This is a genomic window from Chryseobacterium sp. Marseille-Q3244 (assembly GCF_940807095.1).
Taxonomy (GTDB): domain Bacteria; phylum Bacteroidota; class Bacteroidia; order Flavobacteriales; family Weeksellaceae; genus Chryseobacterium.
Map to the genome: position 1 here is coordinate 57672 of NZ_CALNWX010000007.1, position 115343 is coordinate 173014.

Genomic DNA, 115343 nt, shown 5'->3' on the forward strand with positions numbered 1-115343 from the left:
CTGTTCCTGCAGTAATAATTGTTCCTGCTCTTTATAGTAACCACTTACTAGTTTATCGTGAATCGCTTCAAACGCGGCCAGAGTTTCATTAATTTCTGAATCCGTATGAGAAGCGGTAGGAATCAGTCTTAAAAGAATCATTCCCTTAGGAATTACCGGATAGACCACTACTGAAGTAAAGATCCCGTAATTCTCTCTAAGATCTTTTACCAATAGAGTAGCTTCTACAGGAGTTCCCTGCATCATTACCGGAGTAACACAAGTATTCGTATCTCCGATGTTGAATCCTCTTTCTTTTAATCCGCTCTGTAGTTTTTCTACATTTTCCCAAAGTTTAGCTTTGATTTCTGGTCTTGATCTCAATAGCTCTAATCTTTTCAATCCTCCGATTACCATTGGCATCGTAAGAGATTTTGCAAAGATTTGTGATCTTAGGTTGAACTTCAGGTATCTGATGATTTCTTTGTCACCCGCAAGGAATGCTCCGAAACCAGCCATTGATTTTGCAAAAGTAGAGAAGTATACGTCGATCTGATCGTTACAGTCTTGCTCTTCACCTACTCCGGCACCCGTTTTACCTAGTGTTCCGAAACCGTGAGCATCATCTACTAGAAGTCTGAATTGATATTTTGATTTAAGCTCGCAAATCTCTTTGATTTTTCCTTGCTGTCCTCTCATCCCGAAAACTCCTTCCGTAATCACAAGGATTCCTCCTCCCGTTTCTTCTGCTACTTTGGTAGCTCTCTGAAGGTTTTTTTCAAGGCTTTCCATATCATTATGCTTGTAGGTAAATCTTTTACCAGAATGAAGTCTTACTCCATCCACGATACAGGCATGAGAATCCATATCGTAAACGATAACATCGTTTCTGCTTACCAAGGCATCAATCGTAGAAACCATTCCCTGGTAACCGAAATTCAATAAATATGCTGATTCTTTTTGTACGAAGTCTGCCAATTCTCTTTCCAACTGAAGGTGCTGATCTGTTTCTCCAGACATCGCTCTTGCTCCCATCGGATAGAACATTCCATATTCTGCAGCCGCCTTGGCATCTGCTTCAATTACTTCAGGATGATTACACAATCCTAAATAATCATTGGCACTCCAGAAAATTACTTCTCTACCCTGAAACTGCATTCTCGGGCCGATAGGTCCCTCTAATCTTGGGAAAATAAAATATCCTTCTCCGTAATCTGCAAATTGTCCAAGAGGTCCTGGATTTTCTTTTATTCTTTCAAAAATATCCAACATTGTATCGTAATTTTTAAGTAAAAAAGCCTTTTTTGTAGAACACGCAAAAGGCTTTATTATATCGTGATTTTATTTATTGTTATTTGATAAACTCAGTCTTGAAGACTTCGTCATAATTGTGGACACAGTTGTTAACAAACCCCTGTTCGGCCATCCATTTATCACTGTATACTTTAGTGATGTATCTTGAACCGTGGTCAGGATAGATTAATACAACCATATCATTTTCGGTTAATTCGTGCGAATTTGCATATTGTATCAGTCCCTGGGTGACAGCTCCTGTAGTATACCCTCCCATAATAGCTTCCTTCAAAGCAATTTCACGGGTTCTGTAGGCTGACATCTCATCATTTACCCTTACAAACTCATCTACCTTATCGAAAAGAAGAGCGGCAGGGATCAAATTTTTTCCCATTCCCTCGATCTGATAAGGGTGTACATCTTCCTTGTGAATCTCACCTGTCTCGTGATAGCTTTTTAATATAGAACCATCTGCATCCACCCCGATAATTTTAATATCCGGGTTTTTCTCCTTCAAAAACTTTGCTGAACCAGATAAAGTACCTCCTGTTCCGGTGCAGGCAAAAAGGTGAGTGATCTTACCTTCTGTCTGCTCCCAGATCTCAGGACCGGTGGTCTGGTAATGGGCATCAATATTCAGTTCATTAAAGTACTGATTGATGTAAATAGAATTGGGAGTTTCCAAAGCGATCCTTTTCGCTACTTCATAATAAGATCTTGGATCATCCGCAGGTACATTGGCAGGACATATATATACAGTCGCTCCTAATGCTTTTAGATAAGCAATTTTCTCAGGTTTTGTTTTGTCGCTTACAGCGAGAATACATTTATATCCCTTGATGATACATACCATTGCAATAGAAAACCCAGTGTTTCCCGATGTAGTTTCTACAACTACGGAATCTTCTTTCAATAAGCCTCTCTCCTCTGCGTTCTCAATAATATGAAGTGCGATTCGGTCTTTGGTGGAATGTCCAGGATTATATGATTCTAACTTGGCATAAACGGTTGCTGGAATATCTTTTGTAACAGTATTTAGCTTCACCATAGGAGTATGTCCTATTAGGCCAAGAATATTATCGTAAACATTACTCATTATTTGTTATTTTCAATAAAAATCTGACTGCAAAAATACAAAAAAATAAATAATTACTAAACTTTTGTTTGATTTCTAGGGCATCGTTTCGTAAAAAATATTTTTCCTGTTTACAGTTTTAGCAGGAGTATAATCGCAAATTTTGCGCCAAGTTTTTAAAATTTGTTAAAAACAATATAAAATAATATAAAAGCCTTATTTTCGCATAATTGATTTAATACTATGAAAAATTGGACTTTTAGGCAATGGAACACCGTTTTAGGATGGGTGATTTTCGTCATTGCGTTTTTCACGTACTTGTCCACGATAGAACCTAATTTCAGCTTTTGGGATTGTGGTGAGTACATTTCTTCTGCAGTAAAACTTGAAGTAACGCATGCTCCCGGAGCGGCTTTATTCCAGATAGTGGGTGCCGTGGCAGCCATTTTTGCATTAGGGAAAGGCGAAAATTACTCCATCGTAATCAACGCGATGTCTGCATTGTTCAGCGCGCTGACTATTTTATTTTTGTTTTGGACGATTACTCATTTTGTGAGAAGATTGCTCAACAAAGATTTTGAAGAAATTACAAAACATCAGGAAATCTCTATCTTGTTTGCCGGAGCAATAGGAGCTTTGTGCTTCACCTTCTCAGATACCTTCTGGTTCTCGGCGGTAGAAGGAGAGGTTTACTCTATGGCTTCTATGTTTATCGCGCTTTTGGTCTGGTTGATTACCAAATGGGAAAATGAGTATCAGGCAGCAGACAGTGAGAGATGGGTTATCCTTATTTTCTTCGTTTTAGGACTTTCCGTTGGAGTGCACATGATGTGTATGCTCGCAACACCTATGGTATGTCTTGTATATTATGCAAGAAACTATAAGTTTACGTGGAAGAATTTTATTTGGGCGAACCTTATTACATTAGGGATTTTGATCGTCGTTTTCAAAATTATTTTCCCTTTGATCATGACAATGTTCGGAAGATTGGAGATTTTCTTTGTGAATGGTCTTGGACTTCCTTTCCACTCAGGAACTATTGCTGCATTTATCTTAATGGTAGTGATCTGCTATTTCCTGATTAAGTATGCGAGAAAAGCAAAAAAGAATATTTATCAAACGGCTGCTTTATCTGTAGTTTTTATGATGATTGGTTTTTCTTGTTGGATGGTTATTCCGATCAGAGCTAATGCGAATCCACCAATGAACCTTAATGACCCGGATACTGCCATTGGTATGCTGGATTATTATAACAGAGAGCAATATGGAGACTGGCCAACCATTTATGGCCAAAACTATACAGCTTTCCTTGATGCTAACGGAATTCAAAAGAACGAAGACGGAAGCTTTAAAACAAAAAAGACCGGAGAGATTTATGAAAAAGATGAAAAAACCGGGACCTATAGAAAAACCGGAGACCGATTCAATTATATTTTCAGTCAGTCTCAGGTAAGCTTAATGCCAAGAATGTTCAATGAGGATAAAGATGTAATGGCCAACTACATTTCAATGTACGGAGCCCCTGATTTTACATTCAATTATGCGAATGAAGATGTGGCAGATAACCCTCAGGCTAAGCAGATTTTTGATGAACTGAGAGCTAAATATGATGATAAATCTATTACAGCTGCAGATTATTTAAAGGTAAAACCTTATAATCTTATCAATGTTCAGAAGCCCTCATTGCTTCAGAATATGGATTATTTTATTTCTTTCCAGAACGGATATTACTTTGTAAGATACCTGCTTTGGAACTATGTAGGAAGACAGAATGACCTTGAAGGAAATATGGAGAGCACCAAAGGAAACTGGATTTCCGGAATTCCTTTTATTGATAATGTAAACGTAGGAAATCAGGATAAAATGCCTGCCAAATTTAAGAATGAAAGCACAGTTGCATTTTTCTTCCTTCCATTAATTTTAGGATTAATCGGATTCTTTTTCCAATTGAACAGGGACTTTGGAAGATTCTATGCTTTATTATCCTTATTTATTATTACCAGTGTCGGAATTATTTTCTATACAGGAGTAAAACCTTTCGAACCAAGAGAAAGAGATTATGCAATGGTAGGTTCATTCTACGCTTTTGCCATCTGGATTGGATTGGGTGCCGGAGCTATTTTATGGTTCGTACAGTCTAAAATAAAATCCAATGGGGCTAACATTGCATTAGGAGTTGTATTATTAGGAGTTCCCTTCATGATGGGATTCCAGAACTATAATGTTCACGACAGAAGTAACAGATATACAGCTTATGACTATGCATATTCGGTATTAAAATCATTACCAAAGAACGATATTTTATTCGTATATGGTGACAACGATACTTATCCGGTTTGGGCTATCCAGGAGACGGAAAGATTCAGAGATGATGTAAAAGTGGTTAACTTTACGCTTGCTTCAACGCCTTGGAACCTTGATCAGATCAAAAGAAGAACATACAACGCCATGGGCATCCCAAGTGAACTGACTCACGAGGATTACAGAGATGGTGTAAACGACCAGATCTATATGATGAAGAAGGAAGATTGGGAAGGTGTTTTCTCTATGCTGAAAGAACAAGGAGTTCCGGACACAGAATTCAAGGACTTCAGAAAGTACCTTACACAGGATTCTTTAACCCTGAAAGATGCGATTAAGTTTATCAAATTTAAATCTCCTGAAAAAGATCAGTTATTGAAAATGTACTTTGGAGAAGAGAAATATGAAAAGTATAACATTCTTCCGGTAAACAAATTTATTCTCCCTGTCAATAAAGAAAATGCTTTAAAAGCAGGCATTATTAATCAGGCAGATCTTCCTAATGTAGCCAATCAGATCATGATTACTTACAAGGGAAATACATTGTATAAAAACAACCTGATTCTAATGGATCTATTGGCAAATTTTGATTGGAAACGTCCAATTAACTTCTCTTCAGGAGGTATTTATGACAGTGAAAATATTTTCTATCTTAACGATTATCTTCAGTTTGACGGATTCAGTTACAGATTAATTCCGATTCAAACGCTGCCATCAGCAGATGGAGATATGGGAAGAGTAGATGCTAACAATCTTTATAATGTAGTGAAAAACTTCAGATGGGGGAACTTTAAAGATCTGAATGCTCACTTTGATGAAACTGCAACTTCTAATATCATCAGCTACAGAATGTCAGCAAGCAGAGCTGCTTCAGCATTAGCATTAAGCGGACAGAAAGCTAAAGCATTAGAAATCCTGGATCTTGCAGCAAAAGAAATTCCTGCTGAAAAATACAATGATCCACGTTCATTAAGCTCAATTGTAACCGGATATATCATCGCAGGACAAGAGCAAAAAGGATTACAGCTGGCAGAAGTACTTAAAAAAGGAATCTTTGATGAGTATGATTATTATTTAAGTCTTTCTAAAGCGGATCAAAGCTATGTGAGAAGACAGATGAGAACAAAGCCAATGGAATATTCTCTTGTAGTAGCAGCGGTTACAGATGCTTATATGAAGATCGGACAAAAAGAAAAAGCCTATGCTTATCTGGTAAAATCCATTGAGCCGATTGATAAGAAATTCAATGCTTTTGTGAAGGAACTTCAGCAGATGGGCAAAGAAAAAGCAATGAAGGAATCTGAAGATGTTCAAAAAATCACTCCATTCTACCAATATTTATTTGATGTAATGGAACCTTTTGATTCAACTTATTCTAAGGAAAAAGAAAATCAGATCACTTCAGCGATTATCAAAGCAACACAATAAAATACTTTTAAAAACGGAACTTCGGTTCCGTTTTTTTGTTATTGGGATTCCTGAATTTTAAGATTATATTTGTGGAACTAAAAATGCATAATGGCAGAAACACAAAAAAGCAGGTTCCCAATTTATGCCGTAATCGTTACGGTAGTTTTTAAACTTCTTTTCTTATTAACACATTACATTCAGGAAGATGCCTTCATCACCTGGAGAGTAGCCCAGAATGTACTGGATTACGGAGTAATTGGGTTCAATGGTAATACTAAGATCTCTGCTTCTACTACCCATTTATATGTTTTTGTATCTTATATTTTCAACCTTATTTTTGGTAAAGAATATTTTATTGAACCTCTTTTAATTTTTAATTCCATATTGTTCACCATAGGAACATTATTCCTATCTCATCTGGTTCTTAAAAATCCTTGGCATAAGGCTATTTTTATCTTTCTAATTGGAATCCTGCCTCCTGCCATTAAAATTTCAATCCTTGGAATGGAGTACGGACTTTTATTTTTCCTGGAAATGTCTCTGTTATATTATGGGTTCAACAAAGGAAAAAAATGGGTGTTAACTCTTCTTCCGATCCTGATTATGTTTACAAGAATTGATACCGTCATATTTCTTGGAATTGTATTTCTGGTTGATCTGTTTTGGACTAAAAAAATCAGATGGAACTATATTTTTGGTGGAATTTTAGGGGTGTTATCAACGGTTGCTTTCAACTGGTTTTATTTTGGAGAAGTCGTTAATAATACCATTACTGCGAAAAAACTTCTTTATGAGCAACAACTGACTTTCGGGGAACATCTTGACTATTTTCTGGTAAGTTTTGGAAACTTTTGGGGAATGTTGAAAGTTCCGGGAGCTTTTAATCCAATTACGGTGATCGTTCTTATTTTTGAAATACTTTGCTTTATTTACCTTATCAGACAAAAAGAAAAGAGAAATTATTTTCTATGGATGATCTTTATTTTCGGATGGGTAAAACAGATTATTTTTATCTCCCAAAAAAGCTTATTTGACTGGTATTATTGGGTACCACAGCTTTTGCTTTTCGTTCCGGTTCTTATTTTTGTATTGGAACAGAAAGAAAGAAGAAACTTATGGCTGTCTTTGCTTGTTATATTCTATATTGTTCCGATGCTGGCTTTCCAGACCATTCATGCCATTGCCACTGGAAATGGGGAATGGAACTACAGAAGAACTATAGGTACATTTCTTAACAAGTATGAAAAAGATAAAAATCAATGGATTTTATTGGAACCTGCTGGGTATGTTCCTTATTTTTCAGGACTAAAAACTATTGATGAAGTTGGGCTGGTAGACAAACAGATTCAGGAGGAGATCAAAAAAGATAAAACGAATTATTGGATCAACACAGTTAAAAATAGGAAACCAAAATATTTACTTTCATACCAGAATCTATATGAAGGTACCAATGCAGTATATTATCAAACCCATTATAAATTATTGAAGGAATTTAGGGTCAAAGATCATCTGAAAAGTGACAATAAAATACTGGAAAAGATCTATAATCTGAAGCCTTCCGGAACAGACTATAATTTGTATATTAGAGTGGATTAAGAAGATTAAAATTTGAACTGTAAAACATTCAAAACGAGTAACCTATGAAGTATTGCGCTTTTCTCCGCGGTGTCAATGTAAAAGGAACAAACATGAAAATGGCAGATGTCTGCCAGGTTTTTAAGGAAGCCGGAATGAAAGAGGTGGCTTCTATATTAGCTTCCGGAAATATTGTTTTTTCGTCTGATCAACAGGCTGATGAATTAAAAATAATTCTTGAAAAGGCAATGTCTGAGTATTTTTCCTATGAAGCTTTCCTGTTCATCAAATCTCATGAAGAGACAGCCGTTATTTGGAATAGTATTCCTTTTGAAAAAAATGGGGATCTTCATATTTACGGTTTTGTTGGAATGCCAGGGATAGAAAATGTTTTAATGGGAGAATTTGAAAAGGCGGCTCAGGCTGAAAATGAAAAAGCAGAAATTGTCAATGATATATTCTACTGGCAGGTTCCTAAAGGAAATACTCTGGATTCTACATTTGGAAAAGTCTTAGGAAAGAAAAGCCTAAAAGATCAAATGACTAGCAGGAATGTCAATACTTTTGAGAAGATTTTGAAAAAAATGGCGTAGATTTCAGTTACAGCACCTACAGAATTTGAGAAACCTGTGTTGTTAACAGAATAAAAGATATCGTGTAATTCAATAGGAACGGGCTTTAGTCCGTTCTTTTTTTATCAAAATTTCATTGGCTTTAGCCAAAACCTAAAATATCTGTGATCTTTGTCAGTGCGAGCAGAGCGAAGCAATCATACTATATATGTTGGAAATCGCAAAGACGCTAGGCTTTTTTGAATATATACTGTTTTTAAGGCGTAAGGATTTTATCTTCGATAAAATGATATGCTGCATATTCTTTAACAGATCGTTCAACTGCTTTTATTTATAGAACACTAATACCACTAATATTCACATAAATATTCACAAACATCCGCGTAAATCCGTGAAATCTGCGGGAAATAAAAATCCGGAAACTTTAATCAAAGCTTAACCCATAAAATAGCGATTGCTGGAATAGAGGCATTACCTTTCCTTAAACCTTAAACCTTAAACCTTAAACCTTAAACCTTAAACCTTAAACCTTAAACCTTAAACCTTAAACCTTAAACCTTAAACCTTAAAAATTTCCATTTCTGAAACTTTCTCAGTATTTTTACTGAACTTTTTAATTACAACAAAATGATTCAGTATTTAGATAATATTCAGCACAAAGATTCAAAGAACTTTTTCCTTATTGCCGGACCTTGTATTATTGAAGGAGAAGATATGGCATTGAGAATTGCTGAAAAAGTAATCAATATTACAGACAAGTATAATATTCCTTATATTTTTAAAGGGAGTTTCAAAAAGGCGAACAGAAGCCGTGTGGACTCTTTTACAACCATCGGAGAAGAAAAATCTCTTGAAATCCTTAAAAAAGTAGGAGAAACATTCAATATTCCTACGACTACAGACATCCATGAAAATGAGCATGCAGCATTAGCTGCTCAATATGTAGATGTGCTTCAGATTCCTGCATTTCTGGTACGTCAGACAGACCTATTAGTGGCAGCTGCAAAAACAGGAAAATGTGTGTCTTTGAAAAAGGGACAGTTCCTTTCTCCGGAATCCATGAAGTTTGCGGTTCAGAAAATTACAGATTCTGATAACCAGAAAGTAGCTATCATTGAAAGAGGAAATTCTTTCGGATATACAGATTTGATCGTAGATTACAGAGGAATTCCTACCATGAGAGAATATGCGCCTGTGATTCTGGATGTTACGCATTCATTACAGCAGCCTAACCAAAGCTCTGGAGTAACAGGAGGAAGACCAGATCTTATTGAAACCGTTGCCAAAGCTGGAATTGCAGTAGGAGCAGACGGAATTTTCATTGAAACTCACCCAACTCCGGAAACCGCATTATCTGATGGTGCCAACATGTTAAGACTAGATTTATTAGAAGATTTGTTACAAAAATTAACAAGAATTAGAGAATCGATTTTGTAATTGTTAAAAAAACATTAATTTTAGAAATTCTAAAATATTTCTTTTGAAAAAACTAGTTTTACCGCTAAGCCTTATGGTCCCTATTCTGATTTTCTCTCAACAAAGAAAAAAGGATACGGCGACCACTAGAGTGACCGATATAGAGGAAGTTGTGTTCCAGAAAAAAACAACAGGAAAAACCAATGACCTTACCAATGTAAGAATTTCTGCAAAAGAAGCGAAAGCAGTAGCTTCTATCAGTGGTGGAATAGAAGGACTGATTAAAACCCTTCCTTCCGTAAACTCCAATACTGAGCTGTCTTCCCAATATATGGTACGTGGTGGAAACTATGACGAAAACCTTATCTACATCAATGATATTGAAATCTACAGACCTTTCCTGATCAGAAATTCTCAGCAGGAAGGGATGAGTATCATCAATCCGGATATGGTTTCAACAGTGAACTTTTCTGCAGGAGGATTTGAAGCTAAATATGGTGATAAAATGTCTTCTGCTTTAAATATCTATTACCGTGAACCTGAAAAATTTGAGGTTTCCGGTGAAGCCAGTTTAATTGGAGGTAGGTTAACAACCGGTTTGGCTTCTAAGAATAAGAAGTTTACGGCATTATTTTCAGGAAGATACAGAAATACCAATCTCGTTCTTAATACCTTAAAAGAAGATACAGATTTTAATCCTACGTATTGGGATTTTCAGTCTTATCTGAATTATCATGTTAACGATAAGTTTTCTATGTCATTCATCGGATATTATTCTAAGAATGATTATGAGATGATTCCTAAGGCGAAAAGTGTGACTTTTGGAAGCCTTCAGCAGCCTATCACTGTAAATATAGGATATGGAGGTAAAGAAAATGACCAGTATAAAAATATGATGGGTACATTTTCTATGAACTATAAGCCGGCAGATAGGTGGAAACTTACATTGGATGCGTTTGCTTATCAGAACAGAGAAAGAGAATATTACACCATCCGCTCAGAATATGATTTGCAGACATTTGATCCGATCACAAAAGAACCTGTTTCCAGTTATGATGTGGGAGGCCAGACGGAGCATGCCAGAAATGATCTATTTGTAAGAACTTACGGAACACAGTTCAGAGCGAAGTTTTCTCCTAATGTCAATACAGACATTGAGGTTGGATTTAAATACGAAAAAGAAAACCTTAAAGATCTTACCAATGAATGGAAGTTGGTAGATTCTGCAGGATACAGCTTACCAAGGCCGGAAGTGATTGATCCAAGAGCAGGAACTACAACAGGAGATCTGAGAATGTTCTATTATATTGCCGGGAAAAATAATATTGAACCCACAAGATTATCTGCTTATGCTCAGTATTCCCAAAAATTCTATTGGGGAGCAAGCAAAGTATTCTTGAATGCTGGTGTAAGAGTATCTAACTGGAGTTTCAACAAAGAGACTATATTCTCTCCAAGAGTTCAGTTCGCGATAAAACCAGATTGGGATACCGATATGTTATTTAAACTTTCCGGAGGTATCTATTACCAATCTCCATTTTATAAAGAGATTAAAGATCTTGACGGAAATTTCAACTCGAATATCAAGTCACAAAGATCTATTCAGGCAATCCTTTCCAATGATTATGAATTCTATATGTATGACAGACCGTTTAAATTGACAACGGAGCTTTATTACAAGAAAATGGATAATTTGATTCCGTATTATATGGATAATGTGAGAATCCGTTACTCCGGACAAAATAATGCGAAAGGGTATGCTTATGGAATTGATACCAGATTATTTGGGGAATTTGTTCCGGGAGTAGATTCTTGGCTATCTGCAAGTTATGCCAGAGTATATGAAAATATTGATGGTAGAGGAGATATCCCAAGACCTACAGATCAAAGATTCAGAGTAGCGATGTTCTATCAGGATTATATGCCGCAGTTCCCATCCATGAGGGTAAACCTTACCTTGGTCTATGCAATGGGATTACCAACTGGATCTCCGGTCATGTTTAATGATAACGGGCAGCCGGACTTCAACTCAGCATACAGTTATCAGAAAACGTTACCAGCTTACAAAAGAGTGGATATTGGATTGACAAAAGTATTTATTGATCCAAAGGATAAAAATAAAAAATCAGGTTTCTGGGGTAATTTCCAGGAATTATCTTTAGGAGTGCAGGTTTTCAACGCATTTAATATCAATAATACCGTTGCTAATCAATGGATCACAGATTATAATACCAATTATATGTATCCGGTTCCAGTGCGTCTTACAGGACGTTTCTTCAACGTGAAGCTGGAATTCAAACTATAAAAATCTGTTCAATCTGCATGATCTGCGAGAGAATATAAAGCAAAAATCCTCTGAATTATTTTTCAGAGGATTTTTATTTGCCTGAATTTTATAATTACGGTTTCTCAGATATAGATAATTTTTAATTTTCAAAATGTAATAACAATAATTGGTTGATTTTAAATTAGTTAATATATATATATTGATTATAAATATAAAGGCATATACTATATTGATGGAATATGTAAATTTGAAGGTTAGTAGAAATGTTATGAGCAATATTATATTTAAATTAAACGAAAAGATAGAAATTAAAACAATTAAAGATCTATTTTTCATGTCCAATTATTTACCAATTAGCAATATGAATGATGACCTTCGTTTACAAAAAATGTTTGACAATGCAAACCTTGTTGTATCTGCTTGGTCAGAAGATAAATTAATAGGTATTGCTCGGTCATTATGTGACTTTAGTTATTGTTGTTATTTGTCTGATATTTGTGTAAATAAAGAATTTAGGCATTTAAATATTGGAAAAAGATTAATTGAAATAACAAAAGAACATGCAGGAAAAGAATGCAAATTAATTCTCCATTCTTCACAAGATGCATTAAACTTTTACGATAAAATTGGTATGAAAAGAATTTCTGAAGTATTTATAATCCAAAGAGAATATTAGAATGAAAAAAGTTGCAATTGTAACAGGAGGAGCAAATGGAATTGGAAAAGGAATTGTTGAAAAGCTAATTTATGAAAATTTTTTTGTTGTTATAATTGATATTGACGAAGAATTAGGTTTTGAATTAGAAAGACAGAACAATTCAACTAAAACTGTATGTAAATTTATTAAAACTGACGTGTCAAATCCTGAGCATATTAAAAATGCAGTTGAGTTAACAAAAAAAATTGGCAAAATCGAAGTTTTAATTAATAATGCAGGTTACAGTAAAGATGACCCCATTGAAAAAATTTCCATTGAGGATTGGGATAATTTACTGAATGTTCACTTACGTTCATCTTTTTTGTTTATTCAGGAAGTTGTTCCGGTTATGAAACAAAATACTTATGGAAGAATTATTAATATTTCAAGCATTTCAGCACTTGGAGATAGTGAAAGGGCTAGCTATTGTGCTGCCAAAGCAGGAATGCACGGCTTAATTAAATCTGTTGCATGTGAACTTGGCAGTTATGGAATAACAGCAAATGTTATAGCTCCAGGTTTGATTGTAACGAATATGACAAAAAAATCAGCGGCAAGAAAAAAAATTTCTCTTGAAGAATACATTGAAAATGCAGCAAAAACAATAACTGTAAACAGAGTTGGCTATCCTAAAGATATTGCAAATGCTGTTTCATTTTTTGCAGATAAAAATTCAGGTTTTATAACAGGACAAATTTTATATATTACTGGCAATCCATGAAAGTATTTCTGTTAAAAAAATGTCGGCAAATAGTGGGTTTCTTCTAATTCGGATTTAGTTTCATGTAAAGAATCATTTATTCGAATTTGAACTAGCAGGTTATTTGGTGTATTTCATTTTGTAATTTATCTTATTCGAATAATTTATATATTAGACTTTCTTGATATATGCAGTTGAGATATAAGATTTTAGTTGAGATTTATTCTGTTTTCTGAATTTTATAACAAGATTACAAAATTTTATAACAATGGTTTAACATATATTTCTAACTTTGTCTCAATAATGAAAAAGATTCTAGCCATACTATTCTCTATTTTCTACTTCGGATTCTCTTCCGGAGCAGCATTTAGTGTTCATTATTGTATGAAGGAATTTGTTTCTGTGAGCCAGAAAGTTGATGATATTTGTGGTAAATGTGGAGTCAAAGATAAAAAAGGATGCTGCAAGACAGAAATCAAAGTTGTAAAAGTTGATTATTCTCAGAAGTCTGATTTGCTAAACGTTGATTTTTTGGGACAGGTTTCAGAAATTCCTGTAACCCATCATTTTGTTTTTGTAGACAAGTCTTTCTCTGCCACTAAATTTACACAAATCCAGATCAACGGACCACCGGAATATACACCGTTACCTATCTATATCAATCATTGTAATTTTAGAATTTAGAATCCGTCCGTCGTTTTCGATGTTATATAACATGGATTCAGACGACATGTCTTGACGCATTTCCTGTGCGTTACCCTTATTCTTTATTTAAAAAATTAATTCTAAAATTTAAAACAATGAAAAAGTATATCATTACAGCAGCTTTATCTTTATTCTCAATTATTTCATTATCAGCGCAATCTAAAAAAGATGCTCAGGTTTCAAAACTTTATCAGAATTATATTGCAATCAAATCTGCTTTGGCTTCAGATGATGCAGATAAAACTTCAAAAGCTGCTACAGAATTTATTAAAACGGCTTCTGCCATTGATTATAAGTTAGTTTCTGAAGGAAATCTTAATATTCTTAGAAAAGATGCTTCTGTCATTTCAGAAGCAAGAAATGTTGCTGCTCAAAGAGAGACATTCCTTAATCTTTCAGATAATATGATTGCTCTTACCAAAGAGTTTAAGCTATCCGAAAAACCGGTTTATGTACAATATTGCCCAATGGCTGATGGTAGTTGGTTAAGTGATGAAAAACAGATCATGAATCCATACTACGGAAAATCTATGCTTTCATGCGGAAGTGTAAAGTCAGAAATTAAATAAATATTGTATTAATCTTTAAAACAATAAGTTGTGGGATTTAGGTGATTCTTAACTTTAAGTCATGCAACTTCTAAAAAGTTCGGAATATTATGAAAAAACTAATAATGTTTCTGGTGCTTTTGTTCTCTGTTTTTACGTTCGCACAAACCACAAAGACATCCTATACCTGTCCTATGCATCCCGAAGTAGTCTCCTCAAAACCTGGAGACTGCCCGAAGTGTAAAATGACGTTGGTAAAGAAAACGATGGTAATACAGCCCAAAGTTGTGACAAAGCCAGTAGTGAAATCTGTGCCTAAAGTAGAAACGAAAGCAAAACCAGTAGAAGTAAAAGTTAATCAATCCCAAGTTTCATCTTCATTAAAGTCTACATCTCAAACCATTTATGCTTGTCCAATGCATCCTGAAGTGATTTCGGATAAGCCAGGAAAGTGTCCTAAATGCGGTATGGAACTGGAAAGGAAAGAAGACCATCAACATGATGTGGTTGAAGATCCTAAAGTAGAAAAATCAGTTCTAAAAAGAAATTCCGAAAACGGAAAACTTACTTTTGGTGGAAAGAAAGTTCGTTATGATCTGTATGTAAAAGATACCATTGTCAATTTTACAGGGAAAAACAGACGGGCCATTGCGATTAACGGTAAACTTCAGGCTCCTACATTGTATTTTACAGAAGGGGATACTGCAGAAATTTACCTGCATAATATGCTTAAAGAAAATACAGGACTTCACTGGCATGGAGTCATTCTTCCTAATGAACAGGATGGGGTTCCATATCTTACCACAAAACCTGTAAAACCTGGAGAGACGCATTTATATAAATTTAAAATCTCCCAAAACGGTACCTATTGGTATCATTCACATGAAGCTTTACAGGAACAGATAGGAATGAACGGAATTCTTGTCTTTAAAAAGAGAGAAGGAGAGCCGAAAACAGAGTATAATGCTGAAATTCCTGTTCTGTTAGGAGATTGGAGTGATGATGATCCCATGCAGATTACTCGTCGGCTTCATATGGCCAATACGGATTGGTATGCGGTGAAGAAAAATGCAGTTCAGAGTTATTGGGAAGCCATCAAATCCGGAAACTTCGGGACAAAAGCCCTGAATGAATGGAAAAGAATGGAAGCCATGGATGTAAGTGATGTCTATTATGATAAATTCCTAATCAATGGAGCTCCAAGTTCTGACTATTCTAACCTGAAAGCAGGAGATAAAGTAAGACTAAGAGTAGCCAATGGCGGTTCATCCACTTATTTCTGGCTGAATTATGGCGGCGGAAAAATAAAAGTGGTAGGAAATGACGGAAATGATGTGGTTCCGGTAGAGGTTGACCGATTGATTGTAGGGGTCTCAGAAACCTATGATATTGAAGTTACCATTCCTGAAAATAAAAGCTTTGAGTTTCGTGCGACTTCAGAAGATAGGATAGGACATGCTTCACTATGGCTGGGTTCCGGAGAAAAAGTAGATGCACCTAATTTGCCAAGATTAATGCTCTTTGAAGGGATGAAAATGATGAACGGGATGATGGAAATGAGCGGAAATATGAAGCCAATGACCATGACGATGGGAAATCAAATGATGGATATGAATGAAGTGATGTATCCGGAAATTCCTGAAAGTCAAAGAAAAACAACGGCGAAACATATTAATGAAATGATGGGAGTGAAAACAAAGGAAGAAGACAAGAAAGAAGATCATTCTCAACATGAAGGGATGGATATGAAAGAGGAAAAGACCATTAAAAGGTTATCTTATAATATTTTAAAATCTCCTGAAAAAACAATTCTTCCTACCGACAGCATTCGTGAAATGAAATTTACCCTGGAAGGAAATATGAACCATTATTTGTGGACGCTGGATAATAAAACAGTTACGGAAACAGATAAAATTCTGATCAAAAAAGGAGAGATTGTAAGAATCAAGTTATATAATAATTCCATGATGCGCCACCCAATGCACCTTCACGGGCACGACTTCAGATTGATTAACTCAAAAGGAGAGTATTCTCCGTTGAAAAATGTAGTAGATATTATGCCGATGGAAACTGTTACTCTGGAATTTGCAGCCAATCAGGATGGAGACTGGTTTTTCCATTGTCATATTCTATACCATATGATGGCTGGGATGGGGAGAATCTTCAGTTATGAAAATTCAAAACCGAATCCACAGCTTCCGAATAGAAAGCTCGCCTGGAAAAACTTTTTAAAAGATAATAAAATGGTAAGCTCTATGGCAATGCTGGATGTGGCAAGCAACAAAATTCATGCGGAAACCATGACGATGTTCGGGCCAAGATGGTCGAACCTGAATGAGTTTCACTCCAACTGGAACTTCGATCATTTTGATGGAAGTGTGAAAGTGGGAAGATTCTTAGGGAAATTCCAATGGGCACTTCCTTATGCAGGATTCAGAGCTCAGAAGAACCATGAGATCATGGAACGACAGATGGCAGAAGATATGGGGATGGATTTTCATGGGAAGAAAACCTGGTTTGGCCAACAGAAAGCTTCAAAAAACAGATATTCATTTATGGTCGGGATGCAATATGTTTTACCGATGTTGATTACTGCAGATGCAAGTGTAGACCAGAACGGAAAAGTATTGTTGGAACTCAGCAGAGAGGATATTCCGCTTTCCAGAAGATTGAGAGGAAATTTCAGTGTCAATTCTGATGGAGAGTTTTCAACAGGAATAAGATATATTGTTCAGAAATATCTATCTATTTCCGGAAACTATGATAATGAAATGGGCTGGGGTGCCGGTGTTACCTTAACCTACTAATTTTTAATCACATTATTTTATAAAATCAGTTAGAAACAATGAAAAATATAATAACTGTATTGTTAATGGGTGCTACATTATATTCATGTACTAAACCCGAAAATAAAGTATCTGAAAATAAGGCAGCAGAGCCGGAAATCAAAAGTATCGAGAAAACCGATTCTGTTGTAGCTTTAAATCAAAACCAGGAAGTAAAAGAAAACTCGACAGAAAATAAAAAGGAAACCGTTGAACTTTCAGCTTTTCCTATACAGCAAGTGATCAAAGGATATCTGCCTTTAAAAAATGCTTTAGCTCAGGATGATTCTCAAAAAGCTTCTGATGCTGCTAAAAGCCTGTTTTCTATACTAAAGAAAATAGATATCAGTAAGATCACTATAAAAAACAACTCAGAATTGCGAGATATTCTGGAAAGTGCTTCAGAAAATGCAGAACATATTGGGGAGAACTCTGATGATATAGGACATCAAAGAGAACATTTGCTCTCTCTGAGTAATGATATTACAGATTTGATTGAAGAAGTAGGAACCGGGGGGATAAAATTATATCAGGATTTTTGCCCTATGTACAATAATGGAAAAGGAGGAACCTGGATTAGTGAGACAAAAGAAATTGTCAATCCTTATGAAGGGACAAAAATGCTTAACTGTGGATCTGTAAAAAAGGTTTTATAGACGGATGAGCCTCTTCATTAAAAGAATATTTTTGGGGTCTATCCTTATCTTTTTAATAATTCAGGTGATTCAGCCTGTTCGTAATATTGATTATGGACAGGTGCCTTCATCTGACATTTCAAAAGTGTATAAGATCCCTAAAAAAGTACAATCTATTTTGAGAACTTCATGCTACGATTGCCATAGTAATGGAACGAGTTATCCCACTTATGCATACATTCAGCCATTCAGCTATTTTGTTGAAAATCATATCAAAGAAGGAAAGAAGGAGCTGAACTTTAGCGAATGGGGACTTTACAGCCAAAGGAAACAATCTAATAAACTAGAAGCTGTTGAGAATCAGATAAAGCAAGGAAGAATGCCACTTTCTTCATACCTCTATCTCCATCATGATGCAAAACTTTCTGAGGAAAAGATCAAAGAAGTTGTTGACTGGATAGAGTCAATCCATAAAGAAGACAGGTAGAAGGATAAAGACAGAACATCTATGAGTAGAAAACAAAAAGCCATCTCAATGAAGAGATGGCTTTGTTTATTAAACCTTACTGTTTATTTTTTAGGTTTTGTTTCCTGATTTTTCGTTGCCGGAGTGTAGGTCACTTTTGTAATATCAACCGTCATTTCTTTCAGACGTTTTGCTACATTTTCAGGCATATCTTTCTGGTATCTTCCGCCAATAACTTCGGAAAGGAACTTTTCTGTTTCAGCATACATCGCCATGCTGTTAACCGGTTTTCTGAATCCGTGTCCTTCATCATCAGCTAAAATATAATTTACTTTTTTCCCTTTATCGCGAAGGGCAATGACGATCTGGTCTGCTTCAGCCTGTTTTACCCTAGGGTCATTAGCTCCCTGAACAATCAGCAATGGCTTGTTGATTTTATCTACGCTGAATAAAGGACTTGCTGCACGCATTATTTTTTTTCCTTCCTCAGTATTAGGATTACCTACCATACCATATAAAGATGCGCGGGCAGCTTCCCAATACGCGGGAACAGAATCTAATAAAGTAAATAAGTTACTTGGTCCTACAATGTCCACTCCCGCAGCATAGACATCCGGAGTAAAGGCCAGACCTGCCAGTGTTGCATAACCACCGTAGCTTCCCCCCATAATAACAACTTTATTTTTATCAGCGATTCCCTTTTCAATCAGATGTTTTACTCCCCAGGTGATATCATCCTGCATCAATTTTCCCCATTGCAGATCACCTGCGTTTTGAAATTTTTTCCCATATCCACCACTTGCTCTGAAGTTAGGCTGCAGTACAGCATATCCTCTGTTCGCCAAAAACTGTACTATTGAATTATATCCCCAATAGTCTCTCGGTCCCTTTGGTCCTCCATGAACTAGAACTACTACAGGTACGTTCTTGCCTGAAGATCCAGATGGTAAAGTAAAATAAGCCGGAATTTCAAGTCCATCACTACTTTTATAGCGAATTGGTGTCATAGAAGCCAGATATTTTTCAACTTTCTTCAGTTCTGGTCTTGGAGTATACTGGAAAATTAACTCTTTTGTTTTGGTGTCGAAGAAATAAGACTCAGAAACATATTGATCACCCCAAACAGAGATTAAAAACTTAGAATAATCTTTTGTTGAGCTTGAGAAATCAACCTCTCTTCCAGGAAATTTGCTTTTTAAAAATTTATAATTGGCTTCCCATGTTTTATCCTTCCAGTAATAATCAGTTTTATCTCCGGTATAAGAAGTGGAGATCATTTTTCTGGTATTTCTGTCCATAAACAGTCCGCCGAAATCTACTTTTTCTTTAGGATCACTTTCTATTTTCGTTGTTTGTTTGGTTTTTGGATCCATCATAAATAATGTTGATTTATCCAGAGCCCCATTGTTGGTTACCAGGTAAAACTTAGAATTGTCTTCGTTCCAGTTTGGAATATAAGCTTCTTCGGTTACCAATGTTTCATAGATAGGAGTCAGTTTATCACCCTCTTTGTAAAGGAATTGGGTAGTCCCTTTATCATCCGTCCTGTTTAAAATTCTGAGCTTTTCATCCCAATCGAAATTGTATCCTGTAATACGGTCTTTATTTTCGAAGACCTTTTTCAGCTCGCCGGTAGAAATTTTTAATGAGTATAGATCATGCCATGCTTTATCACGGTTATTCAATCCGACCATCAATAGATCAGGATCTTTTCTGCTTACCATATAGATCTGAGCTCTTACTTCATTGATTGGGGTCAGATTCCTTGACTCAGGAACTCCGTTTGTAGCCTTTGCCATTGGATCTACCGCAAAAATATTCATGTTCTCATCTCCGTTTTTATCCTTTACATACAATATATATTTTCCGTCTTCTGACCAGAAATATCCATTTAATGGACGCTTGCTGTCTGTTAATGGGCGTGCTTTTTCAAAAGATTCGTCAATTTTTTTTACCCATATATTCATGATGCCTCCATATTCTTTCGTAAATGAAATCCATTTTCCATCCGGGCTTAATTGTCCGCCGGAAATTTCAGGATTCCCAAAGAATAATCCTCTGTCCAGCAATGGGACATCTTGTGCCTGTGCGGTAGTCATTCCCATGACAAGGAGCAATACATAAAAGATTTTTTTCATATTTTTTTGATTTTTGATATTGGTTAATTTAGTCATTTATTTCCATAGAAAATGATGGTTTTTGATTCTTTTTATTTGAAATTGTGAAGATTAGGTTTATATATCCAATTCAATAATTTTCTTTGCCATCTTTTGGCTGATGCTTTCAGGAATTAAACGCATCATAAAATTCCGCAATGAATTTCCATGCTCCCATTGAGAAATTTTTCCGATACTGCGGCTTGTACTTACAATATAGTCTACTTTTTTTCTTCTGATTTTCTGAAACTCTTCAAAAATAGCATTGAAGTCTTTGTTTTTTTCCAATAATCTGCCAATAACATAAGCGTCTTCAATGGCCTGACATGCCCCTTGCCCCATATTGGGTGTAGTGGCATGAGCTGCATCTCCAATCAGACATAAATTTTCAGTATACCATTTTGGGATAGGAGTGAGGTCCGAAATACTGTTACAGATAATATTTTCTTTTGCTGTAGCTTCTATGAGGTTCAACACCAAATCATCAAAGTCTCTAAAAATGTATGCAATTTCTGAATATCTGCTAAAGCATTTTTCATTGATACACGCATACCAATACACTTTTTTCTCGGAGATCTTTACAAAGCCGAAACGCTTTCCTTTTCCCCACATTTCAAAAGCTTCGTGATGGTATTGCTCAGGTAATTCAAAATCTACCAATCCCCGCCAGCATTTCTGTCCGGAACTTCTTATAGAACCGGCTTTTAAGATCTGATCCCGGATAGAAGATTTTATACCATCAGCCCCAAAAACAATAGTGCTTTCTATCTGATTTCCATTCTCAAAATCCAAGATGTAATTTTCCTTTTTTTCAATTTTTTGTAGGGAATAATTCAGTTGAATAGATCTTTCATTCAGGTTTTCGGCAAGAATTCGCTGTAACTCTGCCCGATGGATAGCAACATTACAAGAGTTATATTGTTTCTCAAGCTCAAGAATTTCCGTTTTTGAAAAAGGCTTCATAGATTCGTTGGATAATGTGATTCTGTGAATTTTGTTTCCTGCTTTTTCAATTTTTTCTTTTAAACCCAGTTTGTCAAAGATCTGCATGGCATTTACAGCCATCATGATCCCAGCGCCTACAGGTTTTATTTCCGGTGCAGATTCGTAGATGGTAAAATCGTATCCATTTTGTTTTAGAACATTTCCTAAGGTGAGTCCGCCAATTCCGGCTCCGATGATTGAAATGGTATTCATGAGATTGATTTGATTTTTGTTCCGGATTCACTAATAAAATAATTGATGTATTCGTTGTTGAAAATACTTAGCTTAGAGTTGTGCCAGTTGTATAAGATAGATTCTGAAAAGTCTATAATGTTAGCATAAAGCTTTCAGATACTTTCTGGAAACCATACTTACCGAAAAAATGATGGGCACCATGATTATCAACACCACTTTCCAGCATAATAAAACTTATATTCCAGTTTTTGGACTCCTGAATCACCTCCTCCAAAAGCCTGCTTCCAAGAGATTGTCCTCTTACTGATTGATCCAAAAGCATATCTTCCAGAATAGCATATTTTTTAAACGGACTGTTGATTACATTGAAAACCAACATTCCCACAATTTTCCCTTCTTCATTTTCAGCGATTAAAATATTCAGTTTTGAAGTCCCATCATAATCATAATCGTTCATAAGCTGTTCCGTGAAGACGGTTCTAAGATCTGGGTTCCAGTGTTCGGAATCCAAAGCCCTACCATACATGATTTCACTGTGAGAGATATAGGAATCGGTTTTATGAGTGATAAAAAAATCTACGAGTTCTTCAACACGTGTTTTATCAGTAAGCCATTTCGTAGTATATTTCATAAAAGGTATTATTTTATATTTTTTAATTCTTCCAACAGTTTGTTCTGTTTATTGATAAAAGCGTCCAAACTGTCTGTTTTTAAAGGATGGGCATTTTGATACTTTTCAATTTCAGAAAGCGTTTTTCTGATTTTAAAGGCAGTATATAAGTTGTTCAGATTGATATTGTTTTTATTAATTTGTGCAATCAGTGAAATAATATTCTTGGTTTTTACACTGTATTGATCTGCACTGGTTTGAATTTCTTTTTCAATTTGCTGTTTGATCAAAGAATCTGTAATAGATTTTGCTGAATATCCGGCTTCTTTGTAAAACGCTTCAGATTTGCCAAGTATTTCATTATATGTTTTTAAGAGCTTGGCACTTTCTTTTTGCGCTTTCAGTATTTTATCATCAAGTGCTTTAAGGTTTTTATCATTTTTAATAAGCTCAGAATAAGTTTTATCAATAAGATTATCATTACGATAGCTTTCAAAAGATCCTGATACAGAAGATTCTGCATTATCAATAGCATTTTCTATAATGGGAGGATTTTGATGCTGACTTTCTCTACAGGAAAGTACAGATAAAGCCAATGTTATTGCGAAAAGTATTTTTTTCATTGTGATTTTAGTTAAGTTTATATTGTATTGGTGGAAATTGATGTCTTATCTATTAGTTGATAGGGTTTTAATAATTGTTACAAATGCTATATCTACAAAAATAAAAAAAACGGAGCCTGAAAACAGACTCCGCTTATAAAATTGTTTGCGCTAAAATTATTTACCTAAATAAGATTTAAGGATCTTACTTCTGGTATTGTGTTTTAGTCTCTTAATTGCTTTTTCTTTGATCTGACGAACTCTCTCTCTTGTAAGATCGAAAGTTTCACCAATTTCTTCTAAAGTCATTGGGTGTTTTCCGTTCAATCCAAAGTATAATCTTACCAAATCAGCCTCTCTTGGAGTTAAAGTATTCAATGCTCTTTCGATTTCAATCTGAAGAGATTCAAGCATTAAATCTTTATCAGGACTTGGAGATTCTCCTGAACGTAATACATCATAAAGATTAGAATCTTCACCTTCTACTAAAGGTGCATCCATAGACAGGTGTCTACCGGAGTTTTTCATAGATTCTTTGATATCTTCCTCACTCATGTCAAGAACTTCAGCCAATTCTTCCGGAGAAGGGGGTCTTTCATTTTCCTGCTCAAGGTGAGCGTATGCTTTATTAATTTTATTGATGGAACCAATTTTGTTCAACGGAAGTCTTACAATTCTTGATTGTTCAGCTAACGCCTGTAAAATTGATTGACGGATCCACCATACTGCATAAGAGATAAATTTGAAACCTCTAGTTTCATCGTACCTTTTTGCCGCCTTCATTAATCCTAAGTTACCCTCATTAATCAAATCGGGTAAGGAAAGACCTTGGTTTTGGTATTGCTTAGATACAGAAACTACGAAACGAAGGTTGGCTTTGATTAATTTCTCCAATGCGGCTCTGTCGCCAGCACGTATTCTTTGTGCCAATTCTACTTCCTCGTCCGCAGTAATCAGTTCCACTTTACCAATTTCCTGCAAATACTTGTCTAATGAAGCAGTTTCCCTGTTGGTAACCTGCTTAGTGATTTTTAATTGTCTCATTTATTTTATCCTCAAAAAAGAGTTACTATATAATATACGTATGGAAATACAAAAAGGTTACACAAGTTTTACTTTTTTATTAAATATTTTAATTGAATGTGAATAGAAGGCTCCAGGGCAGGATTTAAAAGTCGGAAATAATATCTTCTAAGCAAGAGAAATACAGAAAAGTAAATTTCTTATATCTTTTATTGGGAATGGCTGCTATTATTCCTATCCTTTGGAAGGTATCAAAAATTCAAAGGCTTTTTGACAGGATGGTTTAAAACAAATAAGCCTACAACATCAAACTTTAAATCTAGAACTTTAAACCAAAAAAACGGAACCGAAGTCCCGTTTTTATCTGTATCTATAAGAATTTTATTTTCAATTAGAATAACTCATTCAATACTTTAGCCAATCTCAATCCTCCGTATAACAATTGTCTTTCAAGAGTATCATTGAATTTGTATTGGTAATCATAAGATAATTTTGATCCGTCAGGAGTCTGTGCGTAGATCTTGTTGGCAATTTTGTGAGAATCATACAACCAGTCTTCCAGCGTTCCAGATTGAATCTGTGCAACTTCTTCTTTAGATTTAATATCCAAAAGTTTAGAATATTCTGTGTAGCTGTATTTTTGAGAATCTACTAATTTACCATCCCAAACAGAGTGTAAATTGGTTTTATCTCCAAAATAAGTAACATTGATTTTATTTCCTCCCAGATCCTCTGATCTTCCTACGTGTAGCGGCTGAGCCAGGTCTCCCATAATATGAATAAGGAAAATCAAAGCAATCTTTCTGTCTTTTGCCGATGTTTTTTCATCTTTAATCTGGCTGGATAAGGTATTTACCTGAGTGTAAAGACTTGGTCCTGCCTGCATTTTTAGATTTTGGTCAAAAGCTTTAAGATCAGTTTGAGGATCAATGTTTACATAATGCCATGATGAAGCCTGCTTCCAAACTCCCGTAGTATCAGATTTGATGAAATCCGGCCAGTTAGCCCAGTACGCAAGACGTTCCTTGCCCATTATTTTTTTGATTTCTCTCTTAGCCTTTCTGGAAAGGTGATTTTCCGCAATGTCTGCAATTACTCTGTGCCCCGTCAATCCCCACGCATAAGAATAAAGTGAAGAGGAAATGAATGCTAAAATCAGAATTTTAGAATAAATACTTTTCATTTTAAATAACAATTTTCAATCTGCAAAGATACATCCACCTTTCCGAATGAGCATACATTATCCTGAATTTATTTAAAGAATGATGTTAATAAAACTTAATCTGAATAAAATCGGGAATTGTGTTAGGTTTGGAGACAAATCTTATGAGGCGAAGGGCGGGATTCGGAGTTCAAAGTATAATAATAAGGAGCTGAATTGGAATTGGAATTTCATAGGAAAGCCTCCAGCTTAGCCCTCGAACCTTGAATTCAAAAATTATAACTCATTGATTATGAGATTTGAACTTTGAACTTTAAACCCAAGACAAATTTGCATATTACCGTATTTTTACGGAATTTACTGAAAATTATTCCTTTTAATGTCAATAAATTAGTATTTTTAGAATAAAATTATTGCCAAAATATTTTTTCAAACTTATGAGATATATTATCTTTACAAGTCATAATCACAGGAAACACTATGCATGAGAATAATATTGTAGATATGAACTATAATAAGCTGCAGACAGACTTTAAAGCAGAGGCTGTAGCTGTTAATCTTTTAAAATACCATCGGACGGTAAGCAATATATTTATTGAAAGAGTCGGTGTGAACGATCGTGCTTATCTTAAAGATATTAAAAGCATTTCGAGCAGTTATCTAGGTTTTGATGAGGAAGTTTTTACGATAGAAAGTTACAGGGAAGGAATTTATGATTACCTTCCTGAAGGATTGTTTCACCCACCTTCTCTCGGAGCTTCCAGAAAAAACGTAGATACAGTAGTAAGAGAGATCAGAAAGCAGAAAAGAGTAGAGGATGACGCGCGTAAATTTTTCCGTCCTTTTGAGCTGGAAGTTTTCTTTACAGAGATCAGTGCTCTTCTTAAAGAGTCTGAATTTGATATTACAAGCAATACGGATGCTTTACTGGAAACGGTAAGTGAACTTTGGCCGCTTATCGATATGCTGGATAAGCAAAGTGCCTATATATTTATGCATATTCTGCCGTTTTTCCACCAGATCCGTGGAGATAAAAGGTGGTTTGAAAGATGTATGACTGCTTTTCTTCAGGTTCCTGTTAAGGTAACCTTTTCTCCCAATGTTATTGATGAAATAGAAAAAAATGACGATTCAATGTTGCTGGGGAATTCAAGATTGGGGGTGACCTATATTCCAAGTGGAAGGCATATGGACGGACAACGAAACTGGGTGGTGAATATGGGCCCGATCCCTTATGAAGAAATGAAAAAATATATTCCGGGAAGTCCGTTCAGAAAGGTTCTAGAGACATTGTATGACTATTTTCTTCCTGTAACCGTGGATATAGAAGAGAATTTTGTTACAGAAAAGCTGGAATACTCGTTCAGTCTTGAGGATGATGAAAGAAATGCCAGCCGCCTTGGATACTCTACATTCCTCTAAATTATTTTATTATATTTACAACTACCAACAAAGTATAAATTCGAAAAGAAACAAATGGAAATTTCTTCAGTAAAAGGTATTTTTTTAAGGTATATTTTAATGCCTTTAATCGCAATCATCATGATGTTTATTCTGGGAATTATCAGAAGAAACAAACCTGCGATCAAAATTAAAGTAATTATTATATATGTTCTTCTGTGCAGTTTATGTCTGGCTTTACCAGGTTTTTTTGGATTTGCCGGGAATCTTTTTAATCCATACTGGTATCTCATTGCACAGGTTATTTACCTTATTTTTGGGATTATTCACGTTAACTTATTACACAAATATTTCAAAAAACATATTGATTCTCTGGCAATGAATATTTTGTTTGAATCTATACTTTCATTGACGTGTATTGTATTGGGTGGTTATTTGTTTACCCTATTATTCAACTGGATGAGTAAAGACACAGGGTATGCTGTGATGGCGGCTACAAGTATGCTGATCTTTGTAGTTCCTATGGTATTTTATTATTGCTATATTCAGTTTATCAGTATTCCTTTTGATATTTATAAAACCTGGAGATATTCTCCGGAACAAAAGCTTCCTGATTTTGAAGGGGCAGATTTTGACCGCCTGATGGTTTTGAATGTTGAATTAAGTAAAAACCTTGAAGATTCAAACCGATTCAGAATTAAAGCTAAGACTCTTCCCACTGGAATCACTTTTGGAGACTGGTTTTACAGAGTGGTAGATGATTACAACCATAAAAATCCAGGATCTATTATCCACCTTTCAGATGAAGTAAGAGAACCTTATTATTGGATTTTCTACACTAAAAAATCGTTTTTCAGCTTTAGAAAATATATAGATTTCGACCAGGACATTACTACAAACAGCATTTCTGAAAATGAAGTGGTTATTTGTAAGAGAGTCATTCAACATGAAGAGGAGGGAGTCGCAAGAAAATCATAAACACAAAAAATTAAAAAGTATTAAACATGATACAGCCTATTAAACATTTTGCAATCAACTGGGTGGATGGGATGAAAGTTTCCCAAAGACACCTAAATGATCAGGATAATTTCTTAATTGATACCATCAGAGATTCCAATTCAATTGGGATTACTACATATAACTATGGGCTTTTGCCTATTTCTACTGAGTATACAGACCGTACTATTTTTGATGTTCATAATACTGCTACTAATGATGTACAGTTGGTAATCAAAAGATGCAGCGCTGTTACGATGGCAGGTTACCGTATTGAATTAAGCGACAGAAGAATCAGTGTAAAATCATTGGCAAAATCAATGAGTGAAGAGCAGGCTGATGGAGAATACTATATTTTGATTTCTGTAAATCCGTTTGATAAAGTTCCTTTTGGGGATATTGATCCTGAAGAAATTCCGCCACGTCATCCGAATGCACAGCCGAATCACCATATTGAGCTTCTTCCTGTAACGTCTTTGAACAGCAGCTATTCAGGAGGAAATTATCTGATTATCGGAAAAGTAGACTTAAAGGCAAACATTGCCCAGGTAGATTCTAATTTTATTCCACCTTGTACTTCGGTTCAGAGCCATCCGGCTTTGGTAGAATATTACAGTAGTTTTGCAAAATCTATTGGAAATCTGCAGCAATATGCTTTCAAAATCATTCAGAAAGCTTCTCACAAGAACCAGAATACAGCCTTAGCTCAGAATGTTAAGTTTGTTTGTAATACAATGGTAACTACTTTTGGCGATATGTATTTCCAATTCAGGAATATTACACCTTATCAGCCACCGGTATTTTTAATTGAATCTTTTGCAAGATTAGCCCTTCATTTATATAATTCTACACAACTTCTGGTTCCTGCCGAATTGGAAGAAATGCTGAACTATAGTTTAGAGTGGAGTGAAATTGCGCCTCATACTTTACTGAACCAACTTTCTATTGTAGCAGAAACAAATTACGATCACCATAATTGTGGAGAGCCATTATTGTATATTCAACAGATGCTAAGAAGTTTAGAAATTATTTTCTCTAAATTGAGCGAACTGGATTACATTGGTCAGAGAAAAGAAAATATTATTGTCAACGAACAGGAGGTTTCTACCAATACCAACCCAAAAAGAGGTTGGAGTGTACTAGACTAATACTAGTTATAAAATATAAAATCCCGAATGAAAATTCGGGATTTTTTTATTGATTATAAGAAACGGTTTATTTCTTTTCCAAAAGTTCCAAAGTGTGTTCTACATGTCCACCGCCTTTCCATTCGTCATGTCCGGGAAGAATAAGTGTAGCTTTTGAATATTTAGTTTGCAGTTTCTTCATGGTCTTTGGCCATTCTTCTACATTGGCTTCTTTAATATACCCTAAATCAGTAGCTGAGTTACTTTTTACAAGGCATCCGCCATCCAGTACATTGTATTTTGGAAACCATACTACTACATTATCAGCAGTATGTCCTTCACCAAGAAAATCTACCACAAATTCTTCCCCACCAATACGATAAGGTTTTCCAATCTTGGTGATTTCACTAGAGGTTGCTTTTCCATCTTTCTTCAGAAACTCATTGGTTTTAGTAGTGGCATAGGTTTTAATTCCTTTCTTATTAAAAAAGCTCAAATCTCCGGCGCGGTCATCATGGGAATGCGTAGCAAACACAGCAATAACAGGCAGGTTATGACGTTTTTTGATGGTATCCATCAGGCTTTGATATTGTACTTTTTCCCATGGAACATCAAATAAAACAACCCCTTTTTTAGTAACAAGATATACTGAATTCGCAGAATATTCTTTACCGCCGAATACTCCAAATGTTTTATAAATATATAAGTTCTTTTTAATGGGTGGTTCGATTACAAAATCTTTTACCTGGGCACCTGCAAAAGGGCTCAACAACATCGAAACAATAAAAAACTGAATACTTTTTTTCATAAATTTTTAAGGTAATAGTTAAAATTCTGGTACTTATGAGATAGACGAATCTCAATGGAATATTTTGCAAACGTAGTAAAATTAATCTTCGAAGTTTTTTCAGGGAAGAAGTTTAACCGTTTTTTAACAGTTGTGGAAGAGGGATTATTACTTGAGGGGGATTGTTGGAAAACGCAAGGGCGCAAGTTTTCTTTAATATCATATTTTCTAAGGCGCAAAGATTTTATCTCCGATAAAATTATATACCATTGAAAAATATTACGAATACACGAATAATTTCATTTATACTATCATCTATGTGTCTATGTAATTCAATCTTTTTAAACCAGACACATAGAATATTATACTTTATAGATGAATTTCAATAAAAAATTCGTGTATTCGTGGCAAAAAAAAGCTGCTTCATTGTTGAAGCAGCCCTTATGGCGATTATTTCTTTACCAATATTTTTTCTGTGGCTTTTTTACTGAGAATTTCTTTTTGACCATCAATTTCCAGGGTCATCGATTTATCAAAACTTTCAATTTTAATAACTTTTACCTTGGTATTAAGAAGAAGTTTTCGGTCATTTAAATAGGTTAGAAAAGCATCATCTGAAAGGGTCACAGAAGCAAAAATAACAGTTTCTCCTTCTTCACAGCTACTTAGTTTCTGAAGATCCTGAGCAATAATGTTCCCATCTTTATCAGGAATGGGTTCTCCGTGGGGATCAAATTTAGGATAATCCAGAATTTCGTCCATTTTATCAAAGAAGATCTGGGAATGGACATGCTCCAGCTGTTCTGCAATTTCATGGACGTTTTCCCAGCCGAAATTCATTTTTTTTACCAAAAACATTTCAGTAAGTCTATGTTTGCGAACGACTAACGCTGCTTCACGTTTTCCGCTGGCAGTAACGATTAGTGGTTTATAGGTCTCATAAATGACCCATTTTTTTTCTGCAAACTTTTTCATCATATTGTTAACGCTCGGCATTTTTACATTTAAAAATTTGCTGAGTTCGTTAATCGTCACCTTTCCTTCATTGTCAACTAAATGAAACAAAGCTTTCAGGTAATTTTCTTCTGTTAGGGTTGTTTTCAAAATGTTAGATGATTTTCACTACAAATCTAACAAAATAATATTAAAAGATCACTCTTGTTATTTTAACTTTTTTTAATTTTACTCTATGAAATTTTCATTTAAAAACGATTATTCTGAGGGATGTCACCCGAACATTTTACAGGCACTTTTACAATATAATCTTGATCAGCAAGCGGGGTATGGAGAAGATGAATATTCTTTGAAAGCAAAGGAATTAATTAAGACTAAAATTAATAAAAACAATTCTGATGTTTATCTGGTTTCCGGAGGTACACAAGCGAACTTAATTGTTATTTCTTCAGTTTTAAAACCTTATCAATGCGCTATTTCAGCCTCTACAGGACATATTTTGAACAACGAAACTGGAGCTATTGAAGCCACAGGTCACAAAATTTTAAGCATTGAAACGGAAGATGGAAAACTAAGACCATCAGATATTATTCCGGTGTTGGAAAATCACAGCAATGTTCCGCATCAGGTGATGCCCAAAATGATTTATATTTCCAATTCTACAGAACTTGGAACGATTTATCAGGCTAAAGAGCTGGAAGAACTTTCTGAATTCTGTAAACAAAACCGTCTTTACCTGTTTATGGATGGAGCAAGGCTGGGACACGGATTAACTTCTGAAATCAGTGATCTTACGCTGGAAAAAGTAGCGGAATTAACGGATATTTTCTATCTGGGAGGAACGAAAAACGGAGCTTTGATAGGAGAGGCCATTGTGATTAATAATCCTGCACTTCAGGAAGATTTTGCTTATAATATCAAGCAAAAAGGAGCGTTATTGGCAAAAGGACGGTTATTGGGGATTCAATTTATGGAACTGATGAAAGATGACCTGTATTTTGACCTGGCTAAACATGCCAACCAACAGGCAATGAAAATAAAAAATGCATTACAGGAAAAAGGGGTGGAATTTCTTTCAGATACCTATACCAATCAGATTTTCCCGATTATAAGTAATGATCTTATCCAGATCTTATCAGAAAGTTTTGAATTCTATGTCTGGAAAAAAATAGATGAAGAGTTTTCTGCTATCCGTCTGATTACTTCATGGAGTACCGGAGACGAGGCTGTTAATAGTTTTATTGAAATCATTAGAGAAGAGTTATAGGAAAGGAGGCTGGATGAAGGAAGATGGGAGTTTTGAAGCCTGAAAATACATTTAAGCTCATTTCTGTGAGATATGGATTTAAGCTATACATAAAAAACTATTAAATACTATGAATTCTATTTTTCCTGCAACCTACTCAACACTTTGCCCAACAGCTTTATCTGTACTTATTGCTGAAAAATATGGAGTAAAAGATGTTCGATGTAAACTTCTGGTTCGAGGAGTGGGAGATACTTATCTGATAGAATCGGAAAACGAATCCTTTATCCTTCGTATTTATCGTTCTTCTCATCGAAGTTTGAATCATATCAAAGAGGAAGTAAGGTTGTTACAGGCATTGAAAGATGCGCAGGTATCTGTTTCTTATCCGATAGCTGATCTTTCCGGACAGACCATTTTAAAGTTGAATGCTATAGAAGGAGAAAGGTATGCTGTACTGTTTTCTTATGCTAAAGGCAGGGTTGTTAGAGCTATGAACGACAATCAGCTTCGTATGATGGGAAATGAAATGGCTCGCTTTCATAATGTGTCTTCTGATTTTAAAGTAGAATATGAACGATGGAATTTTGACCTTCAAACTACTGTTTTTAACCCTTTGGAAAGGTTAAAGCCTTTTTTTACAGAGAACCCTGAAGATTATGAATGGCTGCAGACGATCGCTGCTCAGTTAGAACGTAAGTGGGCGGCTTTTGATACCTCAGAATTCTCAAAAGGATATTGTCATTTTGATTTTTTGCCTAAGAATTTTCATTTTGATCACGACACAGTTACCTTCTTCGATTTTGATTTTATGGGATATGGTTGTCTCGTTAATGATATTATGACATTTTGGTTGCATTTTGTACTGGATGTTTCTGCAGGAAGAATGACTGATGAAGAATTGCAAAACTCCTATCATATTTTTCTGAATGGATATAAGGAATATCGTGCAGTGAGTCCTGAGGAACTGGCTTCGGTACCATATCTTGCAGTTGGGTTTTGGCTCTTTTATATGAGTTTTCATACGACTCATGATCAGTTTTCTATATTTAGCCAGGCGGCACATTTAAAATTATATGTTGGGTTCATTAGGAATATTGTAGAAAATTATTGGGAGAAGGAAGTTTAAAGATTCTATTTTGTTGGAATTTTAATTTGTAATTCTGAACGGAATGAAATGAATAATCTCTTGGATCTTATTAGATTAATAATGGTATAAGTTTCTCGCAGATTGCACAGATTTCGCAGATGTTTGTGGTTTACAATTTATAAAACAAAATGCTGTTCTCTGGTGTTGAGAACAGCATTTTTATTTGACTTCAATAGAGTTTGTTTATTTTACGGCTTTGCTCACTACTTTACAGTCAGCTGCACTTAGCTTTTGTCCGTCTTTATAGCTGATTTTCTTTTCGTCAGCATATTTTGACTGTCCGTCTTCTTCTTTATGGTCTCCGATACCTTCTGTTAAAGCATTGTCTTTCTGTAAGAAATAAATATCTCTTTTGCTTTTTTTACCTTCAGAAGAAAATTCGTAGGTCAGTTTTAGAGTATCTCCAGATTTAAATCCTGTTACGTCTCCTTTTGAACTGTCTTTTTCACTGTTTTTATACGACAGTTTTCCGGTAATGGTTCCAAGGTTGTCGTCAATAGAAGCGAAAACACTGTCTTTTCCGGTTACTCCTACATAGCAGAACGATTTTGGCCCCAGCGTATCTACTACAGGTTCTTCTACTGCAATAGTATCAGTATTCACTTTAGGAGCAGGAGCTTCAGTTTTTTTATTACAATTGATTAAAAATGCTGAAACAGCACCTAATAAGATTAATTTCTTCATATCCTTAGTTATTTAAAATCAAATTTTGAAGCGCTAAATTAGTGATACTATTTATATATTAATGGATATTTTATAAAAGTTTAAAAATATCATTCACTTGGGCACGGAAAATGATTCATATTATTTTATTTTTAAATTCATATTATGAAGCAAACTGTCAGAAAGCTGGGATTAGGATTATTATTTTTAGGCGTAAATTTTTTGATGGGGCAAACACCTCAAAACTATATTTATACTTCATCGGGAGATTTGCAGAATATAGAAAATATGATTGTACGAAAAGATATTGGCGGAGTACAGATTGTCTATAACTGGAGAGCTTTGGAGACTTCAAAAGATGTTTATAATTTTTCAGGTATTGAAAAAGATTTAGCGTATTTAACTTCTTTAAATAAAAAATTGTTTATCCAGCTTCAGGATAGATTTTTTGAGCCTCAGGCAAGATATGTTCCTGATTATATTTTGAAGGAGAAGGAGTATACCGGTGGATTGGTGGCTCAATATGATAATCCGGGCGAGAATAAACCTGTTGGAAATGGTTGGGTAACCCAGCAATGGAATCCTGCAGTTAGAGCAAGGTATCAAAAGCTGATTGGAGAGCTGGGGAAAAGGTTTGATGGGAGAATTCAGGGAATTAATCTTCCTGAAACCTCAATAGATATTGAAATGAAAAAAGATAAAACCGGGTTTAGCTGTGACAACTATTTTCAGGCTGAGTTGGATAATTTAAAATTTGCAAGGCAAGCATTCAAAGCATCTCATGTATTACAATATGTCAATTTCTTTCCGTGTGAATGGGAAAATGATCATCAGTATATGTCCAGATTATTTGATTTTGCCGATAAAAATAAGATAGGGTTGGGCGGGCCGGACATTGTTCCTGATAAAAAAGCTCAGATGAAAAACTCTTATCCGTTTTTTAATCAATATAAAGGAAAATTACCATTGGTTGCTATGGCAGTCCAGGAGCCCACATTAACTTATATCAATCCAAAAACAAAAAAGCCCTTTACAAAAGAAGAATTTGTGAATTATGCACAGAATTTTCTTGGGGTTAATATTATATTCTGGAGCGTGGAGTCTCCCTGGCTGCAAAATTAGCGAACATTTAAAATATCTTAATGGTTTTAAATTATTGTTTAACCACAAAAGGCACAAAAGTTTTTGAATGCTTAGTTTATTAAGTTAAAAGCTTTGCGTATAGATAAGTGCACATAAGCTTTGAAAATCGTTGATTTTCTTATTGCATCCACTTTTTCATTGAGTATGTCGAATCTTTGATTTCTGTAAAAATCCAGGATGCTATTTTCAACCACAAAAGTCACAAAAATTTTTAGACACTTAAGTTATTTTAAGAGACAAGCTTTGTGTATAAAGAAGTGCACATAAGCTTTGAAAAATCTTTGATTTTTCATTTCCACTCTAACACTCTAACACTCTAACACTCTAACACTCTAACACTCTAACACTCTAACACTCTAACACTCTAACACTCTAACGCTCTAACGCTCTAACACTCTAGCACTCTCAAATTCTTAAACTCCCCCTAAATCCTCTCGCCGCATAATAAGAATCTGCACCGTTATGATAATAGAATACCGTATTGTAGCGTCTGTCGCAGAAAACAGCGCCTCCAAGTTCTCTGATTGAAGCAGGTGTTTGTATCCAGCTGGATGTTTTCTGATCAAACTTTCCTAACTCCTGAAGGTGGCGGTATTGTTCTTCGGTTAAAATGTCAATACCCATTTCTGATGCTTTATCAATAACATTGCTTTCCGGTTTGTTAGCTTTTCTTGATTCCCATGCGGGATAATCGTAGCAGAGGCTTCTGCGTTTGGGGCTTTCCGGAGAGCAGTCGAAGAAGAGATATTCATCTGTTTTTTGGTTATAATCCACTACGTCAGGCTCGCCTTCTGTTTCTTCCATTTCGTTTAAAGACCAGAGTTTTTCAGGACTGGCTTCTAGTTTGGATTGGATATTTTCCCATTTCAGTCCTTTGTGGCGGGGCATATTTTTTTCAAAACGGGTTTTCAGTACTTTTAAAAGGGCTTCGCTTTGTTCGGGAGTTAATGATTTCTTTTTCATGTTAAATTTTGTTTGTTCTTTTGAATGAATTGGTTTTTGTTTTTGGCAATCGCAAAGGCGCAAGAGACTTTTGAGGCTGATAATATTTTTAAGGCGCAATGATTTTATCTCCGATAAAATTGAATGCTACATAGTTTTATCTCATATTTGCTGAAAATCTTAGATTTTCTTGCGCCTTAAAAACAGCATTAGGTTTTAATTCTTAGCGTCTTTGCGATATTCCAACAAAATCAATGTAATTATCTGCATAAAATTTTTAATTGTGTATTAGTTGTCGCTGAGAGAGATTTTTCTGTTGGCAGGTCTGAAATACCATGAAATAATAACCAGCACAAAGAGCAATACAGCAGGGAAGGTTCTTCCGGCAATATCTCCCACAATAAGGTGTGAGATCACTGCTCCGGACATCACAAAGAAAAATCCCGCATAAGCCCATTCTTTTAATAGTAGCTGTTTCGGGATGAGAATGGCAATGACTCCCAATATTTTCCATACGCCGATAATGGTCATAAGATAAGCAGGATAACCCAGATTGGTAAAGTTGGCAAGCTCATCCTTATTTTTAATAAGCTGAACAATGGCGGTAGAAACCATACCTAAAGCCATCCAGAGGGTGAAAATCCAATAAATGATTCTTTTTCTTTTTTCTGATTTGTTTGATGTTTCCATAGTAATTTTGTTTTTGTGATTAGTCGTTAAGGCCTTTTCCTTCAAGGATTTGAGGAATGCATTTTTCGATTCTTGCTTCCTTGGTTTTGGATTGTTTGGCAGAGGAAAAGTAGAGTAGGTAAGCTCTTTGTCGGCCTGGTGTTAAGGCTTCAAAAGCATCTTTTAATATAGCATCCTGATCGAGTCTGTTTTGAAACTCTTCAACCATTTCAAAATCTTTGGTTTTCTTCATTTCAACCTTCACTCCGGACTCTTCAATCTCAACCGCTTCAAACATATACGCCCGAAGTTCCTTTTTAAGATCATTAATTTGGTGAAGATCTGTAAAACGGATTTGTCTCGCTGCCTGTACATTTTCAGACTGCTGAATTAAAATCTGGTCAGGATCTTTCATCAAAGCACCTTTAAAGAAGAGTAGGGCACAATATTCTTTAAATCCGTGAATTAAGAATATATTTTTCCCTTCATAGGTATAACACGGACATCCCCATTTTAAATCTTCTACCAATTCGGTACTTAGAGCAATGGTTCTTAATGCTTCAAATTCTTCTTTCCACTTTGTGGCTTTATCGAAGAAAAAATTAACTTTTGGATTCATGGAGTTGGGTTTTAGGGTTTGAGAGTATTAGAGTATTAGAGTATTAGAGTATTAGAGTATTAGAGTATTAGAGTATTAGAGTATTAGAGTATTAGAGTATTAGAGTATTAGAGTATTAGAGTATTAGAGTATTAGAGTATTAGAGTATTAGAGTATTAGAGTATTAGAGTGGGAGCTTTAAATTTGTAAATTTGGGAGGAAGAGAGTGATTGAGTCGAGGGTATTTAAACTTCTAATTTTCAGTATCTGAAATCTGAAATCTGACATCTGATATCTATTCAAACATTTCCTGCAAACGATTATGCGCCATATTAATTCCCTGAGCAAATGGCATTTTCAGATGTTGATCTCTGAAGTCTACGGATTTGTATATCGTCTGGATTGTGATTTTGCTGGTGGTATCCGTTAGTTTTTCAAATGCTAAAAACTCGATCTGAACCGGAAAAGGAGTGTTTTCCATCTGGAATGTTCTTATAATTTTCTCATTTTCAACAATATCATGAATGGTTCCGTTAGCACTAAACATTACTTCTCCCTGAGGATTAGAAGTTTCGAAACGGTAACTTCCATGTTGTTTGTTTTCAAACTTGGTCACTTTGGTTCCCATCCATTGTTCAAAAAGTTCGGCTTCTGTATACGCCTTAAAAAGCAATTCTACAGGAAGATCAAATTCTCTGATGATGAAGATTTCCTGTTTGCCATCTTCTGCGTGGATTTTTGTTTTTAGTTCCATATTTTGAGTTTGAGGGTTTTGGTGTTTTAGAGTATTAGAGTATTAGAGTATTAGAGTGGGAGGGTGAGAGCGTTTAAGGTTGTTATCCCTTCACCAACGATTGACGATTTACTTTACTCATTCTTTAAGTCATGGTACGCTTTCATCACACTTTCCAGCTTATTGAATTTCTCATCCCACATTTGTCGGAACGGCTCTATAAAGTCGGCTATTTCTTTCATTTTATGGGGATTAAGGTGGTAAGTAATTTCACGACCATTTTGTTCCGATCTCAGCAACTCACATTCTGTAAGGATCTGAAGATGCTTGGAAACGGTAGGTCTTGCAGTATCGAAATTGGAAGCAATGGCTCCTGCAGTCATGGATTGAGCAGCCACCAGCATCAATATGGATCTTCTGGTAGGGTCTGCGATCGCCTGGAATACATCTCTTCTTAAATTCATTGTGTAGTTATTTGACTACAAATATATGTGTAGTTATTTAGCTACGCAAGTTTTTTTTGAATTATTTATTTAATGTAAGAGAAAAACCCCTTATGAAATTAATTCATAAGGGGTTTCTATTTTCATTTAATTGGGCTTAACTGTAGATTTAATATCCTCCCACATTTTTTGTAATCTTTCATTTAGTTCAAGATTACGGTGAACTTTCTCAAAATGATGTGATTTTTGATCCTTATCTACTAAGCAAAGAGAGAAGAAAAAATGAGGCTTTAGTTCTTCTCCAAGCTTTTCAATATCAAATTTATCATTCGGGTATATGAAAATGATTGTAGACTCACATGGACTTTTAACACTTGTTGCTCCATGTCTTCTCAAACATATAAGTATACATTCCTTAGCTTGTTCATATTTACCTTCAAAATCATCATCGCAATTTATTACGTCATAAGATAAATGATATTTTCTTCCCAAAATTTCTGATACTAGTTTCATTGAATTAAATTTTTGCTAAAATATCATCATTGATTGATATAAAATTATGGATTCCCGTAATTTTGTTTTTTAGTTTTTATCCTATTTAACCTTTCGCATCGGAAATTTCTGGCTGGCCATTCTTCCGTTCATCATTCCTGAAATCTCTGCCATCAGAGAATCTTTTCCCTTTTTTTTATAGGCAATCATTTGCGGGAAATCATGAGCCGGATTTTCAAAGACAAGAGAAGTGGGATCTTTGATTTCTTTGGTCGCAAAGTCTACGGGAAGCTCATGGTTTTGATGCTTTACAGAAACAATATAATGCAGCTTTTTATCCTTTTCTATCAATCGGACAGACTCGAATAAAAGGGTGTCTTTATTTTTCAGATAATAGCTTTTTCCCTGAAATTCGGTAGGGCCTTTTCTTTTCCAGGTTTCATAGAGGCTTCCTTTGGGTGTTTGGGTTTCCCAGGTTCCGAGAAGCCATTCCAGTTTATTGAGTTCACCTTGTTGCTGAGCCCAGCTCCCCATCATCAGGATAGTGATGATGGCAGGGATGAGTTTTGTTTTCATTGCTGTCGTATTTTATCTCAGCAAAGTTCAGGATAGGAATGATCTTAAAATTGTAAAAATGCGACATCAGGAATCTGTACCATAAAATAAATAAGACATCTGAAGATTATCACCATAAAATTCTTTTGGGGTAAGCCCTGTAAATTCTTTAAAATCTTTGATAAAGTGAGCCTGGTCATAATATTCAGCGTCGTGAGCAAGTGCCGTAAGGTTAATATATTCCTTATGGAGAAGATGCTTGAGCGTTGACTGAAGTCTGATGGTTTTGGAAAGCTGTTTGGGACTCATACCAATTGCTGAAGAGAATCTGCGTTCCAATTGTCTGCGGTTGATATTGGTCTGCCGGGAGAGTTCATGTACAGAGATTTGCCCATTGACTTGCAACAGAATATCGACGGTTGATTGTACAATCTTGTCAATGGTTTCTGTGTTCAGTATTTCACTCAGGAAGATTTCTACCAGATCTATTTTCTCCTGTATGGTGTTGGATAGGAAAATCTTTTCTCCCAACTCAGTTCCGGCAGCTCCAAACAGGTCTTCTAGGGGAACTGCTTTATCATCCATTTCTTTGATGGGAATGGTGGCAAAAGGCAGAAAACCATTATGATGAAAACGGACAGAAAATATTCCGGTAATGCCTGTAGGTTCAATTCTTAAAGGTTCAGTAAGCTGCCCGAAAACACAGTATCTAGGCTGTACAATGGCTTTTCTATCAATATACTGTTTGTATAAGTCTCCATAATGGAAGATCATTTCCATGCAGCCATCAGGAACAATGGTTTGGGTTTGGGGAATGTCTTCTTTGGGACTGTCCAGCGTCCAGTAGCACTTGATGAGTGAAGCCAGTTCCGGATGGGGTTGGAATATCTGATAATCCATTGTATATAATGATTCTGATTGGCTAAAATTATTAAAAAAATGAAATCAATTCTAATAAACAATTGAAATGCAGTAGATTTTTCCCACGGATTTCACGGATTACACAGATGGATATGGATAATTAGAAGCAAAGTTTTATAATGTAATTACGTATTTTTAAGGAGCTAAAGGTAGTCAAGTGAACTTATCTGGTGAAGATTATGGATAAGAGCCGGCTTTATCCAGGCGATTGAAAATCGATTAATTCTTTGCTTACTTAAAATAGTAATCAACCATAAACTTTGTGTTTTAAAAGATAAAATCGTGGTATTTTAAAGTTAACACAAAAGTTATCATTTAATAAATCATTGAAATGCAGTGAGAAAAGCACTAGTCATGAAATAACCTTATCTTTGAAAGCCCAATGTTTTCTGAGCATTAATCAATAGTATCATCGATGAAATTTTTACTAGACTTTTTATTCCGTGTTTTACAGCTTTTTACAGAACCTTATTTTTTAGTATTTCTTGCAGTAGTCATTATCGCCTTGCTGAGAAGGAGGAATAAGAGTAAAAAATGGAGAGTAGGAATTCTTATAACAACCGTATTGATGATTATCTTTATAGGAAATGGGTTTCTGGGAAAACTAACTTCCGGATATCTGCAGGAAAGCTATCTCAATACACCTGATGTAAAAAATACAGTGGGTCAGATTCCTGTTATTGTTGTATTGGGTGGCGGTGTTGTAGATATTGACCATACAGAAAAATTACACACCATGTCTTATTCAAGAATGGTAACCGCTTATCAACTGTATCATGAGTTTAAGAAAAATAATCAGCCTTGTAAAATAATAATTTCCGGAAAAGGAAGAGGAAAGAAAAGTGAGGCAGAACTTTTCAGTGAAAATTTTAAAAAGATGGGGGTAGAAGATGCTGATATTATTAAAGAAGATCAAAGCATGAACACCTATCAGAATGCAAAATTTTCGAATGAGATTTTGAAAAAGATGGGAGCTTCAAACCTATATCTGGTGACTTCTGGTTTTCACATGAAAAGATCTGTTGCTTTGTTTCAGACTTTTGGATTAAAACCTATTCCACAGTCATCAGATTTTATAGATACTGAAATCACGGTATTTCCTAACAGTTATAATGCAGCATTTACCTTTGTCATGCTTAAAGAGGTCGTGGGAATATGGCAGGTGCAATTGTATAACAGTTTGGGGATGAATAAATAGTATTCTACTAAAGGGATAAGGAATTAATTTGGAACTATGTAATAATCTGAAGAAATATATCCTCAATTTTTTTAACGCAAAGAAAATTGATTGAACCGTTTTATTTTAAGTGAGCAAAGGGAGCGACTTTGTCGTTGAAGAAACTGTATGGCTACGCGTTCGCTTAGAAAGAATCAATGAAATTGATTCCACTTTTACTTCCTTAAAAATACCCAAGAAGTATGATAAAACTTTGCGTTAAAAATTAAATTAATCCAATAAATAAAATTCTGTTTATCAGTTTATTAATGACTATGATAAAATGCTATTTTTTTTAACGCAAAGAAAATTGATTGAACCGTTTTATTTTAAGTGAGCAAAGGAGCGACTTCGTCGTTGAAGAAGCTGTATGGCTATGCGTTCGCTTAGAAAGAATCAATGAAATTGATTCCACTTTTACTTCCTTAAAAATAAGAAGTATGATAAAACTTTGCGTTAAAAATTAAATTAATCTAATAAATAAAATTCTGTTTATCAGTTTGTTAATGGCTATGATAGAATGCTGTTTTTTTTAACGCAAAGAAAATTTTTTGAACCGTTTTATTTTAAGTGAACAAAGGGAGCGACTTCGTCGTGCATGGCTATGCGTTCGCTTAGAAAGAATCAATGAAATTGATTTCATCTTTGCTTCCTTAAAGATACCCAAGAAGAATGATAAAACTTTGCGTTAAAATTAAACTAATGCGATAAATGAAATTCTATTTCTCGATTTATAATACAGAGAACCGGACTCTTGAGTTAGCTTAAGTGTCCGGTTTGCTTTAAAATGTTAAACAGTTTTAATAAGTTTTGGCTAAAGCCAAATTGATTGTATTTTTTTATCGGATGGGCTAAAGCCCATCTCTATTGAATTTACTTACATGCGGTATTTTAAATTATCATCTTGTTTTCTCCAACGAAATCAGTATGTTTTTTCTATAAAATCTTTCAAAAACCACAGAAAAGCCCTGAAATACAAAAAAGTGATAAGAAGCCCAAATAAGCCGTATTTTCAATCCAGTACCTATGCTATCTGAGTGAAATTACAGGCGATTTATGGGCAAATTTCATTTTAGGCTAAAATGTTAGAGTTTTTACATTTTGAAGACATTAAATTTATGACCATCAGGATCTGCAAAGACAAAACCATAATAATTGTTTCCAAAACCTTCAGGTTTTGAGACTAAGGTTCCGCCAGCTTTTTCAACTTCTTCAGCCCATTGGTCTACCTGTTCATTAGTTTCTGCAGACACGGTAAATATGATTTCATTAGAGGTTTGGGAATCACCAAATGTTACCTGTTTTACATTAGTTTCTAATATATTTTTCAGAAAGAAATGAATAATAAAATCGTTTTCTCCGAAAAAGAAGCTTACTAACTCATCAGAAGTATGGGGATTATTGGGTTTACATCCTATTGCTTCATAAAATTTTTGAGTACGTTCCAAGTTGGCAACCGCCAGATTGGCCCAGATCATTTTAGGTTTCATAATATTCTATTTTTTGGTTAGGATAAAATTACTGCCTTTTACCCAGACAGAGCTTGTCATGTGGCAAGATTTTGTATTTTTAATGGACAGAAAGAAATCAATGGAAAAGATACTTGAGACATTAGATTTACATATTAAAAAATTAAGACCGGATTTTTATAGTCATTTAAAGGCACCATTGGCTGAAAAGGATATTCAAAGGCTTGAAAAACAATATGGTATCCGGATTCCTGAAGATCTGAGAGCGCTTTATAGGTGGAAAAACGGGCAGGCAAGTGATTGTTATGATTCTTTTGTGAATAATTCTATGTTGATTCCTTTGGAAGAGGCTTTGGACATTGCTCAGGAAATGACTTCGATGATAGGGACAGATTTTGAGATTGAAAACTGGTGGAATGAAAATTGGCTTCCCATTTTCCATAATGGTGGCGGAGATTATATTTCTTATGATCTAAAAGGAATTTTTACCGGTAATAAAGGTCAAATCCTTGAATTTTGGAACAGAGAGAATGACAGAAACGTTATTGCTGACAATCTCGGAGACTTTCTGAATCAGTTAAATCAATATTACGAAGATCATTCAGGTGAGTTTGATGAATTTTTTACTGTTGAGAATGGAAAAGGCTTTCCTAAGAGGTTTATGGTTGGGTAATTTAACATAATACATTTGAAGATCAATGAATTATGGATTTAAGAGGTGAAATAGAGCCGGATTTTAAAACGGCTGAAAAACGATATCCTGAAGTTTTAAAGCTTATTCTGGAATATACAGAGTATTGTGATGAGCATGGAGACGAAGATTCCGTTGAATATAAAAAGCTGGAAGATAAGCTTCATTCCATGACGGGAAAAGAAATGTCCTGGTTTAATCTTTGGGAATGGTGGGAAGGCGATGGAGCAGAGCATCTATCTTTTGATATCAGCTTACCAGATCCTCAAATAGTCACAGATATTACTAAGGATGAGCTTACCGAAATCATAAGAAGAATGAAGACTTTTGAAGTTCCTGACCCAGATGATTTGTCTTTTAAAGGGATGTTTTATCATTATATATGTTTTGGAAGCAGTTATTTTCCTGATTTTTTAAAATTGAATTTCAATAGATATGATATTAAATTATTTCAGTCTCACAAAGATAAAAACGGTAATTACTATGAGTATAACCAGGAAGAAATAACAGATACATTGTGGAATGGAGGTCTGAATAACCCTATGAAAAAATAAAAAATGAACAATACTATCATTAATAAAATCAAAGCTTTAGGTGGAAATACAGATGCTGTACATGCAGATCAAAGCTTTATAGAGAATTGGAAACAGATTAAATTTCCTCACTATTTGTATGATAAAGACTGGGATGTTTATGGGATTGACCAGTTTTATGAAGAGAATAAGGAATTCTATCAGAATCAACAGGACAAATTCTATGAGAATCTGATGTCGCATTATTTTTCAGCGCATGACTCAGCGTATGGACAATATTTTGTGAAAGATTGGATGTTTACTCCTTTTAAAGAAGGCTCAGAAGACCAGGAAGAATTTGAGGATTTGATTGATGAAAACTATGTACAGGAGGTTGTGGGGATTTCTAAACCTGAATTTTTCTGTATTCTCTATTCCTACGGATATCCGGATCATTATTTCATCTGTACGAAAGATCCTGATCAGTCTAATCCAACCGTTTACAGCACAGATCATGAGGTCTATTTTGATGAGCTTGATAATAAAGGTAAGCTTAAAGAATTTCTGGATCGGTTTATGACGAAAGATGAGTTCCTTGAAGTAGTTAAGGGATATTTGGCAGAGAAGTTTGGGGAATAGAGGTTTGGGTTTTGGCTGGAAGCTGGATGCAGGAAGAGGGAGGTACTTGCAGTGTTGAGAGGACAATTTCTTTTTTTTTATTTAAATTGATAACTAGTTTAAAATTAAAGCATTAAGAAGTTTGCTGGAAGAGGGAGGTAATTAAAGTGTTCAGAAGAAGAACATTTTTTTAACTATTTTACAGTAATTTTGCTGATTATCAGCAGTTATCCGACTAAAAGTAACTTCCAACCTCCAACTTCCATCTTCCAGCATATCAATTTAACATAATATATTAAAAACTTACTGCCTATGTTTCGCAAAATCCTTTACTCATTCGTTATTTTGCCCTGTATTGCTTTGGCGCAGACTGCTGAGATGACCCCAAAGCAGGTGAGGGAAGATGTGGGTTTTATGATTAAAAGTATTGATGAAGTAAGTGTAGATCCTTACAGCGGAATTTCCAGGAAAAAATTCATTTTTGAGATGCAGAAGGCTGAAAAGGATATTTTAAAACAGAAAAAAAGAAGCATCGTTGATTTTTATAAAGCATTTCAGCCTGTGATGGTGATGCTCGAAGATGGTCATACGGAACTGAATATTTCAGATTATATAAGCAAAACAGATTACTTTATTTTTCCATTTTTGGTGAGAGTTTCGGAAGATGGTGTTTTTGTAAAGTCCACTAAATCAAGTTATCATGAAGCTTTTACAGAGGATTTAAAAGGGCTGAAAATCACTGATATGAATAGCATAAATTCAACAAAAATTTTAGAGTTATTGCAGCACTATACCAGTGGTGAAAGCAAAAAAAGCAGATTAGAACTAAGTGAATATTTTTTCAATAACTATTATAATTTGTTCTTTACCAAGGGAAATATATTGGAAATAACCTTTGATCAGGGGCAAAAATTAGAGATTCCTTTAATAAGAAAATCAGAGAAGAAATCCATAACTTCCCGTAATATAGTTACTAAAAGTTACTATTATGAGGTTACAAAGGAGAAAAACTACGCAGTTTTTACTTTCAGACAATTTGCTGATATAGAGAAATTCAGACCTTTTTTAGCGCAAATGTTTTTAGAATTAAAGGCTGAAGGCATTCAGAATCTTATCATTGACATCAGGGACAATGGCGGCGGAAACTCTGAGCTTGGTGATGAGCTTTTAAAATATTTGGTATCCAAGCCATTTTCACAGTATGAAAAAACGCTTGTTAAATACAGTGATATCCGTAAAGAATATTTGAGGAAATCCTCAGGAATCGATTCTACGGAATTAAAAAATTATTTACAGGGAATATCCGGAACTGTAGGCGTTATAGATCACTCGAAAAATATAATTGAGCCTAAGGATAAGAATGAACGCTTTACAGGAAATGTTTATCTGCTGGCAAGCGGCCAGACTTTTTCATCTGCAGCAGATTTTGCCAACGCATTCAAATTTTATAAAGCCGGGAAAATTATAGGATCAGAAACCGGGGGATTTATAATTTCGCCTGGAGAAGTTGTAAATAGACAATTGCCCAATTCAAAACTGTTTCTGAACGTATCATCTACAATAGATTTTAATATTGGAGCCACTGAGCATGACAGACATGGTGTAATGCCTGATATACAGATGGAAGCAGGAAAAGCTTTGGATTATACGGTAGAAAGGCTTATAAAGCAATAAATGAAGTTGTTATGTACTCTTTTCTGTAATAATATATTTTTCCTATAATTTATATTATGTTAAATAGAATATTTTACGGACTTTTCATTTCAAATGAAACTTCTCTTTATCAAAGCTTTAAAGCTTTCATTATTAAAATATTAAACAATGTTTCTATTCTAAAAATATTTAGTCCAGTTTTTTACAATGTATTATACATCTTCTTGAGTATTCAATTTTTGTTGAATATATTCTGAAGGAGTAATTCCTTCAAATTGCTTAAAAACTCTGTTAAAGGTTGACTGATTAGAAAACCCTGCTTCCGTATACACGTACATTAAGGTCGATTTTTGGAAATCTGTTTGGGAAAATAGCTTTTTAACATAATTAATTCTATACATGTTCAGGAACGTATTAAAATTTGTGTACCCTTTATAACGAATAGCCTTAGAAATGTATGCGCTATTAACGTCTAATGAGACACTTACTTTTGAAAGGTTCAATTTAACATCCTTAAAAAGCATTTGTTGAGTCATGATAACCTCTATCTTATCAAATACATTTTTCATAATTTCAGTATCTATTTGATCTGAGGGGCTTTTCGATGTTCTTTTAATTTGATTTTTATGTTCTTTAATGATCTCTTTTTGAGATTCTATAAAATCAAATTGCTGTTGAAACATTTCCTGTTTTCTTATTTTGCCTTTGTAATAAATAAGTAAAGCTATAACTAGGATGTTTGAAATGAATAAAAAAGTATCACTAAACATAATTTCTTTTTGAGTATGCTTGAAAAAACTGAATCCAATACCGCCCAATATTGATGGATTGTGCGCAACAACGATAGCAATGACGATGGTGATTAAGGCATAGACTGTATACATAATCATTGCTTTTTTTGAAAAAAATATATGGGCTCCCAAAGGAATGGGTAATAGCCAGAAAAAAGTTGCTATAGAATCATTCCAAAAAGCCGCCATTACAAAAATATTATAGATGGGCGCAAGGATCATGTAGGTATTGACAATTAGATTTTGAGAATATCTTTTTCGTGAAAAAAAATAAGTAATGCTTAAAAATAGTATTCCACAAATCAGATAATGGAAAATCATTTTGTCCTGGATGTGAAACTTATAAATTGCTGTAAAAGAGATTAGTATAAAAATCATGAGAACTAAATATCTGTCCATTAGTTCAAATTTCAACCTTGTTACAGGGTCATTTTTTACAGTCAAAGCCATCATATGTGTAAATAGATCATTGTATTTAGATAATTTCATGCCAAAATATGCATGCTTTATAAATTTACATTTGCATCATTGAGCTAAGAGTAAGGTATACACCCACTTTATTAGGTGAAGAAAAATTTTCTTGAATTGAAACAGGTAATTATTAACAGTATGTAGCCTCTACTCCATCCTACTCTATCAAATCCGACTTCTTTAGAAGATCATCATTGCTGGTATTATTGGGCACTCCATCCTCCATCTAACACAAAATGGGCACCGGATATGGAAGCTGCATTTTCTGCGGCTAAAAACAGTGCCATTTCAGCAATTTTTTCCACCGGAATGAATGATTTTACAGCTTGCTTTTGTAACATTATTTTTTCTATGACTTCATGTTCGCTCATGTGGTGTGCCTGGGCCTGATCAGCAATTTGTCCTTCCACAAGAGGCGTTTTTACATAGCCAGGACAGATGGCATTAGAGGTAACATTGTATGAAGCTCCTTCTAATGCAAGAACTTTGGTAAGTCCTATTACTCCGTGCTTTGCCATAACATAAGCTGATTTGTATTCAGAGGCACGTATTCCGTGTACTGAAGAGATATTAATTATTCTTCCGAATCTTTGGTGTTTCATCTTCGCAAAAACGGCTCTTGAGGCGTAGAAGGCAGCATTCATATTAAGTGCAATAATCTGCTGGTATTTTTCGACAGGAAAATCCTCAATAGGAGAAACATATTGAATTCCAGCATTATTCACAAGAATGTCAATACTTCCTAAGGTTTCATAACTATAATCAATAAGTTGCTGAACTCCTTCGGGTGTTATTAGATTTGAATGAATAAATCCTGTTTTTATGGAATACTGATCCGCATAACTTGCAGCAATTTCAGCTCCATTACGCTCTAAACCATTAAAGATCACATGATCTCCATTTTTAGCAAAAGCTTCTGCTACTCCTAATCCAATTCCGCTGGTACTACCAGTAATAACTACATTCTTAGCCATTTAATAAAAAATTTAATATTTCACGATTCAATTGTTCTGCTCCGTCCAAAACTACACCATGTCGAGAATTGTTTATGACGACCAATGCTGCATTCTTCATTTTTTCCTGATAACTTCTTTTATATTCTACTGAAGTATAATCATGATCTGAAGTTATAATCAGGGTCTTATGAGAGATCTCTTTCAAACGGGTACCAAGTCCCCATTTCATTAATTCCCCGAAAGTAAGAAGATAGGCATCTTCATCATTGCTTACTACTCTTTTTTGAAAGCTTTCTCTCCAGGTTTTCTGATGTTCTTCAGGAAACATTCCTGTTGCTATTTTTTCTGCCAAAGCATGGAATCCTTTTGTCTTGATTACTTCAGTTCTTTCGGCTAATAGATCTATTCCTGTAGAGTTTGAGTTATTAAAATCAGGGCTGGAATTGATAATAATCATTTTATCCACTATTTCAGGATGTTGGTACGCTAATTCAAACGAAACTGCTCCGCCCATAGAAAAGCCTACCATATTTGCTTTGGAAATTCCTGTTTTTTTAAGAAGCTGGAAAATATCTTCCATCATATATTCAACTCCTTGTTTTTCTGGTACTCTGGTTGAATGACCATGAGCTCTTAAATCAGGAGCAATAACTCTAAATTTTTGGGCTAATACCGGGATTTGAAGATCCCAGTCTCTATTGGATGATCCCAACCCATGAAGCAGTACGACAGGCGTTCCACTTCCGGAGTCAATATAATTAATATCTACTCCATTCACATTTATCAAAGCCATAGAAAGTTTAATTATTTTTTTTGAAAAAATCAATGTTGTATTTGAACTCTACAGAAACCAGTGTTCCAATGACGGGAGAAGCAACGAACTCTCTTACTTTTGCATTAAACAAATTGGTCACATTCGTTCCAATGGATATGCCGTTACTAAAATTGTATCCGGCATTGAGATCTACTGTAAAACCTCCTAACTGTCCATAGTTCCAGGTTCTTCCATTTCTGGCATTTTCAAAGATATCATTCTTTCCATCCCCATCTAAATCCTGTGTCTTGGCGGCAATATTAATCCCTGAAAAGAAATCATATTTTTGAACAAACCTTCCATACACTGCACCAAAAAATTTTGGGGTAGTATAATTAAAACCTAAAGAAAATTTGTTGGCTGGGGTATTGATCGGGATATCAGTATCTGTTACTTTTCCGTTATGATCTCCATCATTGGCCAAATCGTTTTTATCAATATCCCGTCCAAAATAAGAATAGTTGATGACTGTTTTTAAATGATCGGTCCAGTAATAATTTAATCCTATATCAAAACCATACGTTTTCACTTTTCCAAAATTAGAATACGTAAGTACCATCGCCGGATTAGCACCAGGAATATCAGACAAAGGGGTATTTCCCATTTTTGTTACAGTCCTGCCGCCCGTTGCAATATTAAGAAGAGGTCCTATAAAGTTCTCTGACATATTATAATAAGCATTGGCATCTAACCAAAATTTCTTGCCCAGGTTTCCTTTATATCCTACCTCGAAAGAGTTAATGGTTTCTACTTTTAATGAGGCAATTTGAGTCCCGTCTGATAAAGAGAATCCTTCCCCATTCCCCAGTACAAGTCCACCGAATAAATAACCCTTAAGATTCATGATAGAAGGTACGGCCATTCCTTTTCCATACGTTAATCTGAAATGTCCATCCCCTACTTTTTTGGTAATCGCCGCTTTGGGAAGCAAATTACTGCCATAATAATCATGTTTATCCAGACGCAGAGCCCCTAAGAACCCCCATCCGTCTATTTTATATTCAGCCTGGCCATAAACTCCTAACTGATTTACATTGATAGGACCATCAAAATCCAGCATATACGTATTTTTTGTATAAGCCATATCTCTTTGAAACTGTACCCCTCCAATCACACTCAATGCTCCCCAGGTATTGTTATACTGCCCTTCGGCATTAAATCTTTTAGAATTATCTTTAAATAAGGCTCCCCGGTTTAAAAATACTCCCCCCGAAGGAAGTGCAGGTACCGGAAACCATTGCTGTGTATATGAACGCTCCCTTGCCTCTGCATCCGAAAAACCTGCGTTGACCATAGAAACATAATTTTGTGTTCTCTGATTGATTGCATACGTTTTATCCGTATTACTCCATGTATAATAAGTATTGAGGAAAAATCTAGGGTGAATATATTTCAGCTGAAGTTCATCAATATTCCAGTCTTTAATTTGGTTCCTCCCGGCACTCGTTACGGCAAGGTTATTATTATTGCTGTGTCCGTAATAAGCTACTAGTTCTGATTTTCCTGGAAGCCTGTAATTCAGCTGCCCATTAAATTTGGTTGAAGAAAAGTCTCTGTTCAAATCTAATTCAGGATAGGCCTTATTATTAACATATACGGAATCAACGTAATTGAATTCTGTTCCCTGGGTATGTTCTAAAGCAACTTTAAATGCCAAACTTTTGTTTAATGCCTGTGCATGACGTACTCTTGTTGTCAAGACATTCTGGTTTCCGGCTCCAAAAGTAAGCGTTGTCCCTTGAGAACGGAAAGGATTTTTGGTGATCGTATTGACCAGCCCATTATGAGCAGTAGGTCCGTATAAAGTTCCGTTGGGACCTAATAAAATTTCTACTTTTTCTATATCTTCCTTTATGACCGTTGAAAATGTTCCAAACGGAAGTCCTGTTGCTACAAGGGTCTGAACACGGTCATCCGTAAGCTGTAAATTTTTGGAATTGAATGCAGAATTGAACCCTCTTATATTAATTCCGGTTCCCAAAACGCCTGACCGTACAAAATCTACTCCTTTTTGCCTGGCTGCCAGCTCCCCAACATTGAAACTGGTAAATTCCTGAATATCTTTAGCATTAATAATATTTACAGTAGCCGGAACTTCTGTGATTTTCTGAGCTTTTCTGCTGGCTGTCACTGTAATTTCTTCTATATCTCTTGTTTTGGTTGATGCTGAGTCTTTCTGTGCATAATATGCTGCCGTATTCATCATTGCTAAAAGAAAAAAGTATTTTTTCATAATAACTTGGTTGTTTTTATTAATACAATGATAAATGGAAAGTAAGAGTAAAGAATTGTCGCGCTGCTTTTTTACTCCTGTGACTAAAAGCTTAAAGGATGATTAAATATTTATAAATATGCATAAATATCTTGCCATTAATAGATTTTAAGTTAGGTATGACTTAAAAACAGAAGTTAACTGAGGTAAATTCTGAGAAAGAAGAGAAGCCGTAATTCTGAGGAAATTTGCATTGGTTTTTGTAAGCTTTACATCGGCAATGGTTTTGGATATTTTTTCAATAAGATGTTCTTTGGAGATTTGGTTCTCCATGTATTGAGCCAATGAGATACTCCACAAAAGATTGGGAATATAATCAGGTTTTATTTTTCTTTGTGATTCATTCATAATCAGCTTATATTTTTTTTCAAGATTTAGTATTTCCCCATACTTTTCTGAATGTAATAGCAAATGGGTATAAAATGTGAAAAAATAGTGCATTCGATACTGCAGAATCTCATCTTCGTATTTATTGAGAAAGTATTTAGCAATATTCTCTGCTTTCTGAAATTGGCGAAGTTCAGTAAAAACCCGAAGCTGATTGGATACAAAGGTTATTTTCCGATAGTAATTATGGGAGTTTTCATAATATGAAATATAATTTTCCAAAAGATCTTTAGCCTCCGATATTGCATTGGCTCTAAAATACATAGAAGCCAGGGTGTTGACATACATTAAAGTATCTTCATTCTCCTGTCGGATTGAAAGTTTGCCATAATAGATAGCATTTTTAAGATCATTCTGTTTGGAATACAGCAAAACCCTGCTGGAATAATAGTTGTAAAGTAGTCTTCTGCAATACATTTCACCATGACTAAAAAACTGGTCAATATGATCGAAAATATGCTGAAGTTTTTTTTCATTTCCTGCTGTATTATAAAGAAAAGCAAGAAGAATAAATGCTTTGTAACGGTTGCTGCCGTTGATATCCGGAGTCATGAATACTTTTGTAAGCCATCTTTCCCAATAAATGGGAAAACGATTTTTGGAGGTGTATTGTTCGGTAATATCAATGGTGGCCTGGTATAATTTTTCCTGAATATCCCTGGATTTTTTATAGGCTTCCCTGAATTTTTCCAAAAACTGAGAGATCACCTGATGGTCTTCAAATCGCAATCGTATCATCAGATAAGACCTGTATTCTTTCATGATTTCGTAAAGATTCTGAAAGTTAAAGCCGATTTTATGATAGGTTTTCACAAATTCCAACATCTCTTTTTCATCCTTAGGTGTTATAAGGTCCAGAAAAAGTTTTCGTTTAAACTCTAACAGCCAATTCCCTATTTTGTCCACATCAATTATATAGAGTTTATCTTCAATCCAGGATTTGATATAGTGATACTTTCGTTTATCTATCGTATCATCAAATTCTTGAATATTTTCAGGATGTAATGCATTATGAATAACCTTATTGAAGATCTCTCTTTTTCCTTCATCTTGAAAATTGGCAAGCTTACTTAGATAGAGTGCTTCATGAGGAAGAATAGAGTGACTGAAATTTTCAAAAATTTTCAGTTTTGGTTTCATAATGGATGTGTTTTAATTATTTTACTTCTTTTTGAATCCTGTTAATAGGCCGAAATAAAAGTACGGATTTCCTTGTTGACAATTTCCGGTTTCTCAAACTGCAAAAAATGCCCGCTTTCCGGGATAATAACGATCTTAGCGCTAGGTATCATCTCTTGGGCTTTACCGGCTACATCATTGATCGTCATTGACGGATGAAGAAATTTATTGGGGATCAGGAGGTCGTTTTGTGCAAAAAGGAAAAGAACAGGCAGTTTGAGGTTCTTAATACCATCAATGACTTTGTCATCCAGCATTCCACTTACTGATTTTTCAATAGCCAATGCGTGATCATTAAAATCATATGCCGTTTTTATTTTCTTTCTTTCACTAACCATTTTTTTCGCTTCATTGGGCATCGTATAGAAATTAAGGGAATAATTTCGATCAATTTGTTCATCTGAAGTTTTGATAATCAGGTCTTTGGTAGTGAAGTTTTTTAAAGTAGAAGATTCTGCTTCTGAAAACTCTTCAATCCCGGCCGGAGCAATCAATACAAGCTGGTCTACATATTGGGGGTATAATTCAGTAAATTTTATAGAAGCTTGCCCTCCCATGGAATGTCCGATGAGAACAAATCGTTTTATTTTGTGTTGATCTGCAAATTCTTTAATGATTTTGGCAAAATAAGTAGGAGTAAATTCCTTCGCTTTTTTATAAGACTTTCCATATCCGGGAAGATCTAAAGCAATACAGGTATAATACTTTTTAAGGTTTTCAATATTCCGGGACCATGCATCTGCATTGCTGCTGAGTCCGTGTATAAAGAGTAAGACGGGTTTATCTGTGCCTTCCTTTATGTAAGCAAGTTTTCCTTCTTTAAGGGTTGAATAATGAGTTTTAAAAGTGTACGGAGATAACATAGATTCCATCTTTGAAGTATTATTTTGTGCCTTGCAGAGAGATAGTATAGGGAGTAATATCAATAAAAATAACTTATTCATAACAAGTGGGATTGTTCATTATTATTTTGTTTGTTAAATAATTTATATAACTCTTTTCTGGATATTTTGCCTATACTGGTCGCTGGAAAATCAGTTATAAAAATGTAGTGTTTTGGGAATTTATACTTAGCCAGCTTATCTTTGAGGTAATTTTCAATATCTGTTTGCTTCAGATCTTGGGTTGTTTTTATAAATGCTGCGCCAACAGACCCCCAAACATCATGATTGACCGGTAATACAATAGTTTTTTCTACATGAGGATACTGGTTAATAAGTTGTTCGATCTCCTGAGGAAAAATATTTTCACCACCGGAAATGTACATTTCATCCATTCTGCCTTTTAGAAAATAATACCCCTCACTGTCCCGATAGGCTAAATCTCTTGTGTAAAACCACCCTTCTCTCAATTGATTTTTAGTAGCTACAGAATTATTCCAATATCCGGAAGTTACAATAGGTCCTTTTATACAAAGCTCACCGGTTTCATAATCTCCGACAGACTGACCATTAGAATCCTTAATGTCAATTTCAACATAAAAGTTTGCTTTTCCAATGGAATTAGGTTTTTCAAAGATCATATCCTGATGAAGAGAGGTAATGCTGGGGCCTGCTTCCGTAAGTCCATAACCAGGGCGTATTAATATATTTTTTTCCTTCCACCAGAATTCAATGGCTTGTTGTGTGATAAACTCGCCCCCTGTTACGATATAACGCAAAGAAGAAAGATTGGTTTTCTCAAAATCGGGATCTTTAGCAATCATCTGAAGAACTGTAGGAAGACATATAAATACTGTTGATTTTGTTTTCTCTAATGCACTTAGGACGTCAGAAGCTTCAAATTTTTTCAGGAGTTCTATCGTTCCACCGTTATGAAGTAATGGAGTGACAAATACATTCCATCCGGAAGTATGATATGGAGGAAGTATATTTATTGTTTTGTCATGGGAGGTCAGTTCTAGCTGCATGGTTGTGTTAAGGCTATTCCAGAAAAGCATTTTGTTGGTATAAAGAACCCCTTTAGGCTTTTGGGTTGTCCCGGAAGTATAGAACAGAAAAATGGGCAAGTCTTCTTTAATAGTAAAATTAAAGCTGATGAAGTCATCCGGAACGTCAATGTTGTACACATGATCTACAAAATTGGTTTTGGAGATGCAATTGAAATAATCTTTTGCAAGAGTCAGTTTATCTTTAAAATTTTCATTAAAAATAATTAGAGAGGGTTCACAGTCCTTTAATAATTCAAATATTTCTTTTGCAGAAAGACGATAATTAATGGGAACCAGGATAATTCCCAAACGCTGACATGCCGAAAAAAGGGCAATCATCAACGCTGATTGTTCTGCAAGTACAGCAATACGATCTCCTTCTCTGTATTTGGATTTTAAGATCTGTGTGACCGCAAAAGAATACCGATGCATTGCTCTATACGAATATTCTGTTTGAGTATCCAATTCAACCACCGCAATCTTATGGGGAAGATAATTTGACCATTTGCTTATCCAGTCCAAACCATTCATGACTCAATTTTGTTTCTATTAAAAATATGTAAAATAATTGCGATCAGCAAAGAAATAAGAATCGCAATGGCTGCGGAAACACCAGGGTTTTTGATAGGCCCTTTCATATAAGTGGTAATGGCTAAAAAATAAATTCCAAAATGGACTACAAATGCTGTTACAGATGCTATAAATACAGTAGATAACTTTACTCCTTTAACAAATGTTCCAAAAATAATAGGAACAAAAGCCGCTGCAAAATAGCCATACACCCCCATTTGAGCAAAAATTCCAACACTTAAGGTGGGATTTATAATCTGTTGGTAACTGATGAGAAAACTGACCACCGCTAAGATGATAATCACAAATTTATTGACTAAAAGGTTGTGTCTGGCTACCTTTTCTTTAAATATAGGTTCTAAAATATCTAATGTAATACTGCTGGAAATAGATTGAATGAGGCTCTCCAATGTTGCCTGCCCAGCCGAAACTAAGCCCACTACAACAATCAATCCCACCAATACTGAAAAACGGGCAACCACATAATTAGGAATAATTTCATCCATCTTCATTTTCTGTTCGTTAATAGTAAGATCAGGATATATAATTCTGGCATAGAACCCCACTCCCACCACAAGAAAGAAAAGCGTCATAAATACAATGGCACTGAGCAAAAATTTATTGACATGTGCCGGACTTTTCAGCATTAATGTTTTGGTGATAATATGAGGCTGGCAGATAATGGCCACTCCTACGATGATCTGACAAACCACAATTTCAAAAAAATCCCGGAAAAGAGGACTTTCTTTGTTTGTTAAGGTGGTAAGATTTGGATCTATATCATGTAATTTGCCAAGAAAGCTTCCTATACCGTCTTTAAAAAGATAGAATCCGGAGCCTAACATAATTAAGGCAACTAAAAGCTTAAAAATGACCTGCATACTATTGGTGTACATCAATGAATTGGCTCCTCCAAACATCATATAGCCAAAGACAAAAACTGTAATAATAAGCAGAACATAAAATGGATCAATATGTAAAGCTTTTGATATGACATTGGTAATTCCAACATTAATCAAGACAATAAAAGAAATGAGAAGTAATCCTAAAAATGCAAAGAAAAAGCGATAAGCCTGGCTCTTAAAACGATTTCCCATCCATTCTGCCATCGTTTTTGCATTGAACTGTACTCCTACATTGGCAAAGCTCTTCGCCATAACCGTTAATGAAATAAAGGCTGACAAAGGAAGGATAATACCTAATGAAATAAAACCGGAAACGCCATATAGTGCTATAAACCCCGGATTGATAATAAATGATGCTGCACTCGTCATAGAAGCAGCCAAAGAAAGCCCTACCATCCAAGGGGAAAAACTCATATTTCCCACAGCATAATCTTTCATATTATTGGCTTTCCTAGCACCTCTTATTACAAAAAAGATAATGGCTACAGCATACATTGCCAATACAATTCCAATCAATACTGTCCAGTTGTTATCAACATTCATCTTGTATATTTTGATACAAAAAAACAGAAAGCAAAAAACTTTCCTATAGCATTCAACCGAAAAGTAAGTATGACTTACTAATAATAACAGGTTATTTAATCAAAAAAAAGCTATAAATAAAGGGTTTAATTATAGTGTGACATAATTTGATTGATGCTTGATATAGATTCTTACTATATGATTTCCGTGTTAAATAAAAATAATCAATCCCGATAAAATTTTATCGGGATTGATGTGTATTAAAAGTTTATTACGTTTATTGACGAGTCAGATTATATTCTGAACCCGAGGTCTGGGAAGTCCATGCACTTCCACTATTCATCTGAATTGTTTTTCCATCAACAATAGAGAATGTTGTTACCCTGTCTGCAATATTTTTATAAACAAGAATTACTTTTTTTGTATTTGTATCAAATTTCCAGGTTCCTGTACTTGACATTGGATCTGTACTGCCTGATAGGGTTTCTGCTAATGCAAATGTATTGTCGGCATTGAAGGTAATCACCACATTTCCTGAAGGTGTTTTCCCTGCATATTTTCCTGCTTTAAAATCAGAAGAAGAAGTTACTGTACTTCCATTTCCACTGGTTGAACTTTTCATTGAATTGCAAGAAAATGCTAATCCCATTACTGAGACGGATAAGGCTGCTATAATAATCTTTTTCATATATTATGTATTTAAAATTGTCTATTATGTCACTAAAATTATGCCATAAATTTGGATATGGTTTTTGAAATATTTTAAACTACAATATGAACAATCAATCTCCAGAGTCTGCAGACTTGGAGATTGATTTGTATCAATACCTCCTTCAGAGATCTATCCCTGAATTAAAAAAAGCAGCTTAATTCTTGACTATTTTAGTGAAAATAGTATTCCCTTTTAATAGATAGTTGCCTGATGGGTAATTTGTTAGATCAATACGATTGCTTCCTTTATTTAAAGTTATATTTTTAATGAGTTTACCAGTGATGTCATATAAATAAACATTTTCGTTAGCCGTAGCATCCACAGTGATCACACCTGTTGTTGGATTCGGGTAAGCTTGGGTTTTAAATTGTTTTGTTGTTTCAGCGGTTGATAAATTTGAGTTGCAGCTAGCATTATAAGTATCTCCAATAATGTTAAAGCCTTTGTTTACCAACTGAGCTCTCGCCATAATAGTCTGCGATGTAGAATAAATTAGCCCTGTTGCATCTATGCTTCCGGATGTGAGTCCTGAGCTTGCCCATGTAGGGTTATTGCTGATTGCAATCAGAAATTTATTATAATTGATACATGATAACCCGGAATTTTTAAATCCAAAATTTACTGAATTCGAATAAATGTTTTGAAACTTGATATTCCAGGCAGAAATATCCTGATTAAAAAGTAAAGCTCCATTAAACATCATAAATCCATAAGGATCATTAACTTTACTAACATCCCAATTCCCAATGGGCTGATTAAACGCGACTGCATTGGTAAACATTTGCTGAAAACTTGTTACTTTACTTGTATTCCAATTACTAAGAGGCTGATTAAAGGATTTAGCATTAGAAAACATATAACTAAAATTAGTAGCATTATTTGTATTCCATGAATTTAATGGCTGATTGAAAGATAATGCATCCTGGAACATTGAATAGAAATTGCTTCCGGAAGAGGTATTCCAGGTTGAAATATTTTGATTAAAAGCTGAGGCATAAGAAAACATATTCCCAAAATCTGTGACTTTCGCTGTATTCCAGGTCCCGATATTCTGATTAAATAATGTTGCTCTGTTAAACATGCCGTTCATAGTCGTGATAGTACTTGTGTTCCAGTTAGAAAATGAATCATTTCCAATCAAAGACGGACAATTAGAAAACATCTGTGATACATTGTTTATTTGCGTCAAATTAGGAGTATCTGTGGCTGTTACATTAAGGTTCGGACAGTCTGCAAATCCCTGACTGAATTGCTGAAGCCATACGGTATCTCCCCACTGGCTCACTTCGAAGAGTTCTGGGTTTCCACTGGCATGCATATAAGGACTCCCTCTGAATCCATAAAATAATCCATTACCATTAGATACTTTAACCTTGTAGGTTGCTTGTATAGGGTTTGTATGCAAAGAGGTACCAAAAGAAATAGTTGTAAAACTGCTGCTATTAGAAGTGACAGAACTAAGGACTCCGTTATGCTGAGGATATCCTACTTCTTCCCAGCTAATGGTGTAGTCTGTTCCGGTACCTCCAAAAGATATTGCATTATCAATGGTGCCGTTTACATTAGGTTTCCACAAAGTGATAAATTCATTTTGTGCATAAGAAATGAAAAATAGAAAAAGAAAAATGATTACTAGTTGTTTTTTGTACATAATTTAAAAAATAATTTGAGGTTAAAATTAGATTTAATAAGACATAACTTCCCGGGATTCTGTATCTTATATCTAACACAAAGATATAGACGCACAGCGACAGAACTTGTCGTATTAAATTTTATTACAAATTATTTTCAACTTTTTTCTTTATAAAATCTGACTGTATTTTAATGAAAATGAATGCTATAGAGGGATTAAAATTTCGTTATTTGTTTATATCTGATCAAGCATTTTTGACTAGGTTCTGTTCAATAAAAAAACTATTGCAGATTAAGCAGATCGGTTTTACAATACGGAACACGGTGAAAACTATTATTCCGTATAACAAAAAAGCACCCGGTTGGATGCTTTTAATTTTCAAATATAAAAAATATAGAAATCTTTGGAGAAAAAATAATTGTTATTTTTCGGTAGATCCTAAGATTTCTTTAGCTGCTATACAATGAATAAAGAAGCAATAGTCTGTGCATCACTACCACTCAAAATTTCATCATAAGCCGCGGAACCTGCTGCTGCTCCAAATGAGGTTGCCGTATTGTATCCTGCCTGATTGGTATTATCTTCTCCCGCATAAACAGGATTGGTTGCTGAAGGCATATTTCCGCCATTAGCAAGTTCTATCCATCCTTTATTAGCTCTCATTCTTCTTACCTGTGAAGCATGTCTTGCTTCTACAGAATGAATCTGCAATGCTGCTTGAAGCACCACTTTGTTTGACATTACGTTCCCTGCCTGTCCTTTGTAAGCTCTTACCCCTGTGTCTTCAAAAGCCTGTGAAAGAATAAGAAACTGATTGTAATCTGTAAAAGGTGAGAAATTTCCATTAGCCGTAAAATCAAAGGTAGGTTTAGCTCCCGGAGTAACTCCTAAAGAAGTAAGGGTACTTTTTAGAAAACTTACATGTGCCGATTCATGTTTTGAAATTTGCATGAAAACGGTTCTGTCTGCATTGGGAATCAGACCCGCGGTAGAGAGTCCTTTACTGTAATATTCATCTTCAAGATATTCCAGTACCAGAGCTAATTGTAAGGCATCAGTTAAAGTGCTTTTTAATGCAGTTCCTGTGACTTGTTTATTCACTGTTTCCGCTTTTGCCGGAGTTGCCATTAAGGCACCCAAACCAAGTGGAACTGCTGCTACAGCTGCTTTTTTACCGAATAATGACATATTCGTGATTGCTTCTAATCTTGAGGCTTCCGTTGTAAAAAATTTATCATAAGAAAGCTTATCTAATAATTTAAGAATATTCATAATGTAAGTTTTTGAAGATAAATAATTAATTAATGCCTCTTTCTTTCCAGGTGAAGCGGTTTTTGATAAATCCTCCGGCCACCATTACAATGTCTTTAGGTTCTTTGGCAACGTCAAGTCCATTGGCATCTATTACATCATCCCCTGAAAAATCTGCAGATCCGGGGTTGATCAGATTTCTAATGGCTGAGGCATGTCTTGCTTCTACTGAAACTATTTTTCCTGCAATAACAAGATAAGCGGAATTGGTGATGTATTTTCCGGCACCGTTATACGCTGCTACTCCTGTATCTTCCAATGCTTTTGCTGTAGCCAATACAGAGTTTCTGTCATTAAAATTTACATTAGGGTACTGAAAATCAAGTTTTGGAAGAACATTCTGGGTGACTCCACTGATTGCGGCCTTAAAAAAGTCCCTATGAATAACTTCATGGTGATATAGATCTGTAAAAACTTCTTTTTCAATACTGGAAATACCCGCATAAAAATTATTAACTACCTTAGTATAGAAATCAGCTTCCAGCTGTTCAAGGGCATAAGCATAATTTAATACGCCAACATCTCCTGATCCAAGATCAAAAATCTGGTCATTATTCATCTGTTGAAAATCATCATCATCATTACAGCCTATCATGGTGAGCCCTGCAATAGCTAATCCTACTCCACTCAATTTTAGAAAATTTCTTCTGCCTGTATCAAGAGTAGCATCCTGATTAGAAACATGAATTGTTTTTTTCATAATATTAATTTTTTAAGTGTTTGATTATATGTGAGAAGAAGAAAAAACAGCATACTCAATATGCTGTTTTAATTCTTATGGTTTTAAGGCATCAGAACCGTATCGATTACGTGAATAACACCGTTGGATTGATTAACATCTGCAATGGTTACTTTGGCACTGTTTCCTTTAGCATCTTTTATATAAAGATCTTTTCCTTTTGTCCAGAAAGTAAGCTCTTCTCCCTGCACTGTTTTCATCATGCTTTTTCCGTTTCCTGCTTTTACAGCTGCCCATATTTCTTTAGCACTGTATTTCCCAGGAAGAACATGGTAAGTTAAAATGCTGGTAAGCATTGCTTTATTTTCAGGCTTTACAAGATTTTCTACTGTTCCTTTCGGTAGTTTTGCAAATGCAGCATCTGTAGGAGCCAATACTGTGAAAGGGCCTTTTCCTTCTAAGGTTTCTACCAGTCCTGCAGCTTTTACTGCAGCAACCAGGGTTTTATGATCCTTAGAGTTTACAGCATTTTCAATAATGTTTTTGGAAGGGTACATAGGAGCACCTCCTACCATTACTGTTTTTTCTTTCATCATTTGTGCATTTACCTTCCCACTGAAAGCAAATGATAAAGCTACCATTGCTAAAACTGTGATTTTTGTTCGTGTGTTCATTGTAATATTTTTTTTAATTAATTATATTTAATTTGTGTTTTAATATCATTTACGAGCTTGGTTTTATTTTAGATTGAAAAAAAATAAAATTTAATTTAAATAGCTGTAAATCAATGTATTATTTTTTACTTGGGATGAAATCAAGGCAAATAGAGTTCATACAAAAGCGTTTTCCTGTCGGTTTCGGACCATCTTCGAAGATATGTCCCAAATGAGAACCACATCTTCCACATAGAACCTCTGTTCGGATCATATTGTAAGAAGTATCTTTTCTGTAGGTAACACTATTTTTACGAATAGGTTGATAAAAAGACGGCCAGCCACAAGTAGTAGCAAATTTTGAAGTAGAAAGAAACAGGGCATTTCCACATACTGCACAATAATAGGTTCCTTTCTCATCAAGTTCATAATATTTTCCAGTGAACGCAGTTTCAGTGGCTCCTTCTCTGGCAACCTGATAGAGTTCAGGTTTTAAAATCTTTTTCCATTCCGAATTACTAATCTTCAGTGGAGATTCAGCAGTATGGGAGTAATAAGGATTTTTAGTTTTAAAAAGATCTGTTTGTGCTTTATATTCTCCGGTGGCTATTGCTATACAAGAGAGTAATAGTAGTTTTGATATTAGATTTTTCATAATAGTTATTTTAAATTTTTCTCTTAATATCATATACGGGATAAAAGAATATTCAGATTTTGTTGAGAATATGTTTTATTTTATTACATTTGGATAGAAAAATAAAAGTTATTAAAACAACCTGCTCAGAAGAGGAACTTATCGTTTTACTGAAAGAAAAAAACGAAAACGGTTTTCATTATCTGTATGACCACTATTCCGGTGCGTTGTATGGTGTTGTTCTTCGTATTGTTCAGTCTAAAGAATATACGGAAGAAATCCTCCAGGATGTTTTTGTTAAAATTTGGAATTCTATTCATCAATATGATGCTTCCAAAGGAAGATTTTATACCTGGATGATTAATATTGCCCGCAATACAGCGATCGATTATCTAAAATCGAAAGGGTTCCAAAACGAACTTAAAAACCAATCACTTCCGGATTTCGTATATAACACTACAGAACTTTCAACGACCAATAATTCATCCGATTATATTGGATTTAACAATGTACTTGAAGGGCTGGAAGTGGACAAGCAGGAACTTATTAATCTTGCTTATTATCAGGGATATACCCAAAATGAAATATCCGAAAAACTGAAGATACCGCTGGGAACGGTAAAAACTAAAATGCGTAATACGCTGATGAAATTAAAAGATTTGCTAAAAGATTATCAATAAATTGAACACTAAGGAATACATATCATCCGGAATTATAGAATCTTATATTCTAGGTCATGCTTCTCCCGAGGAAGCAGGCATTTTGGAGTGTGTGATGAAAAACAATGCTGAAGTGAAAGCCGCTTATGAAGAAGCGCAAAAAACTTTGGAAGATCTGGCTACTGCCCAGGCTGTAACACCTCCAAGTGATCTGAAATCTAAAATTTGGAATACCATTCAGCAGAAACAATCTGCTGAAGAAGAAACCTTTTCTATTCCTGTAAATACTCCTGTCTCAAAAGATCAGGAAGAAATTAAAATTGAAGGAGAAGCCAAGAAGAATATTAATTGGAAAGCCTATGCTGTTGCGGCATCTGTTTTATTCCTTGTAAGTATTGCAGGCAATCTATTTTGGATGAACAGCCAGTCGGCTACGAAGCAAGAAATGACAAAATTGGCAGCAGAAAAGCAATCTCAGGATGCTGCTATGAAAAAGATGGATCAGAAACTGAATATGTTCTCTAATCCGGATATGCAAATGGTAATGTTAAAAGGCGTAGAAAAGCATCAGGATGCCAAAGCCATGGTTTTCTGGGATAAAAAGACAAAAGAAGTTTACCTGAATGCTGAAAATCTTCCTAAAGCCCCAATCGGGATGCAGTACCAGCTTTGGGCTATTGAAGACGGAAAACCTGTAAATGCAGGAATGTATGCCGAAAATAAAGATAGCCAGATTGCATTGGCTACCATTTCAAAAGCACAGGCTTTTGCCATCACACTTGAAAAAGAAGGCGGAAGTAGTGTTCCTACTATGGAAAATATGTATGTAATGGGAGGAGTATAAGGATTCCTATTCAATATTCATCTCCTATCTGGTTAAAAGCTTTTTATCATTTAAGGAATGCTTTTAGAAAAATTATTCAAAGAGTTCAATGTTGATCTCAATACATTTAATACAGCTGAATCTGAGCTTTTTGACCAGTTTTTTGAACGAATATGGGTTAAAAAGAACACATTTCTTATTCAGGAAGGTGAATTAGAGAAATACAGTTATTTTATTTTCAATGGTATAGCACGTTGCTGGACCTTAAATCATAAAGGTGAGGAACAAACCTTCTGGTTTTGTAAGGAAGGCTCCTTTTCTTTGTCTAATATTTCATTTACCCTCCAGGAAAAGTCAACTTTTAATGTGCAGACCATTACAGATTGTGAAATATATAGGATTAATCAGGAACAGGCTATCAAGCTATATGAAGCGATTCCTGGTTTGAAAGCAGTCTTTGAAAATCTGACAGCCAGATTGTTGAATAAGCTTTTGAATAGAAATATCGCCCTGATAAAATACACTCCCGAACAGTATTATTTACAGATGATGGAAGAATTTGGAAATACTTTCAATTGTATTCCATTAAAGGATATTGCTTCCTATTTGGGGATTACTCCACAAGCATTAAGCAGAATACGGAAACGGATTTTTTAACCCAGGTTCAGTGGTTGAGAGGTAAAAAATACGATTTTTGCTACTCAAAATTTACGACTATGATAAGAGAAATACATGAAATAGATTATCCTCTGCTCATGAAAATCTGGGAAAGTTCTGTACTCAATACCCATGATTTTCTGAAAGAGGAAGATTTTAATTATTATAAAAAAGAGATTCCCGGTTATTTTGAACATGTTACTTTATTAGGGTTTGAAGAAAATGGAACTTTAGTTGGATTTATGGGAATTGCTGAAGGAAATCTTGAAATGCTGTTTATTCATAACGATTATCGTGGTAAAGGGATTGGTAAAAAACTGATTCAGTATGGAATCAATCATCTAAACGTAAATAAAGTAGATGTGAATGAACAAAATGCTCAGGCCGTGGGCTTCTATCAATATATCGGATTCCGTGTTCTTGATAGATCAGCATTAGATAATCAGGGTAAAGAATATCCTATTTTACATATGGGATTATAATTTGGTAAAAGAAATTTATATGATAACCAAAAAGCATCCAAATCGGATGCTTTTTTGATTTTCTATGAGGTTGAAAATAGTTAAGATGCATATTCTACAGACGCTTCTTTAGCAGCAGCAACCATAGCAATTAAAGCTTTTTCTGTTTCTTCCCAATGTCTGGTTTTCAATCCACAGTCAGGATTTACCCAAAGCTGATGAGCAGGAATTACATCCTGTGCTTTTTTCAGCAGTTCAATCATTTCTTGCTTCGAAGGAACTCTCGGAGAATGAATGTCATAAACTCCGGGACCGATTTCATTAGGATATTTGAAATCTGCAAAAGCATGTAGAAGCTCCATTTGAGATCTTGAACATTCTATCGTAATCACATCCGCATCCATATCTGCAATATTCTTAATGATATCATTAAATTCCGAATAACACATATGAGTATGAATCTGGGTAGCGTCTTCTACTCCACTTGCTGATATTTTAAATGCCTCTACAGCCCATTTCAGGTAATTTTGCCATTCTGTTTTCCTCAATGGAAGGCCTTCACGGATAGCTGGTTCATCAATCTGAATAATTCTGATGCCTGCCTTTTCCAGATCCTGAACTTCATCACGAATGGCAAGAGCAATCTGTTTACAAGTTTCAGAACGGGGCTGATCATCGCGTACAAATGACCATTGTAATATGGTTACAGGACCTGTTAACATTCCTTTTACCCATTGATTGGTTTGAGACTGAGCATATTGAGACCAGTATACGGTCATAGGTTCAGGTCTGGATACATCTCCGAAGATGATCGGAGGTTTTACGCAACGGCTTCCATAGCTTTGTACCCAGCCGTTTTTAGTAAAGGTAAATCCTTTCAGTTGCTCTCCGAAATATTCCACCATATCATTACGTTCATATTCTCCATGTACAAGAACGTCTATTCCGATACTTTCCTGCCAACGGATGGTTCTTTGGGTTTCTTCTTTTAATAAAGCATCATATTGTTCTGCAGTCAGTTCTCCTTTTTTGAATTTTGCCCTCCAGGTTCTTACTTCTGCTGTCTGTGGAAATGATCCGATGGTTGTAGTGGGAAATAAAGGAAGCTGCAATGCTTTTTGTTGCTCTTCTTTACGGATATGGAAAGAATTTTTTCTTTGTGAATCTTTCTCAGTCACGGCATTCGCTCTGAGTTTTACATTTTCATTATGGATCAATGAAGATGTTTTTCTATCTGAAACCGCTTTTTTATTTTCTTCAAAATCCTGAAGAATATTCTCATCAGAAGTTTCTGAAGCTAATTCTTTCAGGGTAACCACTTCTTTTACTTTTTGTTTTGCGAAAGCGAGCCAGTTTTTGATTTCAGCATTAAGGCTGGTTTCAAAGTCTAAATCACATGGTGAATGAAGCAGGGAGCATGACGGAGCGATTAAAACTCTTTCAGCTCCCAGTGTTTCGATTGCTTTTTTAATAAAGGATAGAGAGTTTTCGTAATCATTTTTCCATATGTTTCTTCCGTCTACGATTCCAAGAGACAGACTCAGGTGTTCAGGAATAGAATGAAGAACATCTTCGAGTTGTTCAGGATTTCTTACCAGATCAATATGCAGAACATTTACAGGAAGTGATGTGGCAAGAGCTAAATTATTCTTTAATCCTTCAAAATAAGTGGTTACAATGAATGTAAGCTTTGGAAACTGTCTTCTAAGTTCAGCATACACAAAAGTATAGACTTCTTTTGCTTTTTCATTGATATCTAATGCTAAAAAGGGTTCATCAAACTGAATCCACTGAGCGCCCTGGCTTTGTAGTTTTGAGATAATCTCAACATAGACCGGAAGAAGATTGTGGGCAAGATCCAGTTTATCAAATCCTTCTTCCTTCTCTTTTCCTAAAAGCAGATAAGAAACGAGACCGATAATCACAGGTTTTGCATTGATCCCCGCCTGTTTGGCGCCTGCAAATTCATTGAAAATCTTATCTGAAGTAAGTTTGAATTGCTGGTTTTTATGAAATTCAGGAACGATGTAGTGATAATTGGTATCAAACCATTTGGTCATTTCCATGGCTGTGATATCTAATTCATCTTTCTGGTATCCTCTTGCCATGGCAAAATAAAGATCCAATTCAGAATTGTTTTTTTTCAGGGCTACTTCATGATAGCGCGTTGGAATAGCGCCTACTACCAGACTCATATCCAGAACCTGATCGTAATAAGAAAAATCATTACATGGAATAAGATCAATTCCGGCTTCTTTCTGAAGGTTCCAGTTTTGACTGCAGATGTTTCTTCCTACGGTAAGAAGTTCTTCCAAAACAATTTTACCTGACCAATATTGTTCGCAGGCTTTTTTAAGTTCTCTTTTGCTACCAATACGCGGATAGCCCAGAATGTGAGTTTGCATTTTTACAAATTTTAAATTAAACTTATTTTAAATGCTCTTTTCATGCTTCGTAATACTTGCTAGGATAGAAAAATTTGAAATCAATGATACAAGTGCATGGTACTACTTCATCCGGAGATAAAATGTACTGCAATATATCATCTGTATGACTCAAAAGCTTCAGACCGCGAAAGCATTGTCAATTCAGTAAAGGCAGGTCTCCTGACTTGTAACGGTTTCTGTCATCCTTCCTGCTTTTGGCAGTGGATATCCAAGGACAGAAACCTTTGGTGTGTTACTTACAGTTGCGCGACAGTTCGTGATTTTCACACGATTCCCTATTAATTTACCTTAAGTAAAACCTTTCCTGTTTGATGAAGATTGTAAAGAACTGATCTTTTATCAATATCAAGCCTGATAAAAGATTTTAATTTTGTGTAAAATTATTAAAACAGAATATAATAGCAATTAAAAGTAATTTATTCGGTTAAATAAACTTTTTAAATGGTATTATATAGAATATAATTCTGTAAATTTGGATGATTTTAAACTCTAAAAGAATAATATTCTGTGGAACAACTCGATGATAAGGATTTAAAACTCTTGAAACTGCTTCAGAACAACGCAAAGCTGACAGTTAAAGAGCTGGCAAAGGAAGTTAATCTATCTCCATCTCCTGTTTTTGAGCGGGTAAGAAGGCTTGAGCAGGAAGGTTTCGTGAAAAGATATGCGGCGGTTCTGGATGCTGAAAAGCTTAATCGCGGATTTACGGTGTTTTGCCAGATCAAATTAAAAATTCATGATCGGTCCGTGGGTTATGATTTTGTAAAAGAAATTCTGGAAATTCAGGAAGTGGCAGAATGTTACAATATTTCCGGAGATTTTGATTTCTTATTAAAGGTTCAGGTTCGGGATATGAAACATTATCAGGATTTTGTATTCAATAAGCTAGGCTCTGTAGATTCTATAGGGAGTACCCATAGCACATTTGTAATGGCTGAAGTAAAGAATAATCAAGGGATAACTTTATAAAAAGGTATCCGTTAAAAATTTTAGATATTGAATTTCATGCTGTTGCAAGAATCAAAATTGGGGCATACACAGTAAATAATAGTCATGTTTTACAAGTGTTCTGCCCCAAAATATAGATTATATTGTTATTTTTATTCCGGCTGAGATATTAATGCCTGGTAGGGGACTTAGGAACTTTAGTTGTGAGTTTTGAAGCCTTGCTTCAGAATTCAACAGATTGTTTCCCACGATATAATATTCCAAATTTCCTATTCCTAAGCTATCGTCTTTATAGGAAACGCGGACATTAAGCAATGAAAATGCAGGCATTGGAAGTTCAGGATTAATATTCTTTCCTAAGTATTTTTGTTTTAAATAATGGTCAAAACCAATATTGATGCTGAAATTCTGTATATTACCTTCAAGATTAAATCCAAAACGGCATATAATCACCATCGCTCCATTTTCTTATTGAGCTGTCTGCAACACTGATGTTTCTTACCAGATCATAATAAGCTCCTATTTCCCATTTTCCTATTTTGTTAAGATCAACTTTGTAAGCAGCTTCTGCTTCAACTCCGTTGATTTCAGTATCATCAGAACGCCATTCTTTAACCAGGAAAACTTCCCGGGAAATTCCGGTGTGAGCGAGATAAATATAATTTTTATAGGAAGTATGGTACCAGTTAGCAGATACACGAAGATTTTTCAGATTGATTCCGGCTCCCAGTTCTACAGTTTTTGCTATTTCTTTATCTAGTCTGTCATCACCGTTTTCTTCCGTCAGGATCGCGAAATGATTATTCCCTGCGTAAAGTTCGTTCACTTCCGGGGCTCTTTCGGAGTGATTATACTGGGCTTTTAAATAAGCTTTTTTAAAGATATTCCACTGTGCTGAAGTATGAAGCTGGTGAAGCGTAAAATCCCTGTCGCTGAGTTTTCCTCCTGAAAGACCACGGCTTCTTACGTATTTTTTATCTGCATCTGCTCTGCGCTGAACATGATCATTCCTATAGCCTAGATCCAGTTGAACACTGTTGAAATCAAGATGCTGCATCGTAAATATTCCGATTTCGCGGCTTATCGTATTGGGTAGGTATCTCTGTTTCCCATCTCCTGTCATATCTCTATATTGAATGTCAAGACCTGTGGTTCCACTGAGGAATTTCAGTTTCTGTTGTACAATTTCCAAACGCCCATTATGCTGATTCACTTCAAACTGATTGGCCCGCTGGCGATCAATAAGTTCAGCGTTTTTTGAAAATACTCCCATATAATTTAATTTGATACTGGAAATTGGGAAACCTGTAAATTGATAACCGGACTCAAACATTGCTTTATGAGATAAGCTCCTGATATTGATAGGTCGGTACTCTATTTTGGGTTGAGGCTTTCCGTGAGTGTGCTGCGGCATTTTGGGAAGAGTATAGCCAGGAACACCAAAATATGAAAAAGAGTTTTGATAAGCTCCACCTGCATAGAATGATTTTCCTATATAACTTGTTCCAACATAAAAAGAATTGCTTTCCGAATGGCTGTTGGGGATTTCTCCATCTTTTGTTTGAACGTAATCTCTGATATTATTAACTTCATCTTTATAGCGGTCTTTTACAGGATCCTGACCGGAAACATACAGTTGATTCTTTGGGTTGGGATAATGTTTACCATCTGAAGGATTGTAATAGGTAGGACTGAATGTGTATAGGTCTCCTTCTGAAAGTTCGTATTCTATCATATGATCTATAGCAAACTGACTGATATATGGAAAGAGACTTTTGTTGAGTACGTGCCTTGAATCTACTTCTATCTGGCAAAGAGATTGCAAAATGCTGTTGAAGCCTACTAATGAGGGATCATAACATCTGCTGTCCTTAGATTTTCCGGGAATTCTTACAATTTCTTGTTTTTGGTTGGCTGCTCCCACCGTCCATACCCAGTTTTTTGCGATAACTCCTTTTGCTGAGAATGCCTGTTTTTGTCCACTATTACTTCCGCCCTCAAGGAGTCCACGAAAATTGATTGTTTTATTGGGCAATTGACGGGGAACATAATCTGTTTCAATATCGATAGCTCCTCCAATAGCTTTCCCTCCATAAAGGACTGATGCGGAGTTTTTATAAACAGTAATGTTTTGAACACTGTTCATTTCAATATCAGTATTAAAATCTGGGCTTATCCCGGAAAGATCGTTTACTGCAACTCCGTTTTCCAGTATTTTTACACGATTTCCGCTGAGGCTTCTGATAACCGGAGCACCAGAGTTAGGGCCATATCCGGAATTTTGGATACCTGGGATTTTTCTCAGGGTTTCCCCCAAAGTATTGGATTGAATAAAATCCAGCTTCTTCCTCGAAATATTTACACTGTTGTAATCCGTTTTTCCTTGTATTTGTATAGACTCTATGTCTTTTACATTCTTTTTTTCAGGATTAAGTTTCTGCGCTTTCAGTAGTGATGGGTAGATAAGAGAGCTTCCCATCAAAAAATAAAGGGTCTTTTTCATGTGCATGTTACTTTAATTATCAGGCAAATCTAGATAATTAAATTTATTAATGCAACATAGTTGCTTTAATGATTTACAGATGTATAAATGAAATTAAAGCTAAATAACTAGAGGATAGATAGGTATGTATTGGTGTTTATTGATATTATTTTTTATTAAAATAAAAAAGCCGCTCTGAAAAGAGCGGCATACTTTTTTAACTTTTAATGGAGCTGCTGATTAGCAAGTAGAACCACACTCTAATAATTTGATGTGGATTACACCATTAACGACACACTGTGTTTGGCATAAAGCGTTTCCTACAACGGTACCAACACCGCCGATAACACCACCTACTGTAGAACCTACACCGCCAACAACACCGCCAACGATAGTACCTACTCCTCCGATAACGCCACCAACAACGCCACCTAGACCACCGATTAATCCTCCAATTGGATCGAGTAATCCTTCTCCTGAAATAGATTTTAGTTCGTTTCTGTCTAGTTTTTTGAAATTTTTCATGATTAAAATTTTATATGATTAATACATCACAAATATATGATAAATAATAATAAACTTATATTATTTTGAATAAAATAATTAAACAATTTTATTATTTAATATTTCGTTAATATAAATGGATAATTTTAGTAATGTCGTTTTTGTTTGTATCTGATTGATTTACTAAATTTTAAAAAACATATCTCAAATTTTAAATAGTAGAGTTAATATTTTCAATATAACCGAACTTTTTTTTGGTTAATATTAAAAATTTGTCAAAATGAGTTTTTTTAGGATAAAAACAAGGGATTAGCCATTAAAAACAGATATTTTATCTGTCGATTTTAGTGTCTATAGTTAACAAATGATAAAATTCTCCAAATTTTGTGGTAAATGCTTTCTTTATTATTGATAACAGGAGGCAAAATTCGTATTTTTGTGGACATACTTCTATCAATGTCAATTTTTTCAAATAATATACGCTCTCTGAGAGCCAAGAGAAAGGTTTCTCAACAAAATGTAGCTGATGATCTTACGATCTCCCGAGTGAGATATTCTAAATACGAAAATGGAATTTCAGAACCTCCTATCGAGCTTCTTGTTAAAATATCCAAATATTTTCATGTCAGTATAGATCTGTTATTGTCTGTGGATCTCCAAAAGTATTCAACAGAGGATATGCTGAAGCTTCCGGATAATAGAATCGTTCTGCCGGTAGCTGTGGATGATCTTGGAAATGATACCATCGAAATCATTCCCCAGAAAGCTTCTATGGGGTATCTGGAAGGATACAGTGATGTGGGATATATTGAAAGCCTTCAACGCATTGCCCTACCCTTTTTAAATAATGGAAAATACAGAGCATTTCCGGCAGACGGAGATTCAATGCCACCATTCAGAAACGGTTCTTATATTGTGGGAAAATATGTAGAGGGAATTGACGAACTGAAACCTGGAAAAACCTATGTTTTTATTACTCAAAACGATGGGATTACCTATAAACGTTTTAAGGAACATAAAGGAAATGCGATCTGTGTAAGTGCAGATAACTCTTTCTATGAACCTTATGACATTGCGTTTGAAGATATCGTAGAAATCTGGCAATATGCCTCAGGAATTTTTCCGGAAGATTTTGAACCGGGAGATTATGAAAGCTACAATTTCAAAGAAATGTTCAGGGAATTGAGACAGGACATCAAAGAATTGGATAAAAAAGTGTCTACACGTCGTAGAAAATCTTCGAAATAAATGATGTAATAACATGACAAATAAACAGGCTCTTCAAATTAAATTGGAGAGCCTGTTTTAAAACCAAATAAAAATGTTAATATGATATGAAAATACTTTCTCGTTATATTATATAGGAGATGCTTCCAGCATTAGATCATGAAGATCTGTATTTTTAATATAAGGCTGTAAAAGCTGACTTCCTGGTCCGTAGGCTGCTACTTCCACATAATCTCCTGAATGATCCATGCTGATCCAGCCTACTGAATTCTGGCTTTTCTGAATTTCTGAATAAAGTTTGAACGGTAATTTCTTATAATTATAAAGTCCTTCTTCTTTTTCGAGTCCGTTATAAAAACTTTGCAAGTGTTTGGCTTCATCATCGCTTAATGTCAGTTTGTTAGCTTCATATATCCAGTCTTTTATATCCTTGACTGAATGGTCTTTATGGATTTTATTCAGAATATATTCATTGGTATATTGATAGGATGAAATACTATTAAAGTTTTGAGTTGCCTTATTCCCATAAATTATTCCCGGATTAGCATTTCCATGATCTGTTGTGATAATGACTAAGGTGTTTCCATCTTTTTCAGCAAAATCTATTGCTGTTTTCACGGCATCGTCAAATGCCAACTGATCGTGAATCAGTGCAGCAATATCGTTGGCATGAGCAGCCCAGTCCACTTTTCCACCTTCTATCTGAAGAACAAAACCTTCCGGATGATCCTTCATATGATCAATAGCAGCTCCTGTCATCTCTGCTAAACTCGGAGTATTCTCGAACTCAGAAAGATTAGCCCTGTCAATACTGTAAGGCAAAGCTCCTGTATTGAAGATTCCTAATATTTTGTCTCCCTTTTTAATCGTTTTTAGATCGGCACGATTTTTCAGAACTTGATATTTCTTTTTTCTGTAAACAGAATAGAGATCTTTTTGGTCTTCTCTTTTTAATGGATTAAAAAACTCATCTCCTCCTCCCATCAGAACATCTATTCCCAGTTCTGCATACATTTCAGCAATTTGAGGTTCTGCATTTCTTTTGGCTGAATTGACGCAGAAACCCGCAGGAGTGGCATGCGTAATGGTTACAGTAGTTACACAGCCAATTTTTTTTCCAGCTTTTTTATATTTTTGCCATATTGGAATATGGGTTTCTCCATGAGCACCCATATTTAATACTCCGTTCTGTACCCTTATTCCTCCTCCGAAAGCGGAACTGGCGGCAGCAGAATCTGTTACAACAGAACTGGCAGAAGCAGTATCCATTAGTGCCCGTGAAACTTTTTTCTGATGATATAAACTGAGCCAATGACTTTCCTTTCCTAAAATATTTCTGGAATAAAGATCTGCCATTGAAAGTGTTCCCAGACTCATTCCATCACTGATTAGAAATATAATATTTTTTGCTTTTCCGTTTTCTGGAAGAGCAATATTCTTTTTAGAACTCCAAAGTTCAGAGGGTGACAGGGATAATAATCCTGAAAGTAAAACTGAACCTTTTAGAAATTTTCTTCTATCCATATATTGTATAAATAATACCCTAAATTATTTCATATTTCTATTTAATGACACTTAGTTGCATTAATAAATAGTTAAATTTAAATATGTTTTGGAAATGGATCTTCAAAATCTGATTTTTGGTCAAATAATTCCTTTTCAATATCATTGATTAGACAGTGAGTGAGATTTTGTAAAATTTGCTCTTTGTCTAGATATTGTCCAATGAAAACCAATTCATTCATTCTGTCGCCCCAATTTTTATCCCATCTGCTTTCGATAAATTCCTGATTTTCTATAAAAGAAACATATTGTGCCCTTTGACTCAAAGGCATACTGCTCCACCAAACTCCTGCTTTCTCCAGGCGAAATGAGCCTCCAGCCTGGGAAAAATTCAATGCATCATCAGGTCTGGAAGCCAGCCAGAAAAGTCCTTTAGCTCTTAATATGCCTTCCGGATAATGATTAAGATATTCCCAAAGTCTCTCCGGGTGAAAGGGTCTTTTATCTCTAAATACTACAGAACCTATTCCATATTCTTCCGTTTCCGGAGTATGATGGTCAGACTCTAATTCCTTTTGCCAGCCTGCGGAGGACTGTGCTTTATCAAAATCAAATAGTTTTGTGTTTACAATATGTTTGAGATCGATCTGTCCAAATTCCGATTCCAGAATAACAGCATCCGGATTTAATTTTTTAAGTGCAGATTTCAAGAATCCAAGAGTTTCCGGATCAATTAAATCTGTTTTATTCAGAATAATAACATTGGCAAACTCAATCTGGTCAGTAAGAAGGTTGACAATGGTACGGTAATCGCCCTCCATGTCAGTAAGATCACGGTCCATCAATCGTTCATTCGAAGCAAAATCTTTCATGAAATTGAAGCCATCAACTACTGTTACCATAGTATCTACATAACTGAAACGGGAAAGGTCTATTCCACTTTCTTCATCAATATAGGTAAAAGTTTGTGCTACGGGAATAGGTTCACTGATTCCTGTACTTTCGATTAAAAGATAGTCGAAGCGGTTTTCATGAGCTAAACGCTCTACTTCTTCCATAAGATCTTCTCTTAATGTACAACAGATGCATCCATTACTCATTTCAACCAGTTTTTCTTCTGTTCTTGAAAGGGTGTTTTGATTTTCTACCAGTCGGGCATCAATGTTAATTTCACTCATATCATTGACAATGACTGCTACTTTTAAACCTTGTTTATTATGTAGAATATGGTTTAATAAAGTTGTTTTTCCAGCTCCTAAAAAACCACTAAGTACCGTTACAGGAAGTTTCTTTTTCATGTATTCTTAATGTTTATGGTTTTTAAAGTTGATAAGATGTGCTATAATCAGTCCAACTGCGCCTATATAGATGAAAGGCAGATGAATTTCAAATATAAAGTCAACCAATATTGAAATGGCAATGAATCCAAGTGAAGCCCAGAATAAAATTTGCAGCCCATTGCTGGTTATCTGCTTGGTCTGTCTGTATACCACAAAGGTTCCAATCATAAGAAATGCAAGGTCGATATAAGGATTATGTGATATCCCCAAAGGAATAATAAGCAACAATGGGAAGATAATACAATGAATCAGGCATAGAACGGCGGCTGATATTCCTACTGCATCAAGAATTTTTGACTTCATAAAAAGATTAGGATTTAAAATTGTTATTGTAACTTTGTTGCAAATGTATATATAAAAAATTAAATAACGCAACTTTGTTGCATTAAAATATGAAACAGGTTAGAAATACCCACGCCAAAACTGAAATTTTAAACCTTATTAATGACTCTGAGGTAGCACTGAGCCATTCTGATATTCAGAAGAAATTAGGTGAGCTCTGCAATAGAGTCACGATTTACAGGGTTTTAGAACGTCTTGAAAATGAGGGAGCTATTCACAGGATTGTTAATGTGGATGGTGTTGTTAATTTTGCGAAATGCAGTGGAAAATGTAGTCATGAACAACATTTTCATAATCATGTTCACTTTAACTGTAAAAAATGCCATTCAGTGACATGTATTGAGAATGCAATCCCTGAAATCAGTCTACCAGAGCATTTTATTGCTGAAGAATATAACTTTATTATCAGTGGTGTTTGTCCGAAATGCACCATGAAGGCATAAATAACTTCCAGATATATGCTTTAATTTCCTCTGTATGCAGAAGGCGTCATGCTGGTATATCTTTTGAAAAACCGACAAAACAGTGAGGACTCAGTAAAATTTAGTACATCAGCAATTTCCATTACTGACAGGTTGGTTGTTTTCAATAATGATTTTGCCTGCGCTACAACCGCTTCATTGATCCAAGCCAGGATAGATTTTCCTGTCTGTTTACGGATTATTGTCGTTAGATATTTGCTGGTGAGATGCATTTTCTACGCATTAAAGGAAACGCTTCTTTCTTCTTTATGATGCTGGTATAATAAATCAAAATATACTTTTTGACCATAAAAAAGCCTCCTTAAAATAACTTTAAGGAGGCTTTATTTTTTTACATCCGCTATAAAGGAGATATATACACTTCTATTTTAGTTCCATCATAGTTGAACGTTCCATCAGAATTGATTTTCCCAAGAACCCATTTCATATCTACCGGAACAGACCATGCAGAACCTAATGAAAATCCATTAACGGATCTGATTTCATTTCCGTTTCCTGTGGTAATGGCTGAATGAAACCATGTTTTGTCGATAGGTCTGTAGAAACCAATGGCTTTTCCTTTAGGAATTGGAGAGTATCCGTCCCATTTTTTTCCTCCGGTATAGTTGAAGGTTTCTAACCATTTCTGGCCTGCTGAACCTGCTAATTGATCCGGAGTGATGCTGGCTCCTCTCATATACAGGGCATAAGCAACCACATCGTGGCACACTCCATTGCTGTATTTTGAAATATTTTCTGCTCCTGAAAGAACCGCGTGAGCGACGGGAGCCCTTTCAGATAAAGATAACTGAGCCTTCCTGGCTCCTTCTGGTGTTACTGACATATTAATGTGATTTGTTTGGTTAGCGTAAAGATAAGCTTTTTAAAATTAATTGAAAATGAATGAATTATAGTAGAAACTATATATAATCACTAGTGTCCTTCAATATTGATACTCAGTTGTAACTTTTAATGTATATATCTGACATATTGTATATTAAAACTCTACTGAATCATACAGACACCAATCATGAAACATACAATTATATCGTTTATTGCTTTATTACTCCCATTTATAATGTTCGGACAGGCCCCCAAAACAGGTAACGAATATAGTGAAGCCAGGGAAATTATCAAGGACCTGGATTCGATCGTAAGCCCTAACGGAATTCAGGAAAGATATAAAGCGACTATCGGCGGTGCTCAACAATGGGTATATGTTCGTGGGCAGAATAAAGAAAATCCTGTAATCTTATTTGTACATGGGGGACCAGCCTCTCCTATTTCTCCGGTGATGTGGATGTTTCAACGGCCTATAGAAGAATATTTTACGGTAGTGAATTATGACCAGAGAGCATCCGGTAAAACCTATAATGCTAATGATACGCTGAGTTTAAAGAATACGATTACTATCAATCAATATGTAGATGATGCTATACAACTTGCAGAACTGATTAAAGAAAAATATAAAAAGAAAAAAGTACTTCTGATAGGACATAGCTGGGGGACAATAATCTCTATGAAGGCTGCGTTAAAAAGACCGGATCTATTCTATGCGTATGTTGGGATCGGGCAGATTATTAATACCAGGGATAATGAAAGATTAAGTGTTGATTTTGCAGTAAAAGAAGCTACCCGTCTGAAAAATGATTTGGCTTTAAAGGAGCTGGCTTCCATAGCGCCTTATCCGGGAAATACCCCGATTACGCGGCAGAGAATTATTATTGCAAGGAAATGGCCTCAATATTACGGAGGTTTAACGGCGTACAGAAACAATTCCAGGTATTTCTTCCAGGCTCCGCTTCTATCTCCGGAGTATTCCTATAATGATGCGGAAGCTATAGGAAAAGGAAGTTTATTTACCCTGTCCAAAGTACTTCCGGAGTTTCTTGATACTGATTTTAAGAATATTAAATCATTTCCGATTCCGGTTTTCATGTTTATGGGCAGACATGATTATACCACTCCCTCAGAGCCTACGGATCAATGGCTTCAAAATGTAAAAGCTCCTTTTAAAAAGGGAATATGGTTTGAAAATTCAGCTCACCTGATTCCTTTTGAAGAACCTGGAAAAATGCTGGTTACTCTATTGAATGATGTTCAGCCTGTCTGCAAATAATAAAATCTTTACACATCCAGCTGGAAAAGTGCCATTGTAGCATTATGATAGTGATCCGGACGGCCTTCTGTATCGGTCATTTTTTGATCCCCAAGATAGGTAAATCCACATTTCACATAATAATCTGTTAACCTCTGATTTCCCGCTGTAGTATCCATCCTTACGTACAATTTGTTGTGTTGAGAAGCAAATTGTTTTGCCCATTCTACGATCTGTTCTACAAATTTCTGTCCACGAAAGTTAGGATTGGTTGCGATTCTGTGAATATATATAGCCGGATCTTCATTTTTATCTTCCCAAACCTGGTGGTCATCAAAGGTAATGCTCCATACACAAGCTACCTGTTTATCTACTGTAATTTTAAAATGACGGTTTTCACTGATTTCAGTTTCAATCATATTTCGATCAAACTCAGGCCATTGTATACCGGATACGGTTTTCTTAAAATCAGAAGCTATTTTATATAAACTAAGGACCACTTCAATATCCTGCAAAGATGTATTCACTACCATTATTCCTGTTATGGGACGAAGTTACGAAAAATGCATGGGAATCTTTCCTTATTGTTATTCAGAATGGGTATAAATACCGTTGGATTCTTTATGTTACGTTGGGAAACGTAAATAAAAATACTATTTTTATCGGCCCAAAAGAAAAAAACAAATATGCCGACTGATGCTTCTCATAAGCTGATTCCGATGACGACCTTCGTGCTTGAATATTATGCCCACGAAGGATATGCCGATCTTCAAACCTTGAGTTTGATGAATAATTATGCTAATTTTTTAAAACAACCTCTTACATTAGGAATGTTTGTTCCTGTAGATCCCAACGGAAATGTATTGAAAGAACCTAAAAATTACACTTCATGGAAATTATTGGAGCATAATGACAACGATCATGAGAGAACAGATATGGCAGGTTTTGAAGAGTATGGTGAGTATCAGAAAGCAGAACGTAATTGTATGTTTGAAGGCTTTAGAGTAGATTATAACGGATATTCTAAAGTAAGAATTGTGGCTTCTTACGATACCTCTATAGAATTATCATTCAATAAAAACGATCTGATCCCTACAGGTTTCAATGATGTGGAATCGCTTACTGTTTTTGATGATATCTTTTTGACATCTAGTGCTTTAAAAGTAATTGGGATAAAGGATAGAAAATAACCTATCTATTACTTAATATATTAATTACAAATCCGGTTATTCTTATCCAGGTTTCTATTTTTTACCATTTTTTTACGTAAAAAACTATGTGCCTATGTGGTTTTAGAAAGAATTTTATTTTACCACATAGACAAATAGATGAATATCTTTATTTTCATAAAGGGAAACTGTTAACATCCTGACCTTATAAAAATGTTTTGACAATTGTTACCAGACTCATCAGAATAACGACTACTCCTACTACCACAAACATTTTCTTGGTAGGAAGTTTGGAGGTAAGCATGGCGGAAAACGGAGCGGTAAAGACTCCACCTAACAGAAGTCCCAACACAATATTCCAGTGATGAATTCCAATGGTAAATATAAAAGTGATGGCACTGGTTACTGTCAGCAAAAACTTGGCAACTGTAGAACTTCCCACAACATAACGGGGAATTCTGCCTTCTTTAATTAACGTTCCGGTAACTAATGGCCCCCAACCGCCTCCTGCAAAGGAATCTATAAAACCACCAACAAACCCCAGTACTCTCAGGTTGGTTCTTCTTTTGGTTTTGATGCGGCCTTTATTTTTTTCTTTAAAGGCATTTCTCAAGATATTTGATCCCAAATACAAGGTGTAACAGGCAATAATCGGCTTTACGATATGGGCATAATGTTCTCCGTAATGAGATAAAGTTAATGCACCAATGATAGATCCCACAATAGCCAGCGGGAACAGTACCCAAACCATTTTTTTATTGACATTTCCCAGTTTATAATGGCTAAATCCTCCGGCAGCGGTTGTAAAAGACTCTGCTGAGTGAATACTGGCACTTACAACGGGTGGTGGAACATTCAGTAAAAGTAATATAGTAGTACAGATAACTCCATATCCCATTCCCATGGATCCGGCAACAATTTCAGCCATAAAACCGGCAAACAGCATCCAGTAAAAAATATGACCATCTTTGCTTAGGAAAGTTTGAATGTCACTAGAAAGATCAAACTGATACACCACAAGACCAAAGATTCCGATAAGCAGCATCACTCCTATAATTGCCAGATAGATATTGGCTTTTCTCTGGACCGTTTTAGTAATATTGATAAGCTTTTCAATCTCCAGATCAGGTTTTGCAGGAGATAATTTTCCGTCAGACAGGTATTGTGTGGTGATCTTATTGAGTTCTGTGACTTTGTGGTTAAAATCTCCTTTTAACTGATTGCGGATGTTCTGCATATTATCCAGCACAAGGTCCATTTCATCAGGGATGGTTTCAGTGAATGTTTCTCTAAGCCTTTTAGCAATGGTAGGAGATTTTCCATTGGTGGAAATGGCAATTTTAAGACTTCCTTTTTTAACAATGGAACCTAGATAGAAATCACATAGGTCGGGCTTGTCTGCAATATTAACCAATACATTTTTTTTGTGAGCATCTTCACGGATCTGTGAGGCTAAATCAATATTATTTACAGCGATAATCGCGACATCGGTATCATTAAAATCTTCATCATGATAAGCTCTTTCGTATAAGGTTATATTGGAAAACTTTTGCTGTAAGGCTCTCACTTCAGGACTGATTTCGATTGCGATTAGTCTTATAACTGTTTCAGGAGAATTACCCAATACCGATTCCAGTTTTTCGAGGGCAATTTTTCCTCCTCCGATAATGAGTAAGGATAATGTTTCAAGTTTTAAAAATACGGGATATAAGGAATTACTCATTTCATTACAGTTTTAAGTCATACGTAAAAGCGAGATAGTATAAACCTCCGATTTCAGGGCCTGCTGCATATTGGAAGTAACGTCTGTTCAGTAAATTGGTGGCTCCAATTTTTACATTTGCGTGAATTTCAGGAATTTTCCAGCTAGCCTGGGCATCGACAGTATAGTAAGCAGAAATTTTTCCTGAAGCTAAAGGGCTTTCCCAGTCAAAACCATTTTGCCACCTTGCTACCACTGTAAATCCAATATTCTTGATAATCTCTCTGTTTCCTACACTTACATTAATCATCCATTTTGGAGTATTAAAAGCTGTAATAAACAGATCTGAAGTATTGCTGGAAGCCAGATCGTTGTAAGATACATTGGCATTGACATTGTAATTTTTAATCACATTATATCGGATCCCCAATGAGCTGCCATAACTTTTGTAAATGCTGTTGCTATTGGTGTATACTCTGTATCGGTCTTGTTTACTTCTGTCAAGCATCGCCAAAACGGCTGCATTGCTTCCTACTTGACTGTTTTTAGGAACAGCTACTTCTACCTGTCCAAGGAATCCTTCATAGATGTTGTAATAAAAATCCCAGTCCAGCGCCAGTTTGTTGTTAAAGAAAACAGATTTATACCCTATTTCAAACGAATTGATCTTTTCCGGTTGCAATTTTTGCAGATTGGCAACAGCTAAAAGTTGTTTGTTGTCCTGAGCAGCCTGGCTTTGGCTTTTTCCAGCATCTACATCAGCATTTACGGCAGAAGTAAATCTGTCGATAGAAGCAAGAGTATATGAGTTTTCCAGATATCCCAAACCGTCATTTACTTTTGAAAGACCGCCTACTCTTCTTACATTTCCGTTATTCACAAAAGAAAGAGCTTCAAATAACGATGGGAATCTGTATCCATTTTGGAAAGAAGCTCTGAAATTATGCTGTTTAGCGGGAGAATACACAACACTTATTCTCGGATTGAGTTTGGCTTCAAATTCAGGGTTTCTGTCGATGCGGAGCGCAGCATTGATTTTTAATTTTTCATCAAAGAAAAGCTTGGTAATCTGGGCGAAAGCTCCATATTTCTGATAAATAACATCCTTACCAAAAGTCCCGTTGGATAAAGGAATATTTCTTTCGTTAACAGGTCTGTTGAAGTCTACAAAGTTGTTCCCATCAGGAGTGATGCTATACAAGCGATAGTCTATTCCGGCCAGAAGATTAAAAATCTTTACAAACCGGCTAAAATCGTAGGTCAGTTCACCTTGATAAAATCTGGATTTCTGTTCCAGTTTTGCTCCTCCCGTTGCGGGTGCTCCTGCAATTCCTGCATTGGCTGAATCCCAATTGTTGATTCCGATGATGGTGTTTTTTAACTGCTCAAATGCTGCGGTTCCGGGGACTACTCTATTTTTGTCAGCCTCACGGCGGGCAAGAATAAGAGCTTCATTGAGAGTTGTTCCTGCATTCAGATTATTTTGAAGTGCTGTCTGGAAGATGCTTTTCCAGTTATTGTTGGAAAGATTGGTTAGATCCAGATTGTCAGCCAAAGGTTTCAGATTGTAAGAATCACCTGTATTTTCTATAGAAACATACGCTCTGAACGTCAATTCTTTTCCGGTAAGTTCTACTTTATGGTTTTGAACGGTGGCATTTTGCAAACGGATTTTATTTCCTCGCTGAAAAGTCCCGTCAAGCAATCCGTAACGATATACGTAAGAAGCTTTCCACTGATCTCCAAATCGATAGTATAATCCGGCATCGAATTTTATATTCTTTACTTCCGGGCTTACAAGATCTTTTTCAAAATATCCGGTTCTGGAAACATTGAATGTGGTGGGTTTTCCATTATAATCTACTTTTACCGCTACTCTATTGTTTCTTTCATCACCATATTTGTTCCAAAGGTCTTCCGCTGGATTATTGGCTAAAGCAAAATTCGGGTTGGCAGTAATTAACGAATTCGGGTTTTGATCGGTATGATTATCTGAAATCCAGTCTACCCCTGTAAAATAAGAGGCATTCAATTTTACGGCAAAGTTTTTATGAAATACTTTGGCAAATCTGATGGCACTTTCGCCCAGAGAGCTAATTTTGTGATTGAAATTATCTACATGATTCACCCCGCCACGAAAATACGCACTTACTCCTTCAGAGGTAAAGGGATCTTTGGTTTGTAAGCTTGCAAGGCCATTGATGGCATTCATCCCATATAACGCAGAGGCTGCTCCCGGAGTGACTTCCATAGATTGAATATCCAGTTCTGTAGGGCCAATTGCATTTCCGAGTGGAACCCCTAATGTAGCAGACTGTACATCTACGCCATCTACCAACTGCATAAATCTGAAGTTATTAGGAGAATTAAATCCTCTGGAATTAGGAATTTTCAACGTAAGGCTGGATGTTAAAAGTTGTAACCCTTTTACGTTTTCCAGGGTTTCATAAAAAGAGGCTGCCGGGCTTTCACGTATGGTTTTAATATCAATCTTTTCAATCGCGATCGGTGATTTTAATATTTTTTCAGGAATACGGGAGGCAGAAATAACGACATCATCAATAATGGTATTCTGAGGATTAAGCCCGATGGTAAGTTTATTGGAAAGCGAAAGGATTTCTACCGTTTGGCTGGAAAACCCATCTTTGTTGATAATCAAACGAAAAGGAATGGTTACCCTTGTTCTGATCTTAAAATTCCCGAGCTGATCTGTTGATGCGGTATCCTGTGTGTTTTCAACCTGTACTTTTACAGCATCAAGTCCTTTTTGGGTTCCTGTATTTCTGATGATTCCGCTTAATTCGATAAGCTGTTGTGCTTCCGCAAGGTTGCAGAATAAAAATGTGAATAGTATAACTCCTGTTTTAGGCAGGAAATATCCCTGTCTTTTGTTTTTCATTGTTCTTCTATTTTAGGTGAGTAAGAATGGAGCTGTTTGAACTTGATATGTATTCTAACCACAAAAGGCACAAAAGTTTTAACACTTAAGCTATTTCAAGCAAAAAATATTTGCTTACACAAGAGTACTTAAGTAGTATGGATTTACTCAAATTACAATTAAAGGGCTGAAAATTCCCCTCCATTGAAGGGGTGGCAAATCAAAGATTTGAAGGGGTGGTTCTCCAGTCCTTTAAGTGTTATTAGTAAAAAAGGTTTAACCTTTGTAGTATCAAATAGGGTTCAAACAGTCTGTATATATTGTTATTATTGAAAATCAACAACACATACACATTCGCTCACTTAGAAGAAATGGTTGATGTTTTTTTAGTTTTTTCAGGTCATAAAAAAGGCTAGTCATATTTTCAGTTTAAGGTTTGTAAGTAACGGTATGAAAAATCACCAAATGTTTCTTCTGTATGCTTTTCATTTACATAGATTCCGAAAAGTTCATCCAGCGTGGTCAGAATTTCTTCTTCGCCGATATTTTCTCTGTATTTTGTATTCAGACGCATTCCCAGTCGATCGCCTCCGATATGAAGATTGTATTTACCATAAGCTGTTCCTACAAATCCGATCTCAGCATTAGGAGAACGTCCGCATCCGTTAGGACATCCGGTCATTCTGATGGTAATGTCATCTTCCAGAAGACCATATTTTTCAAGAATAGGTTCTATTTTGGTAACCAGGGACGGCAAATAACGCTGTGCTTCTGCTAAAGCCAATGAACAGGTATTCAAGGCAACACACGCTACAGAGTTTTTACGCAGGGCACTTGCTTTTTCAGTAGCCTCTGAAATTCTATATTCCTGTAAAAGTCTTTCTATTTCAGCTTTGTCCTTTTCATTGATATCAGCAATAATCAGGTTTTGATTACAGGTAAATCTGAAATTCACAGGGGCAGTCTGGGCGATCTTTAATAATCCTGATTTTAAAAGATAGCCCTCAATATCAAGAACTCTTCCATGTTCTACGAAAACAGTGTAAAACCATTTCCCTTCATGATTTTGAGTCCAGCCATAGCGGTCTTTTCTCTGTTCAAACTTAAATGCTCTGGCAGGTTCAAAACTGAAGCCTGTTCTTTTTTCCACTTCGGTTCTGTACTGATCGATCCCAAGTTTATCAATGCTGTATTTTAATCTTGAAAGCTTTCTATCACTACGGTTTCCGAAATCACGCTGTACAGTGATAATTTCATAGACAGCTTTTAAAGCTTTTTCCTCAGAATCCACAAATCCAAGTACTGAAGCAAGGCGGGCATAAGTGGCTTCATTTCCGTGAGTCGCTCCCAATCCGCCTCCAGCAGCAATATTATATCCTACGATTTCATTGTTTTTAATAATAGCAATCAGGGCAATATCATTAATGAAGACATCTACATCATTGTTAGGCGGAACTGCAATTCCGATCTTCAGCTTTCTCGGAAGGTATCTGTCCTGATATAAAGGATCTTCTTCAGTTTTTCGATCTACCATTAATTCATCATCAATCCAGATATCATAGTATGACTTGGTTTTTGGAAGACACATTTCACTGATTTTACCTGCTAACTCATAAGTCTGCTGGTGCAATGGAGATTCTGATGGATTGGCTGTACAGGTAACATTTCTGTTAACGTCTCCACAAGCCGCTATGGAGTCAAGGTGATTGATATTAAAATTCTGAATGGTTGGTCTTAAATGAGATTTTAAAATACCGTGCAGCTGAAGCGTCTGACGGGTTGTTATTTTGATGGTTCCTGTAGAATGGTCATTGGCAATATCATTAACTCCGATCCATTGATCCGAAGTTAAAAATCCGCCGGGAAGCCTTAATCTTATCATGTAGGAATACAACCATTCCAGTTTTTTAGAAACACGTTCTTCTCTTCTGTCCCTATCATCCTGTTGGTACATACCATGGAACTTGATTAAAGTCTGATCATCTTCTCTTATTGCTCCGGTAAAATCATCGGCAAGGCTTTCCTTTAAGGTTCCTCTGAGTCCGTTGCTTTGGGTTTTAATTCTTTCTACAGGGGAAAGATTATCTTTATGGCTCATAATTGTTTTCTTTTAAGGGTGTGGGTACTTTTTAATAAACATCTTTAGCATATCGGCCGTTGAGCTCCATTTCTTCCAGGTAATGAACCGCTTCTTCCTGACTGCGTTTTCCATGATGCTGAATAATATTGAGCAGGGTATTTTCTACATCACGGCTCATAGGATCTTTGGTTCCACATACATAGACTGATGCTCCGTTTTCAAGCCAGTAAAAAACTTCCTGCGCTTTTTGTTCCAGTTTGTGCTGAACATATACTTTTTCAGCGGTATCTCTTGAAAAGGCAAGATCCAAGTGGGTTAAGCTTCCTGTTTTAAGGAAATCCTGAAGTTCAGCCTGATAAATAAAGTCTGAAACAAAGTTCCTGTCTCCAAAAAACAGCCAGTTCTTCCCTTCCGCTCCAGTGGCATCACGTTCCCAAAGGAATGATCTGAAAGGAGCGATTCCGGTTCCGGGGCCAATCATGATGACATCTTTATCCGGTTCCGGCAATTTGAAATGTCCTGCATCCTGAATATAAAATTCAACCTCTCCACCTTCGCTAAACTCGCTGAGATAACCGCTGCACAGACCGTTGTGTTTCTGGTGGTCAATAAAGAATTCCGATCTGGCAACGGTTATATGAATCTCATTTTCGCCATGGGCTTCCGGAGAAGACGATATGGAATACAGTCGTGGTGCCTGAGCTGTCAGAATCTGGATTACTTCTTCAAATTCTTCTGCATTTTTAACAGGATAAATTCTAAGCAGATCCAGAAGGCTTAAACGGACTTCCGGGATAGAATGTCCTGTAATCTTAGCATATTGAGCCACTACAGTTTTGAGTAAATAGCTAATATTAAGATGTTTGTGCAATAGTTCTTCTACCGTATCCGTAACCTTTGAAGTTTCGATGCGTTTTTGGGAATCAATTCCTGTTACAGCAATAATTTCATCCACTACAGATTTTGAATTGAAAGGAATAATTCCCAGCGCGGCACCAGGCTGATAGCTTAAAGCTTCCTCTGTTTCTATTTCAATGTGATAGGTTTCTTTTTCAGAGGTAATATCGTTCAGATTGATAATCGCGGATACTGTACCCTGGTATTTTTTTCTTCCTGTTGAAGCTTTCTGAGCAGATGGGTTTTTAACACTGCTAACAGACGTTTTATTGACAGCTTCAAAAACATGATCAATCCAGTTTTGAGCATCCTGTTCGTAATCAATATCACATTTTTTTAATGGAATGATACGTTGCGCTCCAAGAACTTCAAATCGGGAATCTACATCCTCGCCTGTTTTGCAGAATAGAGGATAGCTGCTGTCTCCCAGCGCCAGAACTCCAAATTTTAAAGTACTGAGATTGATTTCATTTTCATAGATATAATCATAGAATTTCTTAGCCAATACCGGTGGATCTCCCTCTCCCTGTGTACTGATAACTACAAAGAAAAACTCTTCTTTAGCTAAGTCTTTAGGCTTATATTGAGAAAGATCGGCTAATTTAACCTGAATTCCTTTTTTCTTGATAATTCCGGCAAGAGCTGTTGCCAGTTTTTTACTGTTTCCGGTTTCTGTACCATAAGCCAGGGTGATTTTCTTAACCGTATTCTGTTCCGGTAATGTTACCTGTAAAGGAGGCTGTACCCTTGTAAGTGGAGCTCCGGCTAATCCTGCAAGGTATCCGCTTGCCCAGATAGATTCATCTCTGGAAAAATCACTGGAGATCTGTTTAAGAATATTTAATTTAGTTTCAGACAGCATATTCGAAGAAATTTTGAGTTTTTGGGACTAAGCTTCCGTTTTCAACCGATTTAAAATAAAGACCTTCCTGTTCTGCATTTTCCAGCCAGGAGAATTCCTCATGAAGGCTCACTACTTTTCCTATCACCACCAATGAAGGTGAGGCAAAGGCTTTATCACCAAGTGTTTTACTGAAACCTTCAAAAGATGAGGTGTACACTTTTTGATAAGGAGTTGTTGCCTGTTCAATCACAGCGATTTTTTTCTCGTTGGAAATATTCAGTTCAATGAACTTTTCTACCAGACTGGTCAGGTTTCCTTTAGACATATAGAACACAAGCGTATCCTGAGTGTTGGCAAGATCTTTCCAATACTCTTCTGTAAGAATTTCAGACTTATAATACGTCAGAAAACGAACAGAGGTGGAATATCCTCTGGCTGTTAAAGGCATTCCGGCATACGCCGCAGCTCCCAAAGCAGCTGTAATTCCGGGGATAATCTCAAATGGAATATGATTTTCTTTCAAAGACTGAAGTTCATCCAGAATATTAGAAAAAATAGACACATCTCCCCCTTTAAGTCTTACGACTGTTTTGTTCTGTAAAGCATAGTCTACCATTAGAGTATTGATAAGTGATTGAGGGGTAGAGGCATTTTTACTGCATTCTTTGCCTACATAGATAAGTTCTGTGTCTTTATTAACATAAGTCTCTAAAATTTCAGGACTTACCAAACGGTCAGCAAGAACAACGTCTGCTTTGGCAATAGCTTTTACGGCTTTTACTGTGATCAAATCAGGGCTGCCGGGCCCTGCACCGATAAGGTAAACCTTAGGTGATTTTATTGTTGTGTTCATTGAAATCGGTGTTAGTTAAAGGATTTTAGAAGAGTCCTTCAATAGAAAGATACCTTTCTCCGGTATCGTAATTGATGGTAAGAATTTTAGCTCCGGGTTGTATTTCCGGTAATTGTTTTGCGATAGCGGCTAAAGCGGCTCCTGTAGAAATTCCTACAAAAAGACCTTCTTTTTTAGCCGCATTAATGGCATATTCATAGGCTTCATCCTTTCCTACTGTAATCACTCCGTCTAAAAGGGTAATATCTAAAATAGAAGGTACAAATCCGGCTCCAAGACCCTGTAATGGATGTGGTGCAGGACTTCCGCCGCTCAATACCGGAGATAGTTCAGGTTCTACCGCAATGACTTTAAGGTTGGGAAGCTGTTGCTTTAATGCTTTGGCAATCCCTGTGATGTGTCCGCCAGTTCCTACTCCTGTAATCACATAATCTAATCCTTCAGGGAAATCTTTTAAAATTTCCTGAGCGGTAGTTTCAACGTGTATTTTTACGTTCGCAGGATTGTCAAATTGTCTAGGGATCCATGAATTAGGAGTTTCTTCTGCCAGTTCATTAGCTTTCTCGATGGCTCCTTTCATTCCTTTTTCTCTTGGGGTAAGCAGAAATTCAGCACCATAGGCTTCCATGATCTTACGGCGTTCTACACTCATACTGTCCGGCATTACCAGAATAAGCTTATATCCTTTTACTGCTGCTACCAATGCTAATCCGATTCCTGTGTTTCCACTGGTAGGTTCTATGATAACGCTGTCTTTATTCAGTAATCCTTTGGCTTCTGCATCTTCAATCATTGCCAGGGCAATTCTGTCTTTAATACTTCCGCCTGGGTTGCTTTTTTCTAATTTGATCCAGATCTCATGATCTGAATTGAATAAGTTATTGATCTTTACGACTGGTGTATTTCCAATGGTTTCTAGGGCATTCTGAAATTTCATATCAATACAATTTTTTGTTTTTTCTGTTTTATATTACAAAGGTTAATGATTCCGGTAAGGGATTATTATCCTTTATTCTTATTTCACTTTTGTTATAGACCAGGGAATTAGGTGGGACATCCTGTGTGATCCACACATTTCCTCCAATAACGCTTTCCCTGCCTATGGTTGTATTTCCACCCAAAATAGTGGCTCCTGAATAGATGATGACATGGTCTTCAATATTCGGATGTCTTTTCTGGTTGGCTTTTTCTTTGGAGACATTCAAGGCACCGAGGGTTACTCCCTGATATATTTTGACATGATCGCCAATAACGGTGGTTTCTCCGATAACAATTCCGGTTCCGTGATCGATGAAAAAATATTCTCCAATCACTGCTCCCGGATGAATGTCTATTCCTGTTTTGCTGTGTGCATATTCTGAAATAACACGGGGTAAAACAGGGACTTCCTGATTCCAGAGCTGATGCGAAATCCTGTATACATAGGTTGCAAAATATCCGGGATACGCAAGGTATATTTCTTCCAGAGAGTCTGCTGCCGGGTCAAATTCAAGGATAGACTGTGCATCCTGAACGAGATGGGCATAAATTTGTGGCAAGGCCTCAAAAAAAGCATTTACCTGCACTTCGGTAAGGTCTTTATCTCTTGTGATTGTGTTAATCAGGACTGAAAGATGATCGTGCAGTTGGGCAAAATCCTGTTTCAGCTGGTCAGGCGTATTGACTTCTTGTGGAAGAAACAATACTTTATACAATTCTGTTACAAAAACCTTTACTCTGGCTCTGTCAAAGAATCCATGGGTTTTATTTTGTTTACTCTCATGAATTCTCTCAATTAAATTGTTTGAAATTGACATTTTCTTTACTGAATTATACAGGCTGCAACCGTTGAATTGGATGTTTCATCTACCAAAATTGCAGAACCTGTTCTTTTGTTATTGATAAAACTATCATAGACCAAAGGTTGTGCCGTTCGTAGGGTTACTTTTACCACTTCATTCAGTTTGATATCCCCTTCTGCTTTTTCCTGGGTAAGGGTATTCACATCAATCTTATAATCAATCTCTTTTACTACGGCTCTTATCAGTCTGCTGTTTTGCTGTAAAAGGTATTTATTACCAGGCTGCAAAGATTTTTGGTCGAGCCAGCATAACAGAACCTCAAGGTCTTTTTCAACTACAGGAAGCTGTTCTTCGGTAGCAAAAATATCTCCTCTGCTGATATCTATATCGTCGTTTACATGAATCACAACAGGCTGTCCTTCAAAGGCTTCTTCTTTTTCAATTCCGTTGATCTCGATTTTAGCGATTTCGGTTGTAATGCCTGCCGGAAGGATTTGGATTGGGTCTCCTTTCTGAAACTTTCCGCTTAAAATCTGTCCTGCATATCCTCTGTAATCATGCAATTCTTCAGTCTGAGGACGAATGACATACTGAACCTGAAAACGGCTGCCGGTATTTAGCTCTTCATTCAGGGTAACATTTTCCAGATATTCTAAAAGTGAAGTACCTTCATACCAATCTGTCTGAGCTGATGTGGAAACAATATTGTCGCCTTTAAGGGCCGAAATCGGAAAATAGCTTACGTCATTTAATCCAAGACTTTCCGCAATTTTAGCATAATCTGCTTTAATGGTTTCAAATACTTCCTGGGAATAGTCCACCATGTCCATTTTATTAATGGCTACAGCTACTTTTTTCAGTTTTAATAATGAAGCAATGATAGAATGTCTTCTTGTTTGCTCGATTACTCCCTGACGGGCATCAATCAGGATTACCATCAAATCGGAGTTGGAAGCTCCGGTAATCATGTTTCTTGTATATTGTACGTGACCGGGTGCATCGGCAATGATAAATTTTCTTTTTGAGGTTGAAAAATACCTGTATGCAACATCGATGGTGATCCCCTGCTCTCTTTCAGCACGCAAGCCGTCCGTAAGAAGAGCAAGGTCTACCCCTTCATCATTTTTATTTTTAGAATGTTTTTCCAGTACTTCTAACTGATCCTGTAAAATACTTTTACTATCGTATAGCAGTCTTCCGATCAAGGTACTTTTACCGTCATCTACGCTTCCTGCTGTTATAAATCTTAATATATCCATCTGTTTTGTTTATGAGTAATGAATAATAGGTCATGAGTAATGGTGAATGTCATAAGTAAAAAAGTTGTCATCTAATCACTTATTACTCATTGCTAATTACTTATCTAAAAATAGCCTCCTTTTTTACGATCTTCCATTGCCGCTTCTGTGACACGGTCATCAATTCTGGTTTCGCCACGTTCAGAGATTCTTGTGGCTACAATTTCATCAATCACCGCGTCAATGGTTGTCGCTTTAGATTCTACTGCAGCGGTACAGGTCATATCGCCTACGGTGCGGTATCTTATCTTTTTTACAGTAATTACATCATCTGTTTCCAGGGTTGCGTGGTCAGAATTAGCAATCCATTGCCCGTTGAGATCTACCACTTCTCTGTCATGTGAGAAGTAAATGGAAGGAAGTTCAATTTTTTCTCTTCGGATATAATTCCAGATGTCAAGCTCTGTCCAGTTGCTGATCGGAAATACTCTTACATTTTCTCCTTTATGGATTTTTCCGTTGAAGATGCTCCATAATTCCGGACGTTGAAGTTTTGGATCCCACTGTCCGAATTCATCACGAACAGAGAAGATTCTTTCTTTGGCGCGGGCTTTTTCTTCGTCTCTGCGGGCGCCTCCGATACAGGCATCAAATTCAAATTCTTCAATAGTATCCAGTAAAGTAAAGGTCTGCAGCCAGTTTCTGCTTGGGAATTTTCCTTTAGGCTCTGTTAACTCTTTCTTTTTGATGGTATCTTCCACTTTGCGAACTACCAAGTCAACTTCCAGGTGATTAACAAGTTCATCTCTAAAGTTCAAGACCTCAGGAAAGTTATGCCCTGTATCTACATGAACAAACTTGAAAGGTATTTTTCCGTAGCGGAATGCTTTGGATGCTAAATGAGCCAGCACAATACTGTCTTTTCCACCACTGAACAAAAGTGCCGGGCGTTCAAACTGTCCTGCTACTTCCCTTAAAATGTAAATAGATTCAGCTTCCAACTGATCCAGGTAATCTAAATGATATGTTGACATGTTTTTTCTTTTTTATTGATGAATATGTAGACCGCACTCCTTTTTGTTGGCATCTTCCCACCACCAGCGGCCGGCTCTGAAATCTTCTCCTTCCTGAATGGCTCTTGTACAAGGCTCACATCCGATGCTTACAAATCCTTTTTTATGAAGATAATTGTAAGGAAGCTGATTGGTTTTTACGTAATCTGTCACCTGTTCAGTACTCCAGTGCAGAAGCGGATGAAATTTAATGATCTGATTATCTTCGTCCCATTCCAATGACGGCATATTCTGCCTGTTGGGGGAATGTTCAGCTCTTAAACCGGTGATCCAGACTTTATATCCTTTCAAAGCAGATTTCAGTGGATGTACTTTACGAATGGTACAGCATGCTTTTCTCTGCTCTACGGATTGATAAAAAGAATTGGGGCCGTTTTCTGATACAAATTTTTTCAGTTCTTCAGTATCGGGATAGTACGCTTTGATCTCTTTTTTGAAGAATGCTTTTGTAGAAGCCCAGGTTTCATAAGTCTGTTCAAAAAGCCTTCCTGTGTCCAATGTGAAAATCTCTACATTCAGGTTTTTTATTAAATGAGTGATGACCTGATCTTCATAACTGAAGCTTGTTGAAAACACTACTTCACCCGGAAATATTTCTGTAAGTGATTGCAAAATATCCTGTTGAGAAGACTCTCCTAGGATTTCTTCTTTCAATTTTTCGAATTCGTTTTTCAGACTATTTTCCATTTCCATTCCAATTTGTTGATGCAAATATATATAAAATTCTATAACTCCTATCAAAATAGTAGAATTTAAATGAAAAAAAATTATTTTTTACCGATAAACTTGGTCAGAGTAGCCTCCATCATGCTTTTTCTGGTCTTCTCACGAACGATCATTAGCTCGTTTCTAAGGTAACATTCTGCTTCATCTACGCAATCGTCACATGCTTCGTAGAAGTTTAAAGATACGCAAGGGGTTAATGCAATAGGCCCGTCGAAAATACGGTAGATATCCGCCAATGATACTTCATCAGGTGATTTTAATAAGTAATATCCACCTACTTTTCCTTGTTTACTGTTAACAAGTTTAGTTCTTTTAAGTTCAAGAAGGATTTGCTCGAGAAACTTTTTGGGAATGTTTTCATCCTGTGCAATAATCGAAGTGGACAGATAGCCTTGATTGTAATTTCTTGCTAATCTGACCATTGCTTTCAGCGCATATTTGCAACGTTTGGACATCATAATCTACGCAAGGTATAACAAATTATCTGATAAATGAAACGAAAGATAAATGATCCTGAAATATTTTTAGCCCAGGAAAAGTAAAGGAAGCTGAAAGTGCAACGGTGGTAAAGTATAATACAGACCATTCTTCACATTTTCAGCTCTTTTTATTTATTGCTCTTTTGAAAATAAGAAATATGCTAATGCTCTGTCCTCTCTTTCCAGGTTTTCCAATCTGTTAAATCCACTTTTTAGAAGGACTTTCTGTGAGCCAATATTATCAAGGTCTGTTAATGCAACGATTTCCTTTTCCTGATCGGCTGAAAGACAATAGTCAGCAAGTGCTTTACAAACCTGAGTTCCGATCCCTTTTCCCCAGTAATTCTCTCCAAGCATATAGCCTATTTCTATGGAGTTGGCATTTTCAGCGAAAATTCTGGCGAGGCATACTCCCACGAAAGCACCATTCTGGGCATCAAATATTCCCCATCTGCTGAGTGACCCTTCTTTATAATCCAATAATGCTTTTTCAAACATTTGCTTAAATTCTTCGGGGGATTTATAAGGCAGATAACGGGTAACATTTTCGTTTGTAAACAGATCTAAAAATAAATGAAGTTCCTGAGGAGTGAACTCCCGTATAATGATCGTGTCGTTTTTATAGTACATAAGAATAATTTGCGTTTGAAATTGATGAATAAAATTACGTAAATAAACTCACAATTGCCGATAAAACCTGATAATATTCGACATAAAGCAAAAATGGACTTAAAAAATTAAGCCCATCTTTTATTCAACAAGTGAATAACTAATATATCAATACTAAATTATTTCATTAAATGTATGTTTGATCCTATTTTTTAATGAATTTTTGGGAAGATTTCCCTAAAGAAGTTTCAATATCAATTAGATAAGTTCCGCCTAGGAAGTGTTTAACATCAACCTTATCCCCAATAACTTTAGCATTCATTTTTCTTCCAGACATGTCGTAAACAGAAATTGATTTAATTTTCCCATTTGTTTTAATATTCAATACATCAGAAACTGGATTCGGATAAATGGAAGTTTCTGAGTTTGTTGTATCAACGTCTGAAGTGGATAATGATGATAATGGTAATGCACAAGGCGTTGTAATACTGCCATTTGGTTGTGTATTATAGGCAAAGTCAGTTACAGAATAACCAGAACCATTGGCTCCAACATTCAGTTTGAAATAGCCGTTAATATTGTAGCCTTCGAATTGGTTTCTAAAACCAACATAAGCTGTTTGGCCAGACCAGGTAGTGTATGTAGGGGTATATACGTCAAGTTGTCCAGGAGTACCCGTTGGATAACCTATATTATTTGCATTACTTATAGTGGTGCAAGACGGAATTAAACTAATATTTCTTGTCCCTACCCCACATACTAATCCTTTCCAATAGGTTTCCAATTTTAATTGATTGGCTCCATAGTACCAAGCACCATACCCTGCATCATCACTAAGCTCTGGGTTAATGATAAAATATTTCCAGGGTGCTCCGGAGTTGGTTGTTACTGTTGTTGGTGTTGGATTGGCATAACTTTCCAGAGGAGTTCCTGTAACTATTTTATAAGGATCTTTGTAAGAAAAAGTTAATGCCAAAGATGTAGTTGATCCTAATGAAGTTACGCCTCCTGTTATAGCCGGATTTAGAAACGTAATTGATGAATTCAGAACCTGGCTTTTAGAGTGACTGGTTGCCGCACCATTTATGGTAAGTGTAGCAGTAGTAGGACTTGTAACTGCGATAGTTGCTGTTTGTCCTGCTGGTAATGAAGAAGTGAAATGTGTTCCTGCAGTAAGAGTTGTTCCATTCGATACAGCAAATGTTGCTCCGTTTAGCGTAATCGTTGATTTAGGGGCAGATGCTACTGTTCCATCTAATGACACAACTCCATTATTGTTTAAGTTCTCTGTAAAGGTACTGTTGCTAAGCGTTAATTTAGGAGGAGTATTGGCAACTCCGGTTGCGACTAAGTTGGCAGGCTGCCATAAATTTATTCTTGACGGGTGATTTAATGCGGCTAACATTCTGTTAACTTGTCCATTGGTAAACATTTTATAACACCCGGCGGAACCGTTGTATCCCATGTAGTTTTCAACGTTCACTTTTTGTCCAAGACAATTGTTTCCGGTTGTACACCCTAATCCGGAAGAATTATTTTCTACTGGGGTGTCAGCAACTCCGTCACCATCATTACTAGGGTTCGCAGTCGAGCAAAGAACATTGAACGTGTGTTGAAGATTTAGCCAATGTCCAAATTCGTGAGTGAATGTATCAGAAAACTCGTTTGAAGCCACCGTTCCTGCAGCATCATATATATAACGGCCATTATAAACAACTCTTGCTGTATTTACTGAAGACATGTATGAATCCGGATACCAGGCAACTCCTGATTGATATAAATCTTTATCAGCATATAGATCATTTTGTATATACACATTCATATACTTTGTATTATCCCATGCATCTGCTCCAATTTGTGCATCATATCCGCCTCCGTTGCCATATCCACTTTTGAAAGGGTGAAATACCACTCCACTTGTTGCTTTTCCGGTTGGATCAATTTTAGCTAAGCGGAATTCAATGCTTAATGTGCCCCTAATCGGCTGGAAGTAAGGATCTATAGTGTTTGAATCGGTATTGATTCCATTGAAATTTAAGTTGATTTGTTGCAGCAAGTCAACTACTTTTTGGTAATTTACTTTTACATTACTCTGAGATTCTCCATACACATGAAAAACCACAGGGATGATGTAGGTGGGATTGTTGACTTTTTCATTCAATGGAGTTTTGTTTGATTCTATTTTTCTTACAAAATCTTTGGTGAATTTTTCAAATTTTTCATATTCAACCTTAGATTCAGGGTGCCGTTCAAAATGATTTTTCATCATTTCATCTGCTTTACACTCATGAGGTCTATTTTCCTGAGCAAAACCTATTATTGGAAATAGGGAAACAAGTAGTAGTAATTTAAATTTTTTCATGATTTTTTGGATTTGTTTGTTAATAAATTATTTGAATAGTCAATTTTTCTATGCTTTTGTCAACAACTTTACCATCTCCAATGGTTCTGATTCTTCGCTTTCACAGGAATAGCAAAGTAAGAACCTGTTAAAAAATGCAATCTTCATAATAGAAGGTATTGCAAGAGTTACTGTTTTCATAAATAATAATTTTGTGGGTTATGTGATGTTTTTTTAATTAAATCTTTCAGGGTTGAATATCTTTATCTCAACCGTTGGCTTTTGGTCATTGGCAAGCTCAGAAACTGTTTTTCCAAAAATGGGCCCTAAGCTTAGTCCCATCATGCCACCGCCGCCTGCGATGATCAAGTTTTTTAATTGGGAAGATTGTCCCAGATATGGAAGTCCATCCGGAGCACAAGGTCTGTAACCAAACCAGATTTCCGATTCTTTGGGTAATTTAACCTGAAAATCTGGCAAATATTTGGGAATAGATTGGACAATTCCCTCTACCCTCTTCATATTAATTTTATTCTGATGAGAAGCCAGCTCCATGGTTCCGCCAAAACGGATGTATCCATTCATAGGGGTTACCGCTACTCTTGCTTCCAATAATAAAGCGGCATGCTCCAATTTATGGATTGGGTTCTCTGGAGTATGCATAAAAGAATAACCTTTCCCTGGCATCAATTGAATTTTAATCCCTGCTTTTTGCGCAAGTTCCGGCAAAAATGAACCTCCGGTCATTACAAAACGGTCTGCTGAAAACTTTTTATCATTCGCTATGATTGCATTTATGGTGTTCCCTGCAATTTCATATCCCGTTACCTTATGCTGTGTATGGAAAATAACGCCACTACTTTTAAGGTAAGAAATCATTTGTTTCATCAGCTTTACCGGGTTCATATGGCCATCGCATTTGTAATTGATTCCCCCAATAACATCCAGTTGAGCATTGGGTTCCAGTTCCTGAATTCCCTTTTTATCCAGAATATCAACTGTTAATCCTAAACTGGTGGCTTTATGAGCTAGTTCTGTTTCCTCTTCGGCTACTTTTTCCGTTTTATAGAGCATCAGAATTCCGTTTTGATTCAATTCAAAATCGAATTCAGGTTTTTGGGCAATTTCATTGTAAAGACTGCTGCTTGCCAAATTAAGATCTCTGATGGCTGCTGCTGAGTGGTCTACATGGTTCTGATTGGAATGTTTCATAAATTTTAAGCCCCAGGATAACAATTGTGTACTGAGCGAGGGTTTCACATAAAACGGACTTTTACTGTCAAACATCCATCGAATGCCCTGTGCCACAACTCCGGGAGCTGCCAATGGAGTAAAATGGCTGGGTACAATCATTCCTGCATTGCCGTAAGAACAATTGTTGGTAAGATCATTCTGTTCCAGGATTTCTACCTGCCAGCCTTTTTGTAAAAGATAATACGCTGAACTGAGTCCTGCTATTCCTGCACCGATAATAAGTGCTTTACCTTTATTTTGTGTCATACTTTTTACAAACTTTACATTACCTGAAAGCCCTGCCAATAAGGATCTTCATCATCAATAATAATCTGGTTATAGCCGGTAATTCTTGCCCAGCCTTCTACTGAAGGGACAATAGCCGGTTTGCCATCCACCGTAGCGGTGCCTTCAATTCTCCCAATAAATTGGGAACCGATATAGCTTTCATGGATAAACTTTTCCCCTTTTTTTAGTTTTCCTTTAGCATACCATTGAGCCATTCTTGCTGATGTTCCTGTTCCGCAAGGAGAGCGGTCTAAGGCATTTTCCCCTACTAAAACGGCATTTCGTCCACTGGCCTTGGGATCTGTGGGATTTCCCGTCCATTGAATATGGCTTAACCCGGAAATGTGTTCATTTTCAGGATGGATGAATTGATATTTTTCATTAAGTAATTTCCTGATGATCTTCCCATAATGGATAAGCTGACTTGCCGTAAAATCAGAAATATCTCTAAAGTTTTCCTGAGGATCAATAATGGCGTAAAAATTTCCTCCATAAGAGACATCAGCTTTTATGTGACCCAGATCGGGACATTCTACTTCAAGATTTTCAGCATAGAGAAAAGATTTTACGTTGGTGAGTTTTACAGATTTTACTTTTTTCCCTTCCTGTATATAATCTATGAGAATAAGTCCGGCTGGGGTTTCCAGGCGTAGTTTTCCTGGAATTTTAGGGACAACCAAACCTTCTTCTATGGCAATGGTAACAGTTCCTATAGTTCCATGTCCACACATAGGAAGGCATCCGCTAGTTTCAATGTATAATACTCCAATGTCATTTTCTTCATCAATAGGTGGATAAAGAATGCTTCCGCTCATCATGTCATGTCCGCGGGGTTCAAACATTAAACCTTTTCGAATCCAATCATATTCTTTCATGAAGTGAAGCCTGCGCTCCATCATGGAGTTTCCTTTTAAAATCGGTCCACCTCCTGCTACTAGACGTACGGGACAGCCACAGGTATGGGAATCTATACAAAAAAATGTTCTATTCATACGGTTTCTAATTTTAATGATCCTGAATTAGCTACTCCATCCACAAGTCTATTGATCTGTAGCGGGTTTTCATTCTTGAGTTCTTCTGGTAAGAATTCATCCGGCCAGTTCTGAAAAGAAATTGGTCGAACAAATCGCTTAACAGCATCAGGCCCAACGGAAGTAAAACGGGCATCTGTTGTAGACGGGAAAGGTCCTCCATGCTGCATGGCATACACAACTTCTACTCCAGTCGGCATTCCATTGAACAGCAACCTTCCACATTTATCTTTCAAAAGATGAATCAGTTCCGCATTTTCATGGATATCATCTGAAGTAGCTGCTACAGTAATGGTTAGCTGTCCTTTTAGTTTTTTAGCGATTTGTATGAGCTCTTCTTTGTTTTCACAAGTGACGATGATACCAAATGGGCCGAAAACTTCTTCACTCAATGCAGGATTATCGAGAAATTTCTGAGCATTGGTTTTAATAATGGCAGCACTTCCTTTTCCTTCTTCTGTTTCTATGGATGTAATGACTTCAATATCAGGTTGCGCTATTGCATTTCCTTTATGATGTTCAAAGTTTTCATATATTCCTTTATGAAGCATATTGGCAGGTGCAATACCTGTAATTTCATGTTTAACCGTAGAGACAAACCGGTCCAGAGACTCTCCTTTGACAGCAATAAACACTCCCGGATTGGTGCAGAATTGCCCTACACCTAAGGTTAATGAGCTGACATATTCTTTAGCCAATGCTTCTGCTTTATTTTCAATCAGGTTTTTAAGTGCAAATACCGGGTTGATACTTCCCATTTCAGCAAATACGGGAATAGGATTTTCACGACGATTGGCGATATCAAACAGTGCTTTTCCGCCATTGAATGAACCGGTAAATGCTACTGCCTGAATATCCTGATGCTGTGTTAAATAAGTTCCGATTTCATAGGAAGTTCCTGTAATATGGCTGAAGATACCTTCAGGCCAACCGAATTCTTTTATCGTATTGATTATCGCATCAGCCATGATTTGAGAGGTCTTAGGATGTGCCGGATGAGCTTTTACAATCACAGGACATCCTGCTCCTATGGCACTTGCAGTATCACCGCCTGCCGTGGAAAAAGCAAACGGAAAATTGCTGGCTCCAAAAACCACTACAGGCCCTAATCCTATATTATACTTTCTGAGATCTCCTTTCTGTTTCTCAGGCTGGGCAAGATCAATTCTTGGTTCTGTATATATTCCGGAGGCTACTGCTTTGGCATAACTTCTCCATTGGCCTACCGTTCTTGCTTTTTCACCTGTAAGTCTTGCCAGAGGTAGTGAAGTTTCAGAATGAGCAATGGTGAAAAGTTCATCTCCTAACGCTTCAATTTGATCGGCAACAGCATTCATAAATGCTGCCCGTTCTTTTATCGTTGTATTCTTCAGGAATTGATAAGCTTCAGAAGCCATCTGAATGCTCAGATCAATATTTTGTTTTGATGTTTCTTCGGTCATAGCTTTATTCTGATGTTAATTCAATACCGGACGGTTGGTTCTGCCCTCTTCAATAATCTTGTTAACTCTTTCTGCTTCTTCACCCTGAAGTTCAAGACGGGGTGCTCTTACGTATGGATTGCTGATTCCTTCGGCAGTAGCAGCCAGTTTAATATATTGGATCAGCTTAGGATGAATATCCAGTTCTAGCAATGGCATAAACCATCTGTAAATAGCCACTGCTTTATCATATTCTCCTGCTTTGGCGTAGTTGTACATAGCCATTGTCTCGTTGGGAAAAGCATCTACCAACCCTGCAACAAGTCCGTCAGCACCAAGCATTAATGTTTCAAGACAAATAGTATCTACACCACCAAGAATTTTAATTCTTTTTCCAAAACGGTTGATCATTCTGGTTACATTAGCCAGATCTCTGGTAGATTCTTTCACTGCCTGAATGGTTGGATATTCAATAAGCTCATCAAACATTTCTAAGGTTACATAAATTCCGTAATCAACAGGATTGTTATAAATAAGAATAGGAAGATCTGTAGCACTAGCCACTGCTTTGAAATATTCTACCACTTCACGGCTGTCTGCTTTGTAACGCATTGGAGGGAGAAGCATTAATCCATCCGCTCCCAGTTCTTTTGCTTTTTGGGCAAAGCCTACTGCATTTTTGGTTGTATTTTCAGAAAGGTTAAGAATAACGGGAATTCTGCCTTGTGTCATTTTTTTAGCATATTGGAGAAGTTCAAACTTTTCTTCGGTTTCCAAGACACTGGCTTCTCCTAATGTTCCGGCAAGGATAATTCCATGTACTCCGGCTTTAATCTGGGCTTCTGTATTGACTGCAAACATTTCAAAATCAATCTTTCCTTCTTTTGTAAAAGGAGTTAATACAGCAGGATAAATCCCTTCCCAGTTTAGTTTTGTACTCATATCAAATAATATTTATTCAAAACTAAGTGAATTTTAAAACGGTAAATGTTAATATTTTAATGTATTCTAACCGCATTTTAACATGTGCTTATTCGTGGTCTGTAGTAGCCTCTTTATAATGCTTCAGATATTCTTTTGGGGAGTACTTCATGATGGATTTAAATACCCGGTTGAAGTTGGTAAGACTGGTGAATCCGCTGTTAAAAGCAACGGAAGAAATGTTATACATGCTGCTGGAGGTTAATAATCTGCAAGCTCTCTGCACTCGTAATTCATTAAGATATTGAATATAGGTAATTCTGGTACGTTTTTTAAAAGATCTGCAAAATGCCTGTGGAGTCATACAAGCTTCTTTCGCAATCAGATCAAGGGTGAGTTTCTGCTGGGTGAAATTTTTCTTAATATAATTCTGAGCATCTATAATTCGCTGGTCATTATCCGAAATATGATTAGGCAGGTTCTTTTCTGAGGATAAAGGAATATGCAAATGCCTGTTCTGCATCAGATGATTTAAGATCTTTATAAAATCGATGATCTGTTCTATGCCTTGTGTTTTTTGTAAAGCTGCCATGCTTTCACCCACACTCAATTTTAGCTTTGAAGCAATCTGAAATCCTGTTTTTGAGTATTCAATGAAATTTTTAAGCTCTTCAAATTCAGGGAGATCAAAAAAAGCGGCTATTTTTTTATCAGGATCAAAGAATATAGAAATGGCATGAACCTTTTGTTTTTCGTTTTCATTAAAAGCTCCTTTAAAAACATGTGACTGGTTGGCTCCCAGGTAGAAAATATCTCCGGATTCAAAGGTAAAAAGGTTTTGTTCTATCGCCAAAGTACCATGCCCTTTAAGAATCCACATGATTTGAGTTTCCGTGTGTCTATGAAAATAGGGATAGAAATTAGGCATAATATCTTCCTGAATACGGATGCTTTTATTGGTGTCGGCAGGAACTGAAAACTGGAGGCTCTTCATATAATCAATATTTTAAAGGGATCAATGATTAGGAATGTTAAAATATTGCCGAATGTAAGCAAAATATGAACATTAAATATCAAATTAAAATCCAAACTTTACATACTTATTATTTTAATGAATAAAGGGTTGTAAATAGTACAAAATCGTAACTTTAACCTTTTAAAATAAAAACTATTCATAATATATGTTTTCATCAAAGACTTATCAAGACAGAAGAGCCGTATTACAGAACAATGTGGCGAGTGGAATTCTATTGTTTCTAGGAAATATAGAAAATCCTGTTAATTTTGAACATAATCCTTATTACTTCCGTCAGGACAGTACTTTTCTGTATTATTTCGGAATTCAGGAACCAAAGATTGCGGCTATTATTGATATTGATGAAAATAAGACCATTGTTTTTGGAGATGAGTTGAGTATTGATGACATCGTATGGATGGGCAGACAGGAAACCTTGAAAGAAAAGAGCCAAAAGTCTGGTGTACAGGAAACTTTACCCTATTCGGAACTTTCTCAATATTTACTGAAAGCACAATCATCAGGCAGAAAAGTACACTACCTTCCACCCTATCAACCTTCCAATAAAATTTTATTGGCTGATCTTTTAGGAGTTAAAATAGCAGAATTGCAGCCTTCTGTGGAGATGATTAAATCTGTTGTAAAACAACGTTCTATAAAAGAAGCTCAGGAAATTGTACAAATAGAAGAAGCTGTAAATGTATCTAATGAAATGCATTTACTGGCGATGAGAATGGCAAAACCAGGGACGAAAGAATATGAAATAGCCAATGCGATTCAATACCTTGCTGCTAATAAAGAATGCCAGATGTCTTATCCACCGATCGTTACTATAAACGGAGGAATATTACATAATCATTACCGTCTTAATACGTTGAAGGAAGAAGACCTTTTCCTTAATGATTCAGGTGCAGAAACGGCAATGGGATATGCAGGTGACTTGACCAGAACATTTCCTGTAAGCAAAACTTTTAGTACAAAACAAAGGGAAATCTATGAAATTGTTCTGAATTCATTTAATAGTGCTCAAAATCTATTAAAACCGGGAGTTAAATTTAAAGATATTTATCTGAAAGCTTCTGAATATCTGGTAGAAGGACTTGTTGATCTGGGATTGATGAAAGGCAATCCTGAAGAGGCCGTAAAAAACAATGCTCATACTCTGTTTTTCCAATGTGGACTGGGACATATGATGGGATTGGATGTACATGATATGGAGGATCTTGGAGAACAGTATATTGGATATACCGAAGAAGAACCAAAAGATACCAAAACATTCGGTCTTAAATCTTTACGTTTAGGAAAGGCTTTGGAACCTGGATTTGTAGTAACCGTAGAACCCGGTATTTATATGATTCCTGAGCTGATCGATATCTGGCAGGCTGAAAATAAAAATGCAGAATACATTAATTATGATAAAGTAAATGAATACCGAAATTTCGGCGGAGTACGTGTAGAAGATGATTTCCTGATTACTGATGATGGTTATAAACTTCTAGGAAACGGACTGATTACTACTGTTGATGAAATTGAAAACTACAGAGCAGAACATTTAGCTTAATTCGGATTCAATATATGAAGAATATAAAAAAAATAACGGCTATTGCTTTATACTTCCTGTGTCTGTCACCATTGGCTGCACAAAAGACGCAATGGACTCCTGATGGCAATGCTTATTATTCATTCACTAAAAATGGCGTTGGGATTATTGATGTACTGAATCCTGGAAAGGATCAGTCTTTTTTAAGTAATAATGAATTAATTCCTTCCGGAAGTGCTACCGCTTTAGAAGTACAGAGCTTTCAGGTATCACCGGATGGCAAAAGCTTATTGCTTTTTACCAACACCCAGAAAGTTTGGCGGGATAATACCCGTGGAGATTACTGGATCTTTGATAAAAATACTAAGAAGCTCACTCAGCTTGGGAAAGATCTGCCCACATCATCATTAATGTTTGCCAAGTTCTCTCCTGATGGTAAAAAGGTGGCTTATGTATCTAAACACAACATTTACATTGAAGACCTTTCCAATAATCAGCTTACTAAAATTACGAATGATGGTACAGACAGAATGATTAACGGTACTTTCGATTGGGCTTATGAAGAGGAATTTGGGACTCAGGATGGCTTCAGATGGTCTCCTGACGGAAGCAAAATTGCTTACTGGAAGCTGGATGCACGAGTGACAAAGAACTTCCTGATGATTAATAATACAGACAGTCTGTATTCATTTACTGTTCCTGTAGAATATCCGAAAGTAGGTGAAAATCCTTCAGGATGCAGCATCTGGTTCTATGATCTTGCCTCAAAATCTTCGAAGAAAGCAAACATTGAAGGCGACGAAGTACAACATTATATTCCCAGAATGGAATGGGTGCTGGATTCTAAATCTATTATTCTACAGCAACTGAACAGAAAACAGAATCAGAGTAAAATTATGGTAGCAGATGCTCAGTCCGGAAGCAGTAAAACCATTTATACAGAAACAGATAATGCATGGATTGATATAAAATCCCGCTGGAATGAGAACGATCCAAGTGGCTGGGATTGGATTAACAATGGTAAAGAATTTCTGTGGCTTTCTGAAAAAGACGGATGGAGACATATTTATAAGATAGATATGAACGGTAAAGAAACGTTGATTACAAAAGATGCTTTTGATGTGATAAAGCCTGAGTTTTTTGATGTTCAGAACAAGCTGATTTACTTTTTGGCTTCCCCTGATAATGCTACTCAGAAATATTTGTATAAAGTAAGTATGCAAGGCGGAAAAGCCAGCAAGATAACTCCTGAAGCGTACACCGGATCAAATCAATATACCATATCTCCCAACGGAAAAATTGCTATGTTTAACAATAGCAGTGTAAATGCACGTTCAACAGGAGCTGTGGTGTCATTACCGCAACATAAAGAGCTTGTAGCTGCTAAGAGTATTTTAAAAGCAGATCCGGCAAGATCTAAAGCTGAGTTTTTCCAGATAACAACCCAAGACGGAGCTACATTAGACGGATGGGTGGTAAAACCTAAAAACTTTGATCCCAACAAAAAATATCCGATTGTTTTCATGGTTTACGGAGAACCGGGATCACAAACGGTAACAGATAATTTCAATGCCGGCCGAAATGGTTTATACATTGGCGATATGGCCCAGGATGGCTATTTATATGTTTCCCTTGAAAACCGTGGAACTCCTGCTCCTAAAGGACGTGAATGGAGAAAATCGATTTACCGTAAAATTGGACAGCTTAATATCCGTGATCAGGCTATGGGAGCAAAAGCGCTGTTTGCAAAATGGTCTTATGTGGATACTTCAAGAGTGGCTGTTTGGGGCTGGAGCGGTGGTGGTTCTTCCACATTAAACCTTTTAGGGCAATATCCTGATATTTACCAGACCGGAATTGCTATTGCTCCCGTGGCCAACCAATTATTCTATGATAATATCTATCAGGAACGTTATATGGGCCTTCCACAGGAAAACAGAGAAGATTTTGTAAACGGTTCTCCTCTGGCTTATGCTAAAAATCTTAAAGGAAATCTGTTACTGGTTCATGGAACAGGTGATGATAACGTGCATTACCAAAACACAGAAGTTTACATTAATGAATTGGTAAAATATAATAAACAGTTTCAACTGATGTCCTACCCTAACAGAACCCACTCTATCAGTGAAGGTGAAGGAACATCATTGCACCTGGCTACGATGTTTAGCAAATACTTAAAAGAACATTGTCCTCCGGGAGGAAGATAAGTTATGCAATAGAAGTCTCACAGTAATGTGGGGCTTTTTTTGAGTAAGGAAGATGGAGGCTGGAAGCTGGAAGTACTTGAAACGAGAAAGCAATGTGATTTCTTTTTACTACTTTTAAGAAGAAGTTAAAATGTCATTCAGAAGTTATAAACGAAATAATAACTTCCAGCCTCCCTCTTCCATCTTCCAGCCTTTCATTTAACAAATTATCATTAATTTTGGGGGTAGAATTCTTAAAAATCAACGAGTTGAAACTACCACTTTCCTATTATTCCAATCAAGATGTTCTTTTTCTGGCTCAGGATCTTCTGGGTAAAGTGCTCTTTACAAAAATTAATGACGAAATAACAGCTGGAATCATCGTAGAAACTGAAGCCTACAATGGAATATCAGACAAAGCTTCTCACGCTTATGGTGGAAGGCGTACAGATCGTACAGAAACATTGTACAGCCATGGAGGAGTTTCCTATGTGTACTTATGCTATGGAATTCATCATCTTTTCAATGTAGTGACTTCTGTGGATGATGAACCGCATGCGGTTCTCGTGAGAGCTATTGAGCCGTTAATCGGGATGGAAATTATGGAACTCAGGAGAAATATGCCGGCTTCCAAAGCTGCGATTTCGGCCGGTCCCGGATCTGCTGCTAAAGCATTGGGGATTGACCGCTCATTGAATAAAAAAGATCTGAACGGATCTGAAATCTGGATTGAGGATCATGGGATTCAGTATTCTGCTGATAATATTGTTGCCGGACCTCGTATAGGAGTTGCTTATGCGCAGGAAGATGCTCTGTTACCATGGCGTTTTTTTATAAAGGGAAATAAATATGTGAGCAAACCGAATACAATATAGATTTTATAAGGGATGAATGGCCTGATAAAGCTCTTTATAATAAACAACAAGATCATCCAGAGAAAAGCCTCGGTTTAAACCACTGGTATTAGGCAGCACCCAAACTTTTACACCACAAAAATCCTCTGGCTGCAATCCCCATTGAATTTCTTTCTTTTTAGAAAATGCTTTATAGGCTGCTTTACCAAGAAAAGCTATATATTGAGGTTGAAATTCCGTTATTTTGGCTGTAAAAGCTTCAAGTGCATCATCAAATTCTTCTTTTGATAGCTCATCTGCCCGTGACGTAGCTCTTGCAACCGCTGTTGTCAAACCACATCCAAAGTCTAAAATTGCAGTATCATTTACTGCTTCAATTTCGTAAGAGGTAAACCCTGACCGATGAAGAACCTTCCAAAAACGGTTGCTTCTCCCTGAAAAATGATGCCCATCATTAGAAGATTTTAAACCGGGATTAATTCCACAAAAAATAACATCTAGATTTGAAATAATAATATCTGTTAACATATTTGAAGTAAATTAAATAAGATACATCTGTTCTCATTTTTATAGCTTAAAGATATCAATATTCCGGTTACTCAACCTTAGGTTGGAGGTAAGATGTTTATCGTTTCATTCCTAATATGATACGATTTATCTGCCTTTTTTGCAGGGTCATTTAGTTTATCGCTCTGAATATGAAAAGATCCAGGTACCTTTGCATGGTAATTAAAAAGGGGTGAAACAGTCTATTATAATGAACATTAAAGCTGAATTGTAATTCTTTAATCCAATAGATTTTCATTCCTAATCATTAAAATAAATAATATGAACTGGATTGCGTTAATTATTGCAGGAATTTTTGAAATCGGATGGCCGTTAGGTCTTAAGCTATCTCAGCAGCCTGAAAATAATAAATGGAGTTGGATCATGTTTTCGATTGCATGTATGGCGGTTAGTGGCGGATTTCTCTGGTATGCTCAAAAAAGTATTCCCATTGGAACAGCATATGCTGTATGGACGGGAATAGGTGCAGTAGGAACGTTATTGGTGGGAATTGTATTTTTCCAGGACTCGGCCAGTATTTTGAGATTATTATCCGCATTATTGATCGTAGTGGGAATCGTTGGACTTAAACTTTTTTAAATAAAAAATGGCTTAAGATTATTGCTAATCATTAAGCCAAACCATTATTCAACATTAGAATAATAAACCAACTACATTATATTTACTTTTATTATTGCTTCTTCGTAATAAAATTTCACATCAATAGCAGTTATTTTCTGTACATTGATCTGTAAAGATTTTGTTGAGATAAGATAGTTAGACTTCCTTCAGCATGATTTCCTCCTGCCCTTACTCTCTAATCATTTATTATTATTTCAAAGATCAATAAATAATTATCAAATTGAAAAAAACATCTATCAAAGAGAAATTAGGGTCTATGAATGATTTTAAAAGGGATCAAGCTTAATCAAATAGGCTACCAATCAATAAACGGCTTATAAGTTCTCCCAATCGGAAGTTTTTTCCCTTTAATCTGTACCATAGTTGCAGATTTTACCTCTATTTTAGGCTTGGAAATAATATAAGATTTATGGATGCGGGTAAACATGTTGGGATTCAGGGTTTCTTCCATCCTGCTTATTGGCATTTTAAAAGTGAGAGTTTCTGTTTTAGTGTGAATATGAATGTATTCTCTCAAACTTTCGATATAGAAAATATCCTGAAGAATAATTTTGATCTGTTTTTTACCACTGCTGATGAAAATATGGTCACGCTCAGCTATTTCCAGCAAAGCATCTTCGGCTTCCATTAAATATTTAAACTTACCAACAGCTGTAACAAACCGTTCATAAGGAATGGGCTTCAGTAAATAATCGGCAATATCCAGTTCATAACCTTCTATTGCATATTGATGATAGGCTGTTGTTACAATGACAAATGGAGGGTTTTTCAGTTGTTTCAAAAAATCAAAGCCTTTCACCACTGGAAGATGAAGATCTAAAAACATAAGGTTTACCTCATGAGTGCTCAAAAGGTTGCTTGCATGTACAGCATTGGAACATTTTCCTATAAAATTCAGTTCCGGATCACGGGAAATAAAAGTTTCCAGTATTTCTGCAGCAATGGGTTCGTCTTCTACAATAATGCAATTGTATTTTTTAGAGGCTGAATGTATCATTGAAATCAATTTTGAGTTGAACCATATATCGGTCACTTTTGTCATTCACAGTTAGCTTGTGTTTAGGATAAAGCAGTTCAAGTTGGCGGCGGATATTTTTAAGTCCTATTTTTGTAGAATGCTGATGGGGTATTTCTTCCTTGGAATTTTCAATACGATAGGTAAGAATTCCGTCTTTCAGTTCAATATCAATGGTGATATAAGAATCTCCGAGACTTTCGGAAATACCATGTTTAAAAGCATTTTCAACAAACTGAATCAGGATAAGCGGTGAAATTTCCTGAGCAGGATTGTCAATATTTTCCTGTAAATGTACACTAAGATGATGATGTCTTATTTTCTGAATCTGTATATAATCCTTAATATTCTCAAGGTCTTTTTCTATAGAAATATTTTTTTCAGCAGCTTCATAAATATTGTACCGCATGATTTTGGAAAGCTGGAGAATAGCATCAGGGGTTTCATCTGCCTTTTTAAGAGCCATTCCGTAGATATTATTCAGTGTATTGAATAGGAAATGAGGATTGATCTGGGCTTTTAACATCGTAAGTTCCTGATCCAGCTTTTCCGATTTCAATTGAGAAATCTGCTCTTTTAGCATGTTTTTCTGCCTCGTAATCTCTACCCCGAAAACCAGTCCTACCATAAAAATAAGATCCATAAAGGAATTGAAAGCAACCAGACCGTTGATAAATCCGGAAGGCTGTTTGCTGTCTAAAGTCTCTATAACGCCATAGATATAAGGATAAATAATATAATGAGTGAAAACCCGGTGTCCTAAAACTGCCAGTATCACGATCAGAATATAGAAAATACATTGAATAACCTTAGTAAAATGTATCTTTTCATACACATACAACAAGGAATAGGCAAGAGGAATTTTAATCAATAAATAACCCAATTCAAGAATAAGCGTATTCTGAAGTCTCAACTGCCAGATGAAATCCGGAAACTGGTATCTGGACCAGTAAAAGTCAAGATAAACTTCCAGAATATAATACAATATCCAAAAAAGCAGATGAATTTTTAGTTTAGATTTACGATCTGATGTTACACTTATTGCCATTTAAAAATATAAAATAATAAGATTCAGTCAAATATAGAAATATAAAGTCTATCAATGCCTGCGATCTATCTATAAACTACCCTACTTTATTCCTTAAGATGATTTTAGGAAACATGAGATTGATAAAACTGAAGATTAACAGAACATTAAATTCGATCCCATTAGTTCCTCCGCCTACCACAAACCAACCATTTTCCCAATGAATAAAGTAGATCCCTAACACAAAAATCAGGATGTTACAAATAGCAACAGGCTTTATACACCGATCTATCCAAATAAGGAAAACGGAAGCAAAATGGGTAAGCTTTACTATCCAGGCTAGATACAGCCCTATTGGAGAGAACCCTATCATATCCAGATAGTTCATGCCAAAACGATTGACATCTCCACTCAAAATAGAGATTACACTATGCATAAACAGGATAACAGAGAGTGCAAGTCTCAGGTAGTAGTTATTTTTCATGAAACTAAGGTAGTTATCATGTAGAAATAGTAGGTTTTATCGTATATCAATTGCTTTTAACAGCATACGAAATTCTTTTCATTGATTAAAAATTATTCTTTATAATCTGTTATAACTTATTTTATTTCTGATAGTTAACAAATGTTTATATTTATTTACTCCTCTTTTATTAATGATTTATTGCTTATTTAAAGGTAAATTAACATTTTAATTATTCCCTTAATTGTGATTTTTATAAATTAAATTCTTATTTTTTCAGTATTAATTACAGAAATTAATGAAACTTGACTGAAAAAACTCATCAATTGGGAAACATTTTCCCTCTATAATTTTCTGATTGGTGAGAATAGCTAAATTCAGCGTCGATTCTAATGCACAAATAGCTGTCAATGTAAAAAGAGTGGCCATCCTGACCACTCTTTTGTATTGTTATTCTTTCGGTCTTAATTTTGACCTAAATTTTTCTTTAAAAATTCTTCAAGTTCCTTTTCATGAAGATTCTTCGCAATAATGATCCCTTCGCCATCAATAATAACATTAAAAGGAAGTTCATCTATTTCATAAGCTTTTGCAACAGGGCTCTTCCAGAATTTTAAATCACTGATCTGTATCCAGTTGATCGTAAATCGGTCAATAGCTTTCTGCCAGCTTTCTTTATTTTTATCCAAAGAAACACCCACAATTTCAAACTTATTGGTTTTCACCTGATCCGAATAGGTTTCATACAGCTTTTTCAGTTCAGGTTGTTCTCCTACACACGGAGCACACCAGGTTGCCCAAAAATCAATAAGGATAAGCTTTCCTTTTTGGCTTGAAAGTGAAAATGAAGAGCCATCCGGTTTAGACATTGTTATTTCAGGAGCCTTCTTCCCTATTTCAATTTTGTTTTGAGCGAATGCAAATCCAGAAAACAGGCTCAAAAACAATATAATAAAACTTGTTTTCATATTAATCATTTATTGGATAATCTTTATCCAGCCAATCGGTTTTTATATTTTTAGGAAGATTTAAAAGTTTGGCGTTTTTAAAGCCCATCTCCATCAATACATTAAATGCAGGACGGATGTTCGGACACTTTACAAAAGGACAGCATCCACAATAGATTACAATTTCCTTATTTTTAGGAATGTCTTTAAGATAAGTTCTTAATTTTTCCAGGTTTTCCGGCTCATGGGTCGGACCAATGTCTACCGAACCTTTAATGATAGCTTCAGGACCTACAGAAATGATTAATAAATCCTTAGTCTTGTGCTTTACAATTCTTGAGGCTAATAATGCCGGATCCATCAGCTGACTGTCTTTCCACGGATCCTGTGTTTGTTGTGCCTGACTGAAAATGGAGCACAAAAAGCACACCATCATAAACAAATACTTCATACTTCTATTTTTCACAAATATATAAATGATTTGTTGAACTTTAAAAGGTTCCAGAGTCTGTTTCCTGATTATTACAGGCATTTTAGAGGTTTTCATTCTTTTTTGGAGTAATATGGACTACATTAGAAGCTCCCGGTTCTATAATCAGTCGGGTGCCTGCTCCTCTCTCCTGCTCACGTCCCTGAATAGCAGAACCTGTAGTCAATGTCAGTTTTCCCTGGAAAACAGGATGTGGCGGGAGTAACGATATCTCAATCTCCTCTTCTTCAAGCTGTATGATAATAGATGCTGCGTCAATGCTGAATCGGTTTCCATCTTTATCTACGGCAAATACCGGATAAGGTTTAGGTTCTTCCATTGTAATATGATTTTTAACAAAGATAAAACATCAAATGAATTCTCTTTTTGTAATTTAGTGGTGAAAAACAAATCATAGCCAAGCATGGGCTGTGGTTTTAGGTATTTAAGAGTACCTTTTTTGATTTAAAATAAGTTTTCTTTTTATTCTATGAAGATCAATCCTCCTGAACATTGGACCAACTTTATAAAAGTTTTTACTAAAAAATTCAACGATGAGATCGTTGCTGATGTAGTCCGTGTATTCCGTACTATGGAAGATATTCAGGAACGCTATGATACCTATGAATTTGAAGAATTTATTCCCGGATATATTCCTATTGCAGACGATTCCGGAGGACAGGTTGCTGTTATATCAAAAGATGGCAGAAATACAAAAGTCTATCTGAGTTCGTATGGAACATTACAGGAAAAGTATTTTGAAGTTTTGGATCGGGATCTGATGCATTGGATGCAACGAAAATTTCCTTTTGAAAAAATACAAAATACCATTTCAGAGGCGGATATTGAGAAAAAACAAAAAGAAAATACAATTTTAGCTCAGGCAATAGCTTCTTTTCCTCCTATTCTGCAGTTTTTGAAAGAATCTGTCATTATTGAAGGACTTACCTTACCGGAAAATTATGCGTCTGTGGAACATATTTATTATTTCCAGGATGGGTACCATTACAATTCATTGGAAAATAAAGTTCTGACAGATGATGTTCCGGGAGGTTTTAAACCGGATTGGGTTGTTTTGGCTTCTAATTATTTTGCAGATCCTTTTTTTATTGATTTGAATGAAGCTAAAAATGATTTCCCTGTATATTTCGCATATCACGGACAAGGAGATTGGAAGCCAATACAAGTAGCTGAAAGTTTAAAAGCATTTCAGAAAGTATTGAATGATATTCAGAATTTAAGAGCTGATAAAAGAAGCTTAATTGATTATTGTAATGAAAATATAGATCTGGGAAACCCTTTATGGAAAGAAGTGTATACAAATATTGAAGAAGAGGAAGAATATGACCCGGAGCCAATAGAAACGTATGAATTATTAGGCTCAGAAGCCAGTTTGTACATTACTGATATCGGCCCCAATAAAATGAAGGTTATTGCTGTACTGAAAAAAGAATTCGGTATCTCCGGAACCGAAGCTCTTGAACTCAGTAAAAAGCCAAAAATATTATTCAAAACCGGGTACAGCAAATGGCTTGAATATGACCGTAAGCAATTGGAAGAGCTTGGTGCCAGTGTTGAATTTGGGTCTTTAACCTAAAACGTATTCATTGATTTCTAATCCTGTAGCTATGTATGCTAATTTCTTATGATTTTTGAAAGTGCTTTGCTTATTTAAATCCAGATATTTTATACATTTATATAAAGTATTGTGAACTAAAAAAATACCTTTATCATGGAAGAAACATTCCAGCCTGATGCGATTATTATAGGAACCGGATTGGCAGGGCTTACTGCTGCCATGGAAATCACCAATGCCGGAAAAAAAGTATTGCTTCTGGATCAGGAAACTGAACAGAACATAGGCGGACAGGCTTTCTGGTCATTCGGAGGGCTTTTCCTGATTAATTCACCCCAACAACGGAGAATAGGAATTAAAGATTCTTATGAATTGGCTTTACAGGACTGGAAAGGTACCGCAGGTTTTGATCGTGATGAAGATTACTGGCCCCGCAAATGGGCAGAAGCCTATCTGAAATTTGCAGCGGGTGAAAAGTATGAGTACATTTCTAAGTTGGGAATCAAATTGATGTTTATGGTAGGTTGGGCAGAACGTGGTGATGGATCTTCCACCGGACACGGAAATTCTGTTCCCCGTTTTCATGTAAGCTGGGGAACAGGAACAGGTGTAGTAAAACCCTTTGTTGAGAAAGCATACAAAGCCAAAGATAAAGGATTGCTACAGATGAAATTCCGGCACAGAGTTACAGAACTGATCGTCAAAAACGGAAAAGTAGTTGGTCTGAGAGGTGATATTCTGGAAAATGATGCTCAGGAAAGAGGTGTTGCCACCAATAGAAACATTATCTCTCCATTTGAATATTCCGCAACTCATATTATCATTGCCTCAGGAGGTATAGGTGCCAATCATGAATTGGTAAGGAAGAACTGGCCCGAAAGATTAGGTACACCTCCGGAAAATATGGTATGTGGAGTTCCTGCTTATGTGGAT

Annotated in this window: 107 protein-coding genes and 1 riboswitch (2 of these 108 cut by a window edge); of the genes, 38 read left to right on the forward strand and 69 right to left on the reverse strand. The window is 35.9% G+C overall.

Annotated features, from left to right (window positions below):
• Nucleotides 1-1248, reverse strand: the 5' portion of a protein-coding gene (locus NBX25_RS13820; protein WP_185145615.1) for an aminotransferase class I/II-fold pyridoxal phosphate-dependent enzyme. The gene continues 24 nt to the left of window position 1, outside the view; only the first 1248 of its 1272 coding nucleotides appear in the window; its start codon is at nt 1246-1248; its stop codon lies off the left edge, out of view.
• Between the two features lie 82 nt (nt 1249-1330).
• Entirely contained in the window at nt 1331-2368 is a 1038-nt protein-coding gene (locus tag NBX25_RS13825) for a PLP-dependent cysteine synthase family protein (RefSeq protein WP_123911345.1), read from the reverse strand.
• 222 nt (nt 2369-2590) lie between these two features.
• Between NBX25_RS13825 and NBX25_RS13830 the strand changes: the two genes are divergently transcribed.
• The 12 genes from NBX25_RS13830 to NBX25_RS13885 all read left to right on the forward strand — a co-directional run bounded on the left by NBX25_RS13830 (nt 2591) and on the right by NBX25_RS13885 (nt 18505).
• Complete coding sequence (locus NBX25_RS13830) at nt 2591-6076, forward strand: glycosyltransferase family 117 protein (RefSeq protein ID WP_250254045.1); 3486 nt, start codon at nt 2591-2593, stop codon at nt 6074-6076.
• Between the two features lie 90 nt (nt 6077-6166).
• Nucleotides 6167-7654 (forward strand): DUF8728 domain-containing protein, encoded by a 1488-nt coding sequence (locus NBX25_RS13835; protein WP_123911347.1) that lies wholly within the window; start codon nt 6167-6169, stop codon nt 7652-7654.
• Nucleotides 7655-7698: 44 nt separating this feature from the next.
• Nucleotides 7699-8226, forward strand: coding sequence for a DUF1697 domain-containing protein (locus NBX25_RS13840; protein ID WP_250254047.1), 528 nt, complete (start codon nt 7699-7701; stop codon nt 8224-8226).
• Between the two features lie 606 nt (nt 8227-8832).
• Nucleotides 8833-9642 (forward strand): 3-deoxy-8-phosphooctulonate synthase, encoded by an 810-nt coding sequence (kdsA, locus tag NBX25_RS13845; protein ID WP_115971458.1) that lies wholly within the window; start codon nt 8833-8835, stop codon nt 9640-9642.
• Between the two features lie 43 nt (nt 9643-9685).
• Nucleotides 9686-11926: a TonB-dependent receptor plug domain-containing protein gene (locus NBX25_RS13850; RefSeq protein WP_250254048.1), complete on the forward strand. Its 2241-nt coding sequence runs from the start codon at nt 9686-9688 to the stop codon at nt 11924-11926.
• 250 nt (nt 11927-12176) lie between these two features.
• On the forward strand, nt 12177-12584 hold the full coding sequence (locus NBX25_RS13855; protein ID WP_250254050.1) for a GNAT family N-acetyltransferase: 408 nt from the start codon (nt 12177-12179) through the stop codon (nt 12582-12584).
• A 1-nt stretch (nt 12585) separates the two neighbouring features.
• On the forward strand, nt 12586-13326 hold the full coding sequence (locus tag NBX25_RS13860; RefSeq protein ID WP_250254051.1) for an SDR family NAD(P)-dependent oxidoreductase: 741 nt from the start codon (nt 12586-12588) through the stop codon (nt 13324-13326).
• Between the two features lie 282 nt (nt 13327-13608).
• Entirely contained in the window at nt 13609-13989 is a 381-nt protein-coding gene (locus tag NBX25_RS13865; RefSeq protein ID WP_250254053.1) for an HYC_CC_PP family protein, read from the forward strand.
• Between the two features lie 116 nt (nt 13990-14105).
• Nucleotides 14106-14579 carry a DUF3347 domain-containing protein gene (locus NBX25_RS13870; protein ID WP_123855991.1) on the forward strand — a complete coding sequence of 158 codons (474 nt, stop codon included), beginning with the start codon at nt 14106-14108 and terminating at the stop codon, nt 14577-14579.
• Nucleotides 14580-14668: 89 nt separating this feature from the next.
• Nucleotides 14669-17365, forward strand: coding sequence for a multicopper oxidase domain-containing protein (locus NBX25_RS13875; RefSeq protein ID WP_250254054.1), 2697 nt, complete (start codon nt 14669-14671; stop codon nt 17363-17365).
• Between the two features lie 38 nt (nt 17366-17403).
• Nucleotides 17404-18039 (forward strand): DUF3347 domain-containing protein, encoded by a 636-nt coding sequence (locus tag NBX25_RS13880; protein WP_250254056.1) that lies wholly within the window; start codon nt 17404-17406, stop codon nt 18037-18039.
• Nucleotides 18040-18043: 4 nt separating this feature from the next.
• Entirely contained in the window at nt 18044-18505 is a 462-nt protein-coding gene (locus NBX25_RS13885) for a heme-binding domain-containing protein (protein ID WP_250254057.1), read from the forward strand.
• Between the two features lie 83 nt (nt 18506-18588).
• Here the strand turns inward: NBX25_RS13885 and NBX25_RS13890 are convergent, their stop codons facing one another.
• The 6 genes from NBX25_RS13890 to NBX25_RS13915 form a co-directional block, all read right to left on the reverse strand.
• Entirely contained in the window at nt 18589-20622 is a 2034-nt protein-coding gene (locus NBX25_RS13890) for a S9 family peptidase (protein ID WP_250254059.1), read from the reverse strand.
• A gap of 96 nt (nt 20623-20718) precedes the next feature.
• Entirely contained in the window at nt 20719-21837 is a 1119-nt protein-coding gene (locus tag NBX25_RS13895) for an FAD-dependent monooxygenase (RefSeq protein WP_250254060.1), read from the reverse strand.
• 112 nt (nt 21838-21949) lie between these two features.
• Nucleotides 21950-22450, reverse strand: coding sequence for a GNAT family N-acetyltransferase (locus tag NBX25_RS13900; protein WP_123911355.1), 501 nt, complete (start codon nt 22448-22450; stop codon nt 21950-21952).
• A gap of 8 nt (nt 22451-22458) precedes the next feature.
• Nucleotides 22459-23052, reverse strand: a complete 594-nt coding sequence (locus tag NBX25_RS13905) for a hypothetical protein (RefSeq protein WP_250254062.1) — start codon at nt 23050-23052, stop codon at nt 22459-22461.
• A gap of 156 nt (nt 23053-23208) precedes the next feature.
• Nucleotides 23209-24075 carry a sigma-70 family RNA polymerase sigma factor gene (locus tag NBX25_RS13910; protein WP_002979276.1) on the reverse strand — a complete coding sequence of 289 codons (867 nt, stop codon included), beginning with the start codon at nt 24073-24075 and terminating at the stop codon, nt 23209-23211.
• A gap of 370 nt (nt 24076-24445) precedes the next feature.
• Nucleotides 24446-25237: a S1/P1 nuclease gene (locus tag NBX25_RS13915; RefSeq protein ID WP_250254063.1), complete on the reverse strand. Its 792-nt coding sequence runs from the start codon at nt 25235-25237 to the stop codon at nt 24446-24448.
• Nucleotides 25238-25720: 483 nt separating this feature from the next.
• On the opposite strand from NBX25_RS13915, the gene NBX25_RS13920 reads away from it, so the two are divergent.
• The 3 genes from NBX25_RS13920 to NBX25_RS13930 are packed head-to-tail and all read left to right on the forward strand — an operon-like array spanning nt 25721 to nt 28761.
• Nucleotides 25721-26638 carry a type VI secretion system baseplate subunit TssG gene (locus NBX25_RS13920; RefSeq protein WP_250254065.1) on the forward strand — a complete coding sequence of 306 codons (918 nt, stop codon included), beginning with the start codon at nt 25721-25723 and terminating at the stop codon, nt 26636-26638.
• Between the two features lie 54 nt (nt 26639-26692).
• The gene (locus NBX25_RS13925) at nt 26693-27595 is read left to right on the forward strand and encodes a TssN family type VI secretion system protein (RefSeq protein WP_123911359.1); all 903 of its coding nucleotides are present in this window, start codon (nt 26693-26695) and stop codon (nt 27593-27595) included.
• Nucleotides 27596-27621: 26 nt separating this feature from the next.
• Complete coding sequence (locus NBX25_RS13930) at nt 27622-28761, forward strand: hypothetical protein (protein WP_123911360.1); 1140 nt, start codon at nt 27622-27624, stop codon at nt 28759-28761.
• Between the two features lie 67 nt (nt 28762-28828).
• Here the strand turns inward: NBX25_RS13930 and blaIND are convergent, their stop codons facing one another.
• Both blaIND and NBX25_RS13940 read right to left on the reverse strand, forming a co-directional pair.
• Complete coding sequence (gene blaIND / locus NBX25_RS13935; RefSeq protein WP_250254067.1) at nt 28829-29548, reverse strand: IND family subclass B1 metallo-beta-lactamase; 720 nt, start codon at nt 29546-29548, stop codon at nt 28829-28831.
• 429 nt (nt 29549-29977) lie between these two features.
• On the reverse strand, nt 29978-30631 hold the full coding sequence (locus NBX25_RS13940; RefSeq protein ID WP_123911362.1) for a metal-dependent transcriptional regulator: 654 nt from the start codon (nt 30629-30631) through the stop codon (nt 29978-29980).
• 85 nt (nt 30632-30716) lie between these two features.
• Here NBX25_RS13940 and NBX25_RS13945 point away from each other — a divergent pair, with 85 nt between their 5' ends.
• The gene (locus NBX25_RS13945; protein ID WP_250254069.1) at nt 30717-31748 is read left to right on the forward strand and encodes a threonine aldolase family protein; all 1032 of its coding nucleotides are present in this window, start codon (nt 30717-30719) and stop codon (nt 31746-31748) included.
• Between the two features lie 109 nt (nt 31749-31857).
• Nucleotides 31858-32856 (forward strand): phosphotransferase enzyme family protein, encoded by a 999-nt coding sequence (locus tag NBX25_RS13950; protein ID WP_250254070.1) that lies wholly within the window; start codon nt 31858-31860, stop codon nt 32854-32856.
• A gap of 204 nt (nt 32857-33060) precedes the next feature.
• Here NBX25_RS13950 and NBX25_RS13955 read toward each other — a convergent pair whose 3' ends face one another.
• The gene (locus NBX25_RS13955; RefSeq protein WP_250254072.1) at nt 33061-33561 is read right to left on the reverse strand and encodes a hypothetical protein; all 501 of its coding nucleotides are present in this window, start codon (nt 33559-33561) and stop codon (nt 33061-33063) included.
• Between the two features lie 144 nt (nt 33562-33705).
• On the opposite strand from NBX25_RS13955, the gene NBX25_RS13960 reads away from it, so the two are divergent.
• Nucleotides 33706-34662, forward strand: coding sequence for a hypothetical protein (locus tag NBX25_RS13960; RefSeq protein ID WP_250254073.1), 957 nt, complete (start codon nt 33706-33708; stop codon nt 34660-34662).
• Between the two features lie 426 nt (nt 34663-35088).
• Here NBX25_RS13960 and NBX25_RS13965 read toward each other — a convergent pair whose 3' ends face one another.
• The 8 genes from NBX25_RS13965 to NBX25_RS14000 all read right to left on the reverse strand — a co-directional run bounded on the left by NBX25_RS13965 (nt 35089) and on the right by NBX25_RS14000 (nt 40015).
• The gene (locus NBX25_RS13965; protein WP_250254074.1) at nt 35089-35646 is read right to left on the reverse strand and encodes a DUF4256 domain-containing protein; all 558 of its coding nucleotides are present in this window, start codon (nt 35644-35646) and stop codon (nt 35089-35091) included.
• Nucleotides 35647-35913: 267 nt separating this feature from the next.
• Nucleotides 35914-36315 (reverse strand): DoxX family protein, encoded by a 402-nt coding sequence (locus NBX25_RS13970; protein ID WP_250254075.1) that lies wholly within the window; start codon nt 36313-36315, stop codon nt 35914-35916.
• A 19-nt stretch (nt 36316-36334) separates the two neighbouring features.
• Entirely contained in the window at nt 36335-36913 is a 579-nt protein-coding gene (locus NBX25_RS13975; RefSeq protein WP_250254076.1) for a YdeI/OmpD-associated family protein, read from the reverse strand.
• A 274-nt stretch (nt 36914-37187) separates the two neighbouring features.
• Nucleotides 37188-37646: an SRPBCC family protein gene (locus tag NBX25_RS13980; protein ID WP_250254077.1), complete on the reverse strand. Its 459-nt coding sequence runs from the start codon at nt 37644-37646 to the stop codon at nt 37188-37190.
• A gap of 113 nt (nt 37647-37759) precedes the next feature.
• Entirely contained in the window at nt 37760-38089 is a 330-nt protein-coding gene (locus tag NBX25_RS13985) for an ArsR/SmtB family transcription factor (RefSeq protein ID WP_250254078.1), read from the reverse strand.
• Nucleotides 38090-38215: 126 nt separating this feature from the next.
• Nucleotides 38216-38581, reverse strand: coding sequence for a hypothetical protein (locus NBX25_RS13990; RefSeq protein ID WP_123911373.1), 366 nt, complete (start codon nt 38579-38581; stop codon nt 38216-38218).
• 81 nt (nt 38582-38662) lie between these two features.
• A complete protein-coding gene (locus NBX25_RS13995) occupies nt 38663-39136 on the reverse strand; it encodes a DUF6265 family protein (protein ID WP_123911374.1) in 474 nt (157 codons plus the stop codon).
• Nucleotides 39137-39202: 66 nt separating this feature from the next.
• Nucleotides 39203-40015, reverse strand: a complete 813-nt coding sequence (locus NBX25_RS14000; protein WP_250254079.1) for a helix-turn-helix domain-containing protein — start codon at nt 40013-40015, stop codon at nt 39203-39205.
• Between the two features lie 436 nt (nt 40016-40451).
• Here NBX25_RS14000 and NBX25_RS14005 point away from each other — a divergent pair, with 436 nt between their 5' ends.
• The gene (locus NBX25_RS14005) at nt 40452-41234 is read left to right on the forward strand and encodes a YdcF family protein (RefSeq protein WP_250254080.1); all 783 of its coding nucleotides are present in this window, start codon (nt 40452-40454) and stop codon (nt 41232-41234) included.
• A 1112-nt stretch (nt 41235-42346) separates the two neighbouring features.
• Here the strand turns inward: NBX25_RS14005 and NBX25_RS14010 are convergent.
• Nucleotides 42347-42742: a VOC family protein gene (locus tag NBX25_RS14010; RefSeq protein ID WP_123911377.1), complete on the reverse strand. Its 396-nt coding sequence runs from the start codon at nt 42740-42742 to the stop codon at nt 42347-42349.
• Nucleotides 42743-42842: 100 nt separating this feature from the next.
• Here NBX25_RS14010 and NBX25_RS14015 point away from each other — a divergent pair, with 100 nt between their 5' ends.
• The 4 genes from NBX25_RS14015 (at nt 42843) to NBX25_RS14030 (ending at nt 46216) form a co-directional block, all read left to right on the forward strand.
• Complete coding sequence (locus NBX25_RS14015; RefSeq protein ID WP_250254081.1) at nt 42843-43394, forward strand: SMI1/KNR4 family protein; 552 nt, start codon at nt 42843-42845, stop codon at nt 43392-43394.
• Between the two features lie 32 nt (nt 43395-43426).
• Entirely contained in the window at nt 43427-43966 is a 540-nt protein-coding gene (locus tag NBX25_RS14020) for a hypothetical protein (RefSeq protein ID WP_250254082.1), read from the forward strand.
• Between the two features lie 3 nt (nt 43967-43969).
• Nucleotides 43970-44563, forward strand: coding sequence for a hypothetical protein (locus NBX25_RS14025; RefSeq protein WP_250254083.1), 594 nt, complete (start codon nt 43970-43972; stop codon nt 44561-44563).
• Nucleotides 44564-44854: 291 nt separating this feature from the next.
• Complete coding sequence (locus tag NBX25_RS14030) at nt 44855-46216, forward strand: S41 family peptidase (protein WP_250254084.1); 1362 nt, start codon at nt 44855-44857, stop codon at nt 46214-46216.
• Between the two features lie 191 nt (nt 46217-46407).
• On the opposite strand, the gene NBX25_RS14035 is transcribed toward NBX25_RS14030, so the two are convergent.
• From NBX25_RS14035 to msrB, 14 genes are all read right to left on the reverse strand, one after another.
• On the reverse strand, nt 46408-47385 hold the full coding sequence (locus NBX25_RS14035) for a helix-turn-helix domain-containing protein (protein WP_250254085.1): 978 nt from the start codon (nt 47383-47385) through the stop codon (nt 46408-46410).
• 275 nt (nt 47386-47660) lie between these two features.
• On the reverse strand, nt 47661-48431 hold the full coding sequence (locus NBX25_RS14040) for a 3-hydroxybutyrate dehydrogenase (RefSeq protein ID WP_250254086.1): 771 nt from the start codon (nt 48429-48431) through the stop codon (nt 47661-47663).
• Nucleotides 48424-49206 (reverse strand): alpha/beta fold hydrolase, encoded by a 783-nt coding sequence (locus NBX25_RS14045; protein WP_123911384.1) that lies wholly within the window; start codon nt 49204-49206, stop codon nt 48424-48426. Before NBX25_RS14045 ends, NBX25_RS14040 begins: the two co-directional genes overlap by 8 nt.
• A 7-nt stretch (nt 49207-49213) precedes the next feature.
• Nucleotides 49214-51460 carry a TonB-dependent receptor plug domain-containing protein gene (locus NBX25_RS14050; RefSeq protein WP_250254087.1) on the reverse strand — a complete coding sequence of 749 codons (2247 nt, stop codon included), beginning with the start codon at nt 51458-51460 and terminating at the stop codon, nt 49214-49216.
• A 147-nt stretch (nt 51461-51607) separates the two neighbouring features.
• The gene (locus NBX25_RS14055; protein WP_250254088.1) at nt 51608-53026 is read right to left on the reverse strand and encodes a hypothetical protein; all 1419 of its coding nucleotides are present in this window, start codon (nt 53024-53026) and stop codon (nt 51608-51610) included.
• 41 nt (nt 53027-53067) lie between these two features.
• Complete coding sequence (locus tag NBX25_RS14060) at nt 53068-53937, reverse strand: alpha/beta fold hydrolase (RefSeq protein ID WP_250254089.1); 870 nt, start codon at nt 53935-53937, stop codon at nt 53068-53070.
• A gap of 68 nt (nt 53938-54005) precedes the next feature.
• Entirely contained in the window at nt 54006-55526 is a 1521-nt protein-coding gene (locus tag NBX25_RS14065) for a class I adenylate-forming enzyme family protein (RefSeq protein ID WP_250254090.1), read from the reverse strand.
• Nucleotides 55523-57013 carry a sodium:solute symporter family transporter gene (locus NBX25_RS14070; protein ID WP_250254091.1) on the reverse strand — a complete coding sequence of 497 codons (1491 nt, stop codon included), beginning with the start codon at nt 57011-57013 and terminating at the stop codon, nt 55523-55525. Before NBX25_RS14070 ends, NBX25_RS14065 begins: the two co-directional genes overlap by 4 nt.
• A 256-nt stretch (nt 57014-57269) precedes the next feature.
• Nucleotides 57270-57680 carry a copper resistance protein NlpE N-terminal domain-containing protein gene (locus NBX25_RS14075; protein WP_123911391.1) on the reverse strand — a complete coding sequence of 137 codons (411 nt, stop codon included), beginning with the start codon at nt 57678-57680 and terminating at the stop codon, nt 57270-57272.
• A gap of 178 nt (nt 57681-57858) precedes the next feature.
• A complete protein-coding gene (locus tag NBX25_RS14080) occupies nt 57859-59355 on the reverse strand; it encodes a BspA family leucine-rich repeat surface protein (protein ID WP_250254092.1) in 1497 nt (498 codons plus the stop codon).
• Nucleotides 59356-59793: 438 nt separating this feature from the next.
• Nucleotides 59794-60609, reverse strand: coding sequence for a ferritin-like domain-containing protein (locus tag NBX25_RS14085; protein WP_250254093.1), 816 nt, complete (start codon nt 60607-60609; stop codon nt 59794-59796).
• 25 nt (nt 60610-60634) lie between these two features.
• Entirely contained in the window at nt 60635-61348 is a 714-nt protein-coding gene (locus tag NBX25_RS14090; RefSeq protein WP_250254094.1) for a ferritin-like domain-containing protein, read from the reverse strand.
• Between the two features lie 83 nt (nt 61349-61431).
• The gene (locus tag NBX25_RS14095) at nt 61432-62001 is read right to left on the reverse strand and encodes a fasciclin domain-containing protein (protein WP_123911395.1); all 570 of its coding nucleotides are present in this window, start codon (nt 61999-62001) and stop codon (nt 61432-61434) included.
• Nucleotides 62002-62119: 118 nt separating this feature from the next.
• Entirely contained in the window at nt 62120-62635 is a 516-nt protein-coding gene (gene msrB / locus NBX25_RS14100; RefSeq protein ID WP_123911396.1) for a peptide-methionine (R)-S-oxide reductase MsrB, read from the reverse strand.
• Nucleotides 62636-62724: 89 nt separating this feature from the next.
• Between msrB and NBX25_RS14105 the strand changes: the two genes are divergently transcribed.
• From NBX25_RS14105 to NBX25_RS14120, 4 genes are read left to right on the forward strand one after another with little or no spacing between them, the layout of a single operon-like run.
• Nucleotides 62725-63294: an RNA polymerase sigma factor gene (locus tag NBX25_RS14105; protein WP_228412798.1), complete on the forward strand. Its 570-nt coding sequence runs from the start codon at nt 62725-62727 to the stop codon at nt 63292-63294.
• 1 nt (nt 63295) lies between these two features.
• Entirely contained in the window at nt 63296-64117 is an 822-nt protein-coding gene (locus NBX25_RS14110; RefSeq protein WP_250254095.1) for an anti-sigma factor, read from the forward strand.
• A gap of 57 nt (nt 64118-64174) precedes the next feature.
• Entirely contained in the window at nt 64175-64753 is a 579-nt protein-coding gene (locus NBX25_RS14115) for a Crp/Fnr family transcriptional regulator (protein ID WP_250254096.1), read from the forward strand.
• 59 nt (nt 64754-64812) lie between these two features.
• Nucleotides 64813-65235, forward strand: coding sequence for a GNAT family N-acetyltransferase (locus tag NBX25_RS14120; RefSeq protein ID WP_250254097.1), 423 nt, complete (start codon nt 64813-64815; stop codon nt 65233-65235).
• 80 nt (nt 65236-65315) lie between these two features.
• On the opposite strand, the gene metE is transcribed toward NBX25_RS14120, so the two are convergent.
• Nucleotides 65316-67619 carry a 5-methyltetrahydropteroyltriglutamate--homocysteine S-methyltransferase gene (gene metE / locus NBX25_RS14125; RefSeq protein WP_250254098.1) on the reverse strand — a complete coding sequence of 768 codons (2304 nt, stop codon included), beginning with the start codon at nt 67617-67619 and terminating at the stop codon, nt 65316-65318.
• Nucleotides 67620-67793: 174 nt separating this feature from the next.
• A riboswitch (cobalamin riboswitch) is annotated at nt 67794-67979 on the reverse strand.
• A gap of 189 nt (nt 67980-68168) precedes the next feature.
• Here metE and NBX25_RS14130 point away from each other — a divergent pair.
• Complete coding sequence (locus tag NBX25_RS14130) at nt 68169-68630, forward strand: Lrp/AsnC family transcriptional regulator (RefSeq protein WP_250254099.1); 462 nt, start codon at nt 68169-68171, stop codon at nt 68628-68630.
• A 117-nt stretch (nt 68631-68747) separates the two neighbouring features.
• Here the strand turns inward: NBX25_RS14130 and NBX25_RS14135 are convergent, their stop codons facing one another.
• The 3 genes from NBX25_RS14135 to NBX25_RS14145 all read right to left on the reverse strand — a co-directional run bounded on the left by NBX25_RS14135 (nt 68748) and on the right by NBX25_RS14145 (nt 71616).
• Nucleotides 68748-69065, reverse strand: coding sequence for a TonB-dependent receptor (locus tag NBX25_RS14135; RefSeq protein WP_250254100.1), 318 nt, complete (start codon nt 69063-69065; stop codon nt 68748-68750).
• Nucleotides 69037-71112, reverse strand: coding sequence for a TonB-dependent receptor domain-containing protein (locus NBX25_RS14140; RefSeq protein ID WP_250254101.1), 2076 nt, complete (start codon nt 71110-71112; stop codon nt 69037-69039). The genes NBX25_RS14135 and NBX25_RS14140 overlap by 29 nt, the downstream gene beginning before the upstream one ends.
• A 219-nt stretch (nt 71113-71331) precedes the next feature.
• The gene (locus tag NBX25_RS14145; protein ID WP_066694205.1) at nt 71332-71616 is read right to left on the reverse strand and encodes a bacteriocin-like protein; all 285 of its coding nucleotides are present in this window, start codon (nt 71614-71616) and stop codon (nt 71332-71334) included.
• A gap of 435 nt (nt 71617-72051) precedes the next feature.
• Between NBX25_RS14145 and NBX25_RS14150 the strand changes: the two genes are divergently transcribed.
• Nucleotides 72052-72843, forward strand: a complete 792-nt coding sequence (locus tag NBX25_RS14150; RefSeq protein WP_123911403.1) for an XRE family transcriptional regulator — start codon at nt 72052-72054, stop codon at nt 72841-72843.
• 108 nt (nt 72844-72951) lie between these two features.
• On the opposite strand, the gene NBX25_RS14155 is transcribed toward NBX25_RS14150, so the two are convergent.
• The 3 genes from NBX25_RS14155 to NBX25_RS14165 form a co-directional block, all read right to left on the reverse strand.
• On the reverse strand, nt 72952-74346 hold the full coding sequence (locus tag NBX25_RS14155) for an alkaline phosphatase (protein ID WP_250254102.1): 1395 nt from the start codon (nt 74344-74346) through the stop codon (nt 72952-72954).
• Between the two features lie 77 nt (nt 74347-74423).
• A complete protein-coding gene (locus NBX25_RS14160) occupies nt 74424-75623 on the reverse strand; it encodes a GTP-binding protein (RefSeq protein ID WP_250254103.1) in 1200 nt (399 codons plus the stop codon).
• 6 nt (nt 75624-75629) lie between these two features.
• Entirely contained in the window at nt 75630-75968 is a 339-nt protein-coding gene (locus NBX25_RS14165; RefSeq protein ID WP_250254104.1) for a MerC domain-containing protein, read from the reverse strand.
• Between the two features lie 89 nt (nt 75969-76057).
• On the opposite strand from NBX25_RS14165, the gene NBX25_RS14170 reads away from it, so the two are divergent.
• Complete coding sequence (locus tag NBX25_RS14170; protein ID WP_123911407.1) at nt 76058-76450, forward strand: Fur family transcriptional regulator; 393 nt, start codon at nt 76058-76060, stop codon at nt 76448-76450.
• Nucleotides 76451-76470: 20 nt separating this feature from the next.
• Here the strand turns inward: NBX25_RS14170 and NBX25_RS14175 are convergent, their stop codons facing one another.
• A complete protein-coding gene (locus NBX25_RS14175; RefSeq protein ID WP_250254105.1) occupies nt 76471-76701 on the reverse strand; it encodes a helix-turn-helix domain-containing protein in 231 nt (76 codons plus the stop codon).
• A 128-nt stretch (nt 76702-76829) separates the two neighbouring features.
• The gene (locus NBX25_RS14180; RefSeq protein ID WP_250254106.1) at nt 76830-77312 is read right to left on the reverse strand and encodes a hypothetical protein; all 483 of its coding nucleotides are present in this window, start codon (nt 77310-77312) and stop codon (nt 76830-76832) included.
• 186 nt (nt 77313-77498) lie between these two features.
• On the opposite strand from NBX25_RS14180, the gene NBX25_RS14185 reads away from it, so the two are divergent.
• Complete coding sequence (locus NBX25_RS14185) at nt 77499-78587, forward strand: alpha/beta fold hydrolase (protein WP_250254107.1); 1089 nt, start codon at nt 77499-77501, stop codon at nt 78585-78587.
• A gap of 8 nt (nt 78588-78595) precedes the next feature.
• Here the strand turns inward: NBX25_RS14185 and NBX25_RS14190 are convergent, their stop codons facing one another.
• Nucleotides 78596-79099 carry a GNAT family N-acetyltransferase gene (locus tag NBX25_RS14190; protein ID WP_250254108.1) on the reverse strand — a complete coding sequence of 168 codons (504 nt, stop codon included), beginning with the start codon at nt 79097-79099 and terminating at the stop codon, nt 78596-78598.
• 153 nt (nt 79100-79252) lie between these two features.
• Here NBX25_RS14190 and NBX25_RS14195 point away from each other — a divergent pair, with 153 nt between their 5' ends.
• On the forward strand, nt 79253-79756 hold the full coding sequence (locus NBX25_RS14195; protein ID WP_250254109.1) for a hypothetical protein: 504 nt from the start codon (nt 79253-79255) through the stop codon (nt 79754-79756).
• 184 nt (nt 79757-79940) lie between these two features.
• On the opposite strand, the gene NBX25_RS14200 is transcribed toward NBX25_RS14195, so the two are convergent.
• The 18 genes from NBX25_RS14200 to NBX25_RS14285 form a co-directional block, all read right to left on the reverse strand.
• Entirely contained in the window at nt 79941-81458 is a 1518-nt protein-coding gene (locus NBX25_RS14200; RefSeq protein WP_250254110.1) for a TSUP family transporter, read from the reverse strand.
• 4 nt (nt 81459-81462) lie between these two features.
• Nucleotides 81463-84336: a TonB-dependent receptor gene (locus tag NBX25_RS14205; protein ID WP_250254111.1), complete on the reverse strand. Its 2874-nt coding sequence runs from the start codon at nt 84334-84336 to the stop codon at nt 81463-81465.
• A 403-nt stretch (nt 84337-84739) separates the two neighbouring features.
• Nucleotides 84740-86413, reverse strand: a complete 1674-nt coding sequence (locus NBX25_RS14210) for an NADPH-dependent assimilatory sulfite reductase hemoprotein subunit (RefSeq protein ID WP_250254112.1) — start codon at nt 86411-86413, stop codon at nt 84740-84742.
• Nucleotides 86414-86444: 31 nt separating this feature from the next.
• On the reverse strand, nt 86445-88154 hold the full coding sequence (locus NBX25_RS14215) for a diflavin oxidoreductase (protein WP_250254113.1): 1710 nt from the start codon (nt 88152-88154) through the stop codon (nt 86445-86447).
• Nucleotides 88144-88989, reverse strand: a complete 846-nt coding sequence (cobA, locus tag NBX25_RS14220; RefSeq protein ID WP_250254114.1) for a uroporphyrinogen-III C-methyltransferase — start codon at nt 88987-88989, stop codon at nt 88144-88146. The genes NBX25_RS14215 and cobA overlap by 11 nt, the downstream gene beginning before the upstream one ends.
• A gap of 25 nt (nt 88990-89014) precedes the next feature.
• Nucleotides 89015-89926 (reverse strand): cysteine synthase A, encoded by a 912-nt coding sequence (cysK, locus tag NBX25_RS14225; RefSeq protein ID WP_250254115.1) that lies wholly within the window; start codon nt 89924-89926, stop codon nt 89015-89017.
• Nucleotides 89927-89954: 28 nt separating this feature from the next.
• Nucleotides 89955-90785 carry a serine O-acetyltransferase EpsC gene (epsC, locus tag NBX25_RS14230; RefSeq protein ID WP_250254116.1) on the reverse strand — a complete coding sequence of 277 codons (831 nt, stop codon included), beginning with the start codon at nt 90783-90785 and terminating at the stop codon, nt 89955-89957.
• A gap of 5 nt (nt 90786-90790) precedes the next feature.
• The gene (locus tag NBX25_RS14235) at nt 90791-92029 is read right to left on the reverse strand and encodes a sulfate adenylyltransferase subunit 1 (protein ID WP_250254117.1); all 1239 of its coding nucleotides are present in this window, start codon (nt 92027-92029) and stop codon (nt 90791-90793) included.
• A gap of 104 nt (nt 92030-92133) precedes the next feature.
• Nucleotides 92134-93042 carry a sulfate adenylyltransferase subunit CysD gene (gene cysD, locus NBX25_RS14240; protein ID WP_250254118.1) on the reverse strand — a complete coding sequence of 303 codons (909 nt, stop codon included), beginning with the start codon at nt 93040-93042 and terminating at the stop codon, nt 92134-92136.
• A gap of 12 nt (nt 93043-93054) precedes the next feature.
• Nucleotides 93055-93768: a phosphoadenylyl-sulfate reductase gene (locus NBX25_RS14245; RefSeq protein WP_250254227.1), complete on the reverse strand. Its 714-nt coding sequence runs from the start codon at nt 93766-93768 to the stop codon at nt 93055-93057.
• Between the two features lie 80 nt (nt 93769-93848).
• A complete protein-coding gene (locus tag NBX25_RS14250; RefSeq protein WP_284346231.1) occupies nt 93849-94265 on the reverse strand; it encodes an RrF2 family transcriptional regulator in 417 nt (138 codons plus the stop codon).
• 153 nt (nt 94266-94418) lie between these two features.
• Nucleotides 94419-94916 (reverse strand): GNAT family N-acetyltransferase, encoded by a 498-nt coding sequence (locus tag NBX25_RS14255; RefSeq protein WP_250254120.1) that lies wholly within the window; start codon nt 94914-94916, stop codon nt 94419-94421.
• Nucleotides 94917-95100: 184 nt separating this feature from the next.
• Nucleotides 95101-97257, reverse strand: a complete 2157-nt coding sequence (locus tag NBX25_RS14260) for a M43 family zinc metalloprotease (protein ID WP_250254121.1) — start codon at nt 97255-97257, stop codon at nt 95101-95103.
• Between the two features lie 213 nt (nt 97258-97470).
• Nucleotides 97471-98736, reverse strand: coding sequence for an NAD(P)/FAD-dependent oxidoreductase (locus NBX25_RS14265; RefSeq protein WP_250254122.1), 1266 nt, complete (start codon nt 98734-98736; stop codon nt 97471-97473).
• A 14-nt stretch (nt 98737-98750) separates the two neighbouring features.
• Complete coding sequence (locus NBX25_RS14270; RefSeq protein WP_250254123.1) at nt 98751-99749, reverse strand: 4-hydroxyproline epimerase; 999 nt, start codon at nt 99747-99749, stop codon at nt 98751-98753.
• Nucleotides 99746-101230, reverse strand: a complete 1485-nt coding sequence (locus NBX25_RS14275; RefSeq protein ID WP_250254124.1) for an aldehyde dehydrogenase (NADP(+)) — start codon at nt 101228-101230, stop codon at nt 99746-99748. The genes NBX25_RS14270 and NBX25_RS14275 overlap by 4 nt, the downstream gene beginning before the upstream one ends.
• A 15-nt stretch (nt 101231-101245) precedes the next feature.
• Complete coding sequence (locus NBX25_RS14280; RefSeq protein ID WP_123855911.1) at nt 101246-102151, reverse strand: dihydrodipicolinate synthase family protein; 906 nt, start codon at nt 102149-102151, stop codon at nt 101246-101248.
• A gap of 88 nt (nt 102152-102239) precedes the next feature.
• Nucleotides 102240-103124, reverse strand: a complete 885-nt coding sequence (locus NBX25_RS14285) for an AraC family transcriptional regulator (RefSeq protein WP_250254125.1) — start codon at nt 103122-103124, stop codon at nt 102240-102242.
• 187 nt (nt 103125-103311) lie between these two features.
• On the opposite strand from NBX25_RS14285, the gene NBX25_RS14290 reads away from it, so the two are divergent.
• The 3 genes from NBX25_RS14290 to NBX25_RS14300 all read left to right on the forward strand — a co-directional run bounded on the left by NBX25_RS14290 (nt 103312) and on the right by NBX25_RS14300 (nt 107746).
• On the forward strand, nt 103312-104706 hold the full coding sequence (locus tag NBX25_RS14290; protein WP_250254126.1) for an aminopeptidase P family protein: 1395 nt from the start codon (nt 103312-103314) through the stop codon (nt 104704-104706).
• A gap of 14 nt (nt 104707-104720) precedes the next feature.
• Nucleotides 104721-106892 carry a S9 family peptidase gene (locus tag NBX25_RS14295; protein ID WP_250254127.1) on the forward strand — a complete coding sequence of 724 codons (2172 nt, stop codon included), beginning with the start codon at nt 104721-104723 and terminating at the stop codon, nt 106890-106892.
• Nucleotides 106893-107140: 248 nt separating this feature from the next.
• Nucleotides 107141-107746: a DNA-3-methyladenine glycosylase gene (locus NBX25_RS14300; protein ID WP_123855907.1), complete on the forward strand. Its 606-nt coding sequence runs from the start codon at nt 107141-107143 to the stop codon at nt 107744-107746.
• A gap of 3 nt (nt 107747-107749) precedes the next feature.
• Here the strand turns inward: NBX25_RS14300 and mug are convergent, their stop codons facing one another.
• Entirely contained in the window at nt 107750-108253 is a 504-nt protein-coding gene (mug, locus tag NBX25_RS14305) for a G/U mismatch-specific DNA glycosylase (protein WP_250254128.1), read from the reverse strand.
• Between the two features lie 300 nt (nt 108254-108553).
• On the opposite strand from mug, the gene NBX25_RS14310 reads away from it, so the two are divergent.
• Entirely contained in the window at nt 108554-108871 is a 318-nt protein-coding gene (locus NBX25_RS14310; RefSeq protein ID WP_123911443.1) for a DMT family transporter, read from the forward strand.
• 337 nt (nt 108872-109208) lie between these two features.
• Here the strand turns inward: NBX25_RS14310 and NBX25_RS14315 are convergent, their stop codons facing one another.
• The 6 genes from NBX25_RS14315 to NBX25_RS14340 all read right to left on the reverse strand — a co-directional run bounded on the left by NBX25_RS14315 (nt 109209) and on the right by NBX25_RS14340 (nt 113174).
• Entirely contained in the window at nt 109209-109910 is a 702-nt protein-coding gene (locus NBX25_RS14315; protein WP_250254129.1) for a LytR/AlgR family response regulator transcription factor, read from the reverse strand.
• Complete coding sequence (locus NBX25_RS14320) at nt 109891-110976, reverse strand: sensor histidine kinase (protein ID WP_250254130.1); 1086 nt, start codon at nt 110974-110976, stop codon at nt 109891-109893. The genes NBX25_RS14315 and NBX25_RS14320 overlap by 20 nt, the downstream gene beginning before the upstream one ends.
• Nucleotides 110977-111052: 76 nt before the next feature.
• A complete protein-coding gene (locus NBX25_RS14325) occupies nt 111053-111439 on the reverse strand; it encodes a DoxX family protein (protein ID WP_123911445.1) in 387 nt (128 codons plus the stop codon).
• Between the two features lie 443 nt (nt 111440-111882).
• Complete coding sequence (locus tag NBX25_RS14330; RefSeq protein ID WP_228412799.1) at nt 111883-112386, reverse strand: TlpA family protein disulfide reductase; 504 nt, start codon at nt 112384-112386, stop codon at nt 111883-111885.
• A 1-nt stretch (nt 112387) separates the two neighbouring features.
• The gene (locus tag NBX25_RS14335; RefSeq protein ID WP_250254131.1) at nt 112388-112816 is read right to left on the reverse strand and encodes a rhodanese-like domain-containing protein; all 429 of its coding nucleotides are present in this window, start codon (nt 112814-112816) and stop codon (nt 112388-112390) included.
• Nucleotides 112817-112898: 82 nt separating this feature from the next.
• Entirely contained in the window at nt 112899-113174 is a 276-nt protein-coding gene (locus NBX25_RS14340; protein ID WP_250254132.1) for a hypothetical protein, read from the reverse strand.
• A 150-nt stretch (nt 113175-113324) separates the two neighbouring features.
• Between NBX25_RS14340 and NBX25_RS14345 the strand changes: the two genes are divergently transcribed.
• Together NBX25_RS14345 and NBX25_RS14350 are read left to right on the forward strand one after the other, a co-directional pair.
• Nucleotides 113325-114431: an SMI1/KNR4 family protein gene (locus NBX25_RS14345; protein WP_250254133.1), complete on the forward strand. Its 1107-nt coding sequence runs from the start codon at nt 113325-113327 to the stop codon at nt 114429-114431.
• A gap of 135 nt (nt 114432-114566) precedes the next feature.
• A protein-coding gene (locus tag NBX25_RS14350) for an FAD-binding dehydrogenase (RefSeq protein ID WP_250254134.1) crosses the window boundary here: on the forward strand, nt 114567-115343 show its 5' end (the start). It continues 885 nt past the right edge of the window; the window shows 777 of its 1662 coding nt (coding positions 1-777); the start codon lies at nt 114567-114569; the stop codon falls past the right edge of the window.

Bases quoted from the DNA above. Each gene is read 5' to 3' on its own strand.
- NBX25_RS13825 (WP_123911345.1), bottom strand. From the start codon at position 2,368: ATGAGTAATGTTTACGATAATATTCTTGGCCTAATAGGACATACTCCT.
- NBX25_RS13830 (WP_250254045.1), top strand. From the start codon at position 2,591: ATGAAAAATTGGACTTTTAGGCAATGGAACACCGTTTTAGGATGGGTG.
- NBX25_RS13835 (WP_123911347.1), top strand. From the start codon at position 6,167: ATGGCAGAAACACAAAAAAGCAGGTTCCCAATTTATGCCGTAATCGTT.
- NBX25_RS13840 (WP_250254047.1), top strand. From the start codon at position 7,699: ATGAAGTATTGCGCTTTTCTCCGCGGTGTCAATGTAAAAGGAACAAAC.
- kdsA (WP_115971458.1), top strand. From the start codon at position 8,833: ATGATTCAGTATTTAGATAATATTCAGCACAAAGATTCAAAGAACTTT.
- NBX25_RS13855 (WP_250254050.1), top strand. From the start codon at position 12,177: ATGAGCAATATTATATTTAAATTAAACGAAAAGATAGAAATTAAAACA.
- NBX25_RS13860 (WP_250254051.1), top strand. From the start codon at position 12,586: ATGAAAAAAGTTGCAATTGTAACAGGAGGAGCAAATGGAATTGGAAAA.
- NBX25_RS13865 (WP_250254053.1), top strand. From the start codon at position 13,609: ATGAAAAAGATTCTAGCCATACTATTCTCTATTTTCTACTTCGGATTC.
- NBX25_RS13870 (WP_123855991.1), top strand. From the start codon at position 14,106: ATGAAAAAGTATATCATTACAGCAGCTTTATCTTTATTCTCAATTATT.
- NBX25_RS13875 (WP_250254054.1), top strand. From the start codon at position 14,669: ATGAAAAAACTAATAATGTTTCTGGTGCTTTTGTTCTCTGTTTTTACG.
- NBX25_RS13880 (WP_250254056.1), top strand. From the start codon at position 17,404: ATGAAAAATATAATAACTGTATTGTTAATGGGTGCTACATTATATTCA.
- NBX25_RS13885 (WP_250254057.1), top strand. From the start codon at position 18,044: ATGAGCCTCTTCATTAAAAGAATATTTTTGGGGTCTATCCTTATCTTT.
- NBX25_RS13890 (WP_250254059.1), bottom strand. From the start codon at position 20,622: ATGAAAAAAATCTTTTATGTATTGCTCCTTGTCATGGGAATGACTACC.
- NBX25_RS13895 (WP_250254060.1), bottom strand. From the start codon at position 21,837: ATGAATACCATTTCAATCATCGGAGCCGGAATTGGCGGACTCACCTTA.
- NBX25_RS13900 (WP_123911355.1), bottom strand. From the start codon at position 22,450: ATGAAATATACTACGAAATGGCTTACTGATAAAACACGTGTTGAAGAA.
- NBX25_RS13905 (WP_250254062.1), bottom strand. From the start codon at position 23,052: ATGAAAAAAATACTTTTCGCAATAACATTGGCTTTATCTGTACTTTCC.
- NBX25_RS13910 (WP_002979276.1), bottom strand. From the start codon at position 24,075: ATGAGACAATTAAAAATCACTAAGCAGGTTACCAACAGGGAAACTGCT.
- NBX25_RS13915 (WP_250254063.1), bottom strand. From the start codon at position 25,237: ATGAAAAGTATTTATTCTAAAATTCTGATTTTAGCATTCATTTCCTCT.
- NBX25_RS13920 (WP_250254065.1), top strand. From the start codon at position 25,721: ATGAACTATAATAAGCTGCAGACAGACTTTAAAGCAGAGGCTGTAGCT.
- NBX25_RS13925 (WP_123911359.1), top strand. From the start codon at position 26,693: ATGGAAATTTCTTCAGTAAAAGGTATTTTTTTAAGGTATATTTTAATG.
- NBX25_RS13930 (WP_123911360.1), top strand. From the start codon at position 27,622: ATGATACAGCCTATTAAACATTTTGCAATCAACTGGGTGGATGGGATG.
- blaIND (WP_250254067.1), bottom strand. From the start codon at position 29,548: ATGAAAAAAAGTATTCAGTTTTTTATTGTTTCGATGTTGTTGAGCCCT.
- NBX25_RS13945 (WP_250254069.1), top strand. From the start codon at position 30,717: ATGAAATTTTCATTTAAAAACGATTATTCTGAGGGATGTCACCCGAAC.
- NBX25_RS13950 (WP_250254070.1), top strand. From the start codon at position 31,858: ATGAATTCTATTTTTCCTGCAACCTACTCAACACTTTGCCCAACAGCT.
- NBX25_RS13955 (WP_250254072.1), bottom strand. From the start codon at position 33,561: ATGAAGAAATTAATCTTATTAGGTGCTGTTTCAGCATTTTTAATCAAT.
- NBX25_RS13960 (WP_250254073.1), top strand. From the start codon at position 33,706: ATGAAGCAAACTGTCAGAAAGCTGGGATTAGGATTATTATTTTTAGGC.
- NBX25_RS13965 (WP_250254074.1), bottom strand. From the start codon at position 35,646: ATGAAAAAGAAATCATTAACTCCCGAACAAAGCGAAGCCCTTTTAAAA.
- NBX25_RS13970 (WP_250254075.1), bottom strand. From the start codon at position 36,315: ATGGAAACATCAAACAAATCAGAAAAAAGAAAAAGAATCATTTATTGG.
- NBX25_RS13975 (WP_250254076.1), bottom strand. From the start codon at position 36,913: ATGAATCCAAAAGTTAATTTTTTCTTCGATAAAGCCACAAAGTGGAAA.
- NBX25_RS13980 (WP_250254077.1), bottom strand. From the start codon at position 37,646: ATGGAACTAAAAACAAAAATCCACGCAGAAGATGGCAAACAGGAAATC.
- NBX25_RS13985 (WP_250254078.1), bottom strand. From the start codon at position 38,089: ATGAATTTAAGAAGAGATGTATTCCAGGCGATCGCAGACCCTACCAGA.
- NBX25_RS13990 (WP_123911373.1), bottom strand. From the start codon at position 38,581: ATGAAACTAGTATCAGAAATTTTGGGAAGAAAATATCATTTATCTTAT.
- NBX25_RS13995 (WP_123911374.1), bottom strand. From the start codon at position 39,136: ATGAAAACAAAACTCATCCCTGCCATCATCACTATCCTGATGATGGGG.
- NBX25_RS14000 (WP_250254079.1), bottom strand. From the start codon at position 40,015: ATGGATTATCAGATATTCCAACCCCATCCGGAACTGGCTTCACTCATC.
- NBX25_RS14005 (WP_250254080.1), top strand. From the start codon at position 40,452: ATGAAATTTTTACTAGACTTTTTATTCCGTGTTTTACAGCTTTTTACA.
- NBX25_RS14010 (WP_123911377.1), bottom strand. From the start codon at position 42,742: ATGAAACCTAAAATGATCTGGGCCAATCTGGCGGTTGCCAACTTGGAA.
- NBX25_RS14015 (WP_250254081.1), top strand. From the start codon at position 42,843: ATGGAAAAGATACTTGAGACATTAGATTTACATATTAAAAAATTAAGA.
- NBX25_RS14020 (WP_250254082.1), top strand. From the start codon at position 43,427: ATGGATTTAAGAGGTGAAATAGAGCCGGATTTTAAAACGGCTGAAAAA.
- NBX25_RS14025 (WP_250254083.1), top strand. From the start codon at position 43,970: ATGAACAATACTATCATTAATAAAATCAAAGCTTTAGGTGGAAATACA.
- NBX25_RS14030 (WP_250254084.1), top strand. From the start codon at position 44,855: ATGTTTCGCAAAATCCTTTACTCATTCGTTATTTTGCCCTGTATTGCT.
- NBX25_RS14035 (WP_250254085.1), bottom strand. From the start codon at position 47,385: ATGGACAGATATTTAGTTCTCATGATTTTTATACTAATCTCTTTTACA.
- NBX25_RS14040 (WP_250254086.1), bottom strand. From the start codon at position 48,431: ATGGCTAAGAATGTAGTTATTACTGGTAGTACCAGCGGAATTGGATTA.
- NBX25_RS14045 (WP_123911384.1), bottom strand. From the start codon at position 49,206: ATGGCTTTGATAAATGTGAATGGAGTAGATATTAATTATATTGACTCC.
- NBX25_RS14050 (WP_250254087.1), bottom strand. From the start codon at position 51,460: ATGAAAAAATACTTTTTTCTTTTAGCAATGATGAATACGGCAGCATAT.
- NBX25_RS14055 (WP_250254088.1), bottom strand. From the start codon at position 53,026: ATGAAACCAAAACTGAAAATTTTTGAAAATTTCAGTCACTCTATTCTT.
- NBX25_RS14060 (WP_250254089.1), bottom strand. From the start codon at position 53,937: ATGGAATCTATGTTATCTCCGTACACTTTTAAAACTCATTATTCAACC.
- NBX25_RS14065 (WP_250254090.1), bottom strand. From the start codon at position 55,526: ATGAATGGTTTGGACTGGATAAGCAAATGGTCAAATTATCTTCCCCAT.
- NBX25_RS14070 (WP_250254091.1), bottom strand. From the start codon at position 57,013: ATGAATGTTGATAACAACTGGACAGTATTGATTGGAATTGTATTGGCA.
- NBX25_RS14075 (WP_123911391.1), bottom strand. From the start codon at position 57,680: ATGAAAAAGATTATTATAGCAGCCTTATCCGTCTCAGTAATGGGATTA.
- NBX25_RS14080 (WP_250254092.1), bottom strand. From the start codon at position 59,355: ATGTACAAAAAACAACTAGTAATCATTTTTCTTTTTCTATTTTTCATT.
- NBX25_RS14085 (WP_250254093.1), bottom strand. From the start codon at position 60,609: ATGAATATTCTTAAATTATTAGATAAGCTTTCTTATGATAAATTTTTT.
- NBX25_RS14090 (WP_250254094.1), bottom strand. From the start codon at position 61,348: ATGAAAAAAACAATTCATGTTTCTAATCAGGATGCTACTCTTGATACA.
- NBX25_RS14095 (WP_123911395.1), bottom strand. From the start codon at position 62,001: ATGAACACACGAACAAAAATCACAGTTTTAGCAATGGTAGCTTTATCA.
- msrB (WP_123911396.1), bottom strand. From the start codon at position 62,635: ATGAAAAATCTAATATCAAAACTACTATTACTCTCTTGTATAGCAATA.
- NBX25_RS14115 (WP_250254096.1), top strand. From the start codon at position 64,175: ATGCTTTTAGAAAAATTATTCAAAGAGTTCAATGTTGATCTCAATACA.
- NBX25_RS14120 (WP_250254097.1), top strand. From the start codon at position 64,813: ATGATAAGAGAAATACATGAAATAGATTATCCTCTGCTCATGAAAATC.
- metE (WP_250254098.1), bottom strand. From the start codon at position 67,619: ATGCAAACTCACATTCTGGGCTATCCGCGTATTGGTAGCAAAAGAGAA.
- NBX25_RS14135 (WP_250254100.1), bottom strand. From the start codon at position 69,065: ATGGTGATTATATGCCGTTTTGGATTTAATCTTGAAGGTAATATACAG.
- NBX25_RS14140 (WP_250254101.1), bottom strand. From the start codon at position 71,112: ATGAAAAAGACCCTTTATTTTTTGATGGGAAGCTCTCTTATCTACCCA.
- NBX25_RS14145 (WP_066694205.1), bottom strand. From the start codon at position 71,616: ATGAAAAATTTCAAAAAACTAGACAGAAACGAACTAAAATCTATTTCA.
- NBX25_RS14150 (WP_123911403.1), top strand. From the start codon at position 72,052: ATGTCAATTTTTTCAAATAATATACGCTCTCTGAGAGCCAAGAGAAAG.
- NBX25_RS14155 (WP_250254102.1), bottom strand. From the start codon at position 74,346: ATGGATAGAAGAAAATTTCTAAAAGGTTCAGTTTTACTTTCAGGATTA.
- NBX25_RS14160 (WP_250254103.1), bottom strand. From the start codon at position 75,623: ATGAAAAAGAAACTTCCTGTAACGGTACTTAGTGGTTTTTTAGGAGCT.
- NBX25_RS14165 (WP_250254104.1), bottom strand. From the start codon at position 75,968: ATGAAGTCAAAAATTCTTGATGCAGTAGGAATATCAGCCGCCGTTCTA.
- NBX25_RS14170 (WP_123911407.1), top strand. From the start codon at position 76,058: ATGAAACAGGTTAGAAATACCCACGCCAAAACTGAAATTTTAAACCTT.
- NBX25_RS14175 (WP_250254105.1), bottom strand. From the start codon at position 76,701: ATGCATCTCACCAGCAAATATCTAACGACAATAATCCGTAAACAGACA.
- NBX25_RS14180 (WP_250254106.1), bottom strand. From the start codon at position 77,312: ATGTCAGTAACACCAGAAGGAGCCAGGAAGGCTCAGTTATCTTTATCT.
- NBX25_RS14185 (WP_250254107.1), top strand. From the start codon at position 77,499: ATGAAACATACAATTATATCGTTTATTGCTTTATTACTCCCATTTATA.
- NBX25_RS14190 (WP_250254108.1), bottom strand. From the start codon at position 79,099: ATGGTAGTGAATACATCTTTGCAGGATATTGAAGTGGTCCTTAGTTTA.
- NBX25_RS14195 (WP_250254109.1), top strand. From the start codon at position 79,253: ATGCCGACTGATGCTTCTCATAAGCTGATTCCGATGACGACCTTCGTG.
- NBX25_RS14200 (WP_250254110.1), bottom strand. From the start codon at position 81,458: ATGAGTAATTCCTTATATCCCGTATTTTTAAAACTTGAAACATTATCC.
- NBX25_RS14205 (WP_250254111.1), bottom strand. From the start codon at position 84,336: ATGAAAAACAAAAGACAGGGATATTTCCTGCCTAAAACAGGAGTTATA.
- NBX25_RS14210 (WP_250254112.1), bottom strand. From the start codon at position 86,413: ATGAGCCATAAAGATAATCTTTCCCCTGTAGAAAGAATTAAAACCCAA.
- NBX25_RS14215 (WP_250254113.1), bottom strand. From the start codon at position 88,154: ATGCTGTCTGAAACTAAATTAAATATTCTTAAACAGATCTCCAGTGAT.
- cobA (WP_250254114.1), bottom strand. From the start codon at position 88,989: ATGAACACAACAATAAAATCACCTAAGGTTTACCTTATCGGTGCAGGG.
- cysK (WP_250254115.1), bottom strand. From the start codon at position 89,926: ATGAAATTTCAGAATGCCCTAGAAACCATTGGAAATACACCAGTCGTA.
- epsC (WP_250254116.1), bottom strand. From the start codon at position 90,785: ATGTCAATTTCAAACAATTTAATTGAGAGAATTCATGAGAGTAAACAA.
- NBX25_RS14235 (WP_250254117.1), bottom strand. From the start codon at position 92,029: ATGGATATATTAAGATTTATAACAGCAGGAAGCGTAGATGACGGTAAA.
- cysD (WP_250254118.1), bottom strand. From the start codon at position 93,042: ATGTCAACATATCATTTAGATTACCTGGATCAGTTGGAAGCTGAATCT.
- NBX25_RS14245 (WP_250254227.1), bottom strand. From the start codon at position 93,768: ATGGAAAATAGTCTGAAAAACGAATTCGAAAAATTGAAAGAAGAAATC.
- NBX25_RS14250 (WP_284346231.1), bottom strand. From the start codon at position 94,265: ATGATGTCCAAACGTTGCAAATATGCGCTGAAAGCAATGGTCAGATTA.
- NBX25_RS14255 (WP_250254120.1), bottom strand. From the start codon at position 94,916: ATGTACTATAAAAACGACACGATCATTATACGGGAGTTCACTCCTCAG.
- NBX25_RS14260 (WP_250254121.1), bottom strand. From the start codon at position 97,257: ATGAAAAAATTTAAATTACTACTACTTGTTTCCCTATTTCCAATAATA.
- NBX25_RS14265 (WP_250254122.1), bottom strand. From the start codon at position 98,736: ATGACACAAAATAAAGGTAAAGCACTTATTATCGGTGCAGGAATAGCA.
- NBX25_RS14270 (WP_250254123.1), bottom strand. From the start codon at position 99,749: ATGAATAGAACATTTTTTTGTATAGATTCCCATACCTGTGGCTGTCCC.
- NBX25_RS14275 (WP_250254124.1), bottom strand. From the start codon at position 101,230: ATGACCGAAGAAACATCAAAACAAAATATTGATCTGAGCATTCAGATG.
- NBX25_RS14280 (WP_123855911.1), bottom strand. From the start codon at position 102,151: ATGAGTACAAAACTAAACTGGGAAGGGATTTATCCTGCTGTATTAACT.
- NBX25_RS14285 (WP_250254125.1), bottom strand. From the start codon at position 103,124: ATGAAGAGCCTCCAGTTTTCAGTTCCTGCCGACACCAATAAAAGCATC.
- NBX25_RS14290 (WP_250254126.1), top strand. From the start codon at position 103,312: ATGTTTTCATCAAAGACTTATCAAGACAGAAGAGCCGTATTACAGAAC.
- NBX25_RS14295 (WP_250254127.1), top strand. From the start codon at position 104,721: ATGAAGAATATAAAAAAAATAACGGCTATTGCTTTATACTTCCTGTGT.
- mug (WP_250254128.1), bottom strand. From the start codon at position 108,253: ATGTTAACAGATATTATTATTTCAAATCTAGATGTTATTTTTTGTGGA.
- NBX25_RS14310 (WP_123911443.1), top strand. From the start codon at position 108,554: ATGAACTGGATTGCGTTAATTATTGCAGGAATTTTTGAAATCGGATGG.
- NBX25_RS14315 (WP_250254129.1), bottom strand. From the start codon at position 109,910: ATGATACATTCAGCCTCTAAAAAATACAATTGCATTATTGTAGAAGAC.
- NBX25_RS14320 (WP_250254130.1), bottom strand. From the start codon at position 110,976: ATGGCAATAAGTGTAACATCAGATCGTAAATCTAAACTAAAAATTCAT.
- NBX25_RS14325 (WP_123911445.1), bottom strand. From the start codon at position 111,439: ATGAAAAATAACTACTACCTGAGACTTGCACTCTCTGTTATCCTGTTT.
- NBX25_RS14330 (WP_228412799.1), bottom strand. From the start codon at position 112,386: ATGAAAACAAGTTTTATTATATTGTTTTTGAGCCTGTTTTCTGGATTT.
- NBX25_RS14335 (WP_250254131.1), bottom strand. From the start codon at position 112,816: ATGAAGTATTTGTTTATGATGGTGTGCTTTTTGTGCTCCATTTTCAGT.
- NBX25_RS14340 (WP_250254132.1), bottom strand. From the start codon at position 113,174: ATGGAAGAACCTAAACCTTATCCGGTATTTGCCGTAGATAAAGATGGA.
- NBX25_RS14345 (WP_250254133.1), top strand. From the start codon at position 113,325: ATGAAGATCAATCCTCCTGAACATTGGACCAACTTTATAAAAGTTTTT.